The organism is Pseudomonas sp. Pf153 (genome assembly GCF_001269775.1).
In the GTDB taxonomy this organism is placed as follows: Bacteria; Pseudomonadota; Gammaproteobacteria; order Pseudomonadales; family Pseudomonadaceae; genus Aquipseudomonas; species Aquipseudomonas uvaldensis.
Genome location: NZ_LHVL01000006.1, coordinates 57,672 through 173,014, shown reverse-complemented (window position 1 = coordinate 173,014; position 115,343 = coordinate 57,672). Strand labels below are relative to the sequence as shown.

Annotated in this window: 87 protein-coding genes (1 of these 87 only partly in view); 48 read left to right on the top strand and 39 right to left on the bottom strand. The window is 61.0% G+C overall.

What is annotated here, in order from left to right; translation table 11 throughout:
• Nucleotides 1–12 precede the first annotated feature (12 nt).
• Entirely contained in the window at nucleotides 13–1,464 is a 1,452-nt protein-coding gene (gene pyk / locus AD666_RS01605; RefSeq protein WP_053146892.1) for a pyruvate kinase, read from the top strand.
• A 210-nt stretch (nucleotides 1,465–1,674) separates the two neighbouring features.
• Here the strand turns inward: pyk and AD666_RS01600 are convergent, their stop codons facing one another.
• Together AD666_RS01600 and AD666_RS01595 are read right to left on the bottom strand one after the other, a co-directional pair.
• Nucleotides 1,675–2,610, bottom strand: a complete 936-nt coding sequence (locus AD666_RS01600) for an iron-sulfur-binding ferredoxin reductase (RefSeq protein ID WP_053146890.1) — start codon at nucleotides 2,608–2,610, stop codon at nucleotides 1,675–1,677.
• Entirely contained in the window at nucleotides 2,603–3,709 is a 1,107-nt protein-coding gene (locus AD666_RS01595) for a diguanylate cyclase (protein WP_053146887.1), read from the bottom strand. The genes AD666_RS01600 and AD666_RS01595 overlap by 8 nt, the downstream gene beginning before the upstream one ends.
• 446 nt (nucleotides 3,710–4,155) lie before the next feature.
• Between AD666_RS01595 and AD666_RS01590 the strand changes: the two genes are divergently transcribed.
• The 7 genes from AD666_RS01590 (at nucleotide 4,156) to AD666_RS01560 (ending at nucleotide 22,169) form a co-directional block, all read left to right on the top strand.
• A complete protein-coding gene (locus tag AD666_RS01590; RefSeq protein WP_053146885.1) occupies nucleotides 4,156–5,679 on the top strand; it encodes a fumarate hydratase in 1,524 nt (507 codons plus the stop codon).
• Between the two features lie 194 nt (nucleotides 5,680–5,873).
• Nucleotides 5,874–10,328, top strand: coding sequence for a SpvB/TcaC N-terminal domain-containing protein (locus AD666_RS01585; protein WP_053146883.1), 4,455 nt, complete (start codon nucleotides 5,874–5,876; stop codon nucleotides 10,326–10,328).
• A gap of 3 nt (nucleotides 10,329–10,331) precedes the next feature.
• On the top strand, nucleotides 10,332–13,172 hold the full coding sequence (locus AD666_RS01580; RefSeq protein ID WP_053146881.1) for an RHS repeat-associated core domain-containing protein: 2,841 nt from the start codon (nucleotides 10,332–10,334) through the stop codon (nucleotides 13,170–13,172).
• A gap of 127 nt (nucleotides 13,173–13,299) precedes the next feature.
• On the top strand, nucleotides 13,300–16,029 hold the full coding sequence (locus AD666_RS01575; RefSeq protein WP_053146879.1) for an RHS repeat-associated core domain-containing protein: 2,730 nt from the start codon (nucleotides 13,300–13,302) through the stop codon (nucleotides 16,027–16,029).
• Nucleotides 16,030–16,175: 146 nt separating this feature from the next.
• Complete coding sequence (locus AD666_RS01570) at nucleotides 16,176–18,980, top strand: RHS repeat domain-containing protein (RefSeq protein WP_053146878.1); 2,805 nt, start codon at nucleotides 16,176–16,178, stop codon at nucleotides 18,978–18,980.
• An 80-nt stretch (nucleotides 18,981–19,060) separates the two neighbouring features.
• The gene (locus AD666_RS01565) at nucleotides 19,061–20,827 is read left to right on the top strand and encodes an ATP-binding protein (protein WP_053146875.1); all 1,767 of its coding nucleotides are present in this window, start codon (nucleotides 19,061–19,063) and stop codon (nucleotides 20,825–20,827) included.
• Nucleotides 20,820–22,169, top strand: a complete 1,350-nt coding sequence (locus AD666_RS01560; RefSeq protein WP_053146873.1) for a sigma-54 dependent transcriptional regulator — start codon at nucleotides 20,820–20,822, stop codon at nucleotides 22,167–22,169. The genes AD666_RS01565 and AD666_RS01560 overlap by 8 nt, the downstream gene beginning before the upstream one ends.
• Nucleotides 22,170–22,174: 5 nt before the next feature.
• Here the strand turns inward: AD666_RS01560 and AD666_RS01555 are convergent, their stop codons facing one another.
• A complete protein-coding gene (locus tag AD666_RS01555; RefSeq protein WP_053146871.1) occupies nucleotides 22,175–22,507 on the bottom strand; it encodes a helix-turn-helix transcriptional regulator in 333 nt (110 codons plus the stop codon).
• Between the two features lie 329 nt (nucleotides 22,508–22,836).
• Here AD666_RS01555 and AD666_RS01550 point away from each other — a divergent pair, with 329 nt between their 5' ends.
• From AD666_RS01550 to AD666_RS01520, 7 genes are all read left to right on the top strand, one after another.
• Entirely contained in the window at nucleotides 22,837–23,589 is a 753-nt protein-coding gene (locus tag AD666_RS01550) for a fimbrial protein TcfA (RefSeq protein ID WP_053146870.1), read from the top strand.
• Nucleotides 23,590–23,683: 94 nt separating this feature from the next.
• The gene (locus AD666_RS01545; RefSeq protein WP_082339632.1) at nucleotides 23,684–24,181 is read left to right on the top strand and encodes a CS1 type fimbrial major subunit; all 498 of its coding nucleotides are present in this window, start codon (nucleotides 23,684–23,686) and stop codon (nucleotides 24,179–24,181) included.
• A gap of 71 nt (nucleotides 24,182–24,252) precedes the next feature.
• Nucleotides 24,253–26,940 (top strand): TcfC E-set like domain-containing protein, encoded by a 2,688-nt coding sequence (locus AD666_RS01540; RefSeq protein WP_053146868.1) that lies wholly within the window; start codon nucleotides 24,253–24,255, stop codon nucleotides 26,938–26,940.
• Complete coding sequence (locus tag AD666_RS01535) at nucleotides 26,937–28,082, top strand: CfaE/CblD family pilus tip adhesin (protein WP_053146866.1); 1,146 nt, start codon at nucleotides 26,937–26,939, stop codon at nucleotides 28,080–28,082. The genes AD666_RS01540 and AD666_RS01535 overlap by 4 nt, the downstream gene beginning before the upstream one ends.
• Before the next feature lie 293 nt (nucleotides 28,083–28,375).
• Nucleotides 28,376–29,695, top strand: a complete 1,320-nt coding sequence (locus tag AD666_RS01530) for an MFS transporter (protein WP_053146864.1) — start codon at nucleotides 28,376–28,378, stop codon at nucleotides 29,693–29,695.
• Nucleotides 29,696–30,051: 356 nt separating this feature from the next.
• The gene (locus AD666_RS01525; protein WP_053146862.1) at nucleotides 30,052–30,369 is read left to right on the top strand and encodes a hypothetical protein; all 318 of its coding nucleotides are present in this window, start codon (nucleotides 30,052–30,054) and stop codon (nucleotides 30,367–30,369) included.
• A 150-nt stretch (nucleotides 30,370–30,519) separates the two neighbouring features.
• Complete coding sequence (locus AD666_RS01520) at nucleotides 30,520–31,140, top strand: flavin reductase family protein (protein ID WP_053146860.1); 621 nt, start codon at nucleotides 30,520–30,522, stop codon at nucleotides 31,138–31,140.
• A gap of 9 nt (nucleotides 31,141–31,149) precedes the next feature.
• Here AD666_RS01520 and AD666_RS01515 read toward each other — a convergent pair whose 3' ends face one another.
• Together AD666_RS01515 and AD666_RS01510 are read right to left on the bottom strand one after the other, a co-directional pair.
• Complete coding sequence (locus tag AD666_RS01515) at nucleotides 31,150–31,383, bottom strand: hypothetical protein (protein ID WP_053146857.1); 234 nt, start codon at nucleotides 31,381–31,383, stop codon at nucleotides 31,150–31,152.
• A gap of 41 nt (nucleotides 31,384–31,424) precedes the next feature.
• Nucleotides 31,425–31,778, bottom strand: a complete 354-nt coding sequence (locus AD666_RS01510; RefSeq protein WP_053146855.1) for a putative quinol monooxygenase — start codon at nucleotides 31,776–31,778, stop codon at nucleotides 31,425–31,427.
• Nucleotides 31,779–32,104: 326 nt separating this feature from the next.
• Between AD666_RS01510 and AD666_RS01505 the strand changes: the two genes are divergently transcribed.
• The gene (locus tag AD666_RS01505) at nucleotides 32,105–33,034 is read left to right on the top strand and encodes an AraC family transcriptional regulator (RefSeq protein WP_053146853.1); all 930 of its coding nucleotides are present in this window, start codon (nucleotides 32,105–32,107) and stop codon (nucleotides 33,032–33,034) included.
• A 25-nt stretch (nucleotides 33,035–33,059) separates the two neighbouring features.
• Here the strand turns inward: AD666_RS01505 and AD666_RS01500 are convergent, their stop codons facing one another.
• Nucleotides 33,060–34,697, bottom strand: coding sequence for a 5-guanidino-2-oxopentanoate decarboxylase (locus AD666_RS01500; RefSeq protein ID WP_053146851.1), 1,638 nt, complete (start codon nucleotides 34,695–34,697; stop codon nucleotides 33,060–33,062).
• Between the two features lie 114 nt (nucleotides 34,698–34,811).
• On the opposite strand from AD666_RS01500, the gene AD666_RS01495 reads away from it, so the two are divergent.
• Nucleotides 34,812–35,693 carry a LysR substrate-binding domain-containing protein gene (locus AD666_RS01495; protein ID WP_053146849.1) on the top strand — a complete coding sequence of 294 codons (882 nt, stop codon included), beginning with the start codon at nucleotides 34,812–34,814 and terminating at the stop codon, nucleotides 35,691–35,693.
• Nucleotides 35,694–35,771: 78 nt separating this feature from the next.
• On the opposite strand, the gene AD666_RS01490 is transcribed toward AD666_RS01495, so the two are convergent.
• Together AD666_RS01490 and metE are read right to left on the bottom strand one after the other, a co-directional pair.
• Nucleotides 35,772–36,791, bottom strand: coding sequence for an alpha/beta fold hydrolase (locus tag AD666_RS01490; protein ID WP_053146848.1), 1,020 nt, complete (start codon nucleotides 36,789–36,791; stop codon nucleotides 35,772–35,774).
• A gap of 189 nt (nucleotides 36,792–36,980) precedes the next feature.
• Nucleotides 36,981–39,293, bottom strand: coding sequence for a 5-methyltetrahydropteroyltriglutamate--homocysteine S-methyltransferase (gene metE, locus AD666_RS01485; protein WP_053146846.1), 2,313 nt, complete (start codon nucleotides 39,291–39,293; stop codon nucleotides 36,981–36,983).
• A 107-nt stretch (nucleotides 39,294–39,400) separates the two neighbouring features.
• Between metE and metR the strand changes: the two genes are divergently transcribed.
• A complete protein-coding gene (gene metR / locus AD666_RS01480) occupies nucleotides 39,401–40,318 on the top strand; it encodes a transcriptional regulator MetR (protein WP_053146844.1) in 918 nt (305 codons plus the stop codon).
• A 105-nt stretch (nucleotides 40,319–40,423) separates the two neighbouring features.
• Here the strand turns inward: metR and AD666_RS01475 are convergent, their stop codons facing one another.
• The 4 genes from AD666_RS01475 to AD666_RS01460 all read right to left on the bottom strand — a co-directional run bounded on the left by AD666_RS01475 (nucleotide 40,424) and on the right by AD666_RS01460 (nucleotide 43,499).
• Nucleotides 40,424–40,921, bottom strand: a complete 498-nt coding sequence (locus tag AD666_RS01475) for a GNAT family N-acetyltransferase (protein WP_053146842.1) — start codon at nucleotides 40,919–40,921, stop codon at nucleotides 40,424–40,426.
• The gene (locus tag AD666_RS01470; protein ID WP_053146840.1) at nucleotides 40,918–41,556 is read right to left on the bottom strand and encodes a LysE family translocator; all 639 of its coding nucleotides are present in this window, start codon (nucleotides 41,554–41,556) and stop codon (nucleotides 40,918–40,920) included. The genes AD666_RS01475 and AD666_RS01470 overlap by 4 nt, the downstream gene beginning before the upstream one ends.
• Nucleotides 41,553–41,987, bottom strand: coding sequence for an NUDIX domain-containing protein (locus AD666_RS01465; RefSeq protein WP_053146837.1), 435 nt, complete (start codon nucleotides 41,985–41,987; stop codon nucleotides 41,553–41,555). Before AD666_RS01465 ends, AD666_RS01470 begins: the two co-directional genes overlap by 4 nt.
• Nucleotides 41,988–42,131: 144 nt before the next feature.
• Nucleotides 42,132–43,499: an HD domain-containing phosphohydrolase gene (locus AD666_RS01460; RefSeq protein WP_053146835.1), complete on the bottom strand. Its 1,368-nt coding sequence runs from the start codon at nucleotides 43,497–43,499 to the stop codon at nucleotides 42,132–42,134.
• Between the two features lie 229 nt (nucleotides 43,500–43,728).
• Between AD666_RS01460 and AD666_RS01455 the strand changes: the two genes are divergently transcribed.
• The 7 genes from AD666_RS01455 (at nucleotide 43,729) to bglX (ending at nucleotide 56,394) form a co-directional block, all read left to right on the top strand.
• Nucleotides 43,729–46,026 (top strand): EAL domain-containing protein, encoded by a 2,298-nt coding sequence (locus AD666_RS01455; RefSeq protein WP_053146832.1) that lies wholly within the window; start codon nucleotides 43,729–43,731, stop codon nucleotides 46,024–46,026.
• Nucleotides 46,023–47,897 carry a GGDEF and EAL domain-containing protein gene (locus tag AD666_RS01450; protein WP_053146830.1) on the top strand — a complete coding sequence of 625 codons (1,875 nt, stop codon included), beginning with the start codon at nucleotides 46,023–46,025 and terminating at the stop codon, nucleotides 47,895–47,897. Before AD666_RS01455 ends, AD666_RS01450 begins: the two co-directional genes overlap by 4 nt.
• A gap of 42 nt (nucleotides 47,898–47,939) precedes the next feature.
• Complete coding sequence (locus tag AD666_RS01445) at nucleotides 47,940–48,899, top strand: cytochrome-c peroxidase (RefSeq protein ID WP_053146828.1); 960 nt, start codon at nucleotides 47,940–47,942, stop codon at nucleotides 48,897–48,899.
• Nucleotides 48,896–50,698: a DAHL domain-containing protein gene (locus AD666_RS01440; protein WP_053146820.1), complete on the top strand. Its 1,803-nt coding sequence runs from the start codon at nucleotides 48,896–48,898 to the stop codon at nucleotides 50,696–50,698. Before AD666_RS01445 ends, AD666_RS01440 begins: the two co-directional genes overlap by 4 nt.
• Complete coding sequence (locus AD666_RS01435; RefSeq protein ID WP_053146818.1) at nucleotides 50,695–52,101, top strand: ATP-binding protein; 1,407 nt, start codon at nucleotides 50,695–50,697, stop codon at nucleotides 52,099–52,101. The genes AD666_RS01440 and AD666_RS01435 overlap by 4 nt, the downstream gene beginning before the upstream one ends.
• Before the next feature lie 329 nt (nucleotides 52,102–52,430).
• Nucleotides 52,431–54,077, top strand: coding sequence for a glucan biosynthesis protein (locus tag AD666_RS01430; RefSeq protein WP_082339630.1), 1,647 nt, complete (start codon nucleotides 52,431–52,433; stop codon nucleotides 54,075–54,077).
• 4 nt (nucleotides 54,078–54,081) lie between these two features.
• Nucleotides 54,082–56,394 carry a beta-glucosidase BglX gene (gene bglX, locus AD666_RS01425; protein ID WP_053146816.1) on the top strand — a complete coding sequence of 771 codons (2,313 nt, stop codon included), beginning with the start codon at nucleotides 54,082–54,084 and terminating at the stop codon, nucleotides 56,392–56,394.
• Nucleotides 56,395–56,402: 8 nt separating this feature from the next.
• Here the strand turns inward: bglX and AD666_RS01420 are convergent, their stop codons facing one another.
• Together AD666_RS01420 and AD666_RS01415 are read right to left on the bottom strand one after the other, a co-directional pair.
• On the bottom strand, nucleotides 56,403–57,422 hold the full coding sequence (locus AD666_RS01420) for a hypothetical protein (protein WP_156315903.1): 1,020 nt from the start codon (nucleotides 57,420–57,422) through the stop codon (nucleotides 56,403–56,405).
• Between the two features lie 175 nt (nucleotides 57,423–57,597).
• Entirely contained in the window at nucleotides 57,598–59,019 is a 1,422-nt protein-coding gene (locus AD666_RS01415; protein ID WP_053146812.1) for an amino acid permease, read from the bottom strand.
• Between the two features lie 546 nt (nucleotides 59,020–59,565).
• On the opposite strand from AD666_RS01415, the gene AD666_RS01410 reads away from it, so the two are divergent.
• Entirely contained in the window at nucleotides 59,566–62,673 is a 3,108-nt protein-coding gene (locus tag AD666_RS01410) for a transglycosylase domain-containing protein (RefSeq protein ID WP_053146810.1), read from the top strand.
• 67 nt (nucleotides 62,674–62,740) lie between these two features.
• On the opposite strand, the gene AD666_RS01405 is transcribed toward AD666_RS01410, so the two are convergent.
• The 7 genes from AD666_RS01405 to AD666_RS01375 all read right to left on the bottom strand — a co-directional run bounded on the left by AD666_RS01405 (nucleotide 62,741) and on the right by AD666_RS01375 (nucleotide 70,475).
• Nucleotides 62,741–63,232, bottom strand: coding sequence for a CS1 type fimbrial major subunit (locus AD666_RS01405; protein WP_053146807.1), 492 nt, complete (start codon nucleotides 63,230–63,232; stop codon nucleotides 62,741–62,743).
• Between the two features lie 86 nt (nucleotides 63,233–63,318).
• Nucleotides 63,319–63,801 (bottom strand): CS1 type fimbrial major subunit, encoded by a 483-nt coding sequence (locus tag AD666_RS01400; protein ID WP_053146805.1) that lies wholly within the window; start codon nucleotides 63,799–63,801, stop codon nucleotides 63,319–63,321.
• Nucleotides 63,802–63,845: 44 nt separating this feature from the next.
• Nucleotides 63,846–64,589 carry a pilus assembly protein gene (locus AD666_RS01395; RefSeq protein ID WP_053146804.1) on the bottom strand — a complete coding sequence of 248 codons (744 nt, stop codon included), beginning with the start codon at nucleotides 64,587–64,589 and terminating at the stop codon, nucleotides 63,846–63,848.
• Nucleotides 64,590–64,648: 59 nt separating this feature from the next.
• Nucleotides 64,649–65,896: a hypothetical protein gene (locus AD666_RS01390; protein WP_053146802.1), complete on the bottom strand. Its 1,248-nt coding sequence runs from the start codon at nucleotides 65,894–65,896 to the stop codon at nucleotides 64,649–64,651.
• Between the two features lie 38 nt (nucleotides 65,897–65,934).
• Nucleotides 65,935–67,191, bottom strand: coding sequence for a hypothetical protein (locus tag AD666_RS01385; RefSeq protein ID WP_053146800.1), 1,257 nt, complete (start codon nucleotides 67,189–67,191; stop codon nucleotides 65,935–65,937).
• 137 nt (nucleotides 67,192–67,328) lie between these two features.
• Complete coding sequence (locus AD666_RS01380) at nucleotides 67,329–69,863, bottom strand: CS1-pili formation C-terminal domain-containing protein (RefSeq protein ID WP_053146799.1); 2,535 nt, start codon at nucleotides 69,861–69,863, stop codon at nucleotides 67,329–67,331.
• A 120-nt stretch (nucleotides 69,864–69,983) separates the two neighbouring features.
• Entirely contained in the window at nucleotides 69,984–70,475 is a 492-nt protein-coding gene (locus AD666_RS01375; RefSeq protein ID WP_053146797.1) for a CS1 type fimbrial major subunit, read from the bottom strand.
• A gap of 434 nt (nucleotides 70,476–70,909) precedes the next feature.
• On the opposite strand from AD666_RS01375, the gene AD666_RS01370 reads away from it, so the two are divergent.
• The 4 genes from AD666_RS01370 to purT all read left to right on the top strand — a co-directional run bounded on the left by AD666_RS01370 (nucleotide 70,910) and on the right by purT (nucleotide 74,017).
• On the top strand, nucleotides 70,910–71,479 hold the full coding sequence (locus AD666_RS01370) for a PadR family transcriptional regulator (RefSeq protein ID WP_053146794.1): 570 nt from the start codon (nucleotides 70,910–70,912) through the stop codon (nucleotides 71,477–71,479).
• Nucleotides 71,476–72,261, top strand: a complete 786-nt coding sequence (locus AD666_RS01365; RefSeq protein ID WP_053146792.1) for a siderophore-interacting protein — start codon at nucleotides 71,476–71,478, stop codon at nucleotides 72,259–72,261. Before AD666_RS01370 ends, AD666_RS01365 begins: the two co-directional genes overlap by 4 nt.
• A gap of 4 nt (nucleotides 72,262–72,265) precedes the next feature.
• The gene (locus tag AD666_RS01360) at nucleotides 72,266–72,733 is read left to right on the top strand and encodes a preQ0 transporter (RefSeq protein ID WP_053146790.1); all 468 of its coding nucleotides are present in this window, start codon (nucleotides 72,266–72,268) and stop codon (nucleotides 72,731–72,733) included.
• Between the two features lie 102 nt (nucleotides 72,734–72,835).
• Nucleotides 72,836–74,017, top strand: coding sequence for a formate-dependent phosphoribosylglycinamide formyltransferase (gene purT / locus AD666_RS01355; protein ID WP_053146787.1), 1,182 nt, complete (start codon nucleotides 72,836–72,838; stop codon nucleotides 74,015–74,017).
• 105 nt (nucleotides 74,018–74,122) lie between these two features.
• Here the strand turns inward: purT and AD666_RS01350 are convergent, their stop codons facing one another.
• Nucleotides 74,123–76,537 carry a glucose/quinate/shikimate family membrane-bound PQQ-dependent dehydrogenase gene (locus AD666_RS01350; RefSeq protein WP_053146785.1) on the bottom strand — a complete coding sequence of 805 codons (2,415 nt, stop codon included), beginning with the start codon at nucleotides 76,535–76,537 and terminating at the stop codon, nucleotides 74,123–74,125.
• A gap of 488 nt (nucleotides 76,538–77,025) precedes the next feature.
• On the opposite strand from AD666_RS01350, the gene AD666_RS01345 reads away from it, so the two are divergent.
• Nucleotides 77,026–77,256, top strand: coding sequence for a VF530 family DNA-binding protein (locus AD666_RS01345; RefSeq protein ID WP_053146783.1), 231 nt, complete (start codon nucleotides 77,026–77,028; stop codon nucleotides 77,254–77,256).
• Nucleotides 77,257–77,259: 3 nt separating this feature from the next.
• Nucleotides 77,260–77,913 carry a Pr6Pr family membrane protein gene (locus AD666_RS01340; protein ID WP_053146781.1) on the top strand — a complete coding sequence of 218 codons (654 nt, stop codon included), beginning with the start codon at nucleotides 77,260–77,262 and terminating at the stop codon, nucleotides 77,911–77,913.
• Between the two features lie 47 nt (nucleotides 77,914–77,960).
• On the opposite strand, the gene AD666_RS25735 is transcribed toward AD666_RS01340, so the two are convergent.
• The 3 genes from AD666_RS25735 to AD666_RS01330 are packed head-to-tail and all read right to left on the bottom strand — an operon-like array spanning nucleotide 77,961 to nucleotide 79,312.
• Entirely contained in the window at nucleotides 77,961–78,176 is a 216-nt protein-coding gene (locus AD666_RS25735; protein WP_082339628.1) for a DUF1289 domain-containing protein, read from the bottom strand.
• The gene (locus AD666_RS01335) at nucleotides 78,173–78,697 is read right to left on the bottom strand and encodes a gamma carbonic anhydrase family protein (RefSeq protein WP_053146779.1); all 525 of its coding nucleotides are present in this window, start codon (nucleotides 78,695–78,697) and stop codon (nucleotides 78,173–78,175) included. Before AD666_RS01335 ends, AD666_RS25735 begins: the two co-directional genes overlap by 4 nt.
• A 15-nt stretch (nucleotides 78,698–78,712) precedes the next feature.
• Nucleotides 78,713–79,312 (bottom strand): CoA pyrophosphatase, encoded by a 600-nt coding sequence (locus AD666_RS01330; protein ID WP_053146778.1) that lies wholly within the window; start codon nucleotides 79,310–79,312, stop codon nucleotides 78,713–78,715.
• Nucleotides 79,313–79,457: 145 nt separating this feature from the next.
• On the opposite strand from AD666_RS01330, the gene AD666_RS01325 reads away from it, so the two are divergent.
• Together AD666_RS01325 and AD666_RS01320 are read left to right on the top strand one after the other, a co-directional pair.
• Entirely contained in the window at nucleotides 79,458–80,009 is a 552-nt protein-coding gene (locus AD666_RS01325) for an NUDIX hydrolase (RefSeq protein WP_053146776.1), read from the top strand.
• 39 nt (nucleotides 80,010–80,048) lie between these two features.
• Nucleotides 80,049–80,555, top strand: a complete 507-nt coding sequence (locus AD666_RS01320; RefSeq protein ID WP_053146774.1) for a murein L,D-transpeptidase family protein — start codon at nucleotides 80,049–80,051, stop codon at nucleotides 80,553–80,555.
• 194 nt (nucleotides 80,556–80,749) lie between these two features.
• Here AD666_RS01320 and AD666_RS01315 read toward each other — a convergent pair whose 3' ends face one another.
• A complete protein-coding gene (locus AD666_RS01315; RefSeq protein ID WP_053146772.1) occupies nucleotides 80,750–81,202 on the bottom strand; it encodes a hypothetical protein in 453 nt (150 codons plus the stop codon).
• Entirely contained in the window at nucleotides 81,186–81,824 is a 639-nt protein-coding gene (locus tag AD666_RS01310; RefSeq protein WP_053146770.1) for a DUF6036 family nucleotidyltransferase, read from the bottom strand. Before AD666_RS01310 ends, AD666_RS01315 begins: the two co-directional genes overlap by 17 nt.
• Nucleotides 81,825–82,349: 525 nt before the next feature.
• On the opposite strand from AD666_RS01310, the gene AD666_RS01305 reads away from it, so the two are divergent.
• The 6 genes from AD666_RS01305 (at nucleotide 82,350) to AD666_RS01280 (ending at nucleotide 91,060) form a co-directional block, all read left to right on the top strand.
• Nucleotides 82,350–83,081, top strand: coding sequence for a GntR family transcriptional regulator (locus tag AD666_RS01305; protein WP_053146768.1), 732 nt, complete (start codon nucleotides 82,350–82,352; stop codon nucleotides 83,079–83,081).
• 16 nt (nucleotides 83,082–83,097) lie between these two features.
• Nucleotides 83,098–84,204: an N-acetylglucosamine-6-phosphate deacetylase gene (nagA, locus tag AD666_RS01300; protein ID WP_053146767.1), complete on the top strand. Its 1,107-nt coding sequence runs from the start codon at nucleotides 83,098–83,100 to the stop codon at nucleotides 84,202–84,204.
• Nucleotides 84,185–85,207 carry an SIS domain-containing protein gene (locus AD666_RS01295; RefSeq protein ID WP_156315902.1) on the top strand — a complete coding sequence of 341 codons (1,023 nt, stop codon included), beginning with the start codon at nucleotides 84,185–84,187 and terminating at the stop codon, nucleotides 85,205–85,207. Before nagA ends, AD666_RS01295 begins: the two co-directional genes overlap by 20 nt.
• A 27-nt stretch (nucleotides 85,208–85,234) precedes the next feature.
• Nucleotides 85,235–87,748: a phosphoenolpyruvate--protein phosphotransferase gene (gene ptsP / locus AD666_RS01290; protein ID WP_053146763.1), complete on the top strand. Its 2,514-nt coding sequence runs from the start codon at nucleotides 85,235–85,237 to the stop codon at nucleotides 87,746–87,748.
• Between the two features lie 33 nt (nucleotides 87,749–87,781).
• Nucleotides 87,782–89,497, top strand: a complete 1,716-nt coding sequence (gene nagE, locus AD666_RS01285) for an N-acetylglucosamine-specific PTS transporter subunit IIBC (protein ID WP_053146761.1) — start codon at nucleotides 87,782–87,784, stop codon at nucleotides 89,495–89,497.
• A gap of 480 nt (nucleotides 89,498–89,977) precedes the next feature.
• The gene (locus tag AD666_RS01280) at nucleotides 89,978–91,060 is read left to right on the top strand and encodes a hypothetical protein (RefSeq protein ID WP_053146759.1); all 1,083 of its coding nucleotides are present in this window, start codon (nucleotides 89,978–89,980) and stop codon (nucleotides 91,058–91,060) included.
• A gap of 250 nt (nucleotides 91,061–91,310) precedes the next feature.
• On the opposite strand, the gene AD666_RS01275 is transcribed toward AD666_RS01280, so the two are convergent.
• Together AD666_RS01275 and purL are read right to left on the bottom strand one after the other, a co-directional pair.
• On the bottom strand, nucleotides 91,311–91,622 hold the full coding sequence (locus AD666_RS01275) for a YqfO family protein (protein WP_053146757.1): 312 nt from the start codon (nucleotides 91,620–91,622) through the stop codon (nucleotides 91,311–91,313).
• 4 nt (nucleotides 91,623–91,626) lie between these two features.
• Complete coding sequence (gene purL, locus AD666_RS01270; RefSeq protein ID WP_053146756.1) at nucleotides 91,627–95,523, bottom strand: phosphoribosylformylglycinamidine synthase; 3,897 nt, start codon at nucleotides 95,521–95,523, stop codon at nucleotides 91,627–91,629.
• A 278-nt stretch (nucleotides 95,524–95,801) separates the two neighbouring features.
• Here purL and mltF point away from each other — a divergent pair, with 278 nt between their 5' ends.
• Nucleotides 95,802–97,262 (top strand): membrane-bound lytic murein transglycosylase MltF, encoded by a 1,461-nt coding sequence (gene mltF, locus AD666_RS01265; protein ID WP_082339626.1) that lies wholly within the window; start codon nucleotides 95,802–95,804, stop codon nucleotides 97,260–97,262.
• 122 nt (nucleotides 97,263–97,384) lie between these two features.
• Here the strand turns inward: mltF and pdxJ are convergent, their stop codons facing one another.
• From pdxJ to lptF, 8 genes are all read right to left on the bottom strand, one after another.
• Nucleotides 97,385–98,170 carry a pyridoxine 5'-phosphate synthase gene (gene pdxJ / locus AD666_RS01260; protein ID WP_275300505.1) on the bottom strand — a complete coding sequence of 262 codons (786 nt, stop codon included), beginning with the start codon at nucleotides 98,168–98,170 and terminating at the stop codon, nucleotides 97,385–97,387.
• A 9-nt stretch (nucleotides 98,171–98,179) separates the two neighbouring features.
• Nucleotides 98,180–98,869, bottom strand: coding sequence for a DNA repair protein RecO (recO, locus tag AD666_RS01255; RefSeq protein WP_053146752.1), 690 nt, complete (start codon nucleotides 98,867–98,869; stop codon nucleotides 98,180–98,182).
• Between the two features lie 165 nt (nucleotides 98,870–99,034).
• The gene (gene era, locus AD666_RS01250; protein WP_053146750.1) at nucleotides 99,035–99,937 is read right to left on the bottom strand and encodes a GTPase Era; all 903 of its coding nucleotides are present in this window, start codon (nucleotides 99,935–99,937) and stop codon (nucleotides 99,035–99,037) included.
• Entirely contained in the window at nucleotides 99,930–100,619 is a 690-nt protein-coding gene (rnc, locus tag AD666_RS01245) for a ribonuclease III (protein ID WP_053146749.1), read from the bottom strand. Before rnc ends, era begins: the two co-directional genes overlap by 8 nt.
• Before the next feature lie 167 nt (nucleotides 100,620–100,786).
• Nucleotides 100,787–101,641 carry a signal peptidase I gene (lepB, locus tag AD666_RS01240; RefSeq protein ID WP_053146747.1) on the bottom strand — a complete coding sequence of 285 codons (855 nt, stop codon included), beginning with the start codon at nucleotides 101,639–101,641 and terminating at the stop codon, nucleotides 100,787–100,789.
• 5 nt (nucleotides 101,642–101,646) lie between these two features.
• Nucleotides 101,647–103,446: a translation elongation factor 4 gene (lepA, locus tag AD666_RS01235; protein ID WP_053146744.1), complete on the bottom strand. Its 1,800-nt coding sequence runs from the start codon at nucleotides 103,444–103,446 to the stop codon at nucleotides 101,647–101,649.
• Between the two features lie 130 nt (nucleotides 103,447–103,576).
• The gene (gene lptG / locus AD666_RS01230; protein WP_053146741.1) at nucleotides 103,577–104,638 is read right to left on the bottom strand and encodes an LPS export ABC transporter permease LptG; all 1,062 of its coding nucleotides are present in this window, start codon (nucleotides 104,636–104,638) and stop codon (nucleotides 103,577–103,579) included.
• The gene (gene lptF / locus AD666_RS01225; RefSeq protein ID WP_053146739.1) at nucleotides 104,631–105,752 is read right to left on the bottom strand and encodes an LPS export ABC transporter permease LptF; all 1,122 of its coding nucleotides are present in this window, start codon (nucleotides 105,750–105,752) and stop codon (nucleotides 104,631–104,633) included. Before lptF ends, lptG begins: the two co-directional genes overlap by 8 nt.
• Nucleotides 105,753–106,189: 437 nt before the next feature.
• Here lptF and AD666_RS01220 point away from each other — a divergent pair, with 437 nt between their 5' ends.
• From AD666_RS01220 to rlmF, 5 genes are all read left to right on the top strand, one after another.
• Nucleotides 106,190–107,680, top strand: a complete 1,491-nt coding sequence (locus AD666_RS01220) for a leucyl aminopeptidase (protein WP_053146737.1) — start codon at nucleotides 106,190–106,192, stop codon at nucleotides 107,678–107,680.
• Nucleotides 107,681–107,737: 57 nt separating this feature from the next.
• A complete protein-coding gene (locus AD666_RS01215; RefSeq protein WP_053146735.1) occupies nucleotides 107,738–108,166 on the top strand; it encodes a DNA polymerase III subunit chi in 429 nt (142 codons plus the stop codon).
• 7 nt (nucleotides 108,167–108,173) lie between these two features.
• The gene (locus tag AD666_RS01210) at nucleotides 108,174–108,539 is read left to right on the top strand and encodes a hypothetical protein (RefSeq protein WP_053146733.1); all 366 of its coding nucleotides are present in this window, start codon (nucleotides 108,174–108,176) and stop codon (nucleotides 108,537–108,539) included.
• Between the two features lie 200 nt (nucleotides 108,540–108,739).
• Nucleotides 108,740–111,586, top strand: coding sequence for a valine--tRNA ligase (locus AD666_RS01205; RefSeq protein WP_053146731.1), 2,847 nt, complete (start codon nucleotides 108,740–108,742; stop codon nucleotides 111,584–111,586).
• Nucleotides 111,587–111,837: 251 nt separating this feature from the next.
• Nucleotides 111,838–112,851 (top strand): 23S rRNA (adenine(1618)-N(6))-methyltransferase RlmF, encoded by a 1,014-nt coding sequence (gene rlmF / locus AD666_RS01200; RefSeq protein WP_053146729.1) that lies wholly within the window; start codon nucleotides 111,838–111,840, stop codon nucleotides 112,849–112,851.
• Between the two features lie 121 nt (nucleotides 112,852–112,972).
• Here the strand turns inward: rlmF and AD666_RS01195 are convergent, their stop codons facing one another.
• Nucleotides 112,973–113,254: an HU family DNA-binding protein gene (locus tag AD666_RS01195; RefSeq protein ID WP_053146727.1), complete on the bottom strand. Its 282-nt coding sequence runs from the start codon at nucleotides 113,252–113,254 to the stop codon at nucleotides 112,973–112,975.
• 395 nt (nucleotides 113,255–113,649) lie between these two features.
• Here AD666_RS01195 and yejK point away from each other — a divergent pair, with 395 nt between their 5' ends.
• Nucleotides 113,650–114,654 carry a nucleoid-associated protein YejK gene (yejK, locus tag AD666_RS01190; RefSeq protein WP_053146725.1) on the top strand — a complete coding sequence of 335 codons (1,005 nt, stop codon included), beginning with the start codon at nucleotides 113,650–113,652 and terminating at the stop codon, nucleotides 114,652–114,654.
• Nucleotides 114,655–114,893: 239 nt separating this feature from the next.
• Nucleotides 114,894–115,187, top strand: a complete 294-nt coding sequence (locus AD666_RS26935; RefSeq protein WP_172679576.1) for an Ig-like domain-containing protein — start codon at nucleotides 114,894–114,896, stop codon at nucleotides 115,185–115,187.
• A 58-nt stretch (nucleotides 115,188–115,245) separates the two neighbouring features.
• On the opposite strand, the gene AD666_RS01185 is transcribed toward AD666_RS26935, so the two are convergent.
• Nucleotides 115,246–115,343 carry the end of a glutathione S-transferase family protein gene (locus tag AD666_RS01185; RefSeq protein WP_053146723.1) on the bottom strand. The gene runs 841 nt beyond the window's last position, so 98 of the gene's 939 nt are visible here — the last part of the coding sequence; its start codon lies beyond the right edge, outside the window — the gene reads right to left on this strand; it ends in the stop codon at nucleotides 115,246–115,248.

The following is a 115,343-nucleotide window of genomic DNA, read 5'->3' as shown; positions in this document are numbered from 1 at the left end:
GAGGAGTCTTGCATGTCCGTCCGTCGCACCAAAATCGTTGCTACCCTAGGCCCGGCCAGTCACTCGCCGGAAGTTCTCGAACAGCTGATTCTGGCTGGCCTGGACGTTGCCCGCCTGAACTTTTCCCATGGCACGCCCGAAGAACACAAGGCTCGCGCCAGGCTGGTACGCGACCTCGCGGCCAAGCACGGCCGTTTCGTGGCCCTGTTGGGCGATCTGCAAGGCCCGAAGATCCGTATCGCCAAATTCGCCAACAAGCGCATCGAACTGAAGATTGGTGACAAGTTCACCTTCTCCACCAGCCATCCGCTGACCGAAGGCAACCAGCAGGTGGTGGGGATCGACTACCCGGACCTGGTCAAGGACTGCGGCGTGGGCGACGAGCTGTTGCTGGACGATGGCCGCGTGGTGATGCGTGTCGAAACCGCCAGCGCCACTGAACTGAACTGTGTCGTGACCATTGGCGGCCCGCTGTCGGACCACAAGGGTATCAACCGTCGCGGTGGTGGCCTGACGGCACCGGCCCTGACCGACAAAGACAAGGCCGATATCAAGCTGGCTGCCGAGATGGAAGTCGACTACCTCGCGGTGTCCTTCCCCCGTGACGCCGCCGACATGGAATACGCCCGTCAATTGCGCGACGAAGCCGGCGGTACCGCCTGGCTGGTGGCCAAGATCGAACGCGCCGAAGCCGTGGCCGACGACGAAACCCTGGACGGCCTGATCAAGGCGTCCGATGCCGTGATGGTGGCCCGTGGCGACCTGGGCGTGGAAATCGGCGATGCCGAGCTGGTGGGTATCCAGAAGAAGATCATCCTGCACGCACGCCGCCATAACAAAGCGGTGATCGTCGCGACCCAGATGATGGAGTCGATGATCCAGAACCCCATGCCGACCCGCGCCGAAGTGTCCGACGTAGCCAACGCCGTACTCGACTACACCGACGCGGTGATGCTCTCGGCCGAAAGCGCCGCCGGCCTCTACCCGCTCGAAGCGGTGCAGGCCATGGCACGCATTTGCATCGGCGCTGAAAAGCACCCGACCAGCAAGACCTCCAGCCACCGCATCGGCAAAACCTTCGAGCGCTGCGACGAGAGCATCGCGCTGGCGACGATGTACACCGCCAACCACTTCCCCGGTGTTAAGGCGATCATCGCCCTGACCGAAAGTGGCTACACGCCGCTGATCATGTCGCGCATCCGTTCCTCGGTACCGATCTACGCGTTCTCCCCCCACCGTGAAACCCAGGCCCGTGCGGCGCTGTTCCGCGGCGTCTACACCGTGCCATTCGACCCGGCCGCCCTGCAACCGGGCGAAGTCAGCCAGGCGGCGGTGGATGAACTGGTCAAGCGCGGCGTGGTGCAGACCGGCGACTGGGTCATCCTGACCAAGGGCGACAGCTACCACACCATTGGCGGCACCAACGGGATGAAGATCCTGCACGTGGGCGACCCGATGGTCTGAGTGACCGGTTGTTGAAATACAAAAAGCCCTGCCATGTGGATGGTGGGGCTTTTTTGTTTCTGCTGCTTCACGGTGGGTGCCTGTTCGGGCCTCTTCGCGGGCAAGCCCGCTCCCACAGCGGGTTGAGGTGTTCGTTAAGCTTGGGTTCGACACAAAATTTTGTGGGAGCGGGCTTGCCCGCGAAGAGGCCCGAACGGCCACCACACAAACTCAACCCCGGCTAAGAAACACATCCGCCAACAGTTGGTTACGCGGCAACCCCGCCAGATACAAACGCTTGGCAAAAGCCTCGACCCGCTCGGGATGGCCGCAGGCCAGGGCCAGGGTCTGCCGGGACGCCAGTCGCAGTTTCGCCAGCGCCGACGGCGCTTGAGCCGAGGTCAGTAACTCGACGGTGAGATTCCGGTGCTTGGCCGCCAGCGCCGCCAAGGGCTTGTCCAGGTAATGCCCGGCCGCGTCATGAGCCACATGAACGAGATGAATCGCCCCTTGATGCTGCTGACGCAGCGCTTCGCGCAGGATGCCGAACAACGGTCCCAGCCCGGTACCAGCGGCCAGCAGCCAGAGCGGTCGGTCGCGCCAGTCGGGGTCGTAATGCAAGGCGCCGCCACGCAGCTCGCCCAGCCGAATGGGGTCGCCCGCTCCCAGGGACCGCGCGGCATCGACGAACTGACCGGCCTGGCGACAATCCAGGTGAAACTCCAGGAACCGGTCCTCCTCGGGCAAGCTCGCCAGGGAATACGGCCGAGCGATCTCGCCCAGCCACAGCACCATGTGCTGGCCGGCCCGGTAACGCAGTGCCCGTTCCGGGGTGATGCGCAAACGCAATATGTTGGGCCCCAGCCAGTCCGCCGCCGCCACTCGGGCCGCCTGGCCGTCGCGCTGCGGGTCGAACGTGTGGATCCGTACATCCTCGACCACCTGGCATTGGCAAGCCAGACGCCAGCCCTGGTCACGCTGCGTCGGGCTCAGGGCATCGGGCCGGCTGTCGCGCACATCGCCGGCCACGCATTGCACCAGGCACGCATGGCAACTGCCGGCACGGCAACTGTAGGGCACCGCTACGCCGGACTGATTCAACGCGTCCAGCAGGTTGCTGCCCACCGCCACCGTAAAATGCCGGTCGGCGACTGTCACTTCAGGCATCGACATTCTCCCAGGCCGCCGCGCATCGGTTACGCCCGTCGCGCTTGGCACGGTACAAGGCCTGATCGGCACGCTGCAAGGCGCCGTCCAGGTCGTCGTCGATTTCCAGCAGGGTCATGCCCACCGACAGGCTGAGCGATCCTAGTCGCAAGCCGGCCAGCTCAACCTCGCTGAACGCCCGTCGCAGTCGTTCGCAACAGGCAGTCAGGCGCGCGGGATCGCAGTCAGGCAGCAGCATCACGAACTCTTCGCCGCCATAACGGGCCAGCACATCCCCTTCACGCAGGCAGGCCGTGGCGACGCCGGCAAACGCCTGGAGCACCTGATCGCCGGCGGCATGGCCGTGCAGATCGTTGATGCGCTTGAAATGATCGAGGTCGATCAAGGCCAGGCCATGGGCGACGCCGGGCTTGAGGGCATTGAGTTCCCGGGTCGCGAGGCGAAGGAAGTGCCGGCGGTTGAACAGCCCGGTCAGCTCATCGGTGGCCACCAGGTCTTCGAGCTGGCGCATCATGCCGCGCAGGGTGTCCTGGTGCGCCTGGAGGGCGAACCGTCGCTGACGCATGCGTTGGCGTGAGGTCTGGACATAACGGGCATAGAACACCAGCCACACCAACACAATAAACAGCACGCACACCTGCAAGCCGGCCAGCGTCGGGTCGGACAGCCGAAAGAAGTAGGCATCCCAGAGGGTTATACCGGTGAAGCTGATGAACACCAGCGCCGCGCACCGCACGAAAGCCCGCCGGGACAGGTGAAACAGCCCGAACAGCAGAATCAGCATATAGAACACCAGGAACACGCCTCGGGCCTGTTCCAGGTGCATCATCATCCAGGTCTGCCAGCCCAGGCCGATCAGGACTTGTATTTCGGTGAGGCTGGGATCGGCGAAACGCAGGTTGCGATCCGTGATGAACAGCACGAAGAGCGCCCCCTGGCACAGCACCACCAACGCGCTGCCGACGATGACGTTACGCAACGAATCGAGGTAATGACCACTTAGATATGCCAGCCACAACAACACCAGTGCCAGCGCGTAGGTCGCAGCCGCCAGGGCGAAGCGTTTGAGCAGGAGACGTTGAATGGCGTTATGGGTCAATCGTTGACTCACCGTTGGAAATGAAACTGAAAAATCAGTCCTACACTGCAGGCCAGACGCCACTTTAGTGGCGTGTTCGACAAATGACCATTCAATTCTGGAGCAGAAAAATGGCGTCAAAGCAATGGCCAACATTGCCGCAGAAGCAAAGCTCTGTGGGAGCAAGGCTTGCCCGCGATTCAGGCGCCTCGGTCCCAAGGATCGCATCCGCTTCATCGCGGGCAAGCCTTGCTCCCACAGTGGTTTGCTCCTGCCCAGCCTTGCTTCCTCCCGGCTTTGCTCCGACAAAAGCTGATCCTTTCCAGCCCGCCTGCGATATACTGCCGCGCCTTTTCAGCGTCGCGCCAGCATGCCCGGCGTGTCTTAAAAGGTGTCGCTCGTCGACCGATGCACCCAAGCGAGCTGCACCTTATTGAAGGTTCCCGTTTTAGAGAGGAGCGCGACTCATGACCGTGATCAAGCAAGACGACCTGATTCAGAGCGTTGCCGACGCCCTGCAGTTCATTTCCTATTACCACCCCGTGGATTTCATCCAGGCGATGCATGAGGCCTACCTGCGCGAAGAATCGCCAGCGGCCCGTGACTCCATGGCCCAGATCCTGATCAACTCGCGCATGTGCGCCACCGGCCACCGGCCGATCTGCCAGGACACCGGCATCGTGACCGTGTTCGTGCGCGTGGGCATGGACGTGCGCTGGGATGGCGCGACCATGAGCCTGGACGACATGATCAACGAGGGCGTGCGTCGCGCCTACAACCTGCCGGAGAACGTCCTGCGCGCGTCGATCCTCGCCGACCCGGCAGGTGCGCGTAAAAACACCAAGGACAACACCCCGGCAGTCATCCACTACTCCATCGTCCCGGGCAACACCGTGGAAGTGGACGTGGCGGCCAAGGGCGGCGGTTCCGAGAACAAGTCGAAGATGGCGATGCTCAACCCGTCCGACTCCATCGTCGACTGGGTACTCAAGACCGTTCCGACCATGGGCGCTGGCTGGTGCCCACCGGGCATGCTCGGCATCGGCATTGGCGGTACCGCCGAGAAAGCGGCCGTCATGGCGAAAGAAGTGTTGATGGAGTCCATCGACATTCATGAGCTCAAGGCCCGCGGCCCACAGAACCGTATCGAAGAGATGCGCCTGGAGCTGTTCGAGAAGGTCAACCAACTGGGCATCGGCGCCCAGGGCCTGGGCGGCCTGACTACCGTGCTCGACGTGAAGATCATGGATTACCCGACCCACGCCGCTTCGTTGCCGGTGTGCATGATCCCCAACTGCGCCGCCACCCGCCACGCCCACTTCGTGCTGGATGGCAGCGGCCCGGCATCGCTGGAAGCGCCGCCCCTGGACGCCTACCCGGAAATCGTCTGGGAAGCCGGCCCATCGGCCCGCCGCGTGAACCTCGACACCCTGACCCCGGAAGAGGTCCAGAGCTGGAAACCGGGTGAAACCGTACTGCTCAACGGCAAGATGCTCACCGGCCGCGACGCGGCGCACAAGCGCATGGTAGAGATGCTGAACAAGGGCGAAACCCTGCCGGTGGACCTCAAGGGCCGCTTTATCTACTACGTCGGCCCGGTCGATCCGGTCGGTGACGAAGTGGTCGGCCCGGCCGGCCCGACCACCGCAACGCGGATGGACAAGTTCACCCGCCAGATCCTGGAGCAGACCGGTCTGTTGGGCATGATCGGCAAGTCCGAGCGCGGCCCGACCGCCATCGAAGCGATCAAGGACAACAAGGCGGTGTACCTGATGGCCGTGGGTGGTGCTGCCTACCTGGTGGCCCAGGCGATCCGTAAATCCAAGGTCCTGGCGTTCGCCGAACTGGGCATGGAAGCGATCTACGAATTCGAGGTCAAGGACATGCCGGTGACCGTTGCGGTCGACAGCAAAGGCGAGTCGGTGCACATCACCGGCCCGGCGATCTGGCAGAAGAAGATCAGCGAAAACCTGGCGGTAGAAGTGCAGTAACAGCATTTTGAATCGCAAGAAAGGCCGGTGGGCGACAAACCCACCGGCCTTTTTCATGTCCGCTGCCGGCACCTACCACTTATCGGCCTCTCTGCGCACCTGTCGGATCTGACAGGTTACCCATCGGCTATCTCTTGGCATCCTCATGTTTTTGCCGGGCATTGCCCTGGCGTTGCCTAACGAGATGATCCCCGATGGCAGAGCACACACCCCTCCAGATTGTGACCCCCACCATCGCCAATAGCGCGTCCATTGCCACGATTGGCCACCGGATCGGCCCGGTCGGCACCCGAGGGGCCGCCTCCTTCGAATTGCCCCTGCCTCTGTCCAGCGCTCGCCACCTGACACCGGCGCTGGCGCTGCACTACGACAGCCAGAGTGGCAATGGCGCCTTCGGCATCGGCATGCGGTTGTCCGTCGCCAGCATCACCCGCCGCACCAGCGATGGCGTGCCCCGCTACGACAATGAGGATGTGATGATCGATGCCGACGGGGTGGAGCGTTGGCCGGAGCTGAACGAGGACGTGCCGGTCATTCACGCCTTGCCAGGATCAGGCAACGTTACCTGCTCGGTGGTGCGCTATTACCCCAGGGTCGAAAGCGCGTTCGATGTGTATGAACTCTGGACGCCCAGCGACGGGCGAGCGCCGTTCTGGCGCGTCCAGGGCAGCAACGGTCATGTGTATTGCTACGGCTACAGCGAAGCGTCGCGTATCGCCGAACCCAAGTCCGATGCCGACCCCGAACGCTCCATACGCATCGCTGAATGGTTGTTGCTGGAAGAAGTCAGCCCCTTGGGCGAACACATCTATTACGAATACGCGGCCGATCCCGGCCCGTTCGACGGTCCTCACGAGTATCGTTCCCAGCGCTACCTGCGCCGGGTGTGTTATGGCAACGCCACGGCCAGCGAGACCCTGTACTGTTTCGAAGACGAAGACCCGGCCAACCGGAACTGGCATTTCCATCTGCTGTTCGACTACGGTCAACGCACCCTCGATCTCGCGCAAAAACCTTCCTGGCAAGCGTCCGCAGACGCGCCCTGGCCGATGCGCAGCGACCCCCTCCATACGTACCGGTATGGCTTCGAAGTCGGTACGCGGCGCTTGTGTCATCAGGTGCTGATGTTCCATCAGTTCCCCGCCGAAGCCGGCAACGAACCCGCCCTGGTACAGCGGCTCTTGCTGGAATACACCGCCACCGCGCTGGGCTACAGCCTGCTGACCGCAGCCCACTACCAGGCCTGGGATGCCGAGGACCGAGTCCAATACCGCCCTCCCGTCGAGCTGCAATACAGCGGTTTTGAACCCAATCTCAGCCCCGCTCCCTTCTTCGAACTCGAAACCATGCCCGCCCTCGAAGACGGCCGGCGCTATCAATGTGTCGACCTCTACGGTGAAGGGGTGCCGGGCTTTCTGTGTCGCTACACCGACGGCTGGTATTACCGCGAACCCGAGCGCGGCGCCGACGGTGACGAGATCGCCTACGGCCCGTGGTCGCTGCTGGAGAGCCTGCCGGTCGCCACCGACAATCCGGCGGTGATGCAAGTGCTGACCGACCTGACCGGCAGCGGTCGCCTCAACTGGATCATCAGCCAGCCCGGCATGAGTGGCTTCTACACCCTCAACCCGGATCGCAGTTGGTCAGGCTTCACGAGCTTCGAACAGTACCCGACGGAGTTCCTGCACCCGGCCGCGCAACTGGGCGACCTGACTGGCGACGGCTCGCGCTCCCTGGCCATGATCGGCCCCAGAAGCGTCCGGTTGTACGCCAATCTCCGCGAGCAGGGTTTCGCCCCCGGCGTCGATGTGCCCCATGAACCGGACAGCGACTTGCCCTTGTTCAACGGCTTGCGCAGTGAGCTGGTGTTGTTCGGCAACCTGCTGGGCAGCGACAGTACCGAGCTGTACCGCATTCGCTTCGATGAAATCAGATGTTGGCCGAACCTCGGCCATGGCCGTTTTGGCGAGGGTTTCGTCATGAGCGCCCTGCCCTTCAGCTATGGCCAGTTCGATGCCGACCGGGTGCGGATTGCCGACCTGGATGGGTCCGGGGCGCCCGCGCTGATCTACCTCAACAGCGACTGTTTTGACATCTACCTCAACCGCGGCGGCAATGGCCTTGAGCAAACCCCTGTCCGGGTGCCCTGGCCCACGGGCGTGCGGTACGACAATGTGTGCCAGGTCACCCTGGCCGACCTGCAAGGCCTGGGCTGTGCCAGCCTGATCCTGAGCACGCCGCACATGACGCCCGAGATGGAAAAACCCAGGCACTGGCGCTATGACTTCGTCGCGGTGCGGCCCTATCTGCTCAACGGCACGAACAACAACATGGGCTGTAGCACCGCCCTGGCGTACCGAAGCAGTGCGCAATTCTGGCTGGATGAAAAGCAGCAGCGGGTGGCGAAAGAGGAAAAGCCGACCTGCTACCTGCCTCTGGCCTTGCCACTGTTGGCACGGCAACAGCAACTGGATGAAATCACCGGCAATTGTCTGACCCAATGCTTCACCTACTTCGAAGGCAACTATGACGGCTATCACCGCGAATTCCGGGGGTTCGGCCGCTTGTACCAAGTGGACAGCGAGGTGCCCGACGGCGAGACACCTGGCGGTTTCACCGCGCCGTTGCTGGTCAAGACCTGGTTCCACACCGGCCGCGCCGTCGATCAACCGCTAAAGGACTGTTTCGAAGGCGACACCGACGCGGTGCCGTTGGGCCCGACGCTGCTGACCCGCTTCCACGAAAGCGACGAAGCCAACGAAATCATTACCCCCGACCCGGACACCGCACGGGACATGGCCTACGCCCTGGGCGGCCGCGTATTACGCAGTGAAACCCACCCCGCCGAACCGGCCGATACGCCCAAGCCCTACACGGTGACGCAACAACGCTATCTGCTGCGCCATCCCCATGCCCATCACAAAAGTCTGTTGGTGCTGGCGCTGGAAACCCTCAGCCACCAATACGACGGTTTTACCGACGACCCGCAAACCGAACACGGCATCAACCTGAAATGGAACCGCTTCGGCCAGCTTACCCACAGTTTTGCCGTTCACTATGCCCGGCGTCTTACCGAGCTCAATACGCCGCCCTTCGACGATGAAGTCGAAAACGGCTGGTGGCGCGATGCCCATGACGATCAGCAACAGGTGTTCCACATCATCGAGAAACGGGACGAGTACCTGCATCTGATCGACAATACGGGGCTGCGCCAGCGCCTGGGCCTGCCATGGCGTTCCAGGGCCAACGGGCTGCAACGCCCCAAAGGCGAATTGCCACAAGGGCTCACCCCCCGACAGGTCAACTATGAGACTTTCCTCGAACATCAGGACTCCCAGCAATGGTTGGCGGCCCGACAGTTGATCGCGCTTCAGGAGCAGAACTATCTGCTGGACGAACACGACGACATCGCCTTCCAGGCCCTGCGCGGCCCGCTGGAAGTGGCTGAATTCGATGAACAGGCGCTTGACGCCTACGATGCCGTGCCGCCCCCCTTCGACATTCGCGAACAACTGGAGACCATTGGCTTCAAGCCCATGAAGCTGTTCCTGCCGGATGACCCGGAGGAAGACGAAGCCGAAAATCTCTGGTCGAAAAAAGTCGGATTTGCCACCTATCTGCCCCTTTCGGGGTTCTTCCAGCTAAGCGCACTGCAAGAAACCCAGAGCCATGGTGAAACAACCGTCGGGTACGACCCCTATCACTTCATGACCACCACCGTAACCCTGCCGGATGGCTGCACCACTCGGCTCGACTACGACTATCACTGGCTGCTGCCACGGCAGATCATCGACGCCAACGACAATCCCCAACAGGCGGCGTACGGTCCGGGCGGCGTTCCGTTGGGCGTCACCTTTCATGGTACTGAAAACGGCGTCCCCGCCGGCTTCGATGACATCGCCACGTATCGGCCGCCCGAAGACCTGACACCCGGCCACGCCATCGAGCATCCGCAGGAAACCCTGGGCAGAATCGCCAGCGCGGTACGCACCGACACGCTCAGCTGGATGGGCGCCATCGATGTCACGCTGGTGCTCTCCACCCAGCGCGCCGAGTGGATCGGCGCACGCTACGTGCTGCCCGACGGCCACGTCCGCGCTTCGGCCCGCGCTCGCCTGGCAAGCCTGGGCCAGCGTTCTGTCGCCGAGGAATTGCTGTGGATGCTGATACAGGCCACGGCCCGGGAGCCTGTCCACAGTGTCGTACTGAGCGCCGATCGTTACCCGGACGATCCGCTGCAACAGATCCGCATCGCCCTCAGCGCCGTCGATGGATTCGGTCGTCCTCTGCAAACCAAGCAGCGGGTCGAAGCCGGGCAAGCCTATGCCGTGGCCGAGGACGGCTCGCTGGTGCTGGAGGACGGCAAGCCGCTCCAGCATCACGCTGAACAGCGCTGGCGGGTGAGCGAACGGGTCGAGTACGACAACAAGGGGTTGGTCACGCGGGTCTATCGGCCTTATTTCGCCGATGCCTGGCGCTACATCAACGACACCTCGCTGCGGGTGCACGGCTATCACGACCAGCAGTTCTACGACCCGCCGGGACGCTTGATCAAGGTCATCAATGCCAAGGGGCACGAGGCCTGGCATGTCCACCATCCCTGGTACCAATGCGACTTCGATTACAACGATACGGATCCAGGGGCCTGACAGGTGAGCAGGCAGGCCCATGCAAACACACCGCGCCTGGCGGTGTTCGACGGGCGTGGCGGGCCGGTCCGGCGCGTGGATTACCTGCGCGGCTCCACCGGTGGCGAGATAGAACGGCTGGTCACGGCCCAGGCGTTCGACGTGGCCGGCCGCATCATCTTCCAGTGGGACCCTCGGCTGCACGGCACGGAAACGGCCAATCTGTACAGTGTCTACAGCTTGTCGGGAACACCGCTGCTCACCGAGAACGTCGACGGCGGAATGCGCCGGGAGCTCTTCGGCGTAGCCGGGCAGCGCCTACAGGGTTGGGATGGCCGCGGCAGCGAGCAGCGAATCGACTACGACAACCGGTTACGTCCCCTGGTCATCCGTGAACGAAGCCAGGACCAGGCATGGGCCACCGTCGAATACCTGCACTACGGCGAAAACACCAGCGACCGCGCCCGGCACAATCAACGCGGCCGGTTGGTGGCGCACTACGACACAGCCGGACGGTTGACGACAGATGACTATTCAATGGCCGGAGCGCCGTTGCAGCAGTCCAGACACTTTCCCGATACGCTGGCACCGCCGGATTGGCCCGTCGATGAGGCCGAACGCGACACCCTGCTCGAGCGCACTGGCTACGACACGCGCTGGCATTACAGCGCAATGGCGCAGATGCTCGGTCAGACGGATGCCGGAGGTCACTTGCAACACGTGGACCTGGACATTGCCGGCCAACTCAAGGCCTGCCGCCTGCAATGGACAGGCAGCCCGACCTCGCAGGTCATCGTCGAGCAGATGCAGTACAACGCCGACGGCAGCCTCCAGGGGTACACCGCCGGTAACGGCGTCATGATCTCCTACAGCCGCGACCCGGCCGATGGCCGACTGTGCGAATGCAAAGCCGTGAAAGGCGACGACATTCACCAGCATTTCAGCTATCGATACGATCGAGTGGGCAACCTGACGTCCCTGACCGATCACACCCATGTCACCCGCTACCATGCCAACCTGCGTATCGACGGCGAGCGTCGGTTTACCCATGACAGCCTGTATCGCCTGGAAAGCGCCACGGGCCTGGAAGTTCGCGACGCCGGTACCCAACCCCAACTGCCGGGGCTGATCCCACCGGCGGACCTTTCGCTGCGCACGCCTTATACCCAGCATTATCACTATGACCGGGGCGGTAATCTGCACACCTTGGTCCACAGCAGCGCGACACCGGGCCAGGGCCATACGCTGCACCTGACGATGGACCCGACGAGCAATCGCTGCATCCAGTGGCGCAAGGGAGATGCCGCGCCTGGCGACGATCTGGGTTTCGATGCCGCCGGCAATCTGCTGACACTGCCGGGGTCGGGGAAGCAACTGAATTGGAACCTGCGTAACCAGTTGCACAGCGTAACGCAGGTGCATCGCCAGGACACCGATGACGATGTGGAACAATACGTCTACGACGCCCAGGGCATCCGCACGCGCAAATGCCAGCGTACCCGGGCGGCTTCCGTCAGCCATGTACGTGACGTGCGCTATTTGCCCGGCCTGGAAATCCGCACCCTGGACGACAGCGAAACGCTGCACGTCTGCACACTGCAAGGTCTGGGTTTCAATGTACGCGGCCTTTACTGGAAAAAAGGCCGGCCGGATGAAATCGAACAGGGTCAGTTGCGCTACAGCCTGGATGATCACTTGGGTTCCCTGGTGAAGGAACTGGACCAGGACGCAAGGCTCATCAGCCATGAAGGTTATTACCCTTTCGGCGGCACCGCGTGGTGGGCCGCCGACTCCGAGCGACAGGCCAGCTACAAGACCGTCCGTTATTCCGGGAAGGAGCGCGACACGCATGGCCTTTACTACTATGGACTGCGCTATTACGCACCATGGACGATGCGCTGGATCAACCCGGACCCGGCGGGGCCGGCGGACGGTTTGAACCTCTATGCGATGGTGGCAAACAACCCGATGCGCTTCTCCGACCTCCTGGGCCTGAACAAAAGCAACAAGACGCTGGCCGAAGGCAATGGGCTCACGGCCCTGATGAGCGACCGCACACGTCTCATCCTGCAGGGCGGCGCGAACCCGCTGCCGGCCATTTCCGGTTCGCCCGCAAAAGTGAAGAAAATGCGGGAAATGCACTTCAGCGGCAATCCGGAAGCCGAGCTGTTTCTCAAGAAGAACCGGGACGAGAACCTGGTCGCTCACGCAGGCTTCGAAATACCGGGCGCAACACCTGAAGAAACCATCCGTCTCACCGACTTCTTCAACATTCCGCTACCCGCCCAGTTGACGGTCGAGCGCCATGGCGTCGTGGAGTACCGACCCGCCGATCAAGGCCTGGAAAAAGACAATCCCGTCTCGGGCGGTATCTTCAAGTTCGGCGACATCGACCGTTACGAAGGTTTCCTGAAAGAGAAACTCATCGCCATGTACCAGGACACGCAACGCCCCATCAAGGTCTACAAAGGCACAAACGCCGAACCGATCAATCTGGCCGGCCTGGAATACGAAGTGCCCACGCTGCAGCCCCTTCTCCAGAAACGGCTCAAGGCGCACATCGTCGCCGGTGATCACTATTTGCCCAAGTCCGCCGGCCTTCCGGGGATGCATGCCGAGAGTGCCGGCGGGCACGTTGCGCTGGCGTTTCAGAAAGCCATGACGGGTGAAACCGATCCGTCGCAAATTCTCGTGGTGACGCAAAAGCTCAAGGGTGCCAGGGACGCGTCGGCCTTTCCCGCCTGCTTCAACTGCGCCAACATCCTGATGGAATCCCAGGATGGCTCCGCGCCCTTCAATGTGTTGACCGCCAGGGTGAACATGACTCATCGGCAGTGGAACAGCGCGGTCCAGTCCTACCTTTGACTGCACTGCACGTCTTCGAGCCTGTCAGACCTGACAGGTTCGGCGCTGTCTTTTCACCGGTATATTGCCTTCTCAGTATCCGACCTCGATTAAGGATCGAAGCGACACCCCTGGAGGTCTTCGACCCATGAGTACCGTCCATTACCGTACTCCAAACGTCGTCGCCATCGATGGCCGAGGCCTGCCGGTACGCCAAAATGTTTATCTACGCAGCCAGGTCGCAACCCCCGCCACGGCACTGATATCCCGCCAACGCTATGACACCGCCGGCCATCTGATCGAGCAATGGGACCCGCGTCTTTTCAGCCAGGCGCCCAAACCCAACCAGGCCGCTCTCTTTACACTCAGTAGCAGTTCGTTGCGCTACGACAGCGTCGATGCCGGTTGGCGCCTGGTATTGCCGGGCCTGGCGGGTGAGATCCGGCAGCGCTGGGATGAGCGTGGCAGTCACTGGCGAATGACCTACGATGAGCAACTGCGTCCGGTGGCTGTGGAGGAAAACGGCCAGGCCGGGATCGATACGTTCCTCTACGCCGACGCCACGGCGGACGTCGGTCATAACCTGCGCGGACAGTTGCTCCAGCAGACCGACCCTTCGGGCAGCTTGCGCCCGGACAGCTACGGCCTGCTGCGCCTGCCGTTGTGCGAAACGCGCACCTTCGAGGATGGCCAGGCCTTCACCAGCCGATACCTCTACGGTCCGCTGGGAACCATTCTGGAGCGGACAGACGCTGGTCTGCATTGGCAACAGTTGCGCTACGACCAGACCGGGCAACTGACGCAGGCCCGGTTGCAGATCAATGGGCAGACCCAATGGCTATCGGTTCTGGAAAGCGCCCGGTACAACGCCGCCGGGCAGATTATCGAACAACGGCTCGGTAATGGCCTGGTCAGCCACTGGGTCTATGACCCGGCCAATGCCGGCTTGCAGCGTCAATGGACGCAGAGCGACCAGACTGTCGTACAGGATTACGAATACGAATATGACCTTGTGGGTAACATGACCCGCATTCTCGATCATGCCTTCACGCCCCGTTATTTCGCCAACCAGCGGGTCGATGGGCATCGCGGTTTCAGCTACGACTCGTTGTATCGTCTGCTCAGCGCCAGCGGTTATGACGATAGCCCGCCCTCGGACATTCCCGCCCTCCCACAGCCGAGCGATCCCAACGACCGGCGCAACTACCTTCAAACCTATGAATATGATCACGGCGGCAATCTGATCAAGCTCATCCACACACGCGACGGAGCCTGCCACACCCGCCAGATGTACATCGACCCGCACAGCAACCGAGGTACGCGCTGGACACCGGGTGATCCGACCCCGTCATTCGACGAGTTGTACGACCGTCACGGTAACCTGCAGGCACTGCAACCTGGCCGTGACCTCAAGTGGAACGCCCGTGACCAACTGGCATCGGTGACATTGGTCAAGCGTGACGTCGCCCCCGATGACGAAGAGCATTACCACTACAGCCAGGGCCAGCGGGTTTATAAACGCCACGACGCCTACACCGCGACTACCCGCCATTTCCACGCGGTACATTACCTGCCTGGCCTGGAAATCCGCACCCGCGACTGCGGCGAACAATTACACGTCATTCTTCTCGCCGCCGGCCCCGTCAGCATACGTTGCCTGCACTGGGTTACCGGCAAGCCGGAGGGGATTGCCGCCAACCTGCTGCGCTACAGCCTGCCGGATCATCTGGGCTCGAGCGTAATGGAGCTCGACCAACAAGCCCGGTTGATCAGTCACGAAGGTTATTACCCGTACGGGGCCACGGCATGGATGACCGCGCGATCGGTCCTGGAGGTCGGGTACAAGACTGTGCGTTACTCGGGCCGTGAGATGGATGTCAGTGGCTTGTATACCTACAGCGAGCGTTACTACGCACCGTGGTTGCAGCGTTGGATCGGAGCCGATCCAGCAGGGGACGTGGATGGGTTGAACCTGTACGGGTTCGTGGGGAATAACCCGTTGCGCTATGTCGACAGCGGGACGAACAGGACCGAGTGGCGGATCATGAACTATTCGGACTTCATTTCCGAACTCGGGACGGAGTCTGCGACGGCGCTGGCGCAGATCGATAACATCATTCACAAGACGAACATCGCAAACGAGCTGCTGAAAAATCTGGTAGGTGAAACCATTGGCGCCATGGTCGGTTTTGCGGGTGGCTACATGGGCGCGGAGGCGTTCGGCTCGGTGGCGCCACGACTCAATGAAATTCCTTATCTGGGAGGCCTCGCCGGTGGAAACATAGGCGCCGACATGGCCAGCGCGACGGCCGATGCCAGCCTGCCGACCGCTCGCCTGCTTCGGCCGCTCATTCCACAGACATCGGCCATGTCGATCAAGGCGATCGACAGCAGGCTGGGGCTCGCCTGGGACACCTCCATGAGCACCTCGGTCCAGGCGTTTTCGAGTTCTTTCCTGAATCGAGTCGTAGGCTCGGTGGTCCCAGGCATCAACCTGTTGAACCTGGGCTCCCGGGCGCAGGAAGCCGAAGACATCAAGACGGGGCTGACGCCCGTAAAGATCCAGAAGATCGATGCAATGCTCGCCGAATGGAAAAGCACCGTGCAGCAGCGTTGGGCCGAGACTGATGCCACCTTCAAAGCCCTGGGCAAATCCACTATTTATCCAGGTGACGTGCTGCCCAACGTCAACTACATGACGACACCGCAAACCCTGGCACCGATCCACCGATCGGTTTTGCACAGAAAAACCGTGGTCACGCTGGACTACATCGATCGAGCGCAGAAAGGCATGACCTGGTACAAAAAGGTGAGCACCACGGACCATCGGTTCCTGATGAAGCAATCCCAACTCATGTCGAACGCCGCGCGAAGATGACCCAATGACCGGCTCGCGCCTTTACGAACCGGTCGCCCTGTCAGACATGACAGGTTCGGTGCCGTTTTCCGGCTGCTATATTGCCCCCTCGGTACCCGATCTCGATCAAGGATCAAAGCGGTGAATACCCTGGAGGCCGTCCAACGATGAACAATGTTCACTTTGGCACGCCGACGACTGTCGCACGAGGGCCACGAGGCCAGACGGTACGACACACTCATTACCTGCGTTCCGCGCTCGATCAGCCAGTACGCGGCATCATCACCCGTTATCACCAGGACCTCGCCGGTCGCGTGACACAACAGTGGGATGCCCGGTTGACGGTTGCAGTCCAGATCGATGTCTACTCGCTGTCGGGTGCCCCCCTGTCCAGCCACCATGTGGATGCGGGCCGTCGCGTTCAATTGATCGGTCTTATGGGTGAGGGACTTCTGACATGGGACGGACGCGGCACGCGGCTGCGCAACGAATACGACTCGCAGCGGCGATTGATCGCCGTGTACGAACGGGCCGAGGGTGCTGGCGAACAGGCTACCGAACGGCTGTTCCGTGCAGACTCATCCTCCGAAGCCGCCGCCCGCAATGCCTGTGGCCGGATCATCGAACACCTCGATCCCGCCGGCCAACTCACCATGGGCGATTACAACCTCAACGGCCAGTCCTTGATCGAAACCCGACGATTCATCAATACCGCCAACTCGCCGGACTGGTCCCATGAGGAGGCAGACAACGAGCTTCAGCTCGAGCCCGAACGATTGACCACACGCCGCACCTACGACAGCACCGGCAACCTGCTCAGTCAACTCGACGCACGCCAACATCTTCAGACCTTCTACTACAACATTGCGGGTCAACTGGACGGTATTGCCTTGAAACCTGCGGGCAGGCCCGAGGCCATGCTTTATCACAGTCTCCTGTATAACGCCGACAGCCAGCTGGAACGCCAAGTGGGCGGCAATGGCGTGGTCGACACGGCGACTTACGATCCGGCCGACGGGCGTGTGGTCGAGCTCAAGACGCAAACGGATACCGGCACTACGCTGCGACATGCTCGCTACCGCTACGATCCGATGGGTAACGTACTGAACATCGTCGACCCGACCTTTACCGTCCGCTATTTTGCCAATCGACGCGTCACGGCGGACCAGGCGTTCACCTACGACAGCCTGTATCGGCTGACGGGTGCCACCGGATGCGAAGCGCAAGTGGACCCAGGTCACCCCGGGCTGCCGGAACTGAGCCCGATCGATGACAGCCTGCTGCTCAATTACTCACAGACGATGGCTTATAACGACAGCGGCGGCCTGCTCAGCCTGATCCACCGCAGCGACCATGCAGGCCAGTCCAGGACACTGGAAATGGTGATTGCTCCTCAAAGCAACCGGGCACTGCCCAGGGACGAGAGCGAACCCGACTTTGCCGGCAGTTTCGATGCCTGCGGCAACCAGCGCCTGTTGCAGCGCGGCGGCCAACCGCTGCTGTACAACTTGCGCAATCAGCTCGAGCGCTGCACGACCGTGGCCCGCCCACTGCCCGCCGCCAGTGATCATGAGCACTTTGTCTATGGGGCCGATGGTAAGCGTTTGAGAACGACCCGCACGACCCAGGCAAACAGAACCGTCCTGATCGATCAGCGCCGATATCTGCCAGGGTTGGAGCTGCACGACAATACCGACCGGAACCTGGAAGTCATCGTGATCGAATGGGCGCCGGGCCCTGTCCGTTGTCTGCATTGGGCAAGCGGCAACCCCGGGATAGAGGATTATCAGGTGCGCTACAGCCATGGTGATCACCTGGGCTCCTGCACACTGGAAACCGACAGTCGGGGCCTGCTGATCAGCCGCGAACGATTCCATCCATTTGGGACCACCGCTTCTTGGGCAAGCCGTTCGATCATGGAGGCCGACTACAAGAGCATCCGCTATTGTGCCCGGCCGATGGATGCCAGCGGCCTTTACTACTATGGTCTGCGCTATTACGCGCCGTGGCTGCGGCACTGGATCGGCCCGGACCCGCTGGGCAATGTGGATGGGCTGAATCGATACGCGATGGTCGGTAATAACCCGGTCAGCTTCATCGATGTGCAAGGAACGACAAAACAACCACCGCCTTCGACGGCGGCACAATCGGCACAAACAGCCATCCAGATCACCCCGGCTTCTGCAACTACCGCATCCCCTGCCAACCAGGGGGAAGGTGCAGTCTTACTCACACAGATATCCGACCCACGCAAGAGTCCTAGTCCTCCACCGCTGCCCAAAACCACACAGACGTGGCAAGCCTGGGCCAGGCAGCTGGCTCTGGATGCAGTGAATTCAAGGGTCGGGTTGGCGTTGCTTCCAGTCGGCACATCGAGCCCCGCCAATGCCGCCATCGTGTCGACTCTGATTACCGCCGCCGCACAACTGACGATACACGCCACCCTGTTCAACCCCGGCTGGTCTCCGCCCGGTTCCTGGGATCCCTCGGGCGGAGGTTCATTGCCACCCATGGACGTCACTCAGGGCGCCAACCGTATATTCAACATGACCAACGCCGCCATCAGTACCACTGGAGCGATAACCGGCGCCATTCTGGGACCGGTCGTGGGCGGTTACGTCGACGAGCTCAGGGATACCAAGGGCAAGGCCGAGCGAAAGGCCCTGGCCGGCAAGTGGATCGACACCGTGGACAGGCTCATCGCCGAACAGCGATTGCTGGAAGAGGTGCCGGAAAAGGTTCAGGGTTCGTTGCGCGATCAGGTATTGGAAATAGAAGCGATGATCGGCATTACCTGGCAGACGATGAACATGCTCGAAAAAATCAGCCTGCTGAGGCCAGGAAAACCTGACACCCATGAGGCAGTATCGAGGCGTGGGTCTGAAACATCCATGAGCTCCCTGGGTGATGGAGTGTTCTACAGGAAAGGCCCGAATCGGACTCCGGTGCCCCGCAAAATCACCGCTGTCTGATGCGCAGGCGGCCGCCCTTGGCCCTGACAGCGGGCGGCATGCTATGGTGCCCGCCCGACTTGCTACCGGTTTGCGCCAGCATGCTGCCGACTTCCCGTACCTTGCGTCTGTCGTTGTACACCTTGCTGATCCTCGCCGGTGCCGTCGTCGCCGCGACGCTGGCCGTGCGCCACGCCGAACGCGAGGCGCTGGAGGAAGACGCCAGCCGTGCGAACCAGCAATTGGCGCTATACGCCAATTCCCTGCACACCCTGATCGACCGCTACCGTGCCCTGCCCGCCGTGCTGGCCCTGGACCCCGAGTTGCGCGCCGCCCTCCAGGGCCCGATCAGCGCGGCGCAACAGGAGGCGCTGAATCGCAAGCTGGAGAAGATCAACGGCGCGGCGCGGTCGTCCACCCTGGAATTGCTCGACCACACCGGACTGGCCGTGGCTGCCAGTAACTGGCGATTGCCCAGCAGTTACGTCGGGCATAACTATGGATTTCGACCCTATTTCCTCCAGACCCGAACCCAGGGCACCGGGCGCTTTTATGCAGTGGGCGTGACCAGCGGAATTCCAGGTTACTTCCTGTCCAGCGCGGTGACCGGCGACAACGGCGAATTCCTCGGGGCGATGGTGGTGAAGCTGGAGTTTCCCGAGCTTGAGCGTGAATGGCGCCAGGGCAGTGACACCCTGTTGGTCAGCGATGCCCGGGGCATCATCTTCATTGCCAACCGACCGGGCTGGCGCTATCGCCATCTGCGACCGCTGACCGACAGCGATCGCGCCGAACTCAAAGCCACCCGCCAATACGACAAGCAGCCGCTGCAACCGCTGTCCTTCGAGCCGTTGCGGCGCTTTGACGACAACAGCCATCTGAGCCGGGTCGAAGCCCCCGAGGGCGCTGCGGATTATTTGTGGGAATCCCTGCCACTGCCTGCCGAAGGCTGGACGCTACACCTGCTGCGCCCGCCTCAGATCGCCTTCGAGGACCGTCGCAACGCCGGGCTCGCCGCCGCCGGATCGTGGCTGGCGCTGGTGTTCCTGCTGTTGTTCCTCAACCAGCGCTGGCGCCTGGCAAAACTGCGCCAGCGTAGCCGCGCCGAACTCGAACGCCTGGTGGAAGAACGCACCCGGGAATTGCGCACCGCCCAGGAAGGGTTGGTACAGTCGGCCAAACTGGCGGCCCTCGGGCAGATGTCGGCGGCCCTGGCTCATGAAATCAACCAGCCGCTGACCGCCCAGCGCATGCAACTGGCGACCCTGCGCCTGCTGCTGGACCACGGCCGGGTCGATGATGCCTACAAAGCCCTCAAACCGGTGGATGACATGCTGACCCGCATGGCTGCCCTCACCGGCCACTTGAAAACCTTCGCCCGCAAAAGCCCCAGCGGCCTGCGCGAACGCCTGGACCTGGCGGCGGTGGTGGACCAGGCACTGCAATTGCTGGACACGCGCCTGCGGGACGAACAGGTCGACACCGTGCTGCACCTCACCCGCCCGGCATGGGTGCGCGGCGATGCGATCCGCCTCGAGCAGGTGTTGATCAATCTGCTGCGCAACGCCCTCGATGCCATGGCCGGACGACCCGCCAGGCGCCTGGAAATATGCCTGGAAGCCGACGAGCTATTGTGGCGCCTGACGGTGCGCGACAGCGGCACGGGGATCGCCGAAGAACACCTGGCCCAGGTGTTCGATCCTTTCTTCACCACCAAGGCAGTGGGCGACGGCTTGGGCCTGGGGCTGGCGGTTTCGTTCGCCATCATCCATGAATCCGGCGGACGCCTGACCGCGGACAACCATGAAAGCGGCGCTGTATTCTGCGTGAGTTTGCCCATCGACCAGGAGACGCAGTTGCATGCTTAGCCAATCCCAGCTGAAAAACGTCATGGTGGTGGACGACGAAGCCAGCATCCGCAGCGCCGTCGAGCAATGGCTGAGCCTGTCGGGATTCGAGGTGCAATTGTTCAGTCGCGCCGAAGAATGCCTGGCGAAACTGCCCGAGCATTTTGCCGGGGTGATCCTCAGTGACGTGCGCATGCCCGGGCTCAGCGGTCTGGAACTGCTGGCTGAAGTGCGGCGACGCGACCCGGACCTGCCGGTGATCCTGTTGACCGGCCACGGCGATGTGCCGATGGCGGTGGAAGCCATGCGCGACGGCGCTTATGACTTCCTGGAAAAACCCTTCAGTCCCGAAGCCCTGCTCGGCAGCCTGCGCCGCGCCCTGGACAAGCGCTCCCTGATCCTGGAAAACCGCCGACTGCACGAACAGGCCGATGCCAGGGCCCGGCTCGACGGCACGCTGCTGGGGGTGTCCCGTGCGCTGCAAAACCTGCGGCGCCAGGTGCTGGACCTGGCCTCACTGCCGGTCAATGTGTTGATCCGCGGCGAAACGGGCAGCGGCAAGGAGTTGGTCGCCCGCTGCCTGCATGACTTCGGGCCTCGGGCGAACAAGCCGTTCGTGGCCCTGAACTGCGCGGCCATCCCCGAACCGCTATTCGAAGCGGAACTGTTCGGCCATGAAAGCGGCGCGTTCACCGGCGCCCAGGGCAAGCGCATCGGCAAGCTCGAATATGCCGACGGTGGCACGCTGTTTCTCGATGAGATCGAGAGCATGCCTCTGGCCCAGCAGGTCAAGCTGTTACGGGTATTGCAGGAACAAAAGCTCGAACGCCTGGGCTCGAACCAGAGCATTGCCGTGGACCTGCGTATCGTCGCCGCCACCAAGCCGGACCTGCTGGACGAAGCCCGGGCCGGGCGCTTTCGCGAAGACCTGGCTTATCGCCTGAACATCGCCGAGCTGCGCCTGCCGCCATTGCGTGAGCGGCGCGAAGACATTCCGCTGTTGTTCGAACACTTCACCCACCGCGCCGCCGAACGCCTCGGCCGCCCCGCCGCCCCTCTGAGCGGCCCGCAACTGAGCCACCTGCTGAGCCACGACTGGCCGGGCAACGTACGTGAACTGGCGAATGTCGCCGAACGCCAGCTATTGGGACTGGATCAACCCCACGTCTTGCAGACGGATCCCGGTCAATCCCTGGCCGCCCAGCAAGAGGCGTTCGAAGCCCAATGCCTGCGCGCCGCCCTGACGCGGCACAAAGGCGATGTGAAGGCGGTGCTCGAAGAACTGCAACTGCCGCGCCGCACCTTCAATGAAAAAATGCAGCGCCATGGGTTGAGCCGGGAAATGTTTTTGCAGGAGAGCTGATACCCCTAGCCCGAGATCAGACTGGCAAGCATCCTTTTCTTGCTCGCCGCATCCAGGGCCCGATAGCCATCCAGCAACAGTTCCTCATCGGGCGCCAACGACGGCGGCCTTGCGCCTTGCCCACGCTCGCCAATCAGAACGTACTGCGCGTCCACGCCAATCACCGCCAGTTTCGCCACCAGATCGGCCGGGCATTTCTGCCGTCCCGACACCACTTCCTTCAAGCGCTGCGGGCTGGATTCCCCCGCGGCACGGGACGCCGCCGCCAATGAAATGCCGCAACGATCAATCTCTTCGCGCAGGCGAACGTGGATATAATCCACCAAATCTATTGACATGGTGTAATTATCCCACCAAAATATTTTGGACAAACAGCGATCATCTATGCCTCACAGGAATTGCCACCATGCCCGTGTCAGCGCTGAACGTCCGAGAAGTCACCTCATTGACGATCATCAGCGTGTCGGGAGCGTTGGATCTGGATCTACTTTGGAAACTTCCTACACGAAATAGGGAAGCATCTGTAGCACAAAAGGAAGTATCACAAATATAGCTCGCCCCAGGACGAAGGTTTTTTCTTCATCGCCACCGGTCCAGGGGTCGAGGCCAGGCACTTCACCAAGCGTACTGAAAACGTTGAGGTTTTCTCACTTACTTGAGGTCGAACATGCATTTGTATCAAACATTTACCACTCGCTGGATGGTCTCGAGCAAGCTTGCACTCTTGACGCTGGTCCTGGGTGCGTCAACGCCAGCGGCCGCCAACATGGTGGTGTATCCGATGACCAGTACCATCGGCGCCGAGCAGGACGGTGTGGGCCAGATTCAATTGCATTCCAAGTCGGACAAGGTCCAGTACATCAAAGTCAGCGTGACCCGGATCCAGCGCCCCGGCACACCGGACGAACACGAAAGCCCCCTGTCTCCCGCCGATACCCAGGGCATCGTCGTGTCGCCGCAACGCACGGTACTCGCTCCCGGTGCCAGTCGCACAGTACGTATTATCGCCCAGGCGATCCCCAGCGAGGAAACCGTCTACCGCGTCTATTTCGAACCTGTGGCCGCACCGGACCTGGTGGATGAAACCGCTTCGGACCAAGGCGTGCAGCCCAGGATTGGTGTCAACCTGATCTGGGGCGCGCTGGTGCGCCTGCTGCCGGACGAACGACGCACCAGCATCAGCCTGCAACAGAACGGCGGAGCGTTGCGCAACGACGGCACCCTGCGCGTCGGCGTGCTGCAAGTTGGCCGCTGCGCCGATGTCAAAGGCGAGAAGGACTGCGTCTGGAATGACGTCAATCGCAGCCTGTACCCCGGCCACACTCTTCCCGTCTCGGCTCCCGGCGTCAGCGGCAATGTCCTGATGCGCTTCGTGACCAGCGACGATAAGCAGCCCCGCACCCTCGCCGTACTGCCTTAAAACCCGACGTCCCAACGAATTTCTTTTGACCTGAGCTACGTGCCCCCGCACGTGGTTGGGCCCCCGTTCATCCATAGCAAAGAGGCAACACCCCATGAAACTGCTCCAACTCGCACCGCTGGCACTGGCTGCCCTGGTTTCGCTGCCCGCCGTGGCGGTGGAAAAAAGCATCCTGGTCTATGCCGATGTCGATCCGACGATCGAACTGCTCCAGTCCGATGGCAGCCCGCTGCCAGCGTCCATGGAGATGGCCTACCTGCCGGGTGCCGGCCTGCAGCCCACCCGCCTGGGCACGCGGATCTTCAGCAACGACACGGAAAAGGACATGACCCTGCGGCTGATCACCAACCCGGTGCTGGCCAACATGACCAATCCCGCCGCCACTGGCGTGCCCCTGTCCATCAGTTTCGGCGGACGGGCGTTGAATACCACCGGCGTATCCCTGTCGGCGGCCGACCTGTTCCCCGGCGGTGACCCGACCAGCGGCTCCATCGAGCAGATGCTGGACATCCGCCAGACCACTGCCGGCGCCATCACCAACGCTGGCCGTTACGAAGGCATTGTCAGCCTGGTCCTGACCCAGCAGCCGTAAACCGCCGGTTCTCCCCGGGAGGGGGGGTACGGCGCTGTCGTACCTCCCCTTTTTCTTCGTCAAGGCCACGTATGAAACTCCATCTCACCGCACTCTCCATCTGCCTTGCGTGGGCGTTGGCCGATGCCGTATCGGCCGCTCCCGCCGACCTGACCCGAGTACCGGCCGGTTTCGAAGCCCTGGTCGAGGGTCAGGTGGAACAACTCGAGCTGCACCTGTTCAATCGCAATCTCGGCCTGCATCCGGTGCTGGTGCGACCTGGCCGGATCGAATTTCAACAACCCGAGCGGATCGCTGCCTTGTTGGTCGAAGCTGGCGCGTTGGTGTCTGCCCAAGAGCTGCTGCCCTTGCTGTCACAGCCCTTGCCCAGCAACAGCCAACTGGCCTGCTCCTACGGTTTGGCCAGCGAGGCGAGTTGCGGCTATCTGGAAACCGAGGCGGTGGCCGTGATCCTCGATGAGGCAGGCGCCCGGCTGCAGGTGCTCTTGCGCAAGGACTGGCTGCCGGAAAACGAGGCCTCGGCCCCTCGACTGCACACACCGAGCGAGGCCCGGAATGCCCTCGTCCATCGACAGAACATCAACATCGCCCAGTCCGACAGCTACCGCGCCCTGGGAGCCAGCGGCCTCGGCGCACTCGGTCTGGGGGAAAGCAGCCATCTGGGGTTCACCTGGATCTACCAGGCCAACCAGAACAGGCGCGGCAGCGACAGCAATCTGGAATTCAACAACGCCTACTACCGGCAGGACTTCGACCGGGAGCACTACGCCCAGGCGGGACGCATGGACATGAGCAACCTGTCCAGCGCAGAAGGCGGTAACTTCAATTTCAGCCTGTTGCCCTTGGGCCGCATCGACGGCGCCCGCGTAGGCACCACCCTGGCCTACCTCAATCGCGACGTCGTCGGGCAGGGCACCCCCGTCTCCCTGATCCTGACCCAACGCGCCCGCGTCGATGCCTTTCGTGGCGAAGAATTGCTGTCCACCTCGTACCTCGATGCCGGCGTGCAGAACGTCGACACCCGGACCTTCCCCAACGGCAGCTATCCGGTGACCCTGCGGGTGATCGAAAACGGCCAGGTGACCCGCACCGAAACCGTGCCCTTCAGCCGCACCGACGGCAATGGCCTGGGCGATGACACCGTGCAGTGGTTCTTGCAGGGTGGACGCACGGCCGAGCACTCCCTTTACGATCAGGACCCGGCGGCCGTGGCCCAGACCGGCCTGCGGATCCCCTTGCTGGACAACCTGGCGCTGACCAGCGGCATCACTTGGCTCGACACGGCGTTCTTCAACGAAAGCCGCCTGGACTGGGCCGGCACGCTGGGTGCCAGCAGTTGGTCGCTGTCGGCCGCCCTCCTGGAAGGCAATGACGGGGCGAGCGGCAACAGCCAACAATTCACCTTCAATCATGGCCTGTCCTGGAATCTCTATCGCTACTCGCTGCGCAGCCCGTCCTGCGAACACACCCGCCGTGCCTACCGGCAGAGTGGCTGCAACGAATCCCTGAGCGCCAGCGCTTCCCTGCCCCTGGCCGGCGGCGCCCTGAGCGCTGGCTACAGCTACAACCGCTACGCCCAGGTGAGCCCGTCGTACTACTGGAATACATTGCCCGGCGAGCCAGACCTGACCGAAGACCTGACGACCGCCACCTGGGCCCGCACCCTGCAAGTGGGTTTTTCCCGCGGGCATTCCCTGGGCCCGCTCCACCTCATCCACCGCGTGGGCGCGTTTCGTAATCAGAGCGGCAACCGACCGACCGATCACGGTCTATACCTGAGCCTCAGCCTGTCCCAGAACGAGCGCTCCACCTCCGGCGGCTTCCGCCACACCAGCGTCGGCCTGGATGCGCGCCGCGAACAGAATGCCAGCGACAGCGTACGGACCAGCCTGGCCCACACCCGGGTCTGGGAAGGCGAACACGGACGCAACGAAATGAACACCGGGGTTGGCTACGATGATCTTGGCCGCTGGGATGCTGAACTGGCCGGGCGCCTGGAGCGCAACTGGGGCGAGACAAGCCTGGCCGTGTCGCAGCGCGGTGGTGACCGCCAGCATTCACGTCCTGGGCTGAGCGGCAATCATGCTTCCTCCCTGGCACTGGGAGACGAAGGCTTCTTCTGGGGGCCGGGCCAGGGTGGCACCGGCCCGGGCGCCGCCGTCGGCATCGTCGCGGCTCCGGCGGAAAACGCCAGCGGCGCGGCCGCCAAGGTCAGCGGTGGCTACGGCGCCCAGACCAGCATCGGCTTCGGCGAGAAACGGCTGATTCCCATCAATGGCTTCCAGGCCTCGCAAACCCGCATCAGCGACGCCGACGCCTCGCGCCAGAATCTGAGTTCGGTGAATGTCGGCAACGGCAGCCGCGACTGGTTCCTGCCCCCTGGCAAACTGGCGGTACAACGCATCGAATCCAGCGTCAGCTACACCTACGTCGGCCGCCTGGTGGACGCCCGGGGAAAACCGCTGGCACAAGCCGCCATCCTCAACGCCGCGATGCTCGAAACGGGCGAAGACGGCAGCTTCGTCGTTGACCTCGACCACCACCCAGCCCCGCTGTTCGCCCTGGACCTCAACGGCGTGCATGCCTGCGCCGTGCAATCGGCGACCGCTCGCAGCAGCCTGCGACGGGTTGGCACGCTCACCTGCCAGAGCACCACCCTGGACGCGCTGCCGAAAAACCTCCATGACCCCGACCGCCTCGGACGCTGGACGGCGCGCCGTAGCGCCGCGTTATCGCCAGACAAGGGAAACCAGCCATGACTTCGATCCTTCACCGTTGGGCTCGCCGCCTGGGCGCGCTGATTGGCGCGTTAGCGACGCTCCCTGCGCTCGGGGACATCCATCCCGGCAACCACTATCAATCCGAGACGCTCGCCTTCGACCGTTCGGCTCCGCCCGCCGATCATTACATCTGGACGCGGATGACCCACGGCTGGCACGAACAGCCGGTGGAAGGCGCAGGCTATAAGACAATGCATTTTGTCTGTCTGTCCAACACCGATCCCGCGACAGGCCAGTGCCTGACCACCGCCGGAGGCAGGTACGGCACCACCGAGATAAAGTTACGTTTCACGGAGAAACGCAGCCGACTGTCCGTGGTTCTGACCGTCAACGGCAACATTACGCGCAGACTCCCGATCCACAGCCCCTGTGGAATGTGGGGGTCCAGCACCTGGATGCTGACTTCGACATCACATGGCAACTGCGAGGGAGTGGATGCGACAGGCACGGCCTCCACCCTCTGGATTCCTCGGTCGGAACTCGCCAAGTTGCCCGCCGGTGGCGTTTGGACGGCGCAATTGGTCATGAGGCTCCGAAGGTACTATTCACAACCTATCGGAGCCGCGCATACCTACACCGTCGACTTCAAACTGGACGTCACCGACCACAACAACGTGCAGATCTACCTCCCTGCCTACGGCATCAGCACCCCGCAAGTGGACCTGAACCTGCGCACCCGGCCCTTGAGCAACGGACCCGGCGGCGTGGTTTCCGGCCAGTCCGTGGTCGATGCCTGTCTGTACGACGGCTATAACGCCAACAGCCAGCGCTACGAGGTGCGCATCACCGGCGCCAATCCCGTTCCCGGCATGGAGGGCCGCTTCTTCGTGCACCACACCGCCGGCGGCACGGGCGAGCGCAACCGCATCGAATACCAGGTGCGCACCCGCACCGCCAACCTGGGCGAAACGCAGCATGTGTCGGGGCAGACAGTGACCCATACCGGCATTCACAACGCCGACATCCGCGCCGTGCGCTTGCCCAACGTGCCCTTCCCGGTGGTGTGCACGCCATGGCCCATCACCCTGGACACACCAGCCTTCAACCAGATCGACAAGAACACCGGTCAGTACCGGGGGGAGCTGAAGCTGGAGTTCACGCCTTCGACGACTTCGCCCTGAGTTTTTGTGGTGAATGAAAGGGCCTCATCGCGAGCAGGGCTCGCTCCCACAGGGTTAGCGCAAATCCCTGTGGGAGCGAGCCTGCTCGCGATGAGGCCAGCACCCACAACACATCCTCCATTGATAAGCGGATTCCTGCTTACCACCATGGCAACAATAAGCGGATTTCCGCTCACCCCGCCCCGCCACCCCCTCTAAACCGGCCCTCCACCGTCTGGCACAGCTCCTGCTATAGCCCTGTCAGGCCGCGTCTCCACGCGCTCCACAAAAACAATTAAACGAAGGATCCTTCAATGGATAACTCCAACGCCCTGCCCCTCGGGTCGGCTGCCGTGCCCGCCCGTGAAAGAACTACCGCCAGCCGGATCAAATCGATCTTCAGCGGTTCGGTCGGCAACATGGTCGAGTGGTATGACTGGTACGTCTACGCCGCTTTCTCGCTGTACTTCGCCAAGGTCTTCTTCCCCAAGGGCGACACCACCGCCCAACTGCTCAACACCGCCGCGATCTTCGCCGTGGGCTTTTTGATGCGCCCCATCGGTGGCTGGTTGATGGGCCTCTATGCCGACCGCGCCGGACGCAAACGTGCGTTGATGGCTTCGGTGTACTTGATGTGCTTTGGCTCGCTGATCATCGCCCTGAGCCCTGGCTACGAAACCATCGGCGTCGGTGCGCCGATCCTGCTGGTGCTGGCCCGGTTGCTCCAAGGCCTGTCGGTGGGTGGCGAGTACGGCACCTCGGCGACCTATCTGAGCGAGATGGCCACCAAGGAACGCCGCGGTTTCTACTCCAGCTTCCAGTACGTGACCCTGATCTCTGGCCAACTCATCGCCCTCGGCGTGCTGATCGTATTGCAACAGTTCCTCACCAGTGACCAGTTGTACGCCTGGGGCTGGCGCATTCCGTTCGCCATCGGCGCGTTGTGCGCAATCGTGGCGCTGTACCTGCGTCGCGGCATGGAAGAAACCGAGTCGTTCACCAAGAAGGAAAAATCCAAGGAAAGCACCATGCGCACCCTGCTGCGCCATCCCAAGGAATTGATGACCGTGGTCGGCCTGACCATGGGCGGCACGCTGGCGTTCTACACCTATACCACCTACATGCAGAAATACCTGGTGAACACGGTCGGCATGAGCATTTCCGACTCCACCACCATTTCCGCCGCCACGCTGTTTCTGTTCATGTGCCTGCAGCCGGTGATCGGCGGGTTGTCGGACAAAATCGGGCGCCGGCCGATCCTGATCGCCTTCGGCATCCTGGGTACGCTGTTCACCGTGCCGATCCTGACCACCCTGCACACCATCCAGACCTGGTGGGGCGCGTTCTTCCTGATCATGGCGGCGCTGATCATCGTCAGCGGCTACACCTCGATCAACGCCGTGGTGAAAGCCGAACTGTTCCCCACCGAAATCCGCGCCTTGGGCGTCGGCCTGCCTTATGCCTTGACCGTATCGATCTTCGGCGGCACCGCCGAATACATCGCCCTGTGGTTCAAGAGCATCGGCATGGAAACCGGCTACTACTGGTACGTGACAGCCTGCATCGCCGTGTCGCTGCTGGTGTACATCACCATGAAAGACACCCGCAAACATTCGCGGATTCTGACTGACTGATTGATGTACTTGCAGTCACTGCAACGGTGACTGATGGCCGCATCGCGAGCAGGGCTCGCTCCCACAGGGTTAGTGCAAGTCCTTGTGGGGGCGAGCCCTGCTCGCGATTGAAAGCAACTCGCCTCAAGCCTCGAAACAGCGATTAATCACCCGTTAATCCCTGCCCTGCATCCTGAGTCCACCTGATCGATTATCCCGCGCGACGTTCGCTCCCATTCGCGAAATGGTCAATGCGCCGCCCTTAATATCTACTTAATCGATCATATTCAGCATTATTTTGAGATTTTCAATCAACTTAATTGGCGTAATATTCAACCCATGCAAGACACATCGCCAACGAACCCGGAGTACACACCATGAAAACCAAACTGATCCTCGCTCTGACCCTGTCCGTACTGGCTGCTAACACCTTCGCCGCCGACGGTTTCGACAAAACCGGCTCTGCCGCCTTTGGCTCCGAGGCCAGCGCTGCCATCGAGCGCAACCATTCCGGCAGCTACGCCGCCGACGGTTTCGACAAGACGGGCACCGCCGACGCCATTGCAGCCGATGGTTTCGACAAGACCGGCACCGCCGACGCCATTGCTGCCGATGGCTTCGACAAGACCGGCACCGCCGATGCCATTGCAGCCGATGGTTTCGACAAAACCGGCACCGCCGAAGCGATCAGTTGATTGATAATGAAAAGATCGCAGCCCTCGAGGCGCCTGACGGAATGACCGTGGCGCTGCCGAGGGCTGCGATCTTTTGCTTCTCTGGAAATTAAAACCGCGGCCTAGCACTATTAGCGGCCTATCAATGCCTTCCTCAGGGAACACCCGCTAATGTCCGATGACATCCATTTCTATGAGCCCGCCAACGGCCACGGCCTGCCCCACGATCCGTTCAACGCTATCGTCGGCCCGCGTCCCATTGGCTGGATTTCTTCGCAGGACGCCGAGGGCCGCCTGAACCTGGCACCCTACAGTTTCTTCAATGCGTTCAATTACGTCCCGCCAATCATCGGTTTCTCCAGCGTCGGTCGCAAAGACAGCCTGAACAACATCGAACAGACCGGCGAATTCGCTTGGAACCTGGCCACACGCCCGCTGGCCGAGCAGATGAACCAGAGCTGCGCGATGGTTGCGCCTGAGGTCAACGAGTTCGAACTGGCGGGGCTGAAAACCGTAGCCTCACGGATCATCCAGGTACCGCGGGTAGCCGAAAGCCCGGTGTCCTTCGAATGCAAGGTCACCCAGATCATTCAGTTGCAGCGTGCGGACAAGTCGCCGGTGCCGAGCTGGCTGATCCTCGGCGAAGTGGTTGCCGTGCACATCGCCAAATGGCTATTGAAAGACGGGGTCTACGACACGGCGGCCGCCGAGCCGATTCTGCGCGGCGGTGGGCCGGCGGATTATTTCCAGTTGGGACCAGAGGCATTGTTCAGGATGCACCGCCCCAAATAACTGTGGGAGTTACCAGAGCAGCCCGCCCTCGTCATCGACGCCCTTGAGATGAGTCAGCTGCACCGCTGCCGCCTCATCGGCCTTGGCCGCGGTTTCGAAAGTCTGTTCTTCAAGCACCTTGTTAAAGCGCGGTGCACCTGGGCCGCCAATGGCCTTGGTGGCAATGGCGGCGTAATAGCCACCTCCTTCCTTGGGAACGACAGCGGAAACAGCTTCGAAGGTTTCAAAGGCTTTAAGTGCCATGTCTGCGCATCCGGGCGATGAAAAATGACGTCATTAAACCTTCATCCGGCCAGTTTGTGTACCGTCGCCAGGCTCCCTTCGGTCGCCTGGGCGGCGGACACGTCCTTGAAGGTGTGGAAATCCAGGCTGCTGACCACAAGGTCCTGCACCAGCTCGGAAAAAATACCCATGGCCGGCGAGTTGAAGTACGCATCCATCGATTGTTGGTTGGCCCACAGCCCGGACACCAGCCATAGATCGGCATCGCATTGCGATTGTTGCAAGGCAAAGTGCATGCAACCGGGGGCCTGGCGCGATGGCGCGATCAGTGTGCTCAAGCGCGCCCCCAGCGGTTTGGAGCAACCGGCGCGGGCCCGCACGAAAGCCATGTGACTGACGGGGATCTGTGTAGACATGTTCAACCTCCCAGGTAGTCCGTTGTGCAGCCCGGGACAGGCTGCGACACGATCAAAGGTTAAGCGCCGCGAGACCAGGGTCGTTAGTCGATTTCTGCCGACCACTTGCACAATTCTGCGCGCCAGGCATTCACAAGGAGGCCAGGGGCTCTCCGTCAGCCGGCAATTTGAGACAAAAGGTTTCAAGCAAGTTTCAGCGACATTCGATGTTGCAGCACAGCGAGCCGTGCAGGATCAGGCAAGCTTTCAACAGGATGTGACTACCGCTGCGCCTTGCACAAACATAAGCTTTGTCCATGGCTTCCCTATCACCCGAGGATTCCGGCATGTCACCACTTGACCACGCCCACGTCCCGCTGGACACCTATCTGGAACAGCAGCGCGCTGAACTGGCGTCGATCATCGACCGAAATACCGGTGAAGATGGCAATTACTCCACGGCCATCGGCTCATTGAACCTTTCCCGCCACACCCGCCCCCGCGACTTCGCTCCGGTGCTGGCCCAACCGGCGCTGTGCATCATGGCCCAGGGCAGCAAGCAGGTACGGTTGGCGGATGAACTGTTCAACTACGATCCGCTTCATTACCTGGTGGTCTCGGTGTCGATGCCATTGAGCGGCTGCATGGCCGACGTCTCGCCCGAGCGTCCGGTCCTGGCTTTGCGCATCGACATCGACCCGGCGGAGATCACCGCGTTGATCGCCGATGCCGGCCCCATGGGCGTGCCGACCCGTCCCGCCGGCCGTGCCTTGTATGTCGAACGCCTGGACACGCCGATGCTCGATGCCGTACTGCGGCTGGCGCGATTACTGGATACGCCGAAAGACATCGCTATGCTCGCGCCGTTGGTACGCCGTGAGATTCTCTACCGTCTGCTGCGCAGTCCCCAGGGCTACCGTCTGTATGAGATCGCCATCGCCAACAGCCAGAGCCATCGCATCAGCCAGGCGATCAAATGGCTCAACAGCCATTTCGAACAACCCCTGCGCATCGATGACCTGGCCCGGGAAGTGAACCTCAGCGTCTCGACCCTGCACCACCGCTTCAAGGCCATGACGGCCATGAGCCCGCTGCAATACCAGAAACAACTGCGACTGCAAGAGGCCCGACGGCTGATGCTGGCCGAGGGACTGGAAGCCTCGGCGGCCGGATATCGGGTGGGTTATGAAAGCCCTTCGCAGTTCAGCCGCGAGTACAGCCGGTTGTTCGGAGCTCCACCGTTGCGGGATCTGGCGCGGTTGCGGTTGACGGTTTGACCTGGTTTTTTTGCATTGGCCTGCCTCATCGTCGGATCGCCGCCATCCATCTCCCCTGATCGATTTCAATCAAGGTCGGCCCCTGGCGGTCGCTGGCGGCAAGTAGGGCAACGCGCAGGTGCTCCGCGTCGTCAACGGCTTGGGCCGCACATCCCAGGGCCTTCGCCACGCCGATGAAATCCGGGGTGTAGATGTCTACACCGACCGGTTCGATGGCGCGGTTGACCATGTACTTCCTGATTTCTTCGTAGCCCTGGTTATTCCAGAGCAGCACAATCACCGGCGTGCGTGCCTCCACGGCACTGGCCAGTTCCGGCAGGGTGAATTGCAGGCCGCCGTCGCCGATCAGGCACACGACTGGGGGACGCCCCTGGCCCTGGTCCGTGCCGCCGAGCCAGGCACCGATGGCGGCCGGCAACGCGTAGCCCAGGGTGCCGTAGCCGGTTGACGCATTGAACCAGCGGCGGGGCCGCTCAAGGTTGAAAGTCAGGTTGCCGGTGTACACCGGTTGGGTGGAATCTCCGACGAATACGGCGTCGGGCAGCGTTTGTAGAACGGTGTCGAGCAACAGGGTCTGGGCACGGGTCGGAGCATCCCAATCCCGTTCGAGCCCGGTGCGCAATCGCGCCACGCGAGTGCTTCCCCAATCGCCTTGGCGCACCGGCAATGACAGGCGGTTCAGCTCGGCCAACAAGGCCTGGGCGGCGGCGCGGGAATCTGCCACCAGCGCCAAGTGAGGCGGATAATTGCGCACGGTCTGGTCCGGGTCGATGTCGATGCGCAGCAGCGCACCGGGAATCTCGAAGCCACCGGCGAAGGTGACGTCATAGTCGGTCTCGGCCAGCTCGGTGCCGATGGCCAGCACCACATCGGCCTCGGCCACCAGCGCACGGGTGGCGACCAGGCTTTGGGTAGAGCCGATCAATAGCGGATGACGGGATGGCAACAGGCCCTTGGCGTTGATGGTCAGGGCCACCGGTGCGCCCAGATGCTCGGCCAGTCGGGTCAGTTCAGCCGCCGCGTCGATGGCGCCGCCACCGGCCAGGATCAACGGACGCCGGGCGCTTGCCAGCAGGTTAGCCATGGATGCGACGGCAGCCGGCGCGGCGCCGGCACGACTGACAGTCACCGGCGCACTGGCAAGCAAGGCATCTGCCTCTTCGACCAGCACGTCGAGCGGAATCTCGATATGCACCGGCCGCGGCCGTCCGGCCTGGAACAAGGCGAACGCCCTGGCCAACACAACCGGCAGCTCGGTGGCAGACATCAGGGTGTGGGAAAAAGCCGCAACGCCCCCCACCAGTGCGCTCTGGTTCGGCAATTCATGCAACTTGCCCCGACCGCCGCCCAATTGACTGCGGGATTGAACACTGGAGATCACCAGCATCGGGATCGAATCGGCATAGGCCTGGCCCATCGCGGTGGCAATATTGGTCATGCCAGGACCGGTGATAATGAAACACACACCCGGCTTGCCGCTGACCCGGGCGTATCCGTCGGCCATGAAACCGGCGCCCTGCTCATGGCGCGGTGTCACGTGATGGATGCTGGAGCGGGCCAGCCCGCGGTACAACTCGACCGTGTGCACGCCGGGAATGCCGAATACCTGCTCGACGCCATAACCTTCAAGTAACTTGACCAACACTTCGCCGCACGTTGCCATTGTGATTGCCTTCCCCTGCCTCGGATCGGCTTTATTGGAACGGGCAGGCCATAGCCGCAACAATCGATAAAAAGTCATACTTGCCATGTCTTCACGTCATGGCTCGACCGCACAATGAAACGCCTTCCCCCACTGCCGGCGCTGCATACCTTCCTGATTACGGCCCAGTGCTGCAATTTCACTCGGGCGGCTGAACATTTGCACATCACCCAGGGCGCGGTAAGCCGGCAAATTGCCGGGCTGGAGGCTCATCTGGGCTATACGCTGTTCCAGCGCCACGCACGGGGCTTGAGCCTGACGGCCGAGGGCCAGGCATGGCTGCCACGGGTCCAGCAGGTGTTCGGTTTGATCGACGAGGCGGTGGAACAGATCGGCGAGGAACGTCAGGTGCTGCAACTCAAGGCCCCGACCTGTGTGCTGCGCTGGTTGCTGCCGTGCCTGGTGCAATGGCAGAAGGAACGGCCGGATGTGCCCGTGGCGCTGACCACCACGATCAAGCATGGCGTCGACTTCCAACGCGAAGCCTTCGACGCCGCGGTGGTCTATGGGCCGCCGCCGGCTGTGTCCCTGGGGTCGGTGCATCTGTTCGATGAACAACTGACGCCCGTCTGCTCCCGTCCTTATCTGGAAGGCCCTGTGCCGCTGTGCTCAGCCGCCGACCTGCAACAGCACCTGCTGCTGCACCCCACGACGGATGAGCGTGACTGGACTACCTGGCTGGACGCTGCCCAAGTAAAACTGACGAACATCGGCAAGGGCCAGCACTTCGAAACCCTGGACCTGGCGATGTCCATGGCGTCCCAGGGCATGGGCGTGGCGATTGGCGACTGGTCGCTGATCGGCGAAGACCTGAACGCCGGACGGCTGGTGATGCCGTTCGAACTGAAGGTTCGGACCGGGATGGGCTATCACCTCGTCTATCCTCATAACGCCCCGATCACAAGCCCGTTGCGGGAACTCATCGAGTGGCTGGTGGCGCAGGCCCATATGCGGTAGCTGCCACATGCAAGCCTCTGAATCGTCTGCATCTCGAGCAAGCTTTGCTCCCACCAATCACCTCGCCATCGATGTGAGCTAGAGCAGATTAGGCACTTGCGCCGGCTCGACCTGCGCCCAGTGCGACGTGTCTTCGCGATGCTCGCGCAAATAGGGCAACACCGCCCCCAACAATGGTTCCTTGAACGCTTCCTGGAAGCGATGGGCCAGACCCGGTATCAGTTTCAACCGGCTGCCCCGGATATGCGCCGCCAGATGCACGCCGTGCATGACCGGTAATAAAGGGTCGGCGGTGCCATGGACCACGAGGGTCGGCACTTGCAGTTGGTTGAGCAACGCCACGCGGCTCGGCTCCGCCATGATCGCCATGATCTGCCGCTTCACGCCCTCTGGATTGAAAGCCCGGTCATAGGCCACGGCGGCCTGATGCAGTAGCGCCTGGCGATCGTCGATGACCATGGGGCTGCCCAGGGCGGCCAACAGATCGGCCTGCTGCTCCAGGGCCATTTCACGATTCGGCGCGCTGCGACGGGACAGCAATTGCACCAGCGCCTCGCTGGGCGCCGGCAAGCCTTGGGCACTGGAGCTGGTCATGATCAGGGTCAGGCTTTCGACCCGCCGCGGCGCCATGGCCGCCATGTGTTGGGCAATCATGCCGCCCATGCTCGCCCCCAGCACATGAAAGCGTTGCACCTGCAACGCGTCCATCAGTTCCAGTCCATCGTCGGCCATGTCGGTCAAGGTATAAGGCGCCGCCACGGGCAGCCCCAACTTGTAGCGCAAGGCTTCGAAGGTCAGGTTGGCGCTGCCGGGCGCCTGGCGCCAGGTGGACAAGCCTACGTCCCGATTGTCGTAGCGAATCACCCGGAAACCTTGCTCGCACAGGGCAACCACCACCTCATCGGGCCAATGAATCAATTGCCCCCCCAAGCCCATCACCAGCAACAACGCCGGATCGGAAGCACGTCCGATGCTCTGGTACGCCAGGCTCACCTGATCCAGATCGACCCGTTGGGTCGCGACATTCACATCACAACGAGACGCCGCCAAGGACGGCAGGCCGAACATCAAGACGGCCAGGAAAATGAACACACGCATGAAGAAACACCAAAACGCAGAACCCCAGTAGAGCGCGAGTCTGATGAAATTCGCTCAAGCGCGCTGCCACAGTTGCGTGACAGTTTGATGAAGATTGCCGAGTGGTTTCCCGAAGGGGACGGCTGTAGGAGCAAAGCTTGCTCCCACAGATGCAATCCAATTCCAGCTGAAGCCCGCTTAGAGGCGGGCTCAGGCCAGTTGAGCCCGCAACTGCCTTGCCGCCGCCACCATGTTCACCAGCGCCGCCTCGGTTTCCGGCCAGCCACGGGTCTTCAATCCACAGTCGGGGTTGACCCACAACTGTTCGGCAGGAATCCGTTTCACCGCCTTGCTCATCAACGCAACCATCTCGGCCGTGTCCGGTACCCGTGGCGAGTGGATGTCGTAGACGCCCGGGCCGATGTCGTTGGGGTAGTCGAACGCCTCGAAGGCATCGAGCAGTTCCATGTCCGAACGGGAGGTTTCGAGGGTGATGACATCGGCGTCCATGTCGGCGATGGCCTGGATCACGTCATTGAACTCGCTGTAGCACATATGGGTGTGGATCTGGGTTTCGTCGCGCACCCCCGATGCGCTCAGGCGGAAGGCTTGCACCGCCCAGTCGAGGTAGTCCTGCCATTGCCCGCGACGCAGCGGCAACCCTTCGCGGAATGCAGCCTCGTCGATCTGCACGATGCCGATTCCAGCGGCCTCCAGGTCCAGCACCTCGTCGCGCAGGGCCAGGGCCAGTTGCAGCGCCTGGACCCGCCGCGGCACGTCTTCCCGAGGGAACGACCACATCAGCATGGTCACGGGACCGGTGAGCATGCCCTTCATGACCTTGTCGGTCTGGCTTTGGGCGTAGCGGATCCAGTCGACGGTCATGGCTTTCGGCCGACTGATGTCGCCATAGATGATCGCCGGCTTCACACAACGCGAGCCATAGCTCTGGACCCAACCGAAACGGGTGAAGGCGTAGCCGTCCAATTGCTCGGCGAAGTATTCCACCATGTCATTGCGCTCGGCTTCGCCATGGACCAGCACATCCAGGCCCAGGCGTTCCTGGATCTGCACGGCGTGGCGAATCTCGGTGTGCATGGCGTCCTGGTAGTCATTGGCCGACAGCTTGCCCTGCTTGTAGGCCTGACGCGCCAGGCGAATGGCCGGTGTCTGTGGGAAGGAGCCGATGGTGGTGGTAGGAAAGGCCGGCAGTTTCAGCCGCGCACGCTGCTGTTCGATGCGTTGGGCAAACGGCGAGCGTCGCTGGGTGTCCTGGGGGCCGATTGCCTCGAGACGGGCCTGGACTTCGGGTTTGTGAATACGCGTCGAATCGGCACGACGGGCTCGCACGTCGCGACTTTCAGCCAGAACCCGGCGCACGCCGGGGGCCTGCGGGTCGTTCAACGCATCGCGCAGCACCGCCACTTCACCGCACTTCTGCACGGCAAAGGCCAGCCAACTCTTGAGTTCGGGGTCGAGGCGGTCTTCACGTTCCAGATCCACCGGGCTGTGCAACAGCGAGCAAGACGTGCTGACCCAAAGATTATCGCCAAAGCGTTCCTGGACCGGCTGCAACTGCGCCAGCGCCTGTTCCAGTTCGCAACGCCAGACGTTGCGGCCATTGACCAGGCCCACCGACAGGATCTTGTAGGTCGGCAGCCGATCCAGCACTTGGCCCAGTTGCTCCGGGGCACGCACGGCGTCGATGTGCAAACCGTCCACCGGCAGGCTCACAGCCAGACCGAGGTTGTCTTGCAGGCCGCTGAAGTAGGTCGCCACGAGTTTTTTCAGCGGCGAATACTGGAGGATGTGATAAGCCCGCTCGAAGGCGTTTTTCCAGGCCTGGGGCAGATCGAGGGTGAGGATCGGCTCGTCGATCTGCACCCACTCCACGCCCTGGGCCTTCAGGCGATTGAGGATTTCGCCATAGACCGGCAACAGGCGCTCCAACAGATCGAGTTTGTCGAATTCCTGCCCCTTGGCCTTGCCCAGCCACAAGTACGTCAACGGACCGATGATCACCGGTTTGACCTGATGCCCCAAGGCATGGGCCTCATCCACTTCCTCAAACAACTGCTCCCAACTCAGGGCAAAGGTCTGACCGACGGAAAACTCCGGGACCAGGTAGTGGTAGTTAGTGTCGAACCACTTGGTCAGTTCCTGGGCATGCCGGGCCTGGCCGTGATCGGCGTTGCAGCAGGCGACCGTGGCGCCACGGGCCATGGCGAACAGGGTTTCAAGGGTCGGTTGGCCCTGGGCATTCAATGTATTGCGAAAGCGCTCAGGGACGGCACCCAGGGCCAGCGTATGGCTGAGCACCTGGTCGTACCAGGCGAAATCCCCCACCGGCAGCAGGTCGATGCCGGCGTCTTTCTGCAATTGCCAGTGTCGGGCCCGCAGCTCGCGGCCCACCGCTTGTAACGCGGCCGCCGACAGATCGCCCTTCCAATAGGCTTCGAGGGCTTTTTTCAGTTCGCGATCGGCGCCGATGCGAGGAAAACCGAGGGTGTGGGCCAGGGCCATGGTATGCGTCCTCCTGTAAAAGATGACGCCATTGTCGACAGCCTGCACCACATGAGACAAACTCAACGTTTTCGTGTTGATCACAAGTTTTGCTCATGGAGACTCCGGTGCTTGAACTCCGTCACCTCAAGACCCTGCACGCCCTGCGCGAAGCCGACAGCCTGGTCGAAGCCGCCGAACGGCTGCACCTGACCCAGTCCGCACTTTCTCACCAGTTCAAGGAACTGGAAGAACGCCTGGGTATGCCGTTGTTCGTGCGCAAGACCAAGCCAGTTCGGTTCACCAGCGCCGGCCTGCGCCTGCTACAACTGGCCGACGCCACCTTGCCGTTGCTGCGCAGCGCCGAGCGTGACATTGCACGGCTGGCCGGCGGCACCGCCGGGCGCTTGCACATGGCGATCGAGTGCCACAGTTGCTTCCAATGGCTGATGCCCACCATCGATCAGTTTCGCGATGCGTGGCCGGAAGTCGAACTGGACCTGGCGTCGGGTTTCGCCTTCGCCCCGTTGCCGGCCCTGGCCCGTGGCGACCTGGACCTGGTGGTGACATCCGATCCACTGGACCTGACGGGCATCACTTACGTGCCGCTGTTCACTTACGAAGCCATGCTCGCCGTCGCCAACCAGCATCGGCTGGCGGGCAAACCGTACATCGTCCCCGAAGACCTGGTCAGCGAAACCTTGATCACCTATCCGGTGGAACGGGATCGATTGGACATCTTCACCCGCTTCCTGGAACCGGCCGACATCGAACCGGCCCAGGTCCGCACGTCCGAGCTGACGGTCATGATGATGCAGTTGGTGGCCAGCGGTCGTGGCGTCTGTGGCATGCCCCACTGGGCTCTGCATGAATACAGCTCGCGTGGTTATGTGAAAGCCAAGCGACTGGGAGAAAAAGGGTTATTCGCCACACTGTACGCGGCGGTGCGGACCGACATGCTCGACGCGCCGTATATGCGCGATTTCCTGCTCACGGCCAAGGACACGTCGTTCTCGACGCTGGATGGGGTCAGTGCGGTTCGGTAAGACCGTGGGAGCGGGCTTGCTCGCGAAGAGGGAGTGTCAATGATATAAATATCTGACCCACCGCCTTCGCGAGCAAGCCCGCTCCCACAGAGTACGGCGCAAGGATTAAAGCTCGCGCCACATAAGGACCTTGTCGAAGTACTCATCCCCCACGCGAATCGCCTGGGGCTCCAGGCCGTAGAGTGCGAAACCACAGCGCTGGTAGAGCCTGATGGCCGGGTCGTTGCCGGCGGTGACGGTCAGTTGCACCAATCGCAGGAAGGCATGGCGCCGGGCCTCGGCCAGCGCGGCCTCCAGCAGTTGCTGGCCAAGCCCACGGTGACGATGGGCATCGACGACATACATGCCGAACAGGGTCGCCTTGTGCCGGGCCTTTTCCCGAGGATCCAGGGCCAGGCCGACGATACCCGCCAGTTGATTCGCCTCGAATGCGCCCAATACCACGTCGAGACGGCTGGTCAGGCGAGATTCCCACCAGTTCATGGGCATGACCGCACGCTCCCTGACGCTGGACGTGAAGGCCTGCGGATGATGCTCATACGCCTGCAGCATCAACTCACGATAGGCCTGCACATCGCCAGCGCGCAGCCGTCGGATATTCACGCGGCCCGCCGTTGCTCAAGCATCATCCGCAACGCCAGCCCACCGAGCACCAACCCCATGAAATAGCGCTGGGCCGCCAGCCAGGTGGGGTTATGCACGAACCACGAAGCGATGCCGGCGGCAAACAGGGCAATCAGCAGGTTGACGCTGAAACTGACGCTGATCTGGGTCAGCCCCAGGATGACGCTCTGGGTGAACAACGAGCCGTGCTCCGGGCTGATGAACTGCGGGAACACCGACAGGTAGAACACCGCGATCTTCGGGTTCAAGGCGCTGGTGAGAAAGCCCATGGTGATCAACTTGCGTGTCGAGTCCGCGGGCAACTGTTGGGCCTGGAACGGCGAGCGCGCACCCGGTTTCACCGCTTGCCACGCCAGCCACAACAGGTACAGTGCACCGGCCCACTTGAGGATTTCATAGGCCATGGGCACCGCCAGGAACACCGCCGTCAACCCCGCGGCGGCGGCGAACATATGCACGAAGAACCCCGCCACCACGCCCAGCAGGGAGGTAACGCCGGCCTTGCGGCCCTGGCAGATCGAACGGGAGATCAGATAGATCATGTTCGGGCCGGGCGTGAGCACCATCAACAACGCGGCGGCGGCGAAAATCAACAGGTCCGGCAATGGAATCATGGGCAACAGTCCTTGAGCCTTGAATCGAGGCAGGTGGCTCGATAGAACGGCAGGATCACCTCACCTGTCAACGGCGCCAGGAAAAGACCGCCGTCACCGGTCGGGTCGATCCAGCGGACTTCTTCAATTTCAGCGGCGGGAGAAACCGAGACGTCGATGTTCAGCAGAAACACTTCAGCCTGCACGATAAAACCCGGCTCGTTGGCGGCCGGCGCGCTGAATGCGCCCAGATAGCGGGCCTGGGCCGGATCGATCAGCAGCCCGAGTTCTTCGTCCAGTTCACGGGCCAGGGCCTGCACCGGTTGTTCATGGGGCTCGATCTTGCCACCCGGTTGCATGAAAGCCCGGGTGCCGCGCTTGCGCACCAGCAGGGTGCGACCGTCCGGCCCGATCAACAGGGCGGCGGCGATGTGGATGAGGGAAGTGGTCATGAAGGGCCAACGTCATGGTGGAAAATGCCGGAGAGATTACAGACCGGACCGGCTGGCGCAAAGCCTCAAGGCCCGCACATAGCCTTGTGGGAGCCTTGCTCCCACAAGGCTCCCACAGGGACTGCAATGTCTGTCAAACAGCTCTCACCCCAACATCGGCTTCGGCGCCGAAGGGTCCTGTTCCTCTTCCGGAATCTTGACGAACACGCTGTACCGGGCACCTTCCATCGCTTCGAAGGCGATGAGTTTTTCCACCAGCGGGCCGCTCAGGATCTTGCCGGCATTGAGCAGCAGCATGCCGTTGTCGGCGTTGAGGTTGCGGGCCAGGACCATGCCTGCGGCCAGTTCGCGGGTGTTCATGACCTTCACCGTCGGGTCGGACAGAGTCACGTCTTCCAGGTATTCGCCACAGGCCTTGATGAAGTCCTCCACCATGTCCGGGTCATACAGCTTGCCGGCATATTTGCGGATATAGACCAGCGCTTCGTCGCTGTTCATCTGCCGTTCGAGAATCAAACCCCGCTGCAGCTCGATGAAGTCGACTGCCAGTTTCAACAGCCGCGACCCGAACGGAATGGCCTCGCCCTTGAGGTGATCGGGGAAACCGCTGCCGTCCCAGCGCTCCTGGTGATGGAGAATGATGCGCGCCGCATCTTTCATCGGGTCCAGGGTCATCAGCAGCGATTCGCTCTGCTTCGGATACCCGCGATACAGCTCGAGCTCGCTGTGGTGCAGCATGTCGGCCGGCGTGGTCATCATGTTGTCGGTCCAGCTCAACTTACCGATGTTGTACAGCGCCGCCGCCATGGTCAAGTCGCGGTCGGTGGACTCGTCGAGGAAATGCAGCCGGCTGTAGACCCGGATAAGCTCGATGATCTGCCGGTTGGTCTGCTTGGCCTTGGGCAGGCGCAGGTTGGCGATCAGCGAGAACACCTCGGTACCGGTCACATAACTGCGCTTGAGTTCCTCATAGGCCAGATCGAGCATGTCTGCGGTCTGCTGCAGCTCGGCGGTACGCGATGCCACGCGTTTTTCCAGAGTCGCATTGAGAGTCTTGAGCTGTTGATTCTGCTCGCGATTGAGCGCTTCGAGACGCTGGCGCTCGTTTTCCGAATGCTGGTGGGCCAGGGCCTGGCGCAGCGCCTGTACCAGTTCCTCGTCGTTCCAGGGTTTGCTGAGGTAGCGATAAAGCTGCCCCTCGTTGATGGCCTTGGTCATCATGTCCACATCGGCATAACCAGTGAGCAGGATGCGCAGGGTCGAGGGATACAGCTTGCGAATCTGTGCCAGCAGCGTGGCGCCATCCATGTTGGGCATGCGCGCATCGGTCATCACCAGATCGACTGGCCGCTCCTTGAGGATTTCCAGGGCCTTGGCCCCGCTGTCGGCCACCAGGATTTCATAGGGCTGGCTGCGTAACAAACGACGCAGGCTGTTGAGAATCGGCTCCTCGTCGTCGACCAGCAGCACTGTCGGCTTAGTGACCGGAACGTCCGGCGTTTTATCTTCCATTACTACCCCCTCCTCTAAACGACAACCGTTCTACCTCACCTCCGTAAAGACAGGCTAGTAGATTGCAAATATTTAGGCACGATTTGCCATCACTGACCGAGCGCATCCCGATGAGACGACTATGCTGTACCCCATGAAGGGCCAAGTACAGGCCGGAATACTCATGCCAGCGAAAGGGATATCAGATGTACCCACGGTTGCGTAGTCAGCATCGCCCCGGTGCACGGCCATGAGCCTGCCCCTGGACAAAGCCAATCGGCGAATTCTGATCGTCGACGACACCCAGACGATCCATGAGGATTTTCGCAAGATCCTCTGTCCCAATGCGCCCCCCGAAGATGGCTTGAGCAGCGCCGAAGAGGCCCTGTTCGGCGCACCGGTTGCCGTCTCCAGCCAGAGTTTCGAACTCGATTCGGCCTTCCAGGGCATGGAAGCTCTGAACAAGGTAGAGACGGCGCTGGAACAGGGGCAGCCTTATGCCATGGCCTTTATCGACATGCGCATGCCCCCCGGCTGGGATGGCCTGGAGACCATCGAACGGCTATGGCGCGTCGATCCCAAGCTGCAAGTGGCGCTGTGCACCGCTTATTCGGATTATTCCTGGGAAGACATCGCCGATCGCCTCGAATTGGGCGACCGCTTGCTCATCCTGAAAAAACCCTTCGATGCCATCGAGATCCGCCAGATGGCCAGTACCCTGACTGTCAAATGGCAGATGACCGAAGATGCCGCGCTGAAGATGGACATGCTCGAACAGGCGGTGGAAGAACGCACCCGCGAGCTGGCGGACGCCAACATTATCGTGCAGAACAGCCCGACGATCCTGTATCGCCTGCGGGGCGAGCCACCGTTCCCGCTGATGTACATCTCCCACAACATCACCAAGTTCGGTCATGTTGCGGCAGAACTGGTCAATTCGCCGGACTGGGCACAAGTGCTGATCCACCCCGACGACCAGCCCAAGGTCGACGAGGCCATGATTCGCGTGCTGGACCGTGACATGGCGGGAGCCTCCATCGAGTTTCGCATGCGCACCGGCGACGGTTCGTTCCGTTGGGTGGAGAACCGCTACATTCCGGTGCGCAACGAGCACGGTCTGCTACTGGAGGTGGAAGGCATCATCCTCGACATCACCGAACGCAAGCTGGCTGAGGAGAAGATCGCCCAACTGGCCCGCACCGACGGCCTGACCGGACTGGCCAACCGCGCTACCGTGATCGAGCGCCTGCACCAGGCGTTCGCCGCTGCGCGCCGGGGGGCGGCGCCCTTCGCAATGTTTTACCTGGACCTGGACCACTTCAAGCGGATCAATGACACCCTGGGCCATCCCATCGGCGACCTCTTGTTGCAGGAGGTCGCTGCGCGCATCAAGGGCTGCACCCGGGAAAACGACGTGGTGGCGCGCCTGGGCGGCGACGAGTTCGCGATCCTGCAACTGGATGTCCACGAACCGACTCAATGCGCCGCGCTGGCGGCCAAGATCCGCGACACCCTCGTGGCGCCCTACTCCCTGGACGGTAACGACGTGCGGATCTCCGTGAGCATCGGCATCGCCCTGTATACCCCCCAAAGCCTGAGCGCCGACAGCCTGATGGCGCAATCGGACATGGCCCTGTACCGATCCAAGGAAAAAGGTCGCAACCAGTACCATTTCCACAACGAGGAGATCAACCAGGAAGTCACGGACCGGGTCGCCCTCACCAACGACCTGCGCCAGGCCATCGAGAACAATGAACTGCAATTGCATTACCTGCCGGAAGTCGACCTGGGTACCGGGAAGATTCTGGGCATGGGTGTACAGGTACGCTGGAAGCACCCCGAACGGGGCTGGCTGGACCAGCCGGCGTTCATGCCGGCGGCGGAAAAAACCGGGCTTATCATTGCCCTTGGTCACTGGGTCCTGGACAAGGCCTGCCAGCAGATGCGCCAATGGCGCGACCAAGGCATGGCGCCCCCGGTAATCGCTATCGACCTGTCCCTGACCCAACTCAAGACCGGGCCGGAACTGATCTACGATGTCTTGCGCACCACCGCCCGCTGGGAACTGGCCCCCTGGGACCTGCGCTTCGACGTGACCGAAGCCACCCTGGCCCAGACCAAATGGACCCACAACGACGTGCTGCCACGCCTGTGTGAACTGGGCGTCCAGGTTGCCATCGACGATTTCGGAACCGAATATTCCTCGTTCGATTATCTCAAGACCTATCGGGTCAACCATCTCAAGCTCGCTCAGCGCCTGCTCGACAGTGCCAATGACGACCCCGACAACGCCACGACGTTGCGGGCGATCATCAACTTTGCCCGGGATGTGGGCATTGGCATCATCGCCGAAGGGGTCGAGACCCATGAGCAGCGCGCCACACTGATGTCCAGCGGCAGCGGCGCACCGATATTGGCCCAGGGGCATTACTTCAGCACGGCGGTCGATAGCGGCCAGGCCGCCGAACTGCTCAAGGCCGGGACCATCGTGCCCGTGACGGATCACTGGACCCGCCCCGCTAGCCAGCTATCGGAGAGTAACCCATGAACCCCATGTCGGTACCTGCCAACCGAAGAATTCTGGTGGTGGACGACACACCGGCGATCCACCAGGATTTTCGCAAGATCCTCAGCCCCAGTGCCGGCAGCGATGACTCGCTGGACGACACCGAGAGCCTGCTGTTCGGTACCCCCCAGGTCAGTCGGTTGCAATTTCAGATCGACTCGGCCTATCAGGGCGAAGAAGCGTTGGAACTGGTCAAGCGCGCCCAGGCCGAAGGCCAGCCCTATGCGATGGTGTTCGCTGATATGCGCATGCCGCCGGGCTGGGACGGCCTGCAAACCATCGAGCGGCTGTGGAAGGTCGATCCGCGACTGCAGATCGCCTTGTGCACAGCCTTCTCGGACTACACCTGGGAAACCATGTCCGAACGCATCGAGTTCGACGACCAGTTGCTGATTCTCAAGAAACCGTTCGACACGCTGGAAATCCGCCAGATGGCCAGCGCCATGACCTGGAAATGGCAACTGGCTCAGGACGCGGCGAGAAAAATGCGCAGCCTGGAGCGCACAATCGAAGAGCGGGTTCAGGAACTGCTGAAGGTGTCCCACCTGCTGCAGTACGACGTGCTCACCGAACTGCCCAACAGCATGTTGCTGGGTGATCGACTGACGCAGGCCATGGCCCAGTGCCGTCGGCATGATCGACAACTGGCGGTGATGTTCCTCGGCCTGGATCGCTTCAAGCGCATCAACAACGCGCTGGGTCACCCGGTCGGCGATGAAATGCTCAAGCGCGTGGCCCGGGCATTGGCGACGGTGGTTCGAGAATCCGACTCGGTGTTTCGTTATGGTTCCGATGAGTTCGTGGTCGTGCTCGGAGACATCATCGATCCGCAGCAAACAAAAGGCGTGGCGGAAAAACTGCTGGCAGCCGTCAGCTCCCCCCAACCGATCGACGGCCATGACCTGACCGTCACCGCCAGCCTGGGCGTAAGCATGTATCCGACCGACGGTTTCGACGCGGTGGCGCTGATCAAGAAAGCCGAGACGGCGATGCGTAACGTCAAGGAAAACGGCCCCAACGATTACCGTTTCTTCACCGAAGACATGAACCGGCGGGCCCGGCAGCAACAGACCATCGAGTCCGGCCTGCGACTGGCCCTGCAACGCAAGGAATTCGTGCTGCATTACCAGCCCAAGCTGGACCTGCGCAGCGGCAAAGTAGTGGGCGTCGAGGCGCTGGTGCGCTGGGACCGGCCCGGTCACGGACTGGTCTATCCCTCGGACTTCATCCCCGTGGCCGAGGACAGCGGTCTGATCGTACCGCTGAGCCAATGGGTGCTCCAGGAAGCCTGCCAGCAGGCCCGTAGCTGGCAGGCCCAGGGCATGCGAGCGCTGTACCTGTCGGTGAACATCTCGGCCATCGACTTCCGTCAACGCGGCTTCGTCGAAGGCATCGCCCGCACCCTCAAGGAAACCGGGTTGGACCCGACACAGTTAGAACTGGAGATTACTGAAAGCGTGCTGATGCAGAACATCGACACCACCGTTGCCGTCCTCAAGGCCATCAAGCAACTGGGCATACGGTTGGCCATCGACGATTTCGGCACCGGTTATTCGAGCTTGAGCTACTTGCAGAAGTTTCCAGTGGATGTTTTGAAGATCGACCAGTCGTTCGTCGGTGACCTGAGCATCGACAGCAACGACGCCAAACTGGTAAGCACCATCATCAGCCTGGGCAAGAGCCTGAACCTGCATATCATCGCCGAAGGTGTGGAAACCCTGGAGCAGCTGGAATTCCTCAAGCTTCATCAATGCGAGGAGGCCCAAGGATATTACTTCAGCAAGGCCGTGGAGCCGCAGGCTTTTGTCCAATGGATGACCGAGTGGGAACAACGTCCAAACCCGTTTTCGTGAACTGCCAGGCCCTATCAACCAAAAGATTCAAGGAAGCATCCAATGGCGTCATCAGGACTGTTATTGGCTCTAGGCCTGTTCATCGGGTTAAGCGTGACCGCTCACGCCGCGCCACTGGACGAACCCCTCAAACCGCTGCCAGCCGTTCCGGCCCTGGACCCCAAGCGTGTCCAGTTGGGCCAGCGGCTGTTTTTCGACCCACGGCTGTCGGTCAATAACACCCTGTCCTGCGCCAGTTGCCATCGCCTGGACAAGGGCGGTGCCGACGACAAAGCCTTTTCCCTGGGCTTCGATGGCAAGCCGGTCGAAGTCAACACGCCTACCGTATTCAATGCCAGCCTGAACTTCCACCAGTTCTGGGATGGCCGCGCCGACACCCTGGAAGAACAAGTGCACGTGGTCGTCACCAGCCCCACGGAGATGGGCAGCACTTGGGAAACCGTGGTCAAGCGCATCGCCGATGATCCGGGTTATGCCAAGGACTTCTCCGCCGCCTACCCCGACGGGGTCACCAAGCCCAATATCCAGGGCGCCCTGGCCGATTTCGAACGTACCCTGCTGACGCCCAACTCGCGCTTCGACCAATACCTGCTGGGTAACACCGACATCCTGACGCCCCGGGAAAAATTCGGTTACCAGCGTTTCAAGGAGTACGGCTGTATCGCTTGCCACCAGGGCGTGAACATCGGCGGCAACATGTTTCAGAAATTCGGCGTCATGGGCGACTACATTGGCGACCGGGGCAACCCGACCCGGGCCGACGAAGGCCGTTTCAACGTTACGGGCGATGAGGCCGACCGCCAGGTCTTCAAGGTGCCGAGCCTGCGCAACGTGGCCCTCACCGCACCGTATTTCCATGGCGGGTCGGCGCCGACCCTGGAGCGCGCGGTGGAGGTGATGTTCAGGTACCAGTTGGGGCGTGAGCCCCTGAAGAACGATACCGAGCTGATCGTCGAATTCCTCAAGACCCTCACTGGCGAATGGGAGGGCAAGCCATTATGAGCGCCCTTCGTCGCTTCGGCCTGCTGCTCGTCGGCCTCCTGCTCGCCTCGGTCCTGTTGTTCATGTACGTCAACTCCAGCCAGCAGCAGGCCGCCTCGTACATTGAATCCCGGGACCTGATCCGCCTGCTCAAACAGCAGGACGCCATCTGGGACAACGAAGTGCTCAAGTCGCGGATCGCCCTGAGCCACAACTACGATCCGCTGGTTTCCCCCCTGCATGAAATGGCGCGCCTGTGGCAGCGACTCGATGCCATTGAATCGGAGCCGGGTCGCCACGCGCCAACGTTGTGGGAGGCCCGGCGCGATGAATACCTCAAGGCGGTCAAGGAAAAGACCCGACTGGTGGAGCAATTCAAATCCCACAATGCAGTGCTGCGTAACTCCCTGGCGTTCCTGCCGACCGCCGAGGACGATATCCAGGCTGAGTTCGCACGACTGTCCGACGACGACAAACTGCAATTGCAAAGCGTCGCCATCGACACTTACGACCTGCTGCTCAGCAGCATGGAGTTCTCCCAGCTCACCACTCGCGAAACAGCGGCGGAAGTGCTCTTGGGCCTGAACCGGCTCGATGTCAACAGGGAGCGCTTGCCATTGGGACTTCACGGTCCTATCAACATCCTCAGCCGGCACATCGCTCTGATCCTGCGCGAACAACCGCAGGTCAACGACTTGCTGGCAGCCATCGAGGCAGTCCCCGTGTCGGATCACCTGGATACCATCACCAACCTGTTGGAGAAAGATCAGGAAATAGCGGCCAGCAAATACCAACGCAACCACATTTACCTGTTGGTATTCGCCACTCTCCTGGCGCTGTTGTTGATCTGGCTGGCGATCCGGCTGGTGCGTAGCTTCGCCGAGATCAAGCGGGTCAACAACGCCCTGCAGACTGCCAACGATGAACTGGAGCAACGAGTCGAAGAGCGCACCCGCCAGCTCAAGGATACCCAGAGCGAATTGATGGATACCGCCCGCCAGGCCGGTATGGCGGAAATCGCGACCAATGTGTTGCACAACGTCGGCAACGTACTCAACAGCGTGAACATCTCCGCCGACCTGGTCAGTCGTAAACTGCGCAGCAGCAAAAGCCAGGGGTTGGGCAAGGCGATGCAATTGATCAACGAACACACCAGCGACCTGGGGCGTTTCCTCACCGAGGACGAAAAAGGCAAGCTGCTGCCCGGATACCTCAATCAACTGGTGGAAGCCATGGCAGTCGAGCAACAGGGCCTGATCGACGAGCTGGCGCAGTTGAGCAAAAGCGTGGATCACATCAAGGACATCGTCTCCACGCAGCAATCCTATGCCGGCGCCAACTCGCTGATGGAGCCGCTGACGGTCAGCGAACTGCTCGAGGACGCCCTGCGCATGAACTCCGGCGCCCTGACCCGTCACCATGTGACGGTGATCAAGGAATACGGCGACATTCCCAGGATCATGGGCGACAAGCACCGCCTGCTGCTGATCCTGATCAACCTGATCAGCAACGCCAAATACGCCATGGCCGGCGTGTCCAATCATGCACGGAACATGACCCTCAGCGCCGCGGTCGTAGATAGCGAGACCCTGCAGATCAGCGTCAAGGACGAAGGTGAAGGCATCCCGGCGGAAAACATGACCCGCATCTTCGCCCATGGTTTTACCACTCGCAAGGAAGGCCATGGGTTCGGCCTGCACAGCTGCGCATTGGCCGCCATTGAAATGAACGGCCACCTCACCGCTCACAGTGACGGGCCGGGCACGGGGGCAACGTTCGTGCTGCAAGTGCCGCTGAAACTCGCGGAAGGTGAGCCATGAACAACCTGAGCAATCGGCGCATCCTGCTGATCGACGATACACCTGCCATCCATGATGATTTCCGCAAGATCCTCACCCCGGAGGAGGATAGCAATACAGACCTGCAAGACATGGAAAGCGCCCTGTTCGGCGAGGCACCGAAGCCTTCCGGGCCGGTATTCGAGCTCGACTCGGCCTATGGCGGCCAGGAAGGCCTGAGCAAACTGCTTGAAGCGCTCGACAAGGACCGTCCTTATGCCCTGGCCTTCGTCGACATGCGCATGCCCGAAGGCTGGGACGGCGCCCGGACCATCGAAGAACTCTGGAAGCGCGATCCGCAATTACAGGTAGTGGTCTGCACCGCCTATTCGGATTATTCCTGGGATGAATTGCTGGACCGCTTGAAGGGTCATGACCGGCTGCTGATTCTGAAGAAGCCCTTCGACAACATCGAAGTCCAGCAAATGGCCAATACCCTGACCACCAAATGGGAAATGACCTTCCGCGCCCAGCTGAAGATGAACAAGCTCGAAGAGCTGGTGGAACAACGGACCCAGGCGTTCAAGCAGGCCAGCTCCCTGCTGCAGATGGAAATCGACGAACGCAAGATGTTGGAAACCCAGTTGGTGCAATCGGAAAAACTCGCCTCCCTGGGCCAGCTGGCAGCCGGGGTCGCCCATGAAATCAATAACCCGATCGGTTTCATTTCTTCCAACCTGGGGGCGCTGGACGGCTATTTCGGAAAACTGGGAGAAATGCTCGAGGCTTACGGCAGTGCCGAAGAAGCCATCGCCTCGCCGGAAACGGTGGTGCGCCTGACGAAGCTGCGCGAACAGGTCGAACTGGACTTCCTGGTCGAGGACATTCCCGTGCTGATCAAGGAATCCAAGGACGGCATCGCCCGGGTCGGGCAGATCGTGAAGGACTTGAAGGACTTCTCCCGCGTCGACTCCAATCAGGAATGGCAGATGGCGAATTTGCAACAGGGCATGGATTCGACCCTGAACATCGTCGCCAACGAGATCAAGTACAAGGCCGACGTGATCAAGGAATACTCGCCATTGCCGGAAGTCGAATGCCTGCCCTCGCAGATCAACCAGGTAATCATGAACCTGATCGTCAATGCCGCCCAGGCCATCGGCCCGGAGCGCGGCACCATTACCCTGCGCAATGGCGTGGAAGGTGACAAGGTGTGGATCGAAGTGGCCGACACCGGCTCGGGCATACCGCCGGAAACGCTGCAAAAGATCTTCGACCCGTTCTTCACCACCAAGCCCATCGGCCAAGGGACGGGGCTTGGGCTTTCGCTGTCTTATGGGATCGTGAAGAAGCATAACGGCGAGATCACCGTGCGCAGCGAAGTGGGCGTGGGGACGACGTTCCGTGTGGAGTTGCCGATTCGACAGATGAAATTGGCGGGGTGAGCCTGGACGAGGATCATTTTGCAGCAAGGCTCCCTCGCCACAGATTAGATCCCTCAGCCAGGTAAACTCCCTCGTTGCGCTCATCAACAGTCGTCCAGCGTTTTGTCGCGCCACAGCGCGTTTTCCACCCCCATCGAATTGATGAACTTGGCTTGAGCACGCACTCACACTCAAGTCTCTCGACCATTAGCCAGAGCGCCCAGCTGCCCTATCATGGAAGGTGACTGAACCTCAAAAGACTGTCAGCACCTGTCAAGTCTGACAGTAGACGACAACTCCCCGTCGATTGAACATCCCTGGCAGATTGTTCACTATTCAGGGCGGTCGTTATGTTGAATCGGCGGGAACTGGTCAGTTTTGCATCGCTTTACGCGGCACTCGCCTCGTTGAACGTTCCTGCAGCGGTTGTGGCCGATGCTGCAACATCCAACGAGGGCGTTCGCTTAACGTTCGACACCCTGGTCTCGCTTGCCGAAGAGACGGCATTGAAGCCGTACGTGCGCCCCACTACACCGACTGATGCCTCTCTATCGAAAATCGACTACGAAGCCTTGGGCCATATCCGGTTCGACCCCACTCGTGCCCTTTTCTCCAACGGCCCAGGCAAATACCCCATCACATTCTTCCATATGGGCAAATTCTTTCGCGTCCCGGTCAAGATGCATGTCATCACCAAAGGCATCGCCCATCCGATCATTTACGACAAGACACTGTTCACCATGCCTGCCGACAGCCCGGCCCAGGCACTCGCACCCGACAGCGGCTTTGCCGGGTTTCGCCTGCAGGAAAACCGCCTGGAGGATCAGAAGAAACTCGATTGGAAGCAAAATGACTGGGTAGCTTTTTTAGGCGCCTCCTATTTTCGAGCCATTGGCGAACAGTACCAGTACGGCATTTCAGCGCGGGGTATAGCGCTAGACGTGGCCCAGGCGGACAAGGCTGAAGAGTTTCCGGACTTCACCCACTTCTGGTTCGAGACACCAATTGATAACCGACAGCCAACCATGACGCTGTATGCGTTGCTCGACGGTCGCAGCTTGTGCGGTGCTTATCGCTTTGTGGTCAACCGCACCAAGGGAGTGGTGATGGATATCGAGGCCGCATTGTTTCTACGCCAAGGCGTTGACCGCTTCGGTATCGCCCCGCTGACGTCCATGCATTGGTTCGATGAAACAGCCAAGCGTACGGCTATCGACTGGCGCCCGGAGGTTCATGATTCCGATGGATTAGCCCTGTGGACAGGAACAGGTGAGCGCATCTGGCGGCCGCTCAACAATCCCGCGCGAACCATGGCCTCGGCATTCTCAGACAACAACCCACGAGGTTTCGGACTGCTTCAACGGGATAGATCCTTCGACCACTACCTGGACGGAGTCAATTATCAGCGCCGCCCCAGCGTATGGGTCGAGCCTTTGGAAAACTGGGGCGAAGGCAGTGTTCAACTGGTGGAAATCCCGACCGACGATGAAATACATGACAACATCGTCGCGATGTGGGTGCCCAAGGAACCTGCCGAGGCAGGTCAGCAGTACCGTCTGAAATATCGGTTGCACTGGCTCAGCGACGAGCCTTACCCCACGGATCTGGCGCGCTGCGTAGCGACCCGCCTTGGGAACGGAGGCCTTCCGGGCCAGCCACGTCCCAAGGGTGTACGTAAATTCGTTGTGGAATTCACCGGCGCGCCTCTGGAGAAGCTCGCCTTCGGCGTGCGACCCGAGGCCGTGCTCTGGTCGTCCAGGGGCACGTTTTCGAATGTGTTTACCGAGCCTGTACCCAATGACGTCGCGGGCCACTGGCGTGCTCAATTCGATTTGACCGCCGAGGGGAATGAGCCTGTCGAAATGCGCCTGTATCTGCGCCAGGGAGAAATGACGCTCTCCGAATCCTGGCTTTATCAATACCACCCTTTCAACCCAGTACCAGGCGCCTTGGCACAGCCCGCCCCACACCGCTCAACGTCGGTATCGAAGGCTTGATGCAATGAACTTTGTGCGCGTTACCACAGCAGCGATGCTGGGTACATTGATCGCCGTTTGCTGGTTTCACTCCACGGCTCGAGCTGGCGAGCAATCCGGGAAACAGCAGGAAGATGCCGCTTTTATCGAACGACTGATCAGCCAAATGACTCTCGAGGAAAAGGCTGGACAGTTGACGCAGTTGGGCATGCTAGTCACCCCTACAGGGCCAGTCGTGGACAATAAAGGTCAGAAACCCATCGGTATTGCTGAAGTCGGCTCACTGCTGGGTGTATATGGCGCCGAAGTCACCCGCAGGCTGCAACGCGAAGCCATACAGGGTTCACGCCTGCATATTCCACTCTTGTTCTCCCACGACGTGATTCATGGCTTTCGTACGGTGTTTCCCACACCGTTGGCTGAGGCGTCGGCCTGGGATACGGATCTGTCACAACGAACCGCCAGGGCTGCAGCCGTTGAGGCAACTGCCAGCGGCTTGCATTGGACCTACGCCCCAATGGTTGATATCGCACGGGATCCGCGCTGGGGACGGGTCATCGAAGGATCGGGCGAGGACCCTTTTCTCGGCGCGACATTGGCGGCCGCCCGAGTGCGTGGTTTTCATGGCAAGGGTTTTCCCGACACCTCGACAATTCTGTCTACCGCAAAGCACTTTGTCGGTTACGGCGCTGCGGAAGGAGGCCGTGACTACAACATATCGGAGATGTCCCAGCGAACCTTGGAGGAAGTCTACCTGCCACCCTTTCGTGCCGCCGTAGAAGCCGGCGTAGACACGATCATGGCCGGCTTCAATGAAATAGACAGCACCCCGATGCACGCCAACCGAATGTTACTCAAGGACAAATTACGCGACGAGTGGGGATTCCAGGGACCGATCATCAGCGACTTCAACGGCGTCAGCGAACTCATGCAGCACGGCGTGGCCTCCACCACTCAAGAGGCCACTCGACGGGCCTTTAACGCCACGATCGATATCAACATGGCCAGCGCAGACTATGCCACCGAATTACCTGCCCTGGTGCGTAGCGGCCAATTACCGCAGTCGCTTATCGACGATGCGGTGCGACGTGTGCTTCAGACCAAGCAGCGGTTGGGCTTGTTCGATGACCCGTATCGTTACAGCGATACAACCCGCGAGAAAGCTCTGACATCGATGCCTCGAACGCGTGCCCTGGCACGAGAAGCCGGACAAAAATCCATCGTGCTATTGAAAAACGAAGGTGCATTGCTCCCGCTGCCAAAGAATCTGCGCAAGCTCGTCGTGGTCGGGGCCCTGGCGAACGACGCTCAATCCACTCTAAGCTTCTGGTCCGCCGCCGGTCGTGCCGAGGAATCGATTACGGTACTGGAGGGAATAAAACGTGCCGTAGCGCCCGGAACCCACGTTGTCTACGCCTCTGGTGCTTCTCCCGAAAGCCTCGATACCTCCGGAATCGACGAGGCGCGACGTGCCGTCAACGATGCCGACGCAGTGGTTGCCGTACTCGGTGAAACGGCTGACATGAGCGGGGAGGCGCGTAGCCGTGCCTCCCTCGACCTGCCTGGCGCACAGAACGCGCTTGTGGCCCAGTTGCACAGTACCGGCAAACCGATAGTCGTCATCCTCATGAACGGCCGCCCGCTGGCTATACCGACGGTGGACAAACAGGTGCCCGCCATCCTCGAGGCCTGGTTCCTGGGATCCGAAATGGGGCATGCCGTGGCCGATGTGTTGTTTGGGGACGTTAACCCCAGTGGCAAGCTTCCTATCACGTTTCCGCGCACGGTCGGACAGATCCCCCTTTACCATGCGCATAAAAACACCGGGAGACCACCGGATAAGGCCAATGTTTATACCTCCAAGTACCTTGACGAAGAATGGACCCCCCTCTACCCATTTGGTTACGGTTTGAGTTACACCACGTTCACTTATGGAGTGCCGAAGCTCAGTCAGCGGCAGTTGACCTTCGATGAAACGCTTACCGTCGAGGTGGAAGTCCACAACAGCGGCCAACGAACCGGTGATGAAACAGTCCAGCTGTACTTACGCCAAGATGTTGCGACCATCACTCGTCCGGTTCGGACACTGCGCGGTTTTTCCAAGGTTCGACTCGCTCCGGGTGAAACGAAGACCGTTAAATTTCTGTTGGATCAGGATGATCTGGCATTACTGGGCGATAAACTTCTACGGTTCGTTGAAATGGGCACGTACCAGGTATTCGTCGGCGGCAACTCCAGCACTGACAATGGGGCCAGCTTTGAAGTCATGACGAGTGCGCAACTGCCGGAGCGCTACCCAGCCATTCCACACTTGCCGCACGAAAGTGCCCAACGCTGATTGAACGGTCATCGCGACTCGAAACCACCAAACCACATATCCGGCGCCGAGGCATTGTGTTTCGAAAGAGTCGAGCGTCCGACCCGGATGTCCTTCACCTCCGAGCGAACGAACGCCATAAGATCCTCACTGACCAATCCGCGCTCGCCTCGTCGGTGAAAAAAAACTTGCGAGGCGTCCGCATTGTCGGGAGCAACATACATCGAGCGAATGGCGACGATTGGCGCATCGGCTGGCGATGGGCGGCTGTGGGAATAGTCCAAGACGGCGCGCTGTTGGTTGATCTCGACGATTTTCATGCTGCCATGTGAACCGTCTTGGTAGTTCAGCTCAAAGGTCCGGCTGGCGGGATTGAACTGGACTTTCAGTAAGTCGACCACAGGTCGCGATGTTTCTTTAATGGGTCCTACCAGAAAAGAACTGCCATAGGCACCGGAACCCAAATGAGACACCGGGAGCGGTTTGAGACGCCAGTACCCATCCGTTGGGTAAAGTACCAGAAACTCCTCGGGAGGATGTTCAGATTGGCGAGCGTCCTTGAGGTAAACCTGAATCAAATGAATATTGCTTCGGTGAACACCGCTGACACTGACATCCACAACGCTGGACCGCCAGAATCGCTCCAGCGTATTGCCCATCACCAAAAGTTCATTCGACTCCCACAACACCATTCGCTTGGGGGTGAATCTGAACACCGGATCCTGGGCATTGCCGCTACCGTCAAATGAACAATCCGAAAAATCAGGTGCCGAGCGGTCCGACACCAGCGATTCGATGTAGCCAGGGTGCAGCGCTTCAATCCGAAACCTCTGGATATCACGACTCATCAGCTTCACATAAACATTATCTTCTTCGGCACAGCGCGTTGGATATGATGCATTAATAGCGGTTACCCAATCGTCGCCCTCAGCCGCTCTTGTGCATTCGGTCGATAACGCAGAAAACGCCACAAGGCACGCTGCACACCATGATTTCTTTTGGGGTTTAACAGAAAACTTGAATGTCGTTGAACTGTCTGTACATCCCATAGAAGTTTCCTTGGGCCAGGATGGATGACTGACGTTAAGCCCCATTCAAGTCTACGGTCTACTGTCAGCTCTGACAGTAGACAACCGGCCCCGGAAAGCCTTGTCGGAAGGACGACACCGTGCATAAGAAAAAGCCCCGACCATCGGACCGGGGCCCTCTTTCACAAGGCTGGACCTAAGAAGCCGAATTCACCGCCTCCTGCCCCTCCCCCGTCGGCTGCAACTTCAAACCATAAAACAACACTGTCAACACCACCAGGAACGCCGGCCCCACATACAGCGCCACGCGCGTATCCGGGAAGTACGCCATCAGCCCCACCACCAGCACCAGGAATGCCAGCGCCAGGTACGAGCTGACCGGGTACAGCCACATGCGGTATTTCAACGCGGCACGCTCGCAAGCGCTTAGCCCTTTGCGGAACTTGAGCTGGGCCAGCAGGATCATCGCCCAGGTCCAGATCGCGCCGAAGGTGGCGATGGAGGTCACCCAGACGAAGACTTTTTCCGGCACCAGATAGTTGAGCAGCACGCCCAACAGCAATGCGGCGATGGACAGCAGCAACGCGCGACGCGGGACGCCGTTGGTCGAGGTCTTGGCGAAACCGGCCGGGGCCTGGCCGTTCTGCGCCAGGCTGTAGAGCATCCGCCCGGTGCTGAAGATACCGCCGTTGCAGGAGGACAGCGCGGCGGTGATCACCACGAAGTTGATGATGCCGGCGGCGGTCTTGATGCCCAGGCGCTCGAAGGTCATCACGAAGGGGCTGCCCTGGGTGCCGATCTCGTTCCACGGATAGATCGACAGGATCACGAACAACGCACCGACATAAAACAGCAGAATCCGCCAGAACACCGAACCGATGGCGTCGGGGATGGTTTTCTGCGGGTTCTTCGCCTCACCGGCGGTCAGGCCGATCATCTCCACGCCCAGGTAGGCGAACATCACCATTTGCAGCGACATCAACACGCCCTGCACGCCGTTGGGCATGAAACCGCCATGGGTCCAGAGGTTGGAAATGCCCAACGCCACGCCATCGTTACCGAACCCGAAGGCGATGATGCCCACGCCGCCAATGACCATGGCGATGATGGTGACGATCTTGATCAGGGCGAACCAGAATTCGAATTCGCCGAAGGCCTTGACCGCGATCAGGTTGATCGAGCCCATGCTGACCAGTGCCGCCAAGGCCCAGATCCAGCGGGGCACGTCGGGAAACCAGACGCCCATGTACACCGCCACCGCGGTGATCTCCGCCACGCAGGTCACCAGCCACAGGAACCAGTAGTTCCAGCCGGTCAGGAAACCGGCCAGCGGGCCGAGATAGTCCTGGGCATAACGGCTGAACGAACCGGCCACCGGATTGTGCACGGCCATCTCGCCGAGGGCGCGCATGATTACCAGGATCGCCAGGCCGCCGATGATGTAGGACAGCATGATCGCCGGGCCGGCCATTTCGATGGCTTTGGCCGAACCGAGGAACAGCCCGACACCGATGCAGGCGCCAAGCGCCATCAGGCGGATGTGTCGCTCGCCGAGCTCACGTTTGAGCGGACCACCCTGAGCGGTCTCGCCATGGGGCAGATGATTGCCGACAGGCATAGGGATACAACCTCGTTTTGTTATTGGATTAGCCACCGAGTGTCCAAAGCCGCAGACCGGTAAGCCTGCCGCCTTGCCGAAACCGGGTCTGTCTTGTGGGCAGACCGTCCTGTGGAACGACAACCTCAGGATCAGCGGGTCGTGCAGTATAAAAAGCCAGGGATAGAGAGATTCACTGTAAAACCTGGAAATTTCAGGGATAAGCCTCCGCCAGAATCAGCTTTTGGAGAGGTGTTATCTGAGATTCAGGTCATTCGAAAACGCCGCCGAGTATTGCACAGTGACGGTACAGCGTCATGTTTTGGTATAGGGTGATGGCTCTGGCACGAGGCTTTCCGGACACCGCTACCCGTTATGGGGACTATCTGTACGAGGGATTTATCTGTGTGAGGGACTTATCTGTGATGAGGGGATTTATCCGCTCGCCACAAAGAGCGGCGAGTGGAAGTCATGACAGACCGTACCCACAATTTCCCCTCCCCCCGCGCCAACCACCGTCTAAGCTTCAAGCAAGTCCGATCAATCTGCGTGAGTGGATCAGTGACTATGGGCGCTTTGTGGCAAACCGATTCGAGTAAACCTGTGGTCCCGACTGAACGTATGGAAGAAGCGCCTTTACCCCAAAAAAATCGCCGTGCCCGGCATGGCTGGCGGGCTTTCTGGTTGTTGCTGCTGATTATCGCGGTGGTGGTCGGCCTGGCGGCCGCCAAGGAGATGCGCACTTCAAGGTTCCAGGCCAGTGAACTGAGCCGGTACGCCGGATCCCTGAGCTATTCGGTGCAGCCAGGCCCCAGCGATGCCATCGTCTATCCCGGCGACGGGCCGTTCGACCGGCGGTTGGGCTACAGCGCCCTGGGGGAGTTCCTGCCGCGATTGCTCAAGCGCAATTACGTGATCCAGGCCCAGGCGCGGTTTTCGCCGGCGTTGATGGACTATGTCGACAAAGGGCTGTTCGTCCCCTACCCGGAAAAGATCCAGGCCGGCCTGACCATCACCGATTGCCGCGCAGCACCGCTGTATCAGTTCAAGTACCCGCAACAGTTGTATGCGAGTTTCGACGCCATCCCGCCGGTGGTGGTACAAAGCCTGCTGTTCATCGAGAACCGCTTCCTGCTCGATCCCCGCTACCCCGAGGCCAACCCGGCAGTGGACTGGCCGCGCTTCGGCATGGCGGCGTGGTCACAAGTGGCCAAGATGTTGAGCCTGCCTGGGCAATCCGCCGGGGGCAGTACGTTGGCGACTCAGCTGGAAAAGTACCGCCATTCCCCCGATGGACTCACCGTTTCCGGCGCGGAGAAAATCCGCCAGATGGTGTCCGCCAGCGTGCGCGCCTACCAGGCCGGCCCGCAAACCCTCGAGGCGCGGCAACGGATCATCCGCGACTACCTCAACAGCGTGCCGCTCTCCGCCGTTCCGGGTCATGGTGAAGTACACGGCATGGCTGAAGGCTTGCGGGTCTGGTACGGCGCCGACTTCAAACGCGCCAACGAACGGCTGTTCAACGACGCTACCGACCCACGGAGCCTGGCTGAAAAAGGCCTGGCCCTGCGGGAGATGCTGTCGCTGATGATCGCCCAGCGCCGCCCTTCCCATTACCTGTCCAAGGGCCGCGACGAGCTGGCGAACCTGACCGATAGCCATCTCCGGCTGCTGGCACAGAACGGTGTGATCGATGGAGCCCTGGCCGATGCAGCCCTGGCGAGCAAGGTCAGTTATCGTGACTGGGTCCTGGACCCGACGATCCAGCCCATCGAAACCAATAAAGGTATCAGCGCAGCTCGCAGTCGCCTCGCCACATTGCTCAACCGCCCGCTGTACGATCTCGACCGCCTGGACCTGTCGGCCACCAGCACATTGCAAAACGACTTGCAGGCCCAGGCTACCGAGTACCTCAAGCGCCTGGCGGACCCGACTTTCGCGACCGAGATCGGCCTGATGGGCGAACGCCTGCTGACCCCGACCAGCACCACTCAGGTACGCTACAGCTTCACCCTGCTGGAACTGACCCCGGACGGCTCGCGGGTACGGGTACAGACCGACAGCACCGACCAGCCCTTCGATATCAACGAAGGCAGCAAGCTGGAACTGGGTTCCACCGCCAAGTTGAGGGTGCTCACCACCTACCTGCAAATCATCGCCGAATTGCATGAGCGCTACGGCCAGCAAACGCCGGCCGAGCTGAAGAAAGCCGACATCGCTGACCAGGACCGCCTGTCCCGCTGGGCCGTCGACTACCTGATTCAGAACAGCGACCGCAGTCTGCCGAAGATGCTTGAAGCGGCCCTGGACCGCACCTATTCCGCCAGCCCCGGCGAGGCGTTCTTCACCGGTGGTGGGCTGCACACCTTCCATAACTTCCGCAACGAAGACAACGGCCGCAACCCTACCCTGCGCGACTCCCTGCGCGAATCGATCAACCTGCCGTTCATCCGCCTGATGCGCGATCTGGTGCGCTACGCCACCTACGCCGGCCCCAACAACAGCGCCGAACTGCTCAAGGACGACAGGGACCCGCGGCGCCAGGAATACCTGGCCCAGTTCGCCGACCGCGAAGGCACTTCGTTCCTGCTCAAGTTCTGGAAGAAGTACCAGAAGAAGGACACCAGCCAGCGTCTCGAGACCTTTCTCGACAGCATGCACCCCACCGCAATCCGTCTGGCCGCGGTGCACCGCTATTTCTTCCCCAACGACAGCCAGGAAAGCTTCAACCGCTTCGTGCGCTCGCATCTGAAATCGGCCAAAAGCGTCGAAAAACTCACCGATGAACGTCTGGAGCGGCTCTACCAGAGCTACGGCCCGGGCGCTTACGACCTGCCGGACCAGGGCTTCATCGCGAAAGTCCATCCGCTGGACCTGTGGTTGATGGGATATTTATTGAACAACCCCGACGCCAAATTCAGTGAAATCGTCAAGGCCAGCCAGTTCGAACGCCAGGAGGTCTACAGCTGGCTGTTCAAAAGCAGGCACAAAAGCGCACGGGACAGCCGCATCCGTACCATGCTGGAGATCGAAGCGTTCCTGGATATCCACCAGCGTTGGCAGAAAGTCGGTTACCCGTTCGACCATCTCGTACCGTCGCTGGCCACCGCCATCGGCAGTTCCGGCGACCGCCCCGCGGCGCTGGCGGAGCTGGTGGGCACGATCCTCAACGACGGGGTCCGGCAGCCGGCACTGCGAATCGACAGCCTGCATTTCGCCGCCAACACACCCTATGAAACGCAATTGATCAACGACCCGGACAACGGCAAGCGGGTAATGCCCGTCGAAGTGGCGCGGGCCTTGCGCGGGGCGTTGTCCCAAGTAGTCGATGCCGGTACCGCGAAACGGGTGGCCGGAAGTTTCAAACTGGCGGACGGCACGCCATTACAAATGGGCGGCAAGACCGGTACCGGCGACAACCGCATCGAAGCCATCGGTCCCGGTGGACGGGTGATCAGTTCCAAGTCGATCAACCGCACCGCCACCTTCGTGTTCTACATTGGCGACAGCCATTTCGGCACCCTCACCGCCTATGTCCCAGGGGCCTCGGCGCAAAACTTCAAGTTCACCTCGGCCCTGCCGGTGCAGGTGCTCAAAGGCATGGCGCCGTTTCTCTCGGCCTATCTGCAACCAGGCAGTCACACCCAGTGCAAGCCGTTGATGGCACGACAGTGAGTGACGGCAGACTCATTATGCAGCCCAACGGGATGGTGCGACATGTCGCCAAATCCCTCACCCAAAATCAGAGGGTAACCCGAGGGACCGCATCGTAAATCACCGTGAATTGGCCGGTGTACAAGCCCGGATTACGTTCGACCGATATGCCGTTATATTGGATGAGCATTTCGGCCTGAGTGCCTGGCGTGGAGGAGGCATCATCGACGACTTCCTGAGGCACGCCATTGAGGAATACATCGTTGAACTTAACGGTCAGAGGAATACGATCCCTGCCATTGTCCAGATAGGCCCTGCCCTCTTGAATATAGGCATGGACCGATCCGTCGGTATTCTTCACGTCGAAGGTCTGGCGTACGGCGCTCAAGGAATTATTCGCGGGGTTGTAATGCATGACCTCGTCTCTGCCGAAATCTGGATTGCGTGGCTGCACATGGAACTGCTTGTTCGGAACATTCGCCGTGATATGGATGGATGTACGCGCATCATCAGCCGCCAGCACCCACGAAGGATTCAGGCCTGCAGCAACCAAGGTCGCGGCCATCATTTTCTTTAACATGCTTGATACCTCTTTCTGAGTAATAAAACGCAATACACACGCCTCGCCACGGGGCCTCATTTCGCCCGGTGTTTTAGCCACGGTGCTCACGGCGCAACAGCATCGAAGACCATATGCACCGTGCCGTAGTAATCCCCCGTCCTGTATCCATCACCGGGCTTGATCGCGGCGATTTCCAACGGCACCTGGCGTCCAGGCCTGGCCTCCAGAGCCGTCACGACCTGGGTCGAGTCCAGGGTCAGCTCGACATTGTTGAACTTCACCCTCAAATCGATACGGTCACGGCCATTGGACAAGTAGGCTTCTTCACCCAGGCGTGCACCGATGGCACCGTTGCTGTTCTTCACCTCGTAAACCGCCCGCAGCGGGCTGAGCTCGCTGGTGATAGAGCTGAACGGTAAGCGTTGCTCACGTTGTACCAACTGCGGGTCGAGGGGCAGCACGTAAAAATCGATCGTCGGAATGGTCACGTGGAGCTCGAAGGTTTCCCGCTCGACCGCTCCCCAGGCCAAGACCCAAGGCAGCATCAAGGCGGTCAACGCAAGAGGGTGTAGCAATGACTTGAACATAGTGATTACCTGTGGCGTCTGCGACGGTTCGTCGACGGAGACCGTCAACCCTTGATCTCGACGGCTTGGCTCTTGTCGCCCTCGATCAGCGTGAAGCGGTATTCACGCCCCGATTCCTTGTCGAACGAAAACGTGCGCCCTGCCATGATGTGGTGCTTGGTCGTCGGCCGGCAGTCGTTGTCTTTCTGCGCGTCGCAATCCTTGAACTCATCGATCACCACGACGCTGTTGCCGTTGTTGCGCATCAGGTAACGATTGGCGTTGTCGTCGATCACGGTCTCGAAGCGGGTGTCCTTGGGCCTTACGAAAAACACCGTGCCGTAGCCCGCCAGGACCTTGACTCCCGCCGCCACGCGCTCCTTCTTGTACGCTTCGCGCTCCTCGGCGCTGACGGCAAACTCATCCTCGGCCTCCGGCACCACCGGCACGAAACGCACCCGGAAATAGCGTTCCTTGTCTCGGTTGCCCATGAACAGCAACCGGGTGCCCTGCATGCCATTGGCCGGCACGATCAGGCGCGCCGGGCTGGCCATCAGGCCATCCTTGGCCGTGGAGTCGGGCTGACTCTGGATGGGCAATTCCTGGTAGCTGCCGTCCTCGTTGTAGACGATCTCCAGGATGTTGACCTTGACGAATGCCGTGGACGTTCCGCCGTTGAATACCCGCTTCATGTAAGTGCTTTTGTCGCCGTCGAGATAGTCGTAGACCACCCCGACACCAATCTGCGGCCCGGCCTGGGCCAGGCTGCAAAACAGAAGAAACCCAACCCATGCCAATAGATGCTTCATCACTTCATAACCTCATGCATTAAACGCAATTCACTGAATATCATTGGCCCTCAGGCCGCTCAGACTTCCGAATCCCAGATCACCGTGACGTTGCCGGTATAGGATTCGGCGCGACCATCCAGCATTTCCTCAACGCTGGCGCGTGCAACTTCGAAGTGCAGAGTTCCCGACCTGCGATCGATGTAAATACCCGGTTGAAACAACTCGGTGCCATTGCCGTCAAGGAACAAGCGGCGACGATTGACCGGTTGCCCTGCGGCGTCGGTCACCCCCTCAGGCAAGGTCACGCTGATATCCACCGGTACCGCATGACCGGAACCGACTTGCGAGACCGCACAGGTATTGCCGTTGGGGTATTGGCACTCAAGCAGCATCTTGAAACGAGAGGACGTGGAGATATGGAAGCGCTGATCCCGTAACAACCGCGTCGGCTTGCGTCCGCTGTTCAGCCAGGCTTGCCATCCTTCCTGAGGAACCAGTTCCACCCGGTTCCCGCCGGGGGGCACCTCAATCTTGAGTGCATGATCAACTTGAAGGGTAAAGTTGAGTGTGAGCGCCGAATCATCCGCGACCATCACATCACCCAGGTCGAGGTCCTGACCCGGCCCGATGCTGTAGGTCAGCGTTCCCGTGTACTGGCCGGCCGACATTTTCAACGGGTTTGGCGTGCGCAACTCGTAGGCAAAGTCAATGCTGTGGTAACTCATCCTGGGGATCGCATAACGTGCCGTCTTGGCACACACGCCGACTACCGGCGCCCTCCAGAAAAAGTCGTAGGTCACATCAGAGTAAAAACCAAGACCGCTGTATCGACAGGGTGAAGGGGCTTCGTCCCAGGCCGCACCGCCCCATAACATCCTGTGAGCCACCGCGGAATTAGGCTCTCCACCTACCAGGTTGCCGACTCCGTCAGGGAGTCGTTGTTGCGCCCCAATACCCGACCAACGCACTTCAAGGGTCTCGGTTTCGCCCGTACCGGAATGGGTGACTTGTAACTGGCGCCAGTTGGCGGGCACGTTAAACATCGCGCCTTGCCGGGGATCTTCATGATTCGCCTGGATAGGCCTGCTCAAATTGACGACGATGGGCAGCATGAGGCTGAACATCCCTGACGCCCTGCATTGCTCCGGGTATCGCTGGCAATAACCGCTGACCGGAGTAGTGTTGAGGAATATATTTTCCTGGGGTTTCGAGGGATCAGGCCTGAATACCGCGGTGATATCCCGGGTCAAGGCATGAGTCGCCGGCAGACAGGCAAACAAAAATGTTGAAACTACACAGTTCGCTAATACCCGTGTTCCTTTCATGCGATGACCTCATATTCAAAATCCGCTGAATAGATTTTTTAAACTTCCGAATCCCAGATCACCGTGACATTGCCGCTATAAGCCTTGGCGCCAGTGTCCAACATCGCTTCGACCTGGGGGCGGGCAACGTCGAAGTGCAGGGTCCCCGAACGACGATCGACGTAAAAGCCCGGCTGAAACATCTCGGTGCCACTGCCATCAAGCAGTAGCCGACGATGGTTGACCGGCTGCCCGGCGGTGTCGGTCAGGCCGTCGGGCAGGCTGACGCTGATGTCCACCGGCACGGCATGGCCAGTGTCGTTTTCGGCGATCGCGCAGGTATTGCCGCTGACGTATTGGCATTCGAGCCCCATCTTGAATCGTGAGGAGGCCGAGATATGGAAGCGTTGGTCACGAAACAGCCGGGTCGGTTTGCGACCGCTGTTCACCCAGGCTTGCCAACCTTCCTGGGGCACCAGGTCGACCCGATTGCCGCCGGGGGGGACTTCGATCTTGAGGGTGTGCTCAACAGTCAGCTTGAAATCCAGGGTGAGTATCGGATCGGAAGGAATCATGACGTCCCCCATATCGAGGTCCTGGCCCGGTCCGACGTTGTAGGTCAACGACCCCGTGTAGAGGCCGCTCGACATTTTCAAAGGGTTTGGGGTCCGCAACTCGTAGGCAAAATCCAGATATTCGTAGGTAAAGCTCGGTATCAGAAAACTGGCTTTTTTGGAGCACGCGGCATCGACCCGGGTTTTCCAGAAAAAACGGTATGTCGTCGCATCCAACCCTCCATGACCGGAATATCCGCAAGGTGAAGGGGGGTTCACCCAGCTATTCCCATACCCACCCCATAACCGGTTATGTGCCAAGGTGATACTGATGTCCGGATTACCTATGAGATTCAGCACGTTCGTTGGAAGTCGATATCTCGAGCCGACCCCTGAAAAGCGTACTTCAACGGTTTCGGTTTCCCCCGTTCCCACATGAGTCACTTGTGCGGTACGCCAATTGGCGGGCACCTTGAACGTCGCCCCTTGCCGATAGTCGGTATGATTCGCCTGGATAGGGCTGACCGAATTGAATGTGATAGGCAACTGAATGCTGAAAATCTTCGTCGCGGCGCAATCCGCTGGGAAGTAGGTGCAATAGCCGGAGATCGGCGTGGTATTGGTAAATTGATTCAGGTTTGGCTTCGAAGCATCGGGCCTGAATATTGCTGTTATATCCCGGCTCACGGCATTGGCCACGGGCACGCACGTAAACAGCAACACCGAAACGACGCCGCGCACTGCAACCGATGAAAATTTCATTAATACAACCTCAAAACCAATCACTACAAACATGCGATGAGCAATCGTCTATGGGAGCAAGGACTGCCCGCGATGCAGGCGCCTCGCTCGTGGCGTGAGTTGCGTTATCCATCGCGAATACGCCTTGCTCCCACTGTTCATGAGCGCTGCTTGCTCGGGGCAGCCGCGACAGTCGAAGTATCGGCCAGGGTATCCGGCGTACAGCGCAAGTCACCGATCATCAACACATCGCCTTCGCGGTCGGCGTTGTCCGGGTCGAGGCGGAACCGGCAAAACAGTTCGCTGCCGTAGCGCACTTCCAGGGTCGGTGAGCTGGCATTCATTTCCATGGAGAAGAACCCATCCGCTTCACTAACGCCGCGACTGGCGTGGTTGATCACGTGATGGCCCCGAAGCGGCTGGCCGTGTTCGTCCACCAGGCGACCGAGCACCGTCACGGTTCTCATCACCTGGACCTTGCGGTAGTCCACCCCTCCTTTGTTCAGGTGATAGCGGGTCCGCGCAGGCTCGATGTTCGCCGCCGGCGGGTGCACGCCGTCGAAGTCGAAGGTCACCATGCTGTTCTTGTAGGCCGTGATGGGGATGAAGTTGCGGCCCGGACGCAAGACAGTACTGCCACCGGTCAAATCGTCGGCACGCAGGGCGACGTCATCCAGATCGGTTTCCACGTCGACGATCATGCCCGCGCCGCGCCCTTGGGGCAGCCCGGTGAAGGCGGTTTTCTGACCGCCCAAGGCCACGGTGCTGCTCAGGTTCAAGCCGCCGGTCAGGTTGTCGTTATAGGAGGAGCGCTGGACGAAACCGTCGCCATAAAGCGAATCGGTCATGAAGCTGGCGATACCGGACAGGCCCATGCCATAGGTGTCGGCCAACGCCGTGGCGGAGACGCTTTGCAAGACGTGATCCTGCAGGTCCCGGCGGTAGGTCAGCGAGGCATTGTGGTCGCGGTCCCCTTCCCGTGATGTGCGGGTGCCGACGCTGCCGGACCAGTACTCGCCCGGCCCACCCAACGCGACACTGACGCTCAGGTCGACGCCGCGATTGCGTCGGTCGGCGGTACTCGAGGTACCAGGGCGGTCGAACACCGATACCCGCCAGTTGGCATCGCTGCCGCGCAGCTTGCCGCGCTGGGTCCAGCCCAGGTCCAGTCCGGTGCCCTGGACATTGCCTTCACTGTAGGCCAGGCGTCCATTGATAGAGGTCTTGTTGCTCAAACGATGGTTGACCGACAGCGAGGAATTGCTGGTCTGGCCGACAAACACGTTGCGTTGGCGGATGCGAGTGCCATCGGGCAGGGTTTCATAGGTATTACGGGTGTCCAGCCAGCTGCGGTTGTGGCTCGCCACGATGCTACCCTGACCATAACTGTACAGGCCTTGCATATCCATGCCGGTGCCATACTGCTGCGTCTCATAGATGTTGGCGTACAGGCTGGTGTTGCTGCCCAGCGACCAATCCACCGAGGTGCCCACTTGCAGTTTGTCCTGCACTTGACGCGTGGAGGCACCCAGGATCACCCGGGGATGCAACAGGTAGTTGAGGCCCACCCCCGCGGTGGTGAAGCCCGAGGGCTGGTCTTCCCAGTTGCTCCACAGCCTGGTTTCGCGCCCGGCGAACAGGTTGTAGCGCCAGCGGTCCTCTGAATTGCTCCAGTTATTGGGTTTGTAGACCAGCTCCTGGCTGGTGGCGGTGGTTTGCCCATCCTCGATCAACCGCACTTCCACTTCATAGATACCGCCGGGCAAGGGCCGGGTGTCCAGGCTCTGCAAGCCGGCGCTGACTGCCTGGGTATTGATCAATAGACCGCTGCGATAAATTTCCACCGAAGCCTGGCGGCTGGCGGTGACATAAATGGGGTAGACGCTGGGCTTGGGATTTTCGACCACCAAGCTGTCGGAACTGCCGTACATCACCCCAAGCGCCGTGTCCGGGTTGGCACCGAACGAACGGATCTGACGGTTCAAGCCATCGGAACTGGGCGTGAAATAACCCAGGCGAAAAAAACTTCCTTCCATTTCCCGTTGGGTGTAAAGCTCGTGGACGGCGTGGTACACCTTGTCGTCCGGGCCACCAAGACGCGAAAGCTGGAGATCCATTGACTGGCTCCAGTTGCCGACGCTGGAACTGGCGTTGAGGCCATAGCGTCCGCCCGTGTCCTGCTCCTGGCCACCATTGATATTCAGTTGGTTGTTGAGAATCAAGCCGAGACTGCCGCCTTCTGGCTGATCGTGATAACGCTTGGTTTCGTTGGCGCGCTCCACGTCCCTGGTCAGGATCGACACCAATGAGTTCTCCAGGCTGTAATGCACAGCCAACAACCCGGCCGGGCAGTTGCCTTCACAAGCCCCCAACCTTTGGCCTTGCTTGAGAAGCTGTTCCCATTGCTCGCGCAGGACAGCTTTTACCGTGCTGTCCTGCGTGTCGTTGAATTCGAGCAGGGTAATGCGATCATCCCGGGACAAGACCACCATGGCCTCACCGAGATACTGTTGATTGAGTTCGACACGAACCGCCAGAGGCACATCGAAAAAGTGCGATTCAAACTCGGCCGGTAGTCCCTTGGCCTGGGCGAGCAGGCTTCTGGGCGTCGTACCCGGGGCAGTCGGCGCAGCCAATGCACTCGCGCACAGCAATAGCGCGAGGGCACCCGCGATGGGTGTCATCGGAAACATCAACGGATTCTCATAATCAACGAATGATCAGGGTGTTTCGGGTGCAAGCCGCCCGGCTCGGGATCGCCAGGCGACTTGCGAATGCCCAAAGAGGTGAAGCTCACGGGGCATCGAACGACATCACGGGGTAACGCGCGGCACGGCGTCGAAAATCACGGTCATGTCGGCGGTGTACAGACCGTTCTGGGTATCCAAAGGCTTGGCCGGGACGATGGTCATGTCAGCCTGTGTCCCTGGAGTGGACGTCGCGTCATCCACCACTTCCTGGGAAAGCGCGGTGAGGGTTACGCCGTTGAAGCTGGTGGTCAGGGCGATAGCATCGCGCCCGTTGTACAGTGCCGCAGGGCCACCTTCGATGTAGGCATGGACCGAACCGTCGGTGTTCTTCACGTCAAAGGTCTGGCGCAACGAGGTCAGCGTGCCGCTGACCGTGTTGTAGCTCATGATTTCATCTTTACCGAAGTTCGGATCACGTGGCATCACATGGAATTGCTGGGTCGGGATGTTCGCCGTGATGTGGATCGAGGAGCGAGCGTCATCGAGGGCGAACGCCGCCGAAGAACCCAGCGCAGCAGCAACCACAGCAGTACCGGATACGAATTGTTTGAGCATGTTGTTAACACCTGTTCTTGGCATAAAGAGAAGGATTGGAGTTGCCGCCCGACATTAACTTTTGCGACACCTCCAACGCCGGGCATGATCGGCTCTCTTCAATTAAAAAAAAGCAGGCAAATTCGCACAATCGTGTAGTAAAACCAGCACACGAAAGAGCGAAAAATACTCGGATCCATATAAAAAACAAGTTTGGATGTCAGAAACAACCCACACTTGCAGTCGCGCCGCGCCATTGCCACATGTCAAGCAAAACCGACGCAAAATAGCGTTATCCGCCTACTTCAACTATTGGGGTAAGGTCGTGTGCAGGATAACTATCGCGCGACGCCATTAGATATATCTTAGTTTCAGGACATCGCCAAGCTCGAAGATATATCTCAGGATAAAAGATATATCTGAACTCTATCTTATGCAGCACGGAGAACAGGCATATGACAGACTCTTATTTTCAGGCCGAACGTGGACAAGACCGCTTCGAACAACTTGCACCCGTTCGTGAGCGTGGCAACCGGGGGCCCCGGATCTTTGCTTCCGGTGAGCTGAAGCTGCTGGTTTTGGCATTGATCGCCGAACAGCCCTGCCACGGCTATGACTTGATCCGCCGCATCGAAAACATGTTCGATGGCGCCTACAGTCCCAGCCCCGGCGTGATCTACCCGACCCTGACGTTCCTTGAAGGGCGCGCGATGATCCATGGCGGCACCGAGGGCGGAAAAAAAAGCTACAGCGTCACTGACGCCGGACGTCTATTGCTTGAAGAGCAGGCGAGCGCGCTGGAAGCCGTGCGGGTGCGTATCGAGGTGAGCAAGCGCACGTTGCGCGGCCATGACCGGCCCCCGGAGATTCACGAAGCGGTGTATAACTTGCGTCATGCGCTGCGCAAGCACCATGGCCGCTGGAGCCCGGAAGAAATCATGCGGGTGCGTGACCTGCTCAACGACACCGCCAAAGCCATTATCGACGGCCACGACCGTCTACCCCTTGCGGAACCTAGCCAATGACAGACATCGATCCAAACACCATTCACCGTGTCAGCCACGAGATCAAGCGTCGGCACCTGCAAGTATTGCGGGTGGTGGATCTGACCTCACGCATGCGCCGTATCACGGTCGGCGGGCCGGAACTGGCCGGGTTCGTCAGCCTGGGCACGGATGATCATGTGAAGGTGTTCTTCCCACAGAACGCCGAGGAACGAGCAGCCCTGGCAACCTACGACCCCAGCGCCGGAAAGGCCCAAGGCCCGCTGCCCCCCATGCGCGACTACACCCCGCGCCGTTACGATCCGGACGCCCTGGAACTGGACCTCGACTTCGTGCTCCACGGCGACGGCCCGGCCGCGACCTGGGCGGCCCAGGCGACACCCGGCCAATACCTGGATATCGGCGGGCCACGGGGCTCGATGATCGTGCCGGACATTTTCGAGAACTACCTGCTCATCGGCGATGAAACCGCCCTGCCCGCCATCGCCCGGCGGCTCGAAGGCCTGTCGCCGAACCGGCGCGCACTGGTGGTGGTAGAAGTGGAAAACGGCGCCGAACAGCAATTACTCCACAGCCCGGCGCAGGTGCATGTGATCTGGGTGCTACGCGAGGGCCGCCATGACAGCCTGCTGACCACCGTGCAACATCTGGACATGCCCGACGGCAAGCTGTACGCCTGGGTCGCCACCGAAAGCAAAGTGTCGCGGCAGATCCGCCGGGTGTTGCTGGATGAAAAACGGCTGGACCCGGACTTCGTCAAGGCCGTGGGTTATTGGAAGGCGGATGACAGCGACGAGGACTGACTCCATGCTTTTCCTGCTCGCCTACATCAGCAGCGTCGTGCTGATCAACTACGCCTTTTCCGCCGCGCCACACCTGGACATCATCTGGTCGGCCTGGGGCGGGCTGGTGTTTATCCTGCGGGACATGGTCCAGACCCGCTTTGGCCATGGCGCCATTGTGGCGATGCTGGCGGCGCTGGTGTTGTCCTACGTGACTTCGGATCCGACCATCGCCCTGGCCAGCGCCACAGCGTTTGCGGTGTCCGAGTGCATCGATTGGCTGGTTTTCACCATCACCAGGCGCCCACTGCATGACCGGCTCTGGATCAGCTCGGCCCTGAGCATTCCCCTGGACACCTTTATTTTCTTCGGCCTGATCGACGCCCTGACGCCTGGCGTGGTGATCACCGCCCTGGCCTCGAAATTCGCCGGGGTTACGGCTGTCTGGCTGATCATGGCCTGGCGCTTGCGTCGACAAGTCATGGCCAATTGAAGCCAAACCCCGCGGTTCATGTAAAATGCCGCGTTTTCTCTCCACGGGAAGCTCGCCCGGCGCGCAACCCTCGATGATCCGCTCCTGTTTGAGGACCTTCAGATGACCCGTATCGGAACTCCATTGTCGCCCACCGCGACCCGCGTATTGCTGTGTGGCAGCGGTGAGCTGGGCAAGGAAGTGGTAATCGAACTGCAGCGCCTGGGCGTCGAGGTGATTGCCGTGGATCGCTACGCCAACGCGCCGGCCATGCAAGTGGCCCATCGCAGCCATGTGATCAACATGCTCGACGGCGCGGCGCTGCGTGCCGTGATCGAAGCCGAGAAGCCTCACTTCATCGTGCCGGAAATCGAAGCCATCGCCACCGCGACATTGGTGGAACTGGAGGCCGAAGGCTTCACCGTGATCCCCACCGCCCGTGCCGCGCAACTGACCATGAACCGTGAAGGCATCCGTCGCCTGGCCGCCGAAGAACTGGGTCTACCGACCTCGCCGTACTTCTTCGCCGACACCGTGGAAGATTACCGCAAGGCTGTGCACACCCTGGGTTTCCCGTGTGTGGTCAAGCCGGTCATGAGTTCGTCGGGCAAGGGACAGAGCCTGCTGCGCAGCGCCGACGACGTGCAGAAAGCCTGGGACTACGCCCAGGAAGGCGGTCGTGCCGGCAAGGGTCGGGTCATCATCGAAGGCTTCATCGACTTTGATTACGAAATCACCTTGCTCACCGTGCGCCATGTCGGCGGCACTACCTTCTGCGCGCCGGTCGGCCATCGCCAGGAAAAAGGCGACTACCAGGAATCCTGGCAGCCCCAGGCCATGAGCCCGGTGGCCCTGGCCGAATCCGAGCGCGTCGCCAAGGCAGTGACCGAGGCCCTGGGCGGTCGCGGTCTGTTTGGTGTCGAGCTGTTCATCAAGGGCGATCAGGTGTGGTTCAGTGAAGTCTCGCCACGCCCGCATGACACTGGCCTGGTGACGCTGATCTCGCAAGACCTGTCGCAATTCGCGTTGCACGCCCGCGCCATCCTCGGCCTGCCGATTCCGCTGATCCGTCAGTTCGGCCCGTCGGCTTCGGCGGTGCTGCTGGTGGAAGGCCAGTCGACCCAGACCGCTTTCGCCAACCTCGGCGCCGCCCTGAGCGAACCGGACACTGCCCTGCGCCTGTTCGGCAAGCCGGAAGTCAACGGCCAGCGCCGCCTGGGCGTGGCCCTGGCCCGTGACGAATCCATCGAAGCGGCCCGCGCCAAGGCAACCCGCGCCTCCCGGGCGATCACGGTCGAGTTGTAAGGCTGCAATAAACCTTGTGGCGAGGGGATTTCTTGCCACAGAGACAAGCTCAAAAAAAGGCGACACCCGCAAAGGTGTCGCCTTTTTCATGAACGCCGGTGTCGCTTAGTCCGGCAGTTTGTAGGCAATCACATAGTCACCCTGCTTCGTACCCAGCGAACCGTGGCCGCCGGCGACGACCAGCACGTACTGCTTTCCGTCCTTGCCGGTGTAGGTCATCGGCGTGGTCTGGGCACCGGCCGGCAGGCGGCCTTCCCACAATTGCTTGCCGTTCTTCACGTCGTAGGCACGCAGGTACTGGTCGAGGGTACCACTGAGGAACGCCAGGCCACTGGCGGTGGTGAACGTGCCGCCCAGGCTCGGTACGCCCATGCTCAGCGGAATCGGTACCGGCGAGCTGTCACGCACGGTGCCGTTCTTGTGTTTCCACAGGGTCTTGTTGTTGGTCAGGTCCACCGCCGCCACGTAACCCCAGGCCGGTGCCTGGCACGGCAGGCCCATAGGCGACAGCAGAGCTTCGAGGATCACGCCGTACGGCGCGCCTTTGTTCGGCTGCACGCCTTCGGTTTCGCTCTTGCGCCCCGGACCACCAGCCACTTCCGCCGCCGGTACCAGTTTGGACTTGAACGCCATGTAGCTCGGGTTGACGAACGCGATCTGGCGCACCGGATCGACCGAGATACCGCCCCAGTCAAACACGCCGAAGTTGCCTGGATAAACGATCGAGCCTTGCAGCGACGGCGGTGTGAACATGCCCTCGTATCGCAGCGACTTGAACTCTATCCGGCAGAGCATCTGGTCGAACGGGGTCACGCCCCACATGTCGCGTTCCTTGAGGACCGGCGGCACAAAGTTCAGGTCGGACATCGGTTGGGTCGGCGAAGTGTAGTCGCCTTCCACCGCACCTTGCGGCACCGGGATTTCCTTGATCGGGACAATCGGCTGGCCGTTGCTGCGGTCGAGCACGTAGATGCTGCCCTGCTTGGTCGACGCCAGTACGGCCGGCTTCACGCCGTCGGCGGTCTTCAGGTCCATCAGAGTCGGTTGACCGCCGACATCCATGTCCCACAGGTCGTGGTGGGTGAACTGGAAGTACCAGCGCACCTTGCCGGTGGCGATGTCCAGCGCCGTCAGGCCGGCGGCGTATTTTTCCGACTCAGGCGTACGCATGCCACCGAACTGGTCGGGGGTCTGGTTGCCCATCGGCAGGTAAAGCATGCCAAGTTTTTCGTCGACGCTGAACATGGACCACATGTTCGGCGAGTTGCGGGTGTAGGTCTGGCCTTCGGCAATCGGCGTGGTCTCGTCCGGGTTACCGCTGTCCCAGTTCCACACCAGCTTGCCGGTGTGCACGTCGTAGGCGCGGATCACGCCGCTGGGCTCGTCGGTGGAGACGTTATCCGTGACGTGGCCGCCGATCACCACCAGGTTCTGGGTGACCGCCGGTGGCGAAGTGGAGTAGTAACCGCCGGCCGTGAAGCCACCGATGTTGGCGGTCAGGTCAACCTGACCCTTGTCACCGAAGTCTTCACACATCTTGCCGGTATCGGCGTTCAGAGCGATCAAGCGGGTGTCGGCGGTCGGCAGGAAAATCCGCCGAGGGCAAACGGTGCTGGCCGGTGTATTGCTGGCAGTACCGGTCGGGCTCTGCTCGGCCGAGGCGTATACCGCGTCGTCGTGGTAGGTCACGCCACGGCAGGTCATGTGGGCCCAACCCTTGAAGTTTTCCGCTTTTTGCGTGGAAAGCTTCGGATCGAAACGCCAGATTTCCTTGCCGGTTTCCGGTTCCAGCGCGATGACCTGACTGTGGGGCGTGCACACGTAAAGCATGCCGTTGACTTTCAGCGGGGTATTTTCCGCGGTGGTCTCACCCGGGTCACCCGGCCCTGGCAGGTCGCCGGTGCGATAGCTCCAGGCCTGCTCCAGCTTACTGACATTCTGCGGGGTGATCTGTGCCAACGGCGAGTAACGATCGCCATGAGCGCTACGGCCGTAGGAATTCCAGTCGCCGTCGGGCATGGCCGGTGCGGTGTTGGTCATGCCCGGTACGCTGTCCCGGTCCAGTTGGCCCTTGATTTCACCGGGATTGGTGAACTGGCTGGCCAGTGCGACAACACCGGCGATGACCACGGAGGCGCCCAATGCGCGGGTGCCCATCGGCGAGGCGTCGGTCGTCAGCAACGGGCGCCGAAACCACGGCAGCAGCAGGACAATGCCCAAGGCAAACAACATCGCCAGGCGCGGTACCAGTTGCCACCAGTCCAGGCCCACTTCCCACAACGCCCACACGGTGCTGGCGAACAGCACCAGTGCGTACAAGCCCAGGGCAGCACGATGGGCCATGAACAGCAGTACGCCGGTCAAGACCAGGCCGATACCCGCCAGCAGGTAATACCACGAGCCGCCAAGCGTGCTCAGCTTGACCCCGCCCGCCAACAGGGCCAGGCCCATCAATAGAAGCAGCATGCCGAGCAGGCTCGGTAGCAGACGGCTTCGACTCAAAGCACCCTCAGTGCTCATAGTGTGATCTCCGTGAGGTTTTAAAGAGTCCCGCGCAAAGTGTCACTGTAGATGACGATCCTTTGGGGGCATGGTTCAGTTAAAAGTGTCCGGATGTTACGAATCCCCTGTGGGAGCGGGCTTGCTCGCGAAAGCGGTGGATCATTCGACTAATGAGGCTGAGTATGAAATCGCTTTCGCGAGCAAGCCCGCTCCCACAGCAAAAGTTGTTCGCGGCAGATACAGAGACAGCGCTGTCTTTCAAGATTGGAAGTAGAACATCGAGAACAGCGAAAAGGCTCTGTCACGCAACAAGAAACGTTTCAGTAAGCCGCGCAAGGATAATGTTCTGTTACACATAGAGAAAGCGCTTTTGTTGACATGGATCGTTTCGCTTTCGGTAACAGTGGGCACAAGGCAAGCGCGTCGAGACGCAACTAGGCTTCCACCTTGAGGGCACCTCGGCTAAGGTGCGCCGCTTTACCGTCTCATTCGCGCAAAGGCCCTCCATGAACGAACAAAACAACAACCCGCTGCACGGCGTGACGCTGGAGCAGATCCTCAATGCCCTGGTCCAGCATTACGAGTGGTCAGGGCTGGCCGAGCGCATCGATATCCGCTGCTTCAAAAGCGACCCGAGCATCAAGTCGAGCCTGACGTTCTTGCGCAAGACGCCGTGGGCGCGGGAGAAGGTCGAGCGTTTGTACATCAAGTTGATGCGTACCAAACGGCCGGTCTGAGTCGTGGGCTTCGATCCGGGTTGTCAGCGCACGCTGCGCCAGCGCTTCGTGTCGGTGACTGCGCTGCTGGGCTGGGTGGGGTTGAGCATCCAGCTGTATCTGATCCTGCTGGGCCGGTGGGAATTGGGCGCAAGCCTGCTGGGCGGACTGGTGAACACCTTCAGCTTCTTCACGGTACTGACCAACATCCTGGTAGCGGTGGTGCTGACCTGGGAACTGACCGAACGACCCTCCGTCGTGCGGCGCTGGTTCCTGCTGCCGAGCGTGCGCAGCGGTATCGCCGTCAGCATCGCCCTGGTCGGCCTGGCCTACAACCTGCTGCTGCGCCATCTCTGGCAGCCCGACGGCTGGCAGTTCGTGGCCGACGAGTTGCTGCACGACGTGGTGCCGTTGTTGTACGTCGTCTATTGGTGGCTGTGCGTACCCAAGGGCACCCTGCGCCTGAGACATATCGGGTTATGGGTAGTTTATCCCGTGGTGTATTTCGCCTATCTACTGTTGCGCGGTGATTGGCTTGCGACCTACCCTTACCCGTTCATCGACGTGGCGAGCCTGGGTTATCGACAGGTGTTCATCAATGCCGGGGGGATATTGGCGGGGTTTGTGGTGATTGCGCTGGGAGTGGTGGGGTTGGATCGGTGGAAGGGGCGTCACTGAACAGACCTTAGTGGCGGGGATTTATCCCCTCACCACAGGGGGTTGTTTCAACTTCCAGACCGTGCAGGCAGTGTCCACACCATCCCACTGGCCTTCGCCCGCTCATGGCACAACGCAAGCACGCTGCGCCGCTCGTCATTGTTCATCCGGCTCCAGCGGGTGATCTCCGCCACGCTCCGTTGGCAGCCGATACAGATATCATCATCGTCCAGCGAACAGATGCTCACGCAGGGCGAAGGCACCGGGCGTTCGGGGGTGGTCATTCTTCCTGCTCCGCCAGGTCGCGGGCGTAGCGCTGGGCGTTGTGCACGTAATGGGCCGCGCTGGCCTGGAGCATTGTCTTCTGGGCGTCGGTCAGTTCCCGCACGACCTTGCCGGGCGAGCCCATGACCAGCGAACCGTCAGGAATTTCCTTGTTTTCGCCGATCAGCGAATTGGCGCCGATGATGCAGTTCTTGCCAATCTTCGCGCCATTGAGAATCACCGCATTGATACCGATAAGGCTGTAATCCCCCACCGTGCAGCCATGGAGCATGGCGTTGTGGCCGATGGTCACGCCGGTACCGATGGTCAGCGGAAAGCCCATGTCAGTGTGCATCACCGTGCCGTCCTGCACGTTGCTGTTCTTGCCGATCAGGATCAATTCGTTGTCGCCGCGCAGCACGGCGTTGAACCAGACATTGGCGCCCTCTTCGAGACGAACCTTGCCCACCAGTGTCGCGTTGGGCGCGACCCAGCTTTGTGGATGGGCTTCGACACGGGCATCGCCCAGGCGGTATTTCATGACGATCCTCGGGCTTCAGGTATTGATAAAGGTTCTGGGCGGTTTGTGCAGGTCAATGCCCGCGTCGAACAGCAGGTTCACCAGTTCGACGATCATGATCGCCGTCAGACCCCAGATCTTGTATTCGCCAAAACGATAACTGGGGACATACCAACTGCAGCCCTGGTAATCGATGCGATGGGTGTGCTCACGAGGATCCTTGCGGAAAAAATCCAGCGGCACACTGAACACCGCAGCGATTTCGGCATCGTTGGCCTGGTACTCGACGTAGTCCGGAATCACCCCGACATAAGGCGTGACCTTGATGCCATGGAGCGAAATCAACGGACTGAGGGGACCGATCACTTCCACCAGGCCGGGGGGCAGGCCGACTTCCTCTTCGGCTTCGCGCAGGGCCGTAAAGATCAGGTCCGGGTCCTCCGGATCACGTCGACCGCCGGGAAACGCCACCTCGCCGCCATGGGTCGAGAGCCCGCTGGCGCGCAGGGTCAGCAACAGTTCCGGCTCATCACTGCGGGTGATCGGGACCAGCACCGCAGCCTCAGGGAAACGTCGGTCCACCTCCAATTGACGCGGGGTATGGTTGCTTACTCGATGCAGTAGCTCGTCCAGCATGAGACTTCTCGATTTGTTCGCTACCTTGCATGATGCACCAATCATTCAAGCGGCCCAACCCCCGCACCGCATCGTGTCGCGAAACGACAACTTGCCGCACCGGCCCGTGCAAGCCAAGATAGGCGCAGCATTCAGGAATCCAAGCATGAAATTCTGCAGCCAGTGCGGTAACCCGGTGATCCAGCGCATACCCGAAGGCGACTCGCGCCTGCGCTTCGTTTGCGACACCTGCCATACCATTCACTACCAGAACCCCAACATCGTGGCCGGCTGCGTACCGACCTGGGGCAGCAAGGTCCTGCTGTGCCGGCGTGCCATCGAGCCGCGACGCGGGTACTGGACGCTGCCGGCGGGCTTCATGGAGAACGGCGAAACCGTCGAACAGGCCGCCGTGCGCGAAACCGCCGAGGAAGCCTGCGCCCGGGTACGCAATTTGAGCATCTATACGCTGATTGACGTACCGCATATCAGCCAGGTGCATGTATTCTTCCGCGCCGAACTGGTGGATGAAGATTTTGCTGCCGGGCCGGAAAGCCTTGAAGTGAAGCTGTTCGAAGAAGCAGATATTCCCTGGGACGAACTGGCCTTCCGCACAGTGGGCCGCACCCTGGAATACTTCTATGCTGACCGAAGAGCCGAGGATTACCCGGTGCGGTCCGAGTCGATCCCGCCACTGGCCCAACCTGCCAATACCTGACAATAATTTAGCCGCGACACTTCTAGGGATATCGTTTCAATGCGTTGGTTGCTTGTGTTGTTTTGCTTGACGTTCACCGCTGTGTCCCAGGCTTCTGCAGTGGGTACCTACGACGGCAAGGTCATCGAAAAAGTGTTGGTGCTCAAGTCAGCCCATCAATTGCAATTGATCCATGACGGCAAGCCGCTCAAGACCTACCGTATTTCCCTGGGCAAGGGCGCCAAGAAAGGCCCCAAGCTGATCGAAGGCGACAAGCGCACCCCCGAAGGTTTCTACTGGATCGACTGGCGCAAGACCAGCGAACGCTTCTACCTGTCCATGCACATTTCCTACCCCAACATCAGCGACGCCGCCCGCGCCCGGCGCGAAGGTGTGGAGCCTGGCGGCATGATCATGATCCATGGCACCCCGGATACCGAGGAGAACCCTGAACAACTGTTCCACACCCTGGACTGGACCGACGGCTGCATCGCCATGCGCAATGTCGACATGCGCGAGGTGTGGAACCTGGTGCCGGATGGGACGATGATCGAGATCCGGCCGTAAACCCGCAACGGGTCCTGTGCTCAACAGGGGTGCTTTTGTGTTCATCTTCCGATTTATCGCGAGCAGGCTCGCTCCCACAGTGGGTTTGTACTGTTCTCAGGACTTGTGATCGACACCGTCCCTTGTGGGAGCAAGCCTGCTCCTGGCGGCGATCCGACGATAAACCGGCCGGTTTGGATAATGAGAGAGTGGGTTCAAACAAGCGATGCGCGCTGCTCAGCCTCGTAATGACGGGTCTGAAAAGGCATGAGCGTTTGAACCTTCAGACCCAGACCTTCGCTCAACCCCCAAGAGAGGGCAAGTTCATCACGGCGCTTGCGAAGTGCTACAGCAGTCTGTGAAGGCATTTCGTGTTTGGGTGTTGAGCGCAAGAACAGCTCAAGGGCCTTGAAGACCTCCGACACACGGCTATCCGTTACGCAGGAAAAACGGGTAAATCGTTCGAGCAAATAACCGGCGCGACGAACCTCGACTTCATCGCTGTGTTGGCTCAGAAAAACCTGGGCTGCGTTTATCACATCCGCATTGGAGTACCAGACGGCTTTGGCTGCACACTCAAGCGCGGCGTCGTCGGCATGATTCAGCGGGCTTTTGACCAAGGTATCCAATGCAGTTGAGAGGACTTGATCACTAATGGGCTTCGCCATCAGTCGTCTCCAGGTAATCTTGCAGAACTTGGGTAAGGACAGAGGTTGGAGGCTCTTTGTTGCCAACATATACATCAATTGCCTGCAATGCCAGTCGACGCAGCTCAGTGGTCAATATGAAGCCCGCCCTCAAAAGCGCCATGATATCCCCGATATCCTGCTCTGTTGCCCTGCCTAATTTTGAAATAGCAATATCGACGGGGGCAGCTATGTGGACCTGCAGCGGGGATTCCACAGGAAACTCATCAAGGGGAAGGCTTCGGGCCCAGTAATCCTCGTGGATGGGGCCAAAGCTGGTGTTGTATTGAAGGTCATAGTTCAGCTCCATCAATCGACCAGACTTTTCGTCGAAAAATTGCTCAGGTACTTCCGCCAGCAACGTTCGAAGATGAAACCCCTCAGGTAGAACGGCCTCGTAAATTTCGGCATCAACGTCCGTGGAAACCCGATGATTGGTGTAGAGGTGTACTGCACACCCACCAAACACAATAACTTTCACTGCTCCAGACCGTGCATTTTCAAGCATCAATTCCGCCTCAACGGATTTGAACATGGAAATCAAGGCCTGTCCCAGCGCAGTGTTCGTATTAAGGCGAGGAGAGATCATGTCCGGCAGTTCCATCGTTGGAAACCCTCAGATGCAGATGTTGCTCCTTGAAGCACAGCGTTGTCACTTGGCTTGAGGAAGCGACAGCGTTGTTCGCGCCGGAGATGTGGGCCCCCATCCAGAGCTTGGATGGGAGCAGTCTCCGAAAACTAGAGCCCCCACTTCCGAGGGACAACCCTAAAACCTTGTAGGAAACTTCGGTGCGTCTGATAGGCCTGTACCAGCCATGGTCTGCACAACCCCACAGATTTTTTGCCTTAGGCAACCACTGGTCGGCATTGAAAAAATAAACTCAAAAGCCCATAGCACTCGACCGCTCCTGCCAGCGAATACCACTTCATCCTTTCGGCGCCGCCGAAGACGGCGATTTTCGCGGTTAAAAGCCCCACCCTCTAATACCACTTTAGACCGGCCATATTAAAATCTCCCTTTACGATGCAAGCACGCGCCAGAAGCGTCGTTGACATGGTATTCAAGTGGTATTAGCTTCCAACCCACTTACCGGGCGACAACAACTCATAACCGCATCGGACACACCCAATGAACGACATCCTGGCCCTGCGCCCCGACGACACCCAACCCACGCCGCTGTACCTGCAATTGGCGCGCAATCTGGAAGCGGCGATCCATGCCGGCCAGTGGAAGGCCGAGCAGGCGATGCCATCGGAGCGCAGTTTGAGCGAGCAACTGGGCATTTCCCGGGTCACCGCCCGCAAGGCCTTGGAAGTGTTGTTCGAACAGGGCCTGATCCGCCGCAACCAGGGTTCGGGCACCTTCATCACCCCGCGCCTGGAGCAGCCGCTGTCACGCTTGAGTGGCTTCAGCGAGATGCTGCGACTCAAAGGCTTCGTGCCCGGCTCCCAATGGCTGGAACGGGAAATCACGCCGCCGACCCACGAAGAACTGATCCGCCTGGGCCTGTCGCCCACCGACAAGGTCGCGCGGCTCAAGCGCCTGCGCAAGGCCGACGACACGGTCATGGCGATTGAGATGAGCACCCTGCCCGCTTCCATCATTTCCAAGCCGCAAGCGGTCGGTGATTCGCTCTACGAATTCCTCGACGGCATCGGCAAGCCCGTGGTGCGCGCCTTACAGCACATCCAGGCGATCAACGCCTCGGACGACTTCGCCGCCCTGGTAGGCATCGCCCCCGGTACCGCGATGTTGTTGATGACACGGGTCGGCTACCTGGAAGACAACACCCCCATCGAAGTCACCGACACCTATTGCCGCAACGATTACTACGACTTTGTCGCAGAACTGCGGCGCTAGCGAGCAGAGAGTTTCCATGTCCGAAGAGAATATCCTCACCCCCAACGGCTGGGTTCGCGGTCGCCTGCTCCATGAACACGGCAAAATCGTGTCCATCGAAGGCCTGCCCTGCGATCCAGCCGATAACGACCTGCCCTATCTGCTGCCCGGTTTCATCGACCTGCACGTCCACGGTGGTGGCGGCATGGACATCATGCAAGGTGCTCCGGCGTTCGAAACCATTGTCCGGACCCACGTGCGTTTCGGCACGACCTCGCTGCTGGCAACCACCATGACCGCGCCCAGCGAAGAGATCACCCGCGTGCTCCAGGCCCTTGGCGAATTCTGCGAGCAGCGCCCGAACGGCAGCGCCCGAATGCTGGGCGTGCACCTGGAAGGTCCCTTCATCAATCCCGGCAAACTGGGCGCCCAACCGAACTTCGCCCACACGGCGTTGATGGCCGAGGTGGAGGCGTATCTGGCGCTGGCGCCGATCCGGGTGATCACCATCGCACCGGAAATCGCCGGCCACGATGCCTTGATCCGCGCCCTCAGCGCCCGGGGCGTGCGCATGCAGATCGGTCATACCCTGGGCAGTTATGAAGAAGGCGTCGCCGCGCTGGCCGCCGGGGCCACCAGCTTTACCCACCTGTACAACGCCATGAGTCCGCTGCACCACCGCGAGCCGGGCATCGTCGGCGCGGCGCTGGCCCATGCGCAATATGCCGAGCTGATTCCCGACCTGCTGCATGTGCACCCCGGCGCCATGCGCGTGGCCCTGCGTTCGATTCCGTGTCTGTATTGCGTCACCGATTCGACGGCCGCCGCCGGCATGCCCGACGGCGAATACAAATTGGGCTGTCACACCGTGACCAAGTGTCTGGGTGGTGTGCGACTGGCCGACGGCACTCTCGCCGGCAGCACCCTGACCATGGACCAGGCCCTGCGCAACCTGGTGAAGATCGGTCTGCCCCTCGCCGAAGCCTCCCAGCGCCTGTCGCAGTTCCCCGCCGACTATCTCGGCCTGCCCGAGCGCGGCCGCTTGCAACCCGACGCATGGGCCGACTGCGTTCGCCTCGACCGTTCCCTGACCCTGACCGATGTGATGGTCGAAGGAGAAGCCATTGACCTTAAAAATGCTTGAAGAGGCCTTGGCCTCGTTCGAAGCCGTCGAGCGCCAGTTGCAGCAACTGGACCCGGCCTTGCAGGAGATCGCCGGGCGCTTGCGTCGCCAGCCGCCGCAGGTGGCAATGACCGTCGCCCGCGGCAGTTCCGACCATGCCGCCAGCTACTTCGCCTACCTGACCATGCAGCAATTGGGTTTGCCAGTGGCCTCGCTGCCGATGTCGGTGGTGACCATGCAACAGGCACCGCTCAAGGTCAGCGGGCAGGTGGCGTTCGGCTTCTCCCAATCGGGGCAGAGTCCGGATCTGGTCAATAGCCTGCGCCTGTTGCGCAAGCGCGGCGCCTTGAGCGTGGCCCTGGTCAACGCCAGCGATTCGCCCCTGGAAGCGGCCTGTGAATTCAGCGTGCCGTTGTGCGCGGGCGTCGAGAGCAGTGTCGCTGCCACCAAGAGTTTCATCGCCACCCTCAGCGCCAGTGCGCGATTGGTGGCTCAGTGGAAAGACGACGCCGAACTGCTGGAGGCCGGCGCGGCGCTGCCCGAAGGTTTGCGCGACGCCGCCCGACAGGACTGGTCTCCCGCCATCGACGTCCTGCGCGACTGCCAACGCCTGATGGTCATCGGCCGTGGCGCCGGCTTCGCCATCGCCCAGGAAGCGGCGCTCAAATTCAAGGAAACCTCGGCGATCCAGGCCGAGGCCTTCAGCAGCGCCGAAGTCCGCCACGGGCCGATGGCGCTGATCGACCAGGACTACTCGCTGCTGATATTCGCCCCGCGCGGCGCCGAGCAGGCTGGCGTGCTGAGCCTGGCCGCCGAGATGCGCCAGCGCGGCGCACGGGTCGTGTTGGCGGCGCCCGATGACATCGCCGAGCGCGACCTGACGCTGACCCGCGCTGAGCACCCGGCCCTCGATCCGATCCTGGCGATCCAGAGCTTCTACGGGATGGCCGCCCATCTTTCCGTCGCCCGAGGCCTGGATCCGGACCACCCCCGGCACTTGAGCAAAGTCACCCGTACGCACTGATCCATGACAGCCCGATGAGAGAGCGCCATGTCCAAGAACAATAAAGAGCTGATCCTCAGCGCCCCGCTCAGCGGCCCGGTGCTCACCCTCGCCAGTGTCCCGGATGCGGTGTTCGCCAGCGGCGCCATGGGCGACGGCATCGCCATCGACCCGCTGAACGACACACTCCATGCGCCTTGCGACGGCGAAGTGATTCACGTCGCCCGTACGGGCCACGCCGTGACCCTGCGCGCCGACAACGGCGCCGAACTGTTGCTGCACCTGGGGCTGGACACTGTCGAGCTACAGGGCGACGGGTTTTCCATGCTGGTCAAAGTAGGCGCCCGGGTCAGCAACGGCCAGCCGCTGCTGCGCTACGACCTGGACAAGGTGGCGCGGCGCTGCAAGAGCCTGGTGAGTCTGCTGGTCATCACCAATGGCGAGCATTTCCAGGCGCGCCCCATCACCCTCAAAGGGGTGAACGTCGGCGAGCCGCTGATGCACCTCATCGCCACGACGCCAGGTGGAACACAAGACAGTGAACAGGACGGCGGCATCGAAGTCCGCGGCCAGATCCGCATCGCTCATCGCGGCGGCCTGCACGCCCGGCCAGCGGCGCTGGTTCGCCAGACCGCCCGACGTTTCAAAAGCCGCTCGCATCTGCATTTCGACGGCCGATCGGCAGCCTGCGACAGCGTCATGGGGTTGATGGGCCTGGCCATCGCCGAGCAGGCGGAGGTTCACGTCAGTTGCCGTGGCAGCGATGCCGAAGCCGCACTGCAAGCCTTGCTGGCAACCTTATCCACAGCCCTGGCCGAGGAAACCCAGGCGGCTGCGCCCGTGGCAAGACCGCAACGTCATCCCGCCGAGGACGGTGTGCTGCAAGGTGTCTTGGCCGCGCCTGGCCTGGTGGCCGGACCGCTGGTCCGGCTGGGTGCCATTGAGTTGCCGGACGACGTGGGTGGCCATGACATCCAGGCACAGCACCAGCGGCTGGAGCTGGCCCTCGAACAGGTCAGCGACGAGATCCGGTGCACCCTCGACCACGCCAGAATCCGAGGCGATCACAACGAGGAGGCGATTTTCGATGCTCATCTGGCGTTGCTGGAAGACCCGATCTTGTTGGATGCCGCCCATCTCGCTATTGACCAGGGCCACGGCGCGCCCCACGCCTGGAGCCAATCCATTGAGGCGCAATGCCAAGTGTTGCAGCAACTGGGCAGCGCTCTGTTGGCGGAGCGCGCCAACGATCTGCGCGACTTGCGCCAGCGGGTGCTGCGGGCCTTGCTGGGTGAAGCCTGCTCATTCGACGTCGCGGCGGGAAGCATTGTCGCCGCACAGGAGCTGACCCCGTCGGACCTGCTGCAACTCAGTGCCCAGGGTGTGGCCGGCGTCTGCATGGCCGAAGGCGGCGCAACCTCCCATGTGGCGATCCTGGCGCGGGGCAAAGGCCTGCCTTGCCTGGTGGCACTCGGCCCGCAGCTGCTGACCCAGGCATCCGGGCAAACGGTCGTGCTCGACGCAGACGGCGGTCGTCTCGAACTGGCGCCCACCGCCGAACGCCTGGCACGGGTGCAGCAAGCCCAAAGCCAGCATGCGGCCCGCCGTGCCCGGCAGCAGATCCTCGCCCACACCCCGGCACGGACGCTCGACGACGTGCATATCGAGGTCGCCGCCAACGTTGCCTCCAGCACTGAGGCAGCCCAGGCCTTGGCAAACGGCGCCGATGGCGTGGGACTGCTGCGCACCGAGTTCCTGTTCGTCGACCGTCACACCGCCCCCGACGAAGCGGAACAATGCCAGGCCTACCAAGCCGTGCTCGACGCCATGGGCGACAAACCGGTAATCATCCGCACCATCGACGTGGGCGGCGACAAACAGCTGGATTATCTGCCGCTGCCGGCCGAAGCCAACCCGGTGCTGGGGTTGCGGGGCATTCGTCTCGCTCAGGCGCGACCGGAACTGCTCGATCAGCAACTGCGGGCCTTGCTGCAAACCCGCCCGCTGGAACGTTGCCGGATTCTGTTGCCGATGGTGACGGAGGTCGACGAACTGCTGCACATCCGCCAGCGCCTCGATGCCTTGGCGGCGGAACTGGGCGTGAAGGAACGCCCGCAACTGGGGGTGATGATCGAAGTACCGGCCGCCGCGTTACTGGCCGAACAACTGGCCGAGCATGCCGACTTCCTGTCCATCGGCACCAACGATCTGTCGCAGTACACCCTTGCCATGGACCGCGATCATGCTGGCCTCGCCGCCCGTGTCGACGCGCTGCACCCGGCGCTGCTGCGGCTGATCGCCCAGACCTGTACCGGCGCCGCAAAGCATGGGCGCGGGGTCGGCGTGTGCGGCGCCCTGGCTTCCGATCCGCTGGCGACGCCGGTACTGGTCGGGCTGGGGGTGCGGGAGTTATCGGTCAGCCCGTCGCAGATCGGCGAGATCAAGGCGCGCGTGCGCCACCTCGACACCGTCAAGTGCGCATGCCTCAGCGCCGAATTGCTGAACCTGGGCAGCGCGGCCGCGGTGCGCCGCGCCTGTCACCAACACTGGCCCCTGGGCTGAGTCCGGTCGAAGAACAATAAAAGGAGAAGCGCCATGTATCAGCATTTCATCGAAGGATTGCAACGCCTCGGCCGGGCACTGATGCTGCCTATCGCGATCCTGCCGATTGCCGGCCTGTTGCTGCGCTTGGGCGACACCGACCTGTTGAACATCGCCATCATCCATGATGCCGGGCAGGCGATTTTCACCAACCTGGCGATGATCTTCGCCATCGGCATCGCCGTGGGCTTCGCCCGGGACAACAATGGCACGGCGGGGTTGGCCGGAGCCATCGGCTACCTGGTCCTGATCGCCACGCTGAAGGTCCTCGACGCCACTATCAACATGGGCATGTTGGCCGGGATCATCAGCGGTCTGCTGGCCGGTGCGCTGTACAACCGCTTCAAGGACATCAAGCTGCCGGAATACCTGGCGTTCTTCGGCGGTCGACGCTTCGTGCCGATCGTCACCGGTTTCAGCGCCGTTGGTCTGGGGGTGGTGTTCGGCCTGATCTGGCCGCCTGTCCAGCAGGGCATCAACAGTTTCGGCGCCCTGCTGATGGAAAGCGGCAGCTTCGGCGCCTTCGTGTTCGGCGTGTTCAACCGGCTGTTGATCGTCACCGGCCTGCATCACATCCTCAACAACATGGCCTGGTTCATCTTTGGCAGTTTCACCGACCCGCAGACGGGTGCGGTAGTCACCGGCGACCTGACCCGTTACTTCGCCGGCGACCCCAATGGCGGCCAGTTCATGACCGGCATGTTCCCGGTGATGCTGTTCGGCCTGCCCGCCGCGTGTCTGGCGATGTACCGCAACACCCTGCCCCAGCGGCGAAAAGTCATGGGCGGGATCCTGTTATCCATGGCGCTGACCTCGTTCCTCACCGGAGTCACCGAACCGGTGGAATTCGCCTTCATGTTCCTGGCGCCGTTGCTGTTCCTGTTGCATGCCTTGCTCACCGGTTTGTCGATGGCAATCACCGATTGGCTGAACATCCGCCTGGGCTTTACCTTCTCCGGCGGCTTCATCGACATGGTCCTGGGCTGGGGCAAATCGAACAACGGTTGGCTGGTGGTGCCGGTGGGCCTGGCCTACGCGGTGATCTACTACACCGTGTTCGACTTCTGCATCCGCCGCTTCGACCTGAAGACTCCGGGACGTGAAGAGGTGCCGACAGGCGACAAACCGGTCATCGCCGAAAACCAGCGAGCTGCGGCCTACATCCAGGCGTTGGGTGGTGCTGACAACCTGATCACCATCGGTGCCTGCACTACGCGCTTGCGGCTGGACATGGTGGATCGCAACAAGGCGTCCGATGCCCAGCTCAAAGCCCTCGGCGCCATGGCCGTGGTGCGCCCCGGTAACGGCGGGAGCCTGCAGGTGGTGGTGGGGCCGATGGCCGACAGCATTGCCGATGAAATCCGCCTGGCAGTGCCTTGCGCCATTCGTCCGGTCACCGCATCGGTACCGAATGTCGCTGTGCAGACGACGCCAGCTGCCCTCTCCAGCACCGAAGCGCAACAATGGCTGGACGCCCTCGGAGGCCAGGACAACCTCCTGCAACTCGATTGCGTGGCGACGAGCCGGCTACGGGTGCGACTGGCCGACGACAAGGGCTTGTCGGAAATTCAGCTCCAAAGGTTAGGGTGTCAGGGTATAAGCCCGCTGGAAGGTGGCGTCTGGCACTTACTGCTGGGGGAAAAGGCGCCGAGGTTATGGCAGGCCTTGGATGGTCTGGCGCATGGTCGCAAGGTCGATACAGGGGCCTAGCTCCTTGGCGAGGGAGCTGCGCTGTACCTGTGGGGGCGAGCCTGCTCGCGAAAGCGTTGGGCCAGCTACATCTATCAACCGACAGTCCGCTTTCGCCGGATCGCCGCCCGGAGTAAGTCCGAATCGGTACCCGGCCTGAGGCTTATCTACAGCGCCCCTCGACAAAATCTTCGATTAAAGACCATCGAGCAAGAGCTCGCCACTGTCAGAAATCACAGGTTATGCAGAACTACGAGTCGTTACAGCCAATAAACATAACCTGATCATCCGCGACTGCACTCAATAGAGCGGCTTGTTACAAATCAAATATTACGGCCCACCACAGTCATCTACGCTCACTCTTATGCAGTGAGCCGAGGCGCACCCCAGCGGGGGGCCTCGCACTGCGCAACGGGTAGTTAAACTGTCAATTCGAAGAATAGGTCGTAATGAAGTATGTGATTCGATTGGCGTCCTCGTTCCAGCTGAGGTGTCCAAATCATGAATAGAAGCAACGGTTTTGTACGGGTGGCAACTGTCGTCGTGGTATTGGCAGGCGTGCGGCAAGCAGGCCCGGATGCGTGGGCAGCAACTCAGGACCAAGCGCAGAAAGATGACCCCTGGTACCAGGCCTGGCTTCAGGTCACTGCGGATTCAAGCGTGGATATCCGCAAGACCGTACCCTCGTTGCGTTGGCGTACCGACATGGACACGCTCTACCGGGGCGATACGACGGGCCAAGGCCTGAATGCCTTCCGGGACGGGCTGTTGCCCAAGGCTGTGGGCGTTCCCGAGAACGAATGGGTATACGATTGGTACAACCACGCCGGTGGGTCGGCGGGGACGGTATTCAGTAGCACAACACGCAACCGACTCATCGGTGAACACTACGCCAGTGAGTGGCTTTACGAGCTCACCGCCCCCCATGGCATCGATCAGGTGCAATCGGGTGGGCCTTTCCCCCGAGAGGAGGAAATCAGCTTCCCGGGCGGAGTAAAGGGGCAGTTCATCAAAAGGGCCTGCAGGGCGCTCGATTTTACCAATTGCGTGACAAACCCAGACTACCGTGAACCCACCGGCCATGAAACGATGCAAGAGATCGCTGCGATTTCCATCGATTGGAACCGAGTGGTGCCTCCAGAGGGCCTGGCGTGGGTAACAAACAAGCAATCCGTCTGGGCAGTCGGCTCTACGAGAATCAACCCCGTGCAGGGAGCGGATGCGCTGAGCCAGGGACTGAAAGCCTGGAATTCTCTGCCACCGAACCTGAGATTGGCGACGGTGCCGGAGTCTCCCCTGGCTCAATCGGTCGTTGTCGCATTTCGCGACTATAGCGAAGCCAAACTCTGGGCCACCCAGCAAGCCACTAACGGCGGCTGGGTCTATGAAGTCAGGCCCAACAGCATGGCAGTGGATTTATCGGTACGTAACGTAGGTACGCGTGAAGGCGCGTACGCGTTCATCGGCGGTATCAAGGGCGGGCTGTTGATGAATGCCCGTCGGTTCGAGAAAGGTGTGAGCGAACCGGTCGAATGCATTGGCATCGAAAAAGAAGCCTGCCGCCTCGAAAACCGACATCAATAGACAAGCCAGGGAGAGCCTCCGTGGGAGCGGGCTTGCTCCCGAAGAGGCCAGTACGTCCAACATCAATGCAAGCTGACCCGACGCCTTTGCGGGTAAGCCCGCTCCCACAGTTGATTGGCGTCAAGCACATATTTCGGGCCCACTGCAGGTCCCATGTGGGAATCGGCTTGCGCTGGCGGGCAATATGTTAGCTCTTAAACAAAAAACCCGCTGATTGAATCAGCGGGTTCCTCATTCGACGAGCGAAGGATCAGAAATCCTCCAGTCGCCACACTTCATACGCCGGCGTCTCGTAGGGATGGCTCTGTTTCAGCGCGTCCACCACGCCACGAATCAGCTCATCGGCAACGACGAGCTCCACTTTCCACTCCTCGACCTGCTCGACCTGCCCCGCCTCGCCGATGAACGGCTGGCTGCCGTCCAGCGGGCGAAACTGGCCCAGGCCCAGCACTTGCCAGGCACAGTGGTCATAGTCGCCGATTCGTCCGCCACCGGCGGCGAATACGGCGCTTTTGACCTCGTCCACGTGGCTGGTCGGGACGAAGAAGCAGAGCTTGTACACGCCTTTAGTTCACCCAGACACGTGCGTTGCGGAACATGCGCATCCAAGGAGCATCTTCGTTCCAGTCGTCCGAACGCCACGAGTTCTGCACCGCGCGGAACACGCGCTCCGGGTGCGGCATCATGATCGTGACGCGGCCGTCGCGGCTGGTCAGACCAGTGATCCCGCGTGGCGAACCGTTCGGGTTGGCCGGGTAGGTTTCGGTGACCTTGCCATGGTTGTCGACGAAACGCAGCGCCACGCAACCGGACAGGTCGGCCTCGAGCAGCGCTTCCTCGCTTTCGAATTCCGCGTGGCCTTCGCCGTGGGCGATGGCGATCGGCATGCGCGAACCGGCCATGCCCTGCAGGAAGATCGAATTCGATTCCTGCACCTGGACCATCGCCACGCGCGCTTCGAACTGCTCGGAGCGGTTACGCACGAAGTGCGGCCAGTACTCGCTGCCCGGAATCAGCTCGTGCAGGTTGGACATCATCTGGCACCCGTTGCACACGCCGAGGGTGAAGCTGTCGGTGCGCTCGAAGAAGCCCTGGAACGCGTCGCGGGCGCGGCTGTTGAACAGCGCCGACTTGGCCCAGCCTTCACCGGCACCCAGCACGTCGCCGTAGGAGAAGCCGCCGCAGGCGACCATGCCCTTGAAGTCGTTCAGGTCGACACGACCGGCCAGGATGTCGCTCATGTGCACGTCGATCGCGTTGAAGCCGGCACGGTCGAACGCCGCAGCCATTTCCACCTGACCGTTGACGCCCTGCTCACGCAGGACCGCCACTTGTGGGCGAACGCCTTTCTTGATGTAAGGCGCGGCCACGTCCAGGTTGACGTCGTAGCTGAGCTTGGCGCTCAGGCCCGGGTTGTCTTCTTCCAGCAGGGCGTCGAATTCCTGGTCGGCGCACTCGGCGTTGTCCCGCAGGCGCTGGATCTGGTAGCTGGTTTCAGCCCACTGGCGCTGCAACAGTCGGCGCTGGCCTTCAAAGACAGTGTCGCCGTTGAAGGTGATATTGATGTGGGCGTTGTTGATCGGCTGGCCGATCACCGAGACGCAATCGGCCAGGCCGGCAGCGCTGAACTGGGCGAGGATGTCCGGGGTGGCGTCCTGGCGAACCTGGATCACCGCACCCAGCTCTTCGTTGAACAGGATGGCCGGGATTTCAGCGGCGGACTCGGCCACGCTGTCGAGGGTCAGGCTCAGGCCGCAGTGACCGGCGAAAGCCATTTCCACCACGGTAGTCAGCAAACCACCGTCGGAACGGTCGTGGTAGGCCAGCAGGTGGCCGTCGGCGTTGAGGCCCTGGATCACGGCGAAGAAGGCCTTCAGGTCTTCCGCGTCATCGACATCCGGCGCCTGCTTGCCGAGCTTGCCATGCACCTGGGCCAGGATCGAGGCGCCCATGCGGTTCTGGCCACGGCCCAGGTCGATCAGGATCAGATCCGTGGTGCCCTTGTCCATGCGCAGTTGCGGGGTCAGGGTCTGGCGTATGTCGGTGACTGGAGCGAAACCGGTGACAATCAGCGACAGCGGCGAGGTCACGCTCTTGTCCTGACCCTCGTCTTTCCAGCGCGTGGCCATGGACATGGAGTCCTTGCCCACCGGAATGGTGATGCCCAGTTCCGGGCACAGTTCCATGCCGACGGCCTTGACGGTGTCGTACAGGCGGGCATCTTCACCGGGGTGACCGGCGGCGGACATCCAGTTGGCCGACAGCTTGATGTCGGAAATCTTGCCGATGCGCGAGGCCGCGAGGTTGGTCAGGGTCTCGCCGATCGCCATGCGGCCCGACGCCGGGGCGTCCAGCAGCGCCAGCGGCGTGCGCTCGCCCATGGCCATGGCTTCACCGGTGTAGACGTCGAAACTGGTGGCGGTCACGGCGACGTCGGCCACCGGCACTTGCCATGGACCGACCATCTGGTCACGGGCCACGAGGCCTGTGATGGTGCGGTCGCCGATGGTGATCAGGAAGCTTTTGCTCGCCACGGCCGGATGGTGCAGCACGCGCTCGATGGCGTCGGCGATATCGAGGGTGGACGGATCGAAATCGTCGCCCAGCTCGGTTTCGCGTACGGCCGAACGGTGCATGCGCGGGGCCTTGCCCAACAGCACTTCCAGCGGCATGTCCACCGGGCTGTTACCGAAGTGGCTGTCGGTGACGGTCAGTTGCGGCTCGGCAGTGGCTTCGCCGACCACGGCGAACGGGCAACGCTCGCGCTCGCAGATGGCCTGGAAGCGCTCGAAGTCGGCCGGGCCGACCGCCAGGACGTAACGCTCCTGGGATTCGTTGCTCCAGATTTCGTGCGGAGCCATGCCCGGTTCGTCGTTCGGAATGTTGCGCAGTTCGAAGCGGCCACCACGGCCACCGTCGTTGACCAGTTCCGGGAAGGCGTTGGACAGGCCACCCGCGCCGACGTCGTGGATGAAGCTGATGGGGTTCTGGTCGCCCAACTGCCAGCAACGGTCGATGACTTCCTGGCAGCGGCGTTCCATTTCCGGGTTTTCCCGCTGGACCGAGGCAAAGTCCAGGTCCGCCGAGCTGGTGCCGGTGGCCATGGAGGACGCAGCACCGCCACCAAGGCCGATCAGCATAGCCGGGCCGCCGAGGACGATCAGCTTGGAGCCAACCACGATCTCGCCCTTCTGCACGTGTTCGGCGCGGATGTTACCCATGCCGCCAGCGAGCATGATCGGCTTGTGGTAGCCACGAACTTCCTCACCGCGCGGGGTGTCGATGGACTGTTCGAAGGTCCGGAAATAGCCGGTCAGGGCCGGACGGCCGAATTCATTGTTGAACGCCGCGCCACCCAGGGGGCCTTCGATCATGATGTCCAGGGCGTTGACGATGCGCTCAGGCTTGCCGTACGGCTTTTCCCATGGCTGTTCGAAGCCCGGGATCTGCAGGTTCGACACCGTGAAGCCGGTCAGGCCGGCCTTGGGCTTGGCACCGCGACCGGTGGCGCCTTCGTCGCGAATCTCACCACCGGAACCGGTGGACGCACCCGGGAACGGGGCAATCGCGGTCGGGTGGTTGTGAGTCTCGACCTTCATCAGGATGTGCACCGGCTCCTGGACTGCACCGTACTGGCGGGTCTCGGGGTTCGGGAAGAACCGGCCGGCGACGTTGCCGACGATGACCGCGGCGTTGTCCTTATAGGCCGACAGCACGCCTTCGTTGTGCATCTGATAGGTGTTCTTGATCATGCCGAACAGGCTTTTTTCCTGGCTCTGGCCGTCAATGTCCCAACTGGCGTTGAAGATCTTGTGGCGGCAGTGTTCGGAGTTGGCCTGGGCGAACATCATCAGTTCGATGTCGTGGGGGTTGCGCTTGAGGCCCTGGAAGGCATTGACCAGGTAATCGATCTCGTCTTCGGCCAGGGCCAGGCCCAGCTCGACGTTGGCCTTTTCCAGCGCGGCGCGGCCGCCGCCCAGCACGTCGATGGCGGTCAGCGGCTTGGGTTCGGCGTGGCTGAACAGACCGGCGGCCTGTTCCAGGTTGCCCAGCACCACTTGGGTCATGCGGTCATGCAGGCCGTCGGCGATCAGTTGGGCCTCGGCCTCGCTGAACTCACCGGCGACATAAAAGGCAATGCCGCGCTCCAGGCGCTGGATTTTCGACAGGCCGCAGTTGCGGGCGATGTCGCTGGCCTTGCTCGACCATGGCGAAATGGTGCCGAAACGCGGCAGGACCAGGAACAGACGACCGGTCGGTTCCTGGACGGGAACACTGGGACCGTACTTCAGAAGGCGCGCGAGCACCTGCTGTTCGTCGCCGGTCAAACCGCCGGTGACTTCGGCGAAGTGAGCGAACTCAGCATACAAGCCACTGACAGCCGGGACCTTCTGGCTCAGTTGCTCAAGGAGTTTGCTGTGGCGAAAGGCAGAAAGGGCAGGAGCGCCGCGCAGGATCAACATCTTCGGGACAGCCTCGGGAAGGGGGTGTGCTTTGAGGCCGTGCATTCTAGCCTAAACCGCCGCCAACGGCACCCGAAACGGCATGCCCGATGCTCGCCGGATGTCGGTCTTTGTGCCGATGGCGCCATTGCCGGCATCGCGCAGATATATTTTTTATCGGTCCGATCCCCTTCGCCCCCGCGGCCGGCGTGTGTTGCAGACATGTTTTGCAACCGCTACCAGACTGGCCTGTCACTGTCGAGATATGGCGCCAAGGGCCGTTTGCGTATACTGCGCAGATGTTTTCCCCAACGGCTTTGCGTCCGCGGTACGCCAGATGGCTGATCGCAACCGGACTCTTCCTGGTGCTCAGTGGTTGTGTTGAGAAACCCAACACACTGGAGCGCGTAAAGGAGGATGGCGTGCTGCGGGTGATCACCCGAAACAGCCCTGCCACCTACTTCCAGGATCGCAATGGTGAAACCGGCTTCGAATACGAGCTGGTGAAGCGCTTCGCCGACGATTTGGGGGTGGAGCTGAAGATCGAGACCGCCGACAACCTCGATGACCTGTTCAGCCAGATCGGCAAGCCCACCGGCCCGGTCCTGGCCGCCGCCGGCCTGGTCAGCAGCGAGGCGCGCAAGAAACAGGTGCGGTTTTCTCACTCTTACCTGGAAGTGACGCCGCAGGTCATCTACCGTAACGGCCAGTCGCGCCCCACCGACGCCGCTGGCCTGGCGGGCAAGAAGATCATGGTGCTCAAGGGCAGCACCCACGCCGAACAGCTGGCGCAACTGAAACAGCAATACCCGGGCATCGAGTACGAAGAGTCCGACGCGGTCGAGGTGGTCGACCTGCTGCGCATGGTCGATGAAGGCCAGATCGACCTGACCCTGGTGGACTCCAACGAAGTGGCGATGAACCAGGTGTACTTTCCCAACGTACGCGTAGCCTTCGATCTGGGCGACGCTCGCAGCCAGAGTTGGGCGGTGGCCCTCGGCGAAGACAATAGCCTGCTCAACGAAATCAACAGTTATCTGGATAAGGTGCAGAAGAATGGCACCCTGCAGCGGTTGAAGGATCGCTATTACGGCCACGTCGATGTCCTCGGCTACATGGGTGCCACTACCTTCGCCCAGCATTTGCAGCAACGGCTGCCCAAGTACGAGCAACATTTCAAGACCTATGCCAAGCAGGAAAAGGTCGATTGGCGCCTGTTGGCCGCTATCGGCTACCAGGAATCGCTCTGGCAACCGGCGGTCACTTCCAAGACCGGGGTGCGTGGCCTGATGATGCTGACCCAGAACACTGCCCAGGCCATGGGCGTGTCCAACCGCCTGGATCCGAAGCAGAGCATCATGGGCGGCGCCAAGTACCTGGCCTACATGAAGGACCAACTGGACGAAAGCATTCAGGAGCCGGACCGCACCTGGTTCGCCCTCGCCGCCTATAACGTCGGCAGCGGACACCTGGACGATGCCCGCAAACTGGCGGCCAAGGAAGGGCTGAATCCCAACAAGTGGCTGGACGTGAAGAAGATCCTGCCGCGCCTGTCCCAGAAACAGTGGTACAGCAAGACCCGCTACGGCTACGCCCGGGGCGGCGAGCCGGTACACTTCGTGGCGAACATCCGTCGCTACTACGACATCCTGACCTGGGTGACGCAACCACAACTGGAAGGCGACCAGGTGGCCGAGGGCAACCTGCACGTACCGGGCGTCGACAAGAGCAAACCGAACCAGGAAACGCCGCCGCTTTAACGCCTCCCCCTACCAAATGTGAAAGCGAGCTTGCTCCCGATAGCAGAGTGTCAGTCAATATCTTTACTGGCTGATCTATCGCTTTCGCGGGCAAGCCCGCTCCCACAGGGATGAGGCAAGGCTCAGGTTCTGGCAGCCGCCAGGATCAGCGCCTTCATCTCCGCCACCGCCGACTTGAACCCAACGAACAACGCATGGGCCACCAGCGCATGGCCGATGTTGAGTTCGTTGATGCCTTTGATGGCCGCCACGGCTTCGACGTTGTGGTAATGCAGACCATGGCCGGCGTTGACGATCAGACCCTGGGCCAGGCCGAAAGTGACGCCATCGGCCACGCGCTGCAGCTCATCGGCTACATCAGTGGGCGTCTCGGCATCGGCGTAGCGACCGGTGTGCAGTTCGATGGCCGGGGCACCGACACGCTTGGAGGCTTCGATCTGGCGCTCGTCGGCGTCGATGAACAGCGACACCTCGGCACCGGTCTTCGACAGCCGCTCCACCGCGGCCCTGATCCGTGCTTCCTGCCCCGCCACATCCAGGCCACCTTCGGTGGTCAGCTCCTGACGCGTCTCCGGTACCAGGCAGATATGCGCCGGACGGATGCGTTCGGCAAACGCCATCATTTCCTCGGTCACGCCCATTTCGAAATTCATGCGGGTCTGCAGCACATCCTTGAGCAGCAACACGTCGCGCTCCTGGATGTGGCGGCGGTCCTCGCGCAAATGCACGGTGATGCCGTCGGCGCCCGCCTCTTCGGCGTCCAGTGCGGCCTTGACCGGATCCGGGTAGCGGGTACCACGGGCCTGGCGCAGGGTGGCGACATGGTCAATATTCACGCCGAGAAGAATGCGATTGCTGGTGCTCACGAAAAAGCGCTCCTGAATGGGCAGATAGTCGGCCCACAGCATACGGGTTGATCAGGGCTTGCGAAACAGCTCGCGACTGACCAGGGGCTTGCCCCCCAGGTGAACCGCCAGGGCCTGGCGCATCAGGCGCTTGGCCGCTGGCAATGCGCCCGGCGCGCTCCAGTCGGCTTCGGCCATGGCCAACAGCTCCGTGCCGTTGAACAGACCGGGTTGCAACAAATGGACCTGCTCCAGGCCGGCGTCCACCTGCAAGCGATACAGGCCGTCCGCAACGATGGGCTCACCATGCAGATCGGTGTCCAGGGCAAAGCCATAGCCCAGGTCATCCAACAAGCGCCATTCGAACGAGCGCAGCAAGGGTTCCAGCGGACGGCCTTCGGCCAGGGCAAGCAGCGTCGCGGTGTAGTGGTCGAAGACCGTGGGATGGGGATCTTCGGGGGGCAGAAGGCGGATCAACAGTTCATTGAGGTACAGGCCACTGAACAGCGCTTCGCCGTTGAGCCAGGCCGCGACGCCATTGCTCTCCATGCGCCCGACGTTCTTCAGTTCGCCCCGGCCACGGAATTCCACTTCCAGCGGCACGAACGGTCGGGCCAGCGTTCCCGCCTTGCCCCGTGCCCCGCGCAACACCGCTCGCAACCGGCCCTGGGGGGTGAGGAAATCCACCAGGGCACTGGTCTCGCGGTAGGCGCGTGAGTGCAGGACGTAGGCGGATTGGGCGGTGGGTTGGGTGGGGGACATGGAAATGAAGTCTCGCTGACGGAGCACAATTTTATAAACGACCCAAACCAATGTGGAGCGGGCTTGCTCGCGAAAGCGGTGTGTCAGTTATCGATGAATCGACTGACAAGCCGCCTTCGCGAGCAAGCCCGCTCCCACAAGGTCCGTGTTGTACCGCTGGATGAATTACAGGTCGCCGTAACCCAACGAACGCAACGCCCGCTCGTCATCGGACCAGCCGCCCTTCACCTTGACCCACAGGTTGAGCATGACCTTGGCATCGAACAGCAGCTCCATGTCCTTGCGCGCTTCGGTGCCGATGCGCTTGATGCGCTCGCCTTTGTCGCCAATGATGATTTTCTTCTGGCCGTCACGTTCGACGAGGATCAGCGCATGGATGTGCAGGGTCTTGCCTTGTTGCTTGAACTCTTCGATTTCCACGGTGATCTGGTACGGCAGCTCGGCGCCCATCTGGCGCATGATTTTCTCGCGCACCAGCTCGGCAGCGAGGAAACGGCTGCTGCGGTCGGTAATCTGGTCTTCAGGAAAGAAGTGATCGTTTTCCGGCAGTTGGTCGGCGATGACCCGCTCCAGCGCATCGAGGTTATGACCATGCTGGGCCGAAATCGGAATGATCTGGGCATTCGGCAGTTGCTCCTGCAACCAGGTCAGGTGCGGCATCAACTCAGCCTTGTCCTCGATGCGGTCGGTCTTGTTCAGCGCCACGATCAGGGGACCGGTCACGTACTGGACGCGTTCGAGGACCATCTGGTCTTCTTCGGTCCATTTGGTGCGGTCGACCACGAAGATCACTACATCGACGTCTTTCAGCGCCGCCGAAGCGGTCTTGTTCATGTAGCGGTTCAGGGCCTTTTCGCCACCCTTGTGCATGCCGGGGGTGTCGACATAGATCGCCTGCACGTCGCCTTCGGTCTTGATACCCAGCATGTTGTGGCGGGTGGTCTGGGGCTTGCGCGAGGTGATCGCCAGTTTCTGGCCCAGGATGTGGTTCAGCAATGTGGATTTGCCCACGTTTGGCCGACCGACAATGGCGACATAGCCGCAACGGGTAACAGTTGTATCAGTCATTGCCATTCTCCACGCCCAGGGCGATCAGTGCTGCGGCGGCCGCTACCTGCTCGGCAATACGGCGGCTCACGCCCTGGCCCCGACTTTTTTCATTCAACAGGACAACCTCGCACTCGACGAAGAAGGTTCGGCAATGCGGTTCACCCTGGATATCCACGACTTCGTAACGGGGCAATTCGCAACTGCGCGATTGCAGGAATTCCTGCAAACGGGTCTTCGGATCCTTGTTGGTGTCCACCAGCGTCAGGCTGTCGATCTCGGAGGTCAACCAGGCCAACACACGCTCGCGGGCCGTTTCAATACCCGAATCCAGGTAGATGGCACCGATCAGGGCTTCAAGGGCGTCAGCCAGGATCGACTCGCGACGGAAACCGCCGCTCTTCAACTCACCGGAGCCCAGGCGCAGGTAATCACCCAGGTCGAAACCACGGGCCAGCACGGCCAGGGTCTCACCTTTTACCAAACGTGCGCGCAAACGCGACAACTGGCCTTCGCGAGCCAGCGGGAAACGTTCGAACAGCGCTTCGCCGGCGACAAAGTTGAGAATGGCATCGCCGAGGAATTCCAGGCGCTCGTTGTTGCGCCCGGCAAAACTGCGATGAGTGAGCGCCAGGAGCATCAGTTCCTGGTCCTTGAAGGTGTAGCCGAGCTGACGCTCGAGGCGGCTTAGAGAAACGCTCACGGTTTACCCACGCTGAGTTCGTGGCTGGATTCCACCGCCATGGCGGCAAGGCACCACTGGCTTGGGACAATTAACGCTGTGTTCAAAAATAACGTCCTGACGATCGTTGGCGCCTTATGCAGGCTCCAGAAATGCATTCGGCGCTGTGTTCAACAGCGCCGTTGTGTTTACTTGATCAGCCCGACCCGCGAGAAATTCGGCAGGTGGCTGAGTTTGGGTTCCGGCCAGCTCATCCAGACCGCAAAGGCCTTGCCGACGATATTCCGATCGGGGACCATGCCCAGCATGTCCTTGGGAATGTTAGGGTCATCCCAGTAGCGACTGTCGTTCGAGTTGTCGCGGTTGTCGCCCATCATGAAATAGTGCCCGGCCGGCACGGTCCACGAATGGTCCGGGGTGGCACGGTAGCGGCTCATTTCCTTGCGGATCAGGTGTTCGGCCTCGCCAAGCTTTTCCTGATATAGCTCGGCGCTGCCCAGGGTGCCCGGCTCGGAGCCAAGCAGTTGCTCGGCCACCAGCTCGCCGTTAACGAACAGACGCTTGTCGGCGGTGTAGCGGACCTTGTCACCCGGCAGACCAACCACGCGCTTGATGTAGTTGACGTTCGGGTCACTCGGGAAGCGGAACACCATCACGTCGCCGCGTTTCGGGTCACCGACCTCGATGATCTTCTTGTCGATCACCGGCAGGCGGATGCCGTACGAGAACTTGTTCACCAGGATGAAATCCCCCACGTCCAGGGTCGGTTTCATCGAGCCCGATGGGATCTGGAAGGGTTCCACCAGGAACGAGCGCAGCACCAGCACGATGAACAGCACCGGGAAAAACGACTTGCCGTATTCGACCAGCAGCGGCTCTTTGTTGAGCTTTTCGAGCACCACGCCATCAGGCTGGCTGACGCTGCCCTGATAGGAGGCGATGGCAGCCCGGCGCCGAGGCGCCAGGAACAACAGATCGAGCAACGCCAACAAGCCGCAGACGAACACGGCAATAACCAGTAACAGCGGGAAATTTAGCGACATAGGACCTAACTATCCAACCTGAGCACCGCAAGGAAGGCTTCTTGTGGAATTTCCACGTTACCGACCTGCTTCATGCGTTTTTTACCGGCCTTCTGCTTTTCCAACAGCTTGCGCTTACGGCTGACGTCGCCACCGTAGCATTTGGCCAATACGTTCTTTCTGAGCGCCTTGACGGTTGTACGCGCCACAATCTGCCCACCAATGGCGGCCTGGATTGCCACGTCGAACATCTGCCGCGGAATCAGATCCTTCATCTTCTCGGTCAATGCACGACCTTTGTAGTGCGCGTTGTCACGGTGCACGATCAATGCCAGGGCATCGACCTTGTCGCCGTTGATCAGCACATCCAGCTTCACCAGATTAGCCGATTGGTAACGATCGAAATGATAGTCCAGCGAAGCGTAACCGCGACTGGTGGATTTCAGGCGATCGAAGAAATCGAGTACCACTTCGTTCATCGGCAGGTCATAAGTCACCTGGACCTGCGTACCGAGGAACAGCATGTCGTGCTGAACGCCACGCTTCTCGATGCACAGTGTAATGACGTTGCCCAGGTGCTCTTGAGGCACAAGGATGTTGGCCCGCACGATCGGTTCGCGCATGTCTTCGATCGACGACAGGTCCGGTAGCTTGGACGGGTTATCGACGTAAATGGTTTCGCCGGTCTTGAGCAACAACTCGAAGATTACGGTCGGAGCCGTAGTGATCAGGTCCAGGTCGTACTCGCGCTCCAGGCGCTCCTGGATAATTTCCATGTGCAGCATGCCCAGGAACCCGCAACGGAAGCCGAAGCCCAGGGCGTCGGAGCTTTCCGGGGTGTACTGCAGCGAAGAGTCGTTGAGAGTCAGTTTCTGCAGGGCTTCGCGGAAGTCCTCGAAGTCGTCGGAACTGACCGGGAACAGGCCGGCATAGACCTGGGGCTGGATCCGCTTGAAACCGGGCAGCACGTCGACATCGGGCGTGGAACTCAAGGTCAGGGTATCGCCCACCGGCGCCCCGTGAATGTCCTTGATGCCGGCGATGATGAAGCCCACTTCACCGGCCTTGAGGTCGGCGGTGGCGGTGTGTTTCGGGTTGAAGACACCGACGCTGTCCACCAGGTGGACCTTGCCGGTGGACTTGACCAGGATCTTGTCGCCCTTCTTCACGCGGCCATGGCGCACGCGAACCAGGGAAACAACGCCCAGGTAGTTGTCGAACCAGGAATCGATGATCAACGCTTGCAGCGGATCTTCGATGTTGCCGGTCGGCGCGGGAATGGTGCTCACCAGGCGCTCGAGCACTTCGTCCACGCCCAGACCGGTCTTGGCGCTGCAAGTGACTGCGTCGGTAGCGTCGATCCCGATGATTTTCTCGATCTCTTCCTTGACGCGCTCAGGCTCGGCCTGGGGCAGGTCGATCTTGTTCAGGACCGGCATGACTTCCAGGCCCTGTTCGATGGCGGTGTAGCAGTTGGCAACCGATTGGGCCTCGACGCCCTGGCCGGCATCGACCACCAGCAGCGCACCTTCACAGGCCGCCAGCGACCGGCTGACTTCATAGGTGAAGTCGACGTGGCCAGGGGTATCAATGAAGTTCAGTTGATAGGTGTTGCCATCTTTGGCCTTGTAATAGAGGGTGACGCTGTGGGCCTTGATGGTAATCCCGCGCTCACGCTCGAGGTCCATGGAGTCCAGGACCTGGGCTTCCATTTCGCGCTCGGTCAGGCCGCCGCACATCTGGATGAAACGATCAGCCAGCGTCGACTTGCCATGGTCAATGTGGGCGATGATGGAGAAATTGCGGATATGACTCAAATCACTCACGGATCAACACTCAAAAAGGCTGCAGGCAGGGCCCGCCGAAAAATAGCCGGGAATTGTACCTGATACAGCCGCCGTTGTGGCGAGGGGATTTATTCCCTCGCCACAAGCCTGCTCGCCACGGAAATTGGGATCAACCCGCCCGGCGCAGCAACCACAGCCCCGCCAACGCACAGACACCGGCTGGCACCAGCACCGCCAACAGAGGCGGAAAACCGAACACCAGGCTCGATGGCCCCAGCAGGTCCTGGGCAATACGGAAGGTGAACCCCACCAGCACACCGGTGAACACCCGCTGTCCGAGGGTCACCGAACGCAGCGGGCCGAAGATGAACGAAATCGCCATCAGCACCAGGGCAGCGGTGACCAACGGTTGCAACACCTTGACCCAAAACGCCAGCCAGTAGCGGCCGTTGTTCAATCCCTGGTCGGCCAGGTAGTGGATGTACCCCCACAAACCGGTAATCGACAGGGACTCCGGTGCCATCACCACGGTGCTGAGCAACTGTGGACTGAGCGCCACATCCCAGCGTTCCTGGGGAGCCGCGACCACCTCGGTACGCTTGTCATGGAACAAGGTGGTGGTGACACCGCTCAGTTGCCAGTGATCTTCGACGAAAGTGGCCCGCTTGGCGAAGCTCGACGACAGCATGTGTCGCTGATCGTCGAAGCGATAACGGGTGACACCGTACAGGATGCCGTTGGGCTGGACCGAGTTGATGTGGATGAACTCGTCGCCCTGGCGGTGCCAAAGACCGTGCTTGGCACTCTGGGCATCGCCGCCACCCTGGGCCAGGGAACGGTTGGCCTGGGCAGTGTTCTCGGTAGCCGGAGCGATGTACTCGCCAATCAGCACCCCTACCAGCATCAGAATCAGCATCGGCTTCATGACCGCCCAGACGATCCGACCGATGGACACGCCGGCGGCGCGCATGATGGTCAGCTCACTGTTGCTGGCCAGGCTGCCCAGACCGATCAGACAGCCGATCAATGCCGCCATCGGCAGCATGTCGTACAGACGCCGCGGGGCGGTCAGCAGCACATAACTGGCCACGTCAGCCAGGGTATAGGTATCGCTGACATCGCTCATTTCATCGATGAAGGCAAACAAGGTCGCCAGGCCCAGGATAATCCCCAGCACGGCGAGGATCGCCATGAACACGCTGCTGCCGATATAACGGTCGAGCTTAACCACGGGCCACCTCCAGCGCGCTGCGGCGACTGGCCAGCTTCAGGCGCAGTGGCTCCCAGTAGAGCAGCCCCAGGCCGATCACCAGGAAAATCGAATGCACCCACCACAGGCCCAGCGCCGGCGGGATCTTGCCTTTTTCCAGGGCGCTGCGGGCGGAAATCAAAATGGTCAGGTAAGCCATATAAAGAAGAATCGCCGGCAACAGCTTGAGGAAACGGCCCTGGCGCGGGTTGACCCGAGCCAGCGGAACCGCCATGAGGGTCACGATAAACACCAGCAATGGCAGCGACAGGCGCCATTGCAGCTCGGTGCGGGCGCGGATGTCATTGCTCCCCAGAAGGCTGGCGGTCGGCATGGCGTCACGGTCGGTGACTTCCTCGCTGACCTCGGGTTTGGGCAGCAGCACACCATAGGTGTCGTACTGGATGGCCCGGTAATCGGCCTGCCCCGGCTTGCCGTCGTAGCGGTAGCCGTTTTCCAGGATCAGGTAACGGTTGCCGTCGGGCCTGATTTCCTGGCGCCCTTTCTCGGCCACCAGTACGGAAATGCCGCGATCTTTCTTGGTGTCCGAAGACAGGTTCTTTTGTGTAATGAAGACGCCGGCCAGGTTGACCCGGTCATCGGAAAGCTGTTCGGTGTAGGTAACACGGGTACCGTCGCGCAGGGCCTGGAAACGTCCTGGCACCAGGGTATCGAACTCGGTCAAGGCGTCCTGTTGATTGATCAGCAACTGGAACTGGTTGGCCCCCTGGGGCGCCAGACTCAGGCTCAACCAGGCCACCAGCAGCGCCACCAGCGCTGCCGGAAACAAGGTGATGCGAAACAGGCGTTGCTGGCTCATGCCCGTAGCCGACAGCACGGTCATTTCGCTGTCCAGGTACAGGCGACCGTAGGCCAACAGGATCCCCAGGAAAAGCCCCAGCGGCAGGATCAACTGCAAAAAGCCCGGCAGACGGAATCCCATGATCAGGAACAGGGAACCTGGGTCCAGGGCGCCGGAAGCGGCCTGGGCGAGATACTTGATGAAGCGCCCGCTCATGATAATGACCAGCAGCACGGCGCTGACCGCGCTCAGGGTCAGCAGGACTTCACGGGACAGATAACGGAAGACGATCAAACCAGACACTCCAGGGTTGTCAGGCTAGGGGCCAAACAAGCAAACCTATCGGCAAGCCGCCGAAAAAAGAGCCGCATTATCCTGTGATTGGAGGCGCCTGTCACTGCACACGCTTTAAACCGGCGCTCAAAGCCGTAAAGTCAGGGGCGACGAGGGTTGTCAGCCTCGGGCGTGGGGGTTCAAACTGCGGCCTTTGTCGCCGGCGAGTCCGGCGTCTTCCTAGGCTCTGTATGAAAAGTCTTGAGACGAAGGTCAGGCAAGGCGAAAACAGCCGAGCAAGCGCAGTGTACTGGAGTACATGAGCATTGCGAGGCTGTTTTCAACGCAGCATGAACGAGTATCAAGGCTTTTCGTACAGAGCCTAATAAAGAAAAGCTCGCTCTGCGCGCCACTGTCTCGGCGCCGGGCATCTTGACCATTCACTCAGGGATCCGGACATGGAACTGGTTGTAAAAAGCGTCAGCCCAGAAACGTTGAAAACCGCCACGCTGGTAGTCGCCGTCGGCGAGGAGCGCAAGCTCGGTGCCGTTGCCACCCAGCTCGATGCCCTGTGTGGCGGCGCCATCAGTGCCGTGCTCAAGCGCGGCGACCTCGCGGGCAAGGTCGGCCAGAGCCTGTTGCTGCACAATCTGCCTAACCTCAAAGCCGAGCGTGTACTGCTGGTGGGCGTAGGCAAGGAGGCGGAGCTGGGCGACCGGCCATTGCGCAAAATCATTGCCGGCGTGCTGGGTACCCTCAAGAGTCTGGGCGGTGGCGACGCCGCCCTGGCGCTGGATGAGCTGGTGGTCAAGGGCCGCGACAGCTATGGCAAGACCCGGCTGCTGGCCGAAACCCTGCTGGACGGCGAATACCAGTTCGACCGTTTCAAGAGTCAGAAAGCCGAACCTCGCGCCCTGAAGAAAATCACTCTGCTGACCATCAAGGCCGCACAGGCCGAAGTCCAGCGCGCGGTGACCCACGCCACCGCAATCGCCAATGGCATGGCATTCACCCGCGACCTGGGCAACCTACCACCGAACATCTGCCATCCGACGTTCATGGGTGAGCAGGCCAAGGCCCTGGGCAAAGCGTTCAAGAGCCTGAAAGTCGAAGTCTTCGACGAGAAGAAAATCAAGGACCTCGGCATGGGCTCGTTCTACGCCGTGGGCCAGGGAAGCGCCCAGCCGCCACGCCTGATCGTCATGCAATACAACGGTGGCAAGAAATCCGAGAAGCCGTATGTGCTGGTCGGCAAGGGCATCACTTTCGACACCGGTGGCATCAGCCTCAAGCCCGGCGCCGGCATGGATGAAATGAAATACGACATGGGGGGCGCCGCCAGCGTGCTGGGTACCCTGCGTGCCGTGCTCGAGCTGCAATTGCCGATCAACGTGGTGGGCATCCTGGCCTGCGCCGAGAACATGCCCAGCGGCACGGCTTCCCGCCCGGGCGACATCGTGACCACCATGAGCGGCCAGACCGTCGAGATCCTCAACACCGACGCCGAAGGTCGCCTGGTGCTGTGCGACGCCCTCACCTACTCCGAGCGTTTCAAGCCGCAAGCGGTGATCGACATCGCGACCTTGACCGGTGCCTGCGTGGTGGCCCTGGGTGCCCACACCTCTGGCCTGTTGGGTAACAACGACGAACTGATCGGCCAACTGCTCAGCGCCGGCCAGCAAGCCGATGACCGCGCCTGGCAATTGCCGCTGTTCGACGAGTACCAGGAACAGCTGGACAGCCCATTCGCCGACATCGCCAACATCGGTGGCCCGAAAGCCGGGACCATCACGGCGGCCTGCTTCCTGTCGCGCTTCACCAAGAACCTTAACTGGGCGCACCTGGACATCGCCGGCACGGCATGGACCAGTGGCGGCAAGGACAAGGGCGCCACCGGTCGTCCGGTCCCCCTGCTGACTCAGTACTTGCTGGACCGCGCCAAGGCCTGACACCAATGACCGCCGGCGTCGCCTTCGGGCGGCGTCCCCGGCGGCTCAGGAACCGCAATGACCAAAGTCGATTTCTATATCCTGCCCAGCGCCGACCCGGCGGCTCGGCTGGATTTTGCCTGCAAGCTCACCGAAAAGGCCTGGCGCATGGGCCATCGCATCTACCTGCATTGCAGCGATGCCGCCCAGCGCGAGGCGCTGGACGCACGTCTATGGTCCTTCAAGGGCGAGAGCTTCGTGCCCCACAGCCTGGCCGAAAGCGAGCCGCAAGGCCTGATCGTGCTTGGACTGGGGGATGACTGCGGCCAGCACCAGGACCTGCTGGTCAACCTTGACCTGAAAGTACCGGCCTTCGTTCAGCGCTTCGCCCGCGTGGCGGAGGTGGTGGTGGAAGACCCGGCCATCCGGCAAGCCGCGCGGGAGAGTTTCCGTTTCTACCGCGAACAGGGCTATTCTCTGCAAGACCACCGTTTACAGCGACTCTGAGCCTACGATGGATACTCCAAAGACACCGCAAAAGCCTCCGCACCTGTTGGATGACCTAGAGTCGATCCGCCAACTGCTCGGTGACGATAATCTGCAGCCGCCACTGCTGACCGAGACGGTGGAACAGCCTCCAGTGCACGAGGAACAGATTCCCCTGCTGTTCGAGCCAATCAACGGTCAGCCCGAACCCAAACCCGTCCCCAGGGCCGAGCCCAAGGGCCCCGACGCCCTGCTGCACCTGGATCGCGAATTACGCGCCGCCGCACAGTTGATCATGCAAGATGTCATCGATGACTTCGCCCCGCATATCGAAACCGAAATCAAGCGTCGGCTGGATGCGCGGATGGAGCGACTGCTGAGCCAGTACGAGTAACCCCTTGTGGGAGCCGAGCTTGCTCGCGATGGCGGCAGGCCAGCCTGCATCAATCCTGGATGTGCCGCCGTCATCGCGAGCAAGCTCGGCTCCCACAAGGGGGGCAGTGTTCACACTCTCTGCGCCTGTGGCTTGCATCTCCCCCGCCCGCTATACTTCCCGGCTTTTCCTGAATAAATGCCAATAGGGTCCCGCCGCGCATGGATAAGACCTACCAGCCGCACGCCATTGAAACTTCCTGGTACAACACCTGGGAGTCCGAGAATTATTTCGCTCCGCAAGGCGCGGGCGATTCCTACACCATCATGATTCCGCCGCCGAACGTCACCGGCAGCCTGCACATGGGCCACGGCTTCAACAACGCGATCATGGACGCCCTGATCCGTTTCCGCCGCATGCAGGGTCGCGACACCCTGTGGCAGCCGGGCACCGACCACGCCGGTATCGCCACGCAGATGCTGGTGGAGCGCCGCCTCGAAGCCCAGGGCCAGAATCGCCATGACCTGGGCCGCGAAAAATTCCTCGAAAAAGTCTGGGAATGGAAAGACGAGTCCGGCGGCAATATCAGCCGTCAGATCCGTCGCCTGGGCTCGTCCGTGGACTGGAGCCGCGAGCGCTTCACCATGGACGACGGCCTCTCGGAAGCAGTGAAGGAAGCTTTCGTGCGCCTGCACGAAGATGGTTTGATTTATCGCGGCAAGCGCCTGGTCAACTGGGATACCAAGCTGCACACCGCGATTTCCGACCTCGAAGTGGAAAACCACGACGAAAAAGGTTTCCTCTGGAACCTGAAGTACCCGCTGGCCGACGGCGCCAAGACCGCCGAAGGCAAGGATTACCTGATCGTTGCCACCACGCGTCCGGAAACCATGCTCGGCGACGCGGCCGTGGCGGTAAACCCGAACGACGAGCGCTACAAAGCCCTGATCGGCCAGTTCGTCGAGCTGCCGCTGGTGGGTCGCCGCATCCCGATCATCGCCGATGACTACTGCGACCCTGAATTCGGCACCGGCTGCGTGAAGATCACACCGGCCCACGATTTCAACGACTACGAAGTCGGCAAGCGCCACAACCTGCCGCTGCTGAACATCTTCGACAAGAACGCCAACGTCTTGCCGGCCGCCCAGGTGTTCAATCTCGACGGCACCCTGAACGAAAGCATCGACGGCAAGATCCCGGCCGAATATTCCGGCCTGGACCGTTTCGAAGCACGCAAGCAGATCGTCGCCGCATTCGACGCCGCCGGCCTGCTGGTCAGCGTTGACGACCACGGCCTGAAAGTCCCGAAAGGCGACCGTTCCGGCACCGTCATCGAGCCGTGGCTGACCGACCAATGGTATGTATCCACCAAGCCCCTGGCCGAGCCGGCAATTGCTGCGGTGGAAGATGGCCGCATCCAGTTCGTGCCCAAGCAATACGAAAACATGTACTTCTCGTGGATGCGCGACATCCAGGACTGGTGCATCAGCCGCCAGCTGTGGTGGGGCCACCGCATTCCGGCCTGGTACGACGAATCGGGCAAGGTCTATGTCGGCCGCGATGAAGCCGAGGTGCGCGCCAAGCACAACCTGGGCCCTGACATTGCACTGCAACAGGACAACGACGTACTCGACACCTGGTTCAGCTCCGGCCTGTGGACCTTCTCGACCCTGGGCTGGCCGCAGCAGACCGAGCTCCTGAAGAAATTCCACTCCACCGACGTGCTGGTCACCGGCTTCGACATCATTTTCTTCTGGGTCGCCCGGATGATCATGCTGACCATGCACCTGGTGAAGAACGAAGACGGCACGCCGCAGGTACCGTTCAAGACTGTCTACGTGCACGGTCTGGTGCGCGACGGCCAGGGCCAGAAGATGTCCAAGTCCAAGGGTAACGTCCTGGACCCGCTGGACATCATCGACGGTATCGATCTGGAAACCCTGGTCCAGAAGCGCACCTCCGGCCTGATGCAGCCAAAACTGGCGAAGAAGATCGAGAAAGCCACCCGCGAAGAGTTCGCCGACGGCATCGCCAGCTATGGCACCGACGCCCTGCGTTTCACCTTCTGCTCGCTGGCGTCCACCGGTCGCGACATCAAGTTCGACATGGGCCGCGTCGAAGGCTACCGCAACTTCTGCAACAAGATCTGGAACGCGGCGCGCTACGTGCTGGACAAAGGTGAAGACTGCGGTCAGAACGGCGAAGCCTACGAACTGACCCTGGCGGATCGCTGGATTATCTCCCAGCTGCAACGTACCGAAGCCGAAGTGACCCGTCAGCTGGATCAGTTCCGCTTCGACCTGGCCGCACAAGCCTTGTACGAGTTCATCTGGAACCAGTACTGCGACTGGTACCTGGAACTGTCCAAGCCCGTACTGTGGGACGAAAATGCACCGCTCGAGCGCCAGCGCGGCACCCGCCGCACCCTGGTCAGAGTCCTGGAAGTGGCCCTGCGCCTGGCGCATCCGTTCATGCCGTTCATCACCGAGGAAATCTGGCAGCGCGTCGCACCGCTGGCAGGTGTCCAAGGCAAGACGATCATGCTGCAACCTTGGCCTGTGGCCAATGAAACCCGCATCGATCCGGCTGCCGAAGACGACATCGAATGGCTCAAGACCTTCATGCTGGGCCTGCGCAACATCCGCGCCGAAATGAACATCGGCCCGGGCAAGCCGCTGGCGTTGTTCCTCAAGAACGCCAACGCCGAAGACCTGCGTCGCCTGGAAGCAAACGAAGCACTGCTCAAGAAGCTCGCCAAGCTCGAGTCGGTGACGGTCCTGTCAGCAGGCGAGGAAGCGCCTCTGTCCGCCACGGCTCTGGTCGGGGAAATGGAAGTGCTGGTACCGATGGCCGGCCTGATCGACAAGACGGCGGAACTCGCCCGTCTGGACAAGGAAATCCTGCGCTTGAAGGGTGAAGTACAGCGTGTGGGCGGCAAGCTGTCCAACGCCGGCTTCGTCGATAAGGCGCCGGCTGAAGTCATCGAGAAGGAACGCGCCAAACTGGCCGAGGCTGAACAGGCCCTGGGCAAACTGGCTGAGCAGCATGCGCGGATCTCTAGCCTGTAAGGGCGATTCGTCGTCGAAAGGAGGTCCTGGTGGCCTCTTTTTTTCTGCCTGACACTTTTTCCCGATCACCGTAAATCCCCTGTGGGAGCGGGCTTGCTCGCGAAAACGCTGGATCAGTCAGCTCATTGACTAACTGGCATACCGCTTTCGCGAGCAAGCCCGCTACCACATTTGAACAGCGCAAGCCTCAAGGGCCGTCTGGATATGGGACAATGCCCGCCACTTCCTGAACCGCCCGAATCGACCCGCCCATGACCGCCCCCCGCACACCCAAACCTGCACGCAAGAAGCCCGCTCCCGCCCCCGCAGCTCAGCGTGAAAAGGCCAGCCTGCACCCGCGCAACCGCCACCAGGGTCGCTATGATTTCCCGGCACTGATCAAGAGCACGCCGGAACTGGCCAAGTTCGTGATCATCAACCCGTATGGCAAGGAAAGCATCGATTTCGCCAGCCCCGAGGCGGTGCGTGTGTTCAACCGAGCGCTGCTCAAGTCCTTCTATGGCATCGCCCATTGGGACATTCCAACCAACTACCTGTGCCCTCCCGTGCCTGGCCGTGCGGACTATGTGCATTTTCTTGCCGATCTGCTCGCCAGCCACAACGAAGGAGAAATTCCGCGGGGTGCGGCAGTGAAGGTGTTGGACATCGGCACCGGCGCCAATTGTGTGTATCCGCTGATTGGCTACAGCGATTACCGCTGGCACTTCCTGGGTTCGGACATCGATCCGACGGCCATCGCCTCGGCCAAGGCGATTGTCCAGTCAAACGGGTTGAACAAGGCTATCCAACTGCGCCAGCAGACTGATCGCAAGCAGATCCTGCTGGGGCTGCTGGACGAAACCGAGCGGTTCGACCTGACGATGTGCAATCCGCCCTTCCATGCGTCCCTGGAGGAAGCTACCAAGGGCAGCCAGCGCAAATGGCGCGCCTTGGGCAAGGCCGATCCGAAACGCAAGCTGCCGGTGTTGAACTTCGGCGGCCAGGCGGCCGAACTATGGTGCGAGGGTGGAGAAGCCCGCTTCGTGACGCAATTGATCGCCGAGAGCGCACAGGTCGCCCGACAGGTGCTGTGGTTCAGCACACTGGTGTCGAAGGCGTCGAACCTGCCGGCGATCCAGGCAGCGCTGAAAAAAGCCGGCGCGCAACACAGCCAGGTGGTGGAGATGTCCCAGGGGCAGAAGCAAAGCCGCTTCGTGGCCTGGACGTTCCACACCGAGGCGCAGCAGCAAGCCTGGCGGCTGGTGCGTTGGATCAGCAAGCAATGACGGCCCTGATGTAAAACAATGCCCGCTCCCACAGGGGGGATGTCAGGCCGACCAGTTTTTGCAAAGCAACAAAAAACCGTGCCCGGATCGCTCCGCAGCACGGCTTCCTTGAAACGAAGTCTTACTTGTTGATGCTGTCGTTCAGCGCTTTGGCTGGAACGAACTTGACCACTTTCTTGGCGGCGATTTCGATGGCAGCGCCAGTCGAAGGGTTGCGGCCGGTACGGGCAGGACGCTCGGTGACTTTCAGCTTGCCGATGCCTGGCAAGGTGATTTCACTGCCATTTTCCAGCTGATCAGCAACGATTTGGCTCAGTTGCTCCAGGGCGTTACGCGCAACGGCTTTCGATGCGCCGGAGCTTTCGGCGATATCATTGATCAGTTGGTCTTTAGTAAGAGCCATGTAGTGTTCCTTCCCTATCAAATTCATATGGATTGCAGTGTGCAATGTCAGCCATCGAGCCCGATTCCTCGGATCAGGCGCCCTCGGTCATCACCACGACGGGTCGGGGTAATAGATGCCGAAATCCGGGTTTGGTTCGACCTGACACATGCTGAATGCACGCTTTACGCTGTGCCTTCGCGTAAGACCGGGCAAAACTAGCACAACGCCTGTGAAATATCCGCCCTTAGCTACCCATTTGGTCAGCTTTATTGCGCTAAATCGGTAAAAAAATGCATATGGCGTGTCGGATGGGTCCGAAAGTCCCTTCGCGGCGCGCCAAAACCAGCGGTTGCGGTACACTGCGGCTTTTTCGGGGAGCACGCCCTCCCCTCTTTTCAACAGCCGAGAAGCCCATGCCGATCCGTCATTGCATCGTCCACCTGATCGACAAAAAACCCGACGGCACCCCCGCAGTGCTCCACGCCCGAGACTCCGAGCTGGCAGAGTCCACGGCCATCGAGAACATGCTTGCCGACCTCAACGAGAGCTACAACGCCAAGCAAGGCAAGGCCTGGGGCTTTTTCCATGCCGAGTCCGGGGCACATCCGTTCAGCGGCTGGCTGAAGGAGTACCTGGACGGTGGCAAGGATTTCACGGCGTTCAGCCGCGTGGCGGTGGAACACCTGCAGAAGCTGATGGAAGAGTCCAACCTGTCAGTGGGCGGCCACGTGTTGTTCGCCCATTACCAACAGGGCATGACCGACTACCTGGCGATCGCCCTGCTGCACCACAGCGAAGGCGTGGCGGTGACCGACGAGCTGGACGTCACCCCGTCCCGTCACCTGGACCTGGGCCAGTTGCACCTGGCGGCGCGGATCAACGTGTCAGAGTGGCAGAACAACAAACAATCCAGGCAGTACATTTCTTTCATCAAGGGCAAGAACGGCAAAAAGGTTTCCGAGTATTTCCGCGACTTCATCGGCTGCCAGGAAGGCGTCGACGGCCCCGGCGAGACTCGCACGTTACTCAAGGCCTTCAGCGACTTCGTCGAAAGCGAAGACCTGCCTGAAGACGACGCCCGGGAAAAGACCAAGGCCCTGGTGGATTACGCCAGCAGCCAGGCCAAGCTCGGCGAGCCGGTGGGCCTGGAAGAACTCTCCGGGCTGATCGACGAAGACCGTCCGAAAGCGTTTTACGATCATATCCGCAACAAGGACTACGGCCTGTCGCCCGAGATCCCGGCGGATAAACGTACCCTCAACCAATTCCGCCGCTTCACCGGCCGTGCCGAAGGCTTGTCCATCAGCTTCGAGGCTCACCTGCTGGGCTCCAAAATCGAATATGACGAAGAAGCCGGCACGTTGATCATCAAGGGGCTGCCGACGTCCTTGACTGATCAGCTCAAGCGCCGTAACTGAGCATTTTTTTGCCGAAGTAGTGCTGGGCGCTGGCACTACGCAACCTGCTCTATTGTGTGAACACAACATCGAGGCATGAGCGGGATGTTTGAACAATACAGCGCCAGATGGCTTAATCGCGATCCATTATAAAAAACTGTCAACTCTGACAGTACTCCGCATCCAAGCTACTGCATAACCTAATAGTTAGAGGAATTAAAGCCCTCTTAATATTAAACCCAGAGCAATCGGAGAAAGAAATGACTCTTCAAGCCCCCGTCTTTACTAGCCCTGCGCCAAATAGCACAGGAAACAACCCTCCTTACGTCACTGGCAGAGGTCACCCAAACAGCGCAGTAACCATTTGGGAAACCAACAACAAAACCGCCATTCTTGGAACCGCCATATGCGATTCCGATGGAAATTTTGCCACCACATTAAATCTCAATCAGGCAAGCCACCAAAATTCCGGCGCAGTGTTAATAATAGGCGGAATCTGTTCGAACCCCACGGATTCGTCAGATTACGGCCAAGATCTATTGTTCTATATTTGAACAATAAATACTCAGGGGCGCCCTTAGAAACAAGGGCCTCCCGTCATTTAACTCATATTCAAGTTTTCGCAAAAATTTTGAACCCTATCCTTGGAAAGTGCACATGCACCCTCCCGCTACGCGCGTCTTCACGGCGCAGGATCAGTTCTTCATTCC

Excerpts from the sequence above, each read along its gene's own strand:
- pyk (WP_053146892.1), top strand. The coding sequence starts at position 13 with ATGTCCGTCCGTCGCACCAAAATCGTTGCTACCCTAGGCCCGGCCAGT.
- AD666_RS01600 (WP_053146890.1), bottom strand. The coding sequence starts at position 2,610 with ATGCCTGAAGTGACAGTCGCCGACCGGCATTTTACGGTGGCGGTGGGC.
- AD666_RS01590 (WP_053146885.1), top strand. The coding sequence starts at position 4,156 with ATGACCGTGATCAAGCAAGACGACCTGATTCAGAGCGTTGCCGACGCC.
- AD666_RS01585 (WP_053146883.1), top strand. The coding sequence starts at position 5,874 with ATGGCAGAGCACACACCCCTCCAGATTGTGACCCCCACCATCGCCAAT.
- AD666_RS01575 (WP_053146879.1), top strand. The coding sequence starts at position 13,300 with ATGAGTACCGTCCATTACCGTACTCCAAACGTCGTCGCCATCGATGGC.
- AD666_RS01570 (WP_053146878.1), top strand. The coding sequence starts at position 16,176 with ATGAACAATGTTCACTTTGGCACGCCGACGACTGTCGCACGAGGGCCA.
- AD666_RS01565 (WP_053146875.1), top strand. The coding sequence starts at position 19,061 with ATGCTGCCGACTTCCCGTACCTTGCGTCTGTCGTTGTACACCTTGCTG.
- AD666_RS01560 (WP_053146873.1), top strand. The coding sequence starts at position 20,820 with ATGCTTAGCCAATCCCAGCTGAAAAACGTCATGGTGGTGGACGACGAA.
- AD666_RS01555 (WP_053146871.1), bottom strand. The coding sequence starts at position 22,507 with ATGTCAATAGATTTGGTGGATTATATCCACGTTCGCCTGCGCGAAGAG.
- AD666_RS01550 (WP_053146870.1), top strand. The coding sequence starts at position 22,837 with ATGCATTTGTATCAAACATTTACCACTCGCTGGATGGTCTCGAGCAAG.
- AD666_RS01545 (WP_082339632.1), top strand. The coding sequence starts at position 23,684 with ATGAAACTGCTCCAACTCGCACCGCTGGCACTGGCTGCCCTGGTTTCG.
- AD666_RS01540 (WP_053146868.1), top strand. The coding sequence starts at position 24,253 with ATGAAACTCCATCTCACCGCACTCTCCATCTGCCTTGCGTGGGCGTTG.
- AD666_RS01535 (WP_053146866.1), top strand. The coding sequence starts at position 26,937 with ATGACTTCGATCCTTCACCGTTGGGCTCGCCGCCTGGGCGCGCTGATT.
- AD666_RS01530 (WP_053146864.1), top strand. The coding sequence starts at position 28,376 with ATGGATAACTCCAACGCCCTGCCCCTCGGGTCGGCTGCCGTGCCCGCC.
- AD666_RS01525 (WP_053146862.1), top strand. The coding sequence starts at position 30,052 with ATGAAAACCAAACTGATCCTCGCTCTGACCCTGTCCGTACTGGCTGCT.
- AD666_RS01520 (WP_053146860.1), top strand. The coding sequence starts at position 30,520 with ATGTCCGATGACATCCATTTCTATGAGCCCGCCAACGGCCACGGCCTG.
- AD666_RS01515 (WP_053146857.1), bottom strand. The coding sequence starts at position 31,383 with ATGGCACTTAAAGCCTTTGAAACCTTCGAAGCTGTTTCCGCTGTCGTT.
- AD666_RS01510 (WP_053146855.1), bottom strand. The coding sequence starts at position 31,778 with ATGTCTACACAGATCCCCGTCAGTCACATGGCTTTCGTGCGGGCCCGC.
- AD666_RS01505 (WP_053146853.1), top strand. The coding sequence starts at position 32,105 with ATGTCACCACTTGACCACGCCCACGTCCCGCTGGACACCTATCTGGAA.
- AD666_RS01500 (WP_053146851.1), bottom strand. The coding sequence starts at position 34,697 with ATGGCAACGTGCGGCGAAGTGTTGGTCAAGTTACTTGAAGGTTATGGC.
- AD666_RS01495 (WP_053146849.1), top strand. The coding sequence starts at position 34,812 with ATGAAACGCCTTCCCCCACTGCCGGCGCTGCATACCTTCCTGATTACG.
- AD666_RS01490 (WP_053146848.1), bottom strand. The coding sequence starts at position 36,791 with ATGCGTGTGTTCATTTTCCTGGCCGTCTTGATGTTCGGCCTGCCGTCC.
- metE (WP_053146846.1), bottom strand. The coding sequence starts at position 39,293 with ATGGCCCTGGCCCACACCCTCGGTTTTCCTCGCATCGGCGCCGATCGC.
- AD666_RS01470 (WP_053146840.1), bottom strand. The coding sequence starts at position 41,556 with ATGATTCCATTGCCGGACCTGTTGATTTTCGCCGCCGCCGCGTTGTTG.
- AD666_RS01465 (WP_053146837.1), bottom strand. The coding sequence starts at position 41,987 with ATGACCACTTCCCTCATCCACATCGCCGCCGCCCTGTTGATCGGGCCG.
- AD666_RS01460 (WP_053146835.1), bottom strand. The coding sequence starts at position 43,499 with ATGGAAGATAAAACGCCGGACGTTCCGGTCACTAAGCCGACAGTGCTG.
- AD666_RS01455 (WP_053146832.1), top strand. The coding sequence starts at position 43,729 with ATGAGCCTGCCCCTGGACAAAGCCAATCGGCGAATTCTGATCGTCGAC.
- AD666_RS01450 (WP_053146830.1), top strand. The coding sequence starts at position 46,023 with ATGAACCCCATGTCGGTACCTGCCAACCGAAGAATTCTGGTGGTGGAC.
- AD666_RS01445 (WP_053146828.1), top strand. The coding sequence starts at position 47,940 with ATGGCGTCATCAGGACTGTTATTGGCTCTAGGCCTGTTCATCGGGTTA.
- AD666_RS01440 (WP_053146820.1), top strand. The coding sequence starts at position 48,896 with ATGAGCGCCCTTCGTCGCTTCGGCCTGCTGCTCGTCGGCCTCCTGCTC.
- AD666_RS01435 (WP_053146818.1), top strand. The coding sequence starts at position 50,695 with ATGAACAACCTGAGCAATCGGCGCATCCTGCTGATCGACGATACACCT.
- AD666_RS01430 (WP_082339630.1), top strand. The coding sequence starts at position 52,431 with ATGTTGAATCGGCGGGAACTGGTCAGTTTTGCATCGCTTTACGCGGCA.
- bglX (WP_053146816.1), top strand. The coding sequence starts at position 54,082 with ATGAACTTTGTGCGCGTTACCACAGCAGCGATGCTGGGTACATTGATC.
- AD666_RS01420 (WP_156315903.1), bottom strand. The coding sequence starts at position 57,422 with ATGGGATGTACAGACAGTTCAACGACATTCAAGTTTTCTGTTAAACCC.
- AD666_RS01415 (WP_053146812.1), bottom strand. The coding sequence starts at position 59,019 with ATGCCTGTCGGCAATCATCTGCCCCATGGCGAGACCGCTCAGGGTGGT.
- AD666_RS01410 (WP_053146810.1), top strand. The coding sequence starts at position 59,566 with ATGGGCGCTTTGTGGCAAACCGATTCGAGTAAACCTGTGGTCCCGACT.
- AD666_RS01405 (WP_053146807.1), bottom strand. The coding sequence starts at position 63,232 with ATGTTAAAGAAAATGATGGCCGCGACCTTGGTTGCTGCAGGCCTGAAT.
- AD666_RS01400 (WP_053146805.1), bottom strand. The coding sequence starts at position 63,801 with ATGTTCAAGTCATTGCTACACCCTCTTGCGTTGACCGCCTTGATGCTG.
- AD666_RS01395 (WP_053146804.1), bottom strand. The coding sequence starts at position 64,589 with ATGAAGCATCTATTGGCATGGGTTGGGTTTCTTCTGTTTTGCAGCCTG.
- AD666_RS01390 (WP_053146802.1), bottom strand. The coding sequence starts at position 65,896 with ATGAAAGGAACACGGGTATTAGCGAACTGTGTAGTTTCAACATTTTTG.
- AD666_RS01385 (WP_053146800.1), bottom strand. The coding sequence starts at position 67,191 with ATGAAATTTTCATCGGTTGCAGTGCGCGGCGTCGTTTCGGTGTTGCTG.
- AD666_RS01380 (WP_053146799.1), bottom strand. The coding sequence starts at position 69,863 with ATGTTTCCGATGACACCCATCGCGGGTGCCCTCGCGCTATTGCTGTGC.
- AD666_RS01375 (WP_053146797.1), bottom strand. The coding sequence starts at position 70,475 with ATGCTCAAACAATTCGTATCCGGTACTGCTGTGGTTGCTGCTGCGCTG.
- AD666_RS01370 (WP_053146794.1), top strand. The coding sequence starts at position 70,910 with ATGACAGACTCTTATTTTCAGGCCGAACGTGGACAAGACCGCTTCGAA.
- AD666_RS01365 (WP_053146792.1), top strand. The coding sequence starts at position 71,476 with ATGACAGACATCGATCCAAACACCATTCACCGTGTCAGCCACGAGATC.
- AD666_RS01360 (WP_053146790.1), top strand. The coding sequence starts at position 72,266 with ATGCTTTTCCTGCTCGCCTACATCAGCAGCGTCGTGCTGATCAACTAC.
- purT (WP_053146787.1), top strand. The coding sequence starts at position 72,836 with ATGACCCGTATCGGAACTCCATTGTCGCCCACCGCGACCCGCGTATTG.
- AD666_RS01350 (WP_053146785.1), bottom strand. The coding sequence starts at position 76,537 with ATGAGCACTGAGGGTGCTTTGAGTCGAAGCCGTCTGCTACCGAGCCTG.
- AD666_RS01345 (WP_053146783.1), top strand. The coding sequence starts at position 77,026 with ATGAACGAACAAAACAACAACCCGCTGCACGGCGTGACGCTGGAGCAG.
- AD666_RS25735 (WP_082339628.1), bottom strand. The coding sequence starts at position 78,176 with ATGACCACCCCCGAACGCCCGGTGCCTTCGCCCTGCGTGAGCATCTGT.
- AD666_RS01335 (WP_053146779.1), bottom strand. The coding sequence starts at position 78,697 with ATGAAATACCGCCTGGGCGATGCCCGTGTCGAAGCCCATCCACAAAGC.
- AD666_RS01330 (WP_053146778.1), bottom strand. The coding sequence starts at position 79,312 with ATGCTGGACGAGCTACTGCATCGAGTAAGCAACCATACCCCGCGTCAA.
- AD666_RS01325 (WP_053146776.1), top strand. The coding sequence starts at position 79,458 with ATGAAATTCTGCAGCCAGTGCGGTAACCCGGTGATCCAGCGCATACCC.
- AD666_RS01320 (WP_053146774.1), top strand. The coding sequence starts at position 80,049 with ATGCGTTGGTTGCTTGTGTTGTTTTGCTTGACGTTCACCGCTGTGTCC.
- AD666_RS01315 (WP_053146772.1), bottom strand. The coding sequence starts at position 81,202 with ATGGCGAAGCCCATTAGTGATCAAGTCCTCTCAACTGCATTGGATACC.
- AD666_RS01310 (WP_053146770.1), bottom strand. The coding sequence starts at position 81,824 with ATGGAACTGCCGGACATGATCTCTCCTCGCCTTAATACGAACACTGCG.
- AD666_RS01305 (WP_053146768.1), top strand. The coding sequence starts at position 82,350 with ATGAACGACATCCTGGCCCTGCGCCCCGACGACACCCAACCCACGCCG.
- nagA (WP_053146767.1), top strand. The coding sequence starts at position 83,098 with ATGTCCGAAGAGAATATCCTCACCCCCAACGGCTGGGTTCGCGGTCGC.
- ptsP (WP_053146763.1), top strand. The coding sequence starts at position 85,235 with ATGTCCAAGAACAATAAAGAGCTGATCCTCAGCGCCCCGCTCAGCGGC.
- nagE (WP_053146761.1), top strand. The coding sequence starts at position 87,782 with ATGTATCAGCATTTCATCGAAGGATTGCAACGCCTCGGCCGGGCACTG.
- AD666_RS01280 (WP_053146759.1), top strand. The coding sequence starts at position 89,978 with ATGAATAGAAGCAACGGTTTTGTACGGGTGGCAACTGTCGTCGTGGTA.
- purL (WP_053146756.1), bottom strand. The coding sequence starts at position 95,523 with ATGTTGATCCTGCGCGGCGCTCCTGCCCTTTCTGCCTTTCGCCACAGC.
- mltF (WP_082339626.1), top strand. The coding sequence starts at position 95,802 with ATGTTTTCCCCAACGGCTTTGCGTCCGCGGTACGCCAGATGGCTGATC.
- pdxJ (WP_275300505.1), bottom strand. The coding sequence starts at position 98,170 with ATGCTGTGGGCCGACTATCTGCCCATTCAGGAGCGCTTTTTCGTGAGC.
- recO (WP_053146752.1), bottom strand. The coding sequence starts at position 98,869 with ATGTCCCCCACCCAACCCACCGCCCAATCCGCCTACGTCCTGCACTCA.
- era (WP_053146750.1), bottom strand. The coding sequence starts at position 99,937 with ATGACTGATACAACTGTTACCCGTTGCGGCTATGTCGCCATTGTCGGT.
- lepB (WP_053146747.1), bottom strand. The coding sequence starts at position 101,641 with ATGTCGCTAAATTTCCCGCTGTTACTGGTTATTGCCGTGTTCGTCTGC.
- AD666_RS01220 (WP_053146737.1), top strand. The coding sequence starts at position 106,190 with ATGGAACTGGTTGTAAAAAGCGTCAGCCCAGAAACGTTGAAAACCGCC.
- AD666_RS01215 (WP_053146735.1), top strand. The coding sequence starts at position 107,738 with ATGACCAAAGTCGATTTCTATATCCTGCCCAGCGCCGACCCGGCGGCT.
- AD666_RS01210 (WP_053146733.1), top strand. The coding sequence starts at position 108,174 with ATGGATACTCCAAAGACACCGCAAAAGCCTCCGCACCTGTTGGATGAC.
- AD666_RS01205 (WP_053146731.1), top strand. The coding sequence starts at position 108,740 with ATGGATAAGACCTACCAGCCGCACGCCATTGAAACTTCCTGGTACAAC.
- rlmF (WP_053146729.1), top strand. The coding sequence starts at position 111,838 with ATGACCGCCCCCCGCACACCCAAACCTGCACGCAAGAAGCCCGCTCCC.
- AD666_RS01195 (WP_053146727.1), bottom strand. The coding sequence starts at position 113,254 with ATGGCTCTTACTAAAGACCAACTGATCAATGATATCGCCGAAAGCTCC.
- yejK (WP_053146725.1), top strand. The coding sequence starts at position 113,650 with ATGCCGATCCGTCATTGCATCGTCCACCTGATCGACAAAAAACCCGAC.
- AD666_RS26935 (WP_172679576.1), top strand. The coding sequence starts at position 114,894 with ATGACTCTTCAAGCCCCCGTCTTTACTAGCCCTGCGCCAAATAGCACA.